Here is a 112,570-nt window from a genome sequence, read left to right as displayed (position 1 = left end):
CATTCCCTCCAGCAGGTCGCGGGCCTGAAGGGTCATGTGATCCCCCTCGATCCCAAGCGCGGCGCCCGGTCCCGTCACCGACAGAACCGCACGCCAGAAATTATCGCGCCGCCAGTCGGTGTAGGTGATGTTGTCGCCGTGGCTGCGGCGCCAGGGCTGGCCCGCGTCGATCCCGGCCGAGATTGTGACGCACTCGGTGGCCGTCACGACGCAGCCATAAGGCCGACCGAAGGCGCAGTAGAGAAAGCCCGAGTAATAGGCGACCCCCTGCATCGAGGTCAGCAGCACCGCGCCCACCCCCCTTTCATCCATGCGGGCGCGCAGATGCGCCAGCCTGTCGTTGTATTCGCCGGTCTCGAAGGGAAGCGGCGCCTTGGTGCCGTTGTGAAAGCGGAAGAAGTCGGGGCGCGCGGTCGCGGCGGCCAGGGATTTGGCATCCTGCATGGCGTGGCCTTTCATCAAGGGCCACCGGGGGAGATCCCCGGCAAGCCGGTGACATCCCGGCGTTCAGGACGGAAAAGACAGCCCCGCATGGGGCGGGGGACCGGCGACGCCATCGCCCGGTTGACGGGATCGAACCCCATCCGGGGCATTTTGGCAAGCCTGCCGTCGCTTCCTTCTTCTTGCAAAGCCCGGCCGCGGGCGCCAGCATCCGGGGCCAGGGCCGCAGCCACCAGCGAAAGGGCAGACGATGCAATCCGACAGACCGGCGGCGATGCGGCCCGGACCGCACAACCTTCTGACCGATGTGCCGGGGCTGATGGTGGGCCACGCAAGCTGCGCGCGGCTGCGCAGCGGCGCCACTGTTGTCGTGGGACAGGATCGATTCACCGCCGCCGTTCACATCGCCGGCGGCGCCCCCGGCACGCGCGAGACCGACCTTCTGGCCCCAGACAAGCTGGTGCGCCAGGTCGATGCACTGGTGCTGTCGGGCGGCTCTGCCTTCGGGCTGGACGCGGCGTCGGGCGTGATGGACGGGCTGAGGCGGGCCGGGCGCGGCTACCGGGTCGGCGCGCAGATTGTGCCGATCGTGCCGGCCGCGATCCTTTTCGACCTGGGCAACGGCGGCGACAAGGACTGGACCGCCAACCCCTACCGCGACCTGGGGCTGCAGGCGCTGGAGGCCGCGTCGACCGACCTCGCCACCGGCAGCGTCGGGGCCGGCGCCGGGGCCACCACCGCCAACCTGCGGGGCGGGCTTGGATCGGCCTCACTCGTGCTGGAAAGCGGGGTCACGGTCGCCGCTTTGGTGGCGGTCAACGCCTTGGGGCAGGTGACAGTGGGCGACGGGCCCGAGTTCTGGGCCGCCCCCTTCGAGATGGGGGCCGAGTTCGGGGGGCTGGGGATCGGGCACGGCCACGACCCCGCCGCCCCGCCCCGGATCAAGGGCGTCCGCCCCGGCGAGGCGACGACCATCGCCATTGTCGCGACCGACGCCGACCTCGACCAGGCCCATGCCCAGCGCGTTGCGGTCGCCGCCCATGATGGCATGGCCCGGGCTATCGTGCCCGCCCATACGCCGCTGGACGGCGACCTGGTCTTTACGGCGGCCACCGGCGCGCGGCCACTGACCGACCCGGTTGCCGAGACCCTTGCGATCGGCCACGCGGCCGCCTGCGTCCTGTCGCGCGCCATCGCCCGCGCCGTTTTCCAGGCCGACCCCTCGCCCGAGGGGATGCCCCCCGCTTGGTGCGAGAGGTTCGGCGCCCGGTGATGGCGCGCTAGGCCAGGATCGCGGCGACCAGATCGCTGTCGGGATCGGCCAAGGGCTCGATCACGTCGAAATGGTGCCGGCCGGGCGCGATATGCAGCTGTGCCGCCGGCCAGGCCTCGGCCAGCCAACGGGCCTGATCGACGAAGGCCGGCAGCTCCTCGGCTCCCACCCAGACGGTGGTGGGCGTGCCCTTGGCCGGTTGCAGGGCCGGGCTTTCCCTCAGCGCCTCGTCAGCATCCAGACGCAGGGTCTCGTTGATCGTGGTTTCCAGCAGGGGCCGCAGGTCCGAGACGGGGGAGATCGCCACGATGCGGCGCAGCCGGGCGACCACCTCGGGCGCCAGGTCCAGATCGGCGCACTCCATGCGCGCAACCAGGTGGCCGCCCGCGCTGTGACCCACCAGGATCAGCGGTCCGCCGGGCACCATCGCCGCCGCCGCCGCGACCGCCCGGGCAACCTGGCCGGTGATCTCGGTAATGCGGGCCTCGGGTGCCAGCACGTAGGAAGGCATCGCCACAGCCCAGCCCCGCGCCGTCAGACCCGCCGCCAGATGCGAGAAATATCCCCGGTCGAACCGCCGCCAGTAGCCCCCGTGGACGAAGACAACCAACCCCTCGGCTCGACCGGCCGGCAGGAACAGGTCGAAGCGCTCGCGTTCATGGGTGCCATAGGGCTGGTTGAGGCGCGCGCGGCCCAGCGCGGCCTCGATCCCGCGCCATTCGGGCGCGGCATCCTGCCAGCCTTCGATGATGGCGTCGGCCTCGGGCACGTGGCCGTGGTTGTCGTAGGCTTCGTCGTTCCGCATGGGCATTGTCCTTCGCTTCGGGCCGCTGCATGATGCGCGCAAACGGCGCCGCGCAGTCCCGCGCCACCATGCAACCTGCCCAGAGGATAAGCCAGATGCTGGACGAGACCACCGACCTCAAATCGATGCTGAGCGATCCCGACCTGCTTCGCGAGACGGCCCTGATCGCCGGCGAATGGGTCGGCGCATCCGACGGTGCCACCTTCGAGGTGACCAACCCCGCCCGTGGCGATGTCATCGCTCGCGTGGCCGACCTTGGCCGCGCCGACGCCGCCCGCGCCATCGAGGCCGCCCGCATCGCCCAGAAGGAATGGGCCAAGCTGACCGGCAAGGAGCGCGCCGCCATCCTGCGCCGCTGGTACGAGCTGACGATCGAGAACGCCGAGGACCTCGCGATCATCATGACCGCCGAGCAGGGCAAGCCGCTGTCTGAATCCCGCGCCGAGGTGACTTATGGCGGCTCGTTCATCGAGTGGTTCGGCGAAGAGGCCAAGCGCATCTACGGCGAGACCATCCCCGGCCACCAGCGCGACAAGCGCATCACGGTGATCCGCCAGCCCATCGGCGTAGCCGCCGGCATCACGCCCTGGAACTTTCCCAACGCGATGATCGCCCGCAAGGTGGCACCTGCCCTTGCCGCCGGCTGTTCCTTCGTGATCCGCCCCGCGTCGCTGACCCCGCTGTCGGCGCTGGCGATGGCGGTTCTGGCCGAACGCGCGGGCGTGCCGTCGGGGGTCTTCTCGGTCGTGACCTCGTCGCGCTCCTCCGAGATCGGCAAGGAGTTCTGCGAGAACCCCACCGTGCGCAAGCTGACCTTCACCGGCTCGACCGAAGTGGGGCGCATCCTGCTGCGTCAGGCCGCCGATCAGGTGATGAAATGCTCGATGGAGCTGGGGGGCAACGCGCCCTTCATCGTCTTCGACGACGCCGATCTGGATGCCGCCGTCGAGGGAGCCATCGCATGCAAGTTCCGCAACAACGGCCAGACCTGCGTCTGCGCCAACCGGATCTACGTGCAGAAGGGTGTCTATGACGAGTTCGCCAAGCGCCTGCGCGTCGCGGTCGAGAAGCTGAACGTCGGGGACGGCCTGACCACCGGCACCGACCTTGGCCCGCTGATTGAGCCCGACGCCGTCGACAAGGTCGAGGATCACCTGAAGGACGCGCTGGACCGTGGGGCCGAGCTGCTGACCGGCGGCAAGCGCCACGAGCTGGGCGGCACATTCTTCCAGCCGACCATCGTCAAGGGCGTCACCCAGGACATGAAGGTCGCCCATGAAGAGACCTTCGGCCCCTTCGCCCCGCTTTTCGCCTTCGAGGACGAGGACGAGGTCATCGAGATGGCCAACGACACGATCTTCGGGCTGGCATGCTATTTCTATGCCCGCGACATCAGCCGGGTGCACAAGGTCGCCGAGGCACTGGAATACGGCATCGTCGGCATCAACACCGGCATCATCTCGACCGAGGTGGCCCCCTTCGGCGGCGTCAAGCAGTCGGGCCTTGGCCGCGAGGGTTCGAGCCACGGCATCGATGACTATACCGAGATGAAGTACATGTGCCTGTCGGTCTGATCCGCCGGACATGACGAACGCAGGCGCGCAGCCCCCGGGCGGCGCGCCTTTGCGTTTCCCTCAGAAGAAGCGGCGGTCCACCGCCTCGTGCATCTCGCTGCGGCGGCGCAGTTCGTTCGTGCGCGGAAAGATGTTCAGGTCGCTCGAGGCGCGCTTGACGATCTCGCGGTTGACCCAGCCGCGATAGCGTTTCGCCGGCGCGATCCGCAGGGCCAGCTCCAGCATCCGCCGGTCGGCGAATGGGTTCATGTAGAAGCTTTGGGCAAAGCCGTAGAGCGTGCCGCCCATGGTGTTGGGAAGAAGCTGCTCGCAGAAGGCGAAATCATAGATCCGGCCGCGCGCGTTCTCGGGCAGGGTGTCGGCCCAGTTCTGGTATTCCGGGCCCCATACCGCCAGTTGCACCGCGTCCGTGTCCGGCGTCATCCGCAGCCGCGACAGCCCGTAGCGCAGGTCGAAAGGCGCCTCGAGATTGTCGCTGTTGTACTGGTTGGCCCGCAGGATATCCATGACATTGCCGCGCAGGACGACCTCTGCCCGGGGGGCCAGATCGGCGGCGACCAGCACCGGGTGATCGCTGCCCAGCGCCTGGTAGCCGGTGCGAAAGGCGAAATCCCAGCGGGCGGCGCGCTGGCGGGCAGGCTCGAACCGGTCCTCGTGCTCGGGGGCGCGCACGTCGATTGTCTGATGCGGCTGACGCAGCTTCTTCATCAGCATCCGGGCGACCATGCAGTCGAACCCCGACATCTTGTTGATGCGGTGCGAATAGAAGGCCCGCACGTGGCCCAGATGGTCCTTGCCGCAGGCGATCAGGTTGCGGCTGTCATTCCCGCCCGAGACCGGCACCGCGCAGTCATGGGTTCGCACCAGCGCGCCAAAGACCTGGCCCAGCCGCGCGACGATCTCGTCTATGCCATCGCCGGCCTCCTCCGAGGTCGCGTCGAGGTTCTCGTCCCCCTTGGGCCAGTGCCGGTGCAGCGCGAAGCTGTCGAGGTCGAGGTAATGGTTGGGGATCATCCGCCGCACACCCACGTCGCGGGTATGGCCCAGCCCGTAGCGGTGGGTCCGGTGCAGCACCATGCGGTGGTTGAAGCGGTTGTTCTCGCGCAGCGGGCGATCCAGCGCCAGCAGCAGCGAGCTTGCGATCATCCGGTCGTCGCGGTTGCAGACGACCGACAGGTCCAGCACCGGGTCGAAATAGACCCGGCGGCAACCCGGGGCCAACATGACCACGCAATAGCGTCCGGCGATACGGGCGATCTGCGCCTCCGCACTGTCGGCGAAACCGGCCTCCCCCATCGTGGCGGCCAGGCGCAGCGCGTCGGTGATGGCGCGCCCCTCGCCCGTGACACCGATGCCGATGAAGAACCCCGCCACCTGCCCTGCCACGTCGAGCACGTCGCAGACCCGCAGCTCGGGACAATGGTGCAGGTGCCAGCCGCCCAGCGAACGCCGCGACCAGCCCCCTTGGCCGTCCTGGGGGCCGCGCTGGGTGCGGGTAAGGGCGAATTGACGGCGAAACACCGTGCCGAAATCGCGCCCGGCTTCGTCGCACAGGTTGACTGCCGCCTGCATTGGGGTCCTGACCGGTCTTTGTTTTCTGTCTGCTCTTTTCCGGCAAGCCTAACAGCCCGACCCCACGGGGGAAAGCGCGCGGGGCCGGACAGCAAAAAGGCGCGGTGGCCTGTTGCCACCGCGCCCCGGGACCTTGCGACAGAGGACGCCCGGACCAGGCCCGGGCGCCCCTGCGCGATCAGTTGACGGTTTTCTCGTCCTTTTTGGCGGCCGAGCCGTCGGTGACGGCCTTCACGTCCACATCGGCCGAGCGCGCGATCTGGATCTGGCGTGGCTTCAGGGCCTCGGGGATTTCCCGGACCAGGTCGATGTGCAGCATGCCGTCGGCATGGGTCGCACCCTCGACCCGGACATGGTCGGCCAGGTGGAAACGACGCTCGAACGCGCGGGTGGCGATGCCACGGTGCAGGTAGGTGCGGCCGGCGTCCTCCTCGGTCTCGGACTTGCGGGCCGAGACGATCAGCGCGTTCTCGCGAACCTCGACCGACAGGTCGGAGTCGCTGAAGCCCGCGACGGCGATCGAGATGCGATAGGCGTCGTCGGCGGTCTTTTCGATGTTGTAGGGCGGATAGCTGGGCTGGGCCACGTCATTGGTCAGGACCCGGTCCATCAGGTCGGCGATCTGGTCGAAGCCGACGGTCGCGCGGTAAAGCGGTGCAAAATCAAGATTACGCATGGTTTCATCCTCTTTGAGCGATGTTCATCACGGCCGTCCCTCGGGACCGGCCATTTCGTGCTGTCGGACCCTGGTGTGGCGTCCGACAGACCTGAGATAGGATCGCATTTTCGGCGTTTCAAGGGGATGGGTCTGGCCCGTCACGGACAGTCAAGCACCTGTAATCGTGACCGGAAACAGGCCCCCGCTCAGGGGCGGAGGAACTTGGCGCCGGCCTTGCGCCGCGCCTCGTCACGGGGCAGGACCTGCACCGCCGGACGGGGCCGGGAGAAGACGCCGTCGCTGGCCTCAAGCTGTGCCAGGAGGGGTGCCAGGTTGTCGCCCAAAGGGGCGACCAACGCCACGGGCGCGCCCCCCATCCTTGCCTTGGCTGCCACGATCGAGACGATCTGCGGCACGCCGCCGGGGGCAGCGAAGATGGGCGCGCCCGAGGCGCCGAAATCGATGTCGCAGGACAGAACCTGCGCCGCGTCCAGATCGCCCAGCACGTGGCACATTTCCTGCATCGACGGGGCGTCCTGCCGGTCGATGGCGTAGGAGACGACGCGCACCTCGTCACCGCGCATGGCGCCCGCGTGAATGGTAAATGGGCTGATGCCCGACTTGCGGATCGGCTGCGTCAGTTCGATCAGGGCAAGGTCGCTTGCAACCGATGCCGAGGTGTTGGCCAGTGCCGTGTCGTATTGCGGGTGCACGACGCTTCGGCGGACGCTGCGGCTGGCCTCGGCCCGGCCGCCGCGCAGGCCGGCGCGGAAGGTGATCGTGCGGTCATCAAGGCGCTTGCCGGTGTCCTGGTCATAAAGGCAATGGGCCGCCGTCAGGACCACCGTCTCCGAGATTAGTGACCCGGTGCAGAAGGTGCCGGCGCCGATGTCCAGCCGGCCCACGGCCTCGTAGCCGCGGCTCTGGTCGGCGGTCTCCATCGCCGCGAGTGGAGTGTCGTCCGCCGCAATGCGTGCGATGGCGGCCTCGGCCGCTGCATCCTCGGCGCGCCCGGTCGTTGCTTCCGCGTTAGTAGGAGCCGCCAGGCGGGCAAAGACCCCACGTTCCGCCGAACGCTCGGCGCCCTGGGCGCCGGCCGAGCCGATCGCCATGCCGAGCATCAGGCCGATCAGGATGATCGCGAGGTCTTTCATTGGGCTTCCTGCACTATGTCGCGTCACCGATGGCAGGCGGACTTGTCGGAATTATGGCCGCATCTTGTCCAACGCCGGCGGCACCGGCCCACCCGTCGCCCAGTCCAGCAATTCGACCGTATGCACGACCGGAATGCCGGTGCCGGATCCGATCTGCATCATGCAGCCGATGTTGCCGGCGGCGATCACATCGGGGTTCTTGGCCTCGAGCGTCCGAACCTTGCGTTCCTTCAGCTGGCCCGAGATCTTGGGCTGCATCAGGTTGTAGGTACCGGCAGATCCGCAGCACAGATGGCTGTCCGCAGGTTCGACCACGGTAAAGCCCGCGCGTTTCAGCAGGGTCTTGGGGTGGGTCTTGATCTGCTGGCCGTGCTGCAACGAACAGGCGGCGTGATAGGCCACGGTAATGCCTGCGTGCAGGGGAATGCCAGCGGTGGCAGGGTCGGCATTGCGCACGCCCGGCGCATGGGCCCCGTCGGTGCCGGCCACACCCTCGCGCGCCAGATTGTCCAGGGCGGCATCGCGGCCCGTCGCGGGGGCGGGCGTGCCCTCGGGCATCAGCTTCATCAGAACCTCGGAGACGTCCATCGCCAGCCCCGCCACCCGCGCCGCATCCTCGGCCAGCGGATCGTTGCGGAACATATGGCCGTAATCCTTCACCGTCGTGCCGCAGCCCGAAGTGTTGATGACGATGGCGTCCAGCCCCTTGCCGTCGATCTCGGCGCTCCAGGCGCGGATGTTGCGCGCGGCCGATCCGTGGGACAGATCGCTCTTGCCCATGTGATGGGTCAGCGCCCCGCAACAGCCCTGCCCCTCGGCGATCACCACCTCGGCGCCCAGACGGCGCAGAAGGCGGATGGTGGCATCGTTGATGTCGGTGTTCAGCGCCCGCTGCGCGCAGCCGGTCATCAGCGCGACCCGCATCTTCGGCGCGGCCTCGGGTGCGGTATCGGGCCCAGTATCGGGGCCGGCCTCGGGGGCGAAGGTCTGCGGATCGTCGTTGCGGCTGACCGGCGGGATGGTGGCCGGGGCCATGTCCAGCATGGCCCGCAAGCGCGGGTCGGGCAGCAGCCCGCGGAAGGGGCGCGCGATCTTGGCCCCCAGCAGCGCCAGCCGGAACCGGCCCGGATAGGGCAGCACATGGGCCAGCACGTTGCGCAGGATCCGCTCGGTCAGGGGGCGCTTGTAGGTCTGTTCGATATACTCGCGGGCGTGATCGACCAGATGCATGTAATGCACCCCCGACGGGCAGGTGGTCATGCAGGCCAGACAGCTCAGGCAGCGGTCGATGTGCTTGACCGTCTTCTCATCCGCCGGGCGCTGGTTTTCCAGCATGTCCTTGATCAGGTAGATGCGCCCGCGCGGGCTGTCCAACTCGTCCCCCAGGACCTGGTAGGTCGGGCAGGTCGCGGTGCAGAACCCGCAATGCACACAGGTGCGCAGGATCTTGTTGGAGGTGGCGATCGCCGGATCGGCCAGCTGCTCGGGGGTGAAATGGGTCTGCATCGGGCGTCCTTCGGGCGGTCAGGCGGTGGGCTGCGCGGAATGGCGCGGCGCGGTGGCGGGAATGGCCGGTCAGGCCATCAGGCCGGGGTTCAGCAGGTTGCGCGGATCGAACCGCTGGCGCAGGCCGGCAGCGATCCGGTCCAGGGGCGCAGGCTCCGGCTGGAACACCGGCAGCGTCTTGCGGGTCTCGGCGCTGGCGCGAACCAGGGTGGCGTGCCCTTCGAAGGGGCCCAGCCTTGCGCGCAGATCGGTGCCGGGGGCGAGTTCGGCCCAGATCAGCCCGCCGCCCCAGTCATAGAGCAACCGCCCGGCGCCAAGGCGGGTGGCGATGGCGGCGGCCTCGGTCGGGACCACCGACAGGCGCCAGACATCGCCGGGAGTGCCCGCGAAGGCTTCGGCGTCGCGCACCGATTTCCACAAGGCGGCGGAGGCTTCGGGATCGGCCTCGTCGCGCATGGGGCCCAGCGCGCCCAGCATCTCATGCAGGCGCCCGGCGCGGTATTTGACCGAATTCTCGAACCCCTCGACCCGCAGCAGGGTCAGCGGGGTGCCATCGGGGCCCTGGGGCATGTGGGCCGCGCCCGACACCTCGAAGGGCGAGGCCAGCGCGCGGCACATGGCGTCGACCGCGGATGCATCCGACAGCCCCTCGATCATCACGGTGGCCTGTGCGGCGGTGGCGGGCAGCACCTTGAAGGCCACCTGCGTCAGCACGCCCAGAGTGCCCCGGCTGCCGGCCAGCAGCTTCACGAGGTCATAGCCGGTGACGTTCTTCATCACCCGGCCACCGTTGCGCAGAACCTGGCCCTGACCATCGACGAACCGCAGGCCAATCATGCTGTCGCGGCAGGCGCCGGCCTGGATCCGGCGCGGGCCCGAGACGTTGGCGGCCGCGACGCCTCCGATCGTGGGCTCGCCCGTTGTGCCCAGCAGGGCGCGGTGGTCCATCGGCTCGAACGGCAGGCGCTGGTTCTCGGCGGCCAGTGTCCGCTCGACCTCGGCCAGGGGGGTGCCGGCGGCGACCACGAGTGTCAGCGCCCCCGGCTCGTAAAGCTCTACCCCGCTCAGGCCGGCAGTGCTGAGGACGGTGCCCGCGCCCTCGGCTGCGGTGTTGCCCACGGGGCGCGTGCCGCCGCCGCGGATCCACAGGGGCGCGGTCGCGGAACGGACAGCTTCGGCAAGCTCGGCTTCGGTCGCGGGGGTCATCATGGCGGCATCTTCTTTCGGCACGAAACAGGTCGGAGGGGCGGCCCGGCCAGCGCCCGGGGGCGGCCGGAAACGGAGGGTCAGGCGGCGCGGGAGGCTTCTCGGCGACCGGCGCTGACGCGCAGCGGGAACACCTTGGCGGGGTTCAGAAGCCAGTTCGGATCGAACACGTCCTTGACCCACATCTGCGCCTCGAGGTCGGCGGGATCATACTGGTCCAGCATCAGGTCGCGCTTTTCGATGCCGACGCCATGCTCGCCGGTCAGGCAACCGCCGACCTCGACGCACAATTTCAGGATGTCCGCGCCGAAGGCCTCGCACAGTTCCAGGTCGCCGGGCTTGTTGGCATCGAACAGGATCAGCGGGTGCATGTTGCCGTCGCCCGCATGGAAGACGTTGGCCACGTCCAGCCCGTAGTGACGCGACAGCTCGTTGATGCGCTTGAGGACCAGCGGCAGGGCCGAGACGGGGATCGTCCCATCTAGGCACATGTAGTCGTTGATCTGACCCATGGCGCCGAAGGCGGCCTTGCGGCCCAGCCAGATCGCGGCAGATTCCTCGGGCGACTTGCTTTCGCGCAGCTCCACCGGGTCATGCCGGCGGGCGATCTCCAGGATCACGGCAAGCTGTTCGTCGATCTCGGCGGGCGATCCCTCGACTTCGACGATCAGCAGCGCCTCGCACATGGGATAGCCGGCCTTGGCGAAATCCTCGGTCGCCTCGATGCAGGGGCGGTCCATGAACTCGATCGCGACCGGAAGCACCCCGGCCTTGATGATGTCCGAGACGCATTCACCGGCAACCTCGTCGCTGTCGAAGCCCATCAGCACGGGGCGCGCGCCCTCGGGCTTGTGCAGGATCCGCAGCGTCGCCTCGGTGACGATGCCCAGCTGGCCCTCCGAACCGCAGATCACGCCCAGAAGGTCCAGCCCCGGCGCATCCATGTAGGCGCCGCCCACCTGGGTCACGGTGCCGTCGGCCAGAACCATGGTGACGCCCAGCAGGTTGTTGGTCGTCACCCCGTATTTCAGGCAATGCGCCCCGCCCGAGTTCATGCCGATATTGCCCGCGATGGCGCAGGCAAGCTGGCTAGAGGGGTCAGGCGCGTAGAAGAAATCATTCTCCTCGACGGCGCCGGTTACCGACAGGTTCGTGCGGCCCGTCTGCACCCGGATCACCCGGTTGCGGTAATCGGCCTCCAGCACGTCGGTCAGGCGCGAGACGCCCAGCACGACGCTGTCGGCCGTCGGAAGCGAGCCGCCTGCCAGCGAGGTGCCCGCGCCGCGGGGCACCACGGGCACGCCTTCGGCGTGGCAGATGCGCATGACCGCCGCCACCTCCTCGGTCGAGCCGGGCAGAACCACGCAGAGGGGCGGACACTTGTAGGCGGTCAGCGCGTCACATTCGTAGGCGCGCGTCTCATGGGGTTCATGGATAACGGCCTCGTCCGGCAACACACCCTGAAGCAGCGACACCAGCCGAGATTTCTTGGCAATGATCCGGGGATCTGGGGACGGCATTTCCATGGGGCGGCTCCGGGAGGACATCACTTTGCGGTATTGGTAAGGAATTATAACCAATTTCATTTTTTGGCAAGCAGTCACGGGATCAAAACGCAGGCCATCCTACCCCCTGGACGCCAAATCCAAAGCGTTCTCATGCCTCCTTCGGCGCCGGGACGGGACCAGTCAGGGGGCAGCCGGGATCAGCGGCGCCCCTCGCGCAGCCATGCGCCAAGCATCAGCCCCACCGCCAGGAGCAGGAAGAGCCAGCCCGAGACCAGTGGCAGAAGGCGCACGTCCGTCGTCACATAGGCCCCGCGCGGGGTGATCCCCAGCCAGTTGCGGCCGGCCGCCGCGCGTCCCTCGCGCACCTGGCGCAGGGTGGGAATCCCTTCCTCGATCCGGCGGATGCCGCCGCGGCGGGCCTGGGTCAGCGGCTGCAGGGGGCCGGCGACGGCGATCGTCTCCTCGAATTCGCGCGGGGCGGCGGGGCCCAGGGCGATCACGGCCTCGCGCAGGCCCTCGGTCACCCGGTAAAGGCCCATCTGTCCGCCTTCGACCGTGGCCGTGTGCAGGCCGGGCTCGGTCTCGGACAGGTCGACCTGGCGGGTGCTGCCGTCGGGCGCGGTCACGGTGGCGGGACCCGGCGCCCCCTCGAGCATACGGCGCGCGATGTGGATGCGCTGGCCCTCGGCGCTGAGCATCAGGGCGTCTTCCTCAAGCTCGGGCTCCTTCATCATCCAGTGGGCCAGGCGGCGCAGCAGCTCCAGCTGCGGGCCGCCCCCCTCGAAGCCGCGATCCCACAGCCAGGCCTGATCCGAGGCCAGCAGCGCGACGCGCCCCTCCTCGACCCGGTCCAGAACCAGCAGCGGCCGGTCGTCGAGGCCGCGCATCACCGCATGCCCCGAAGTCTGGTCAAGCTCGACCTGGCGGAACCAGCGGCCCCAGGGCGGGGGATCGTCGCCGGTGTCGGGCGCGCGGCTCTCGGCGACATCCGCCGCGCCTGCCGCGTCCAGCCCTGCCGTCACGGGATGCCGCTGCCCGACGTCCGAGATGCGGGGCGTGAAGCCGCGCTCTATGACGCGGCTGGTGGGGCTGGCCGGCAGGGCCGCCGCCAGGGGCGAGCGATAGAGGCTGTCGGCGGTCGCGAAATCGGGCCCCGTCGCGACCAGCACCGCGCCGCCCTTGCGAACGTAATCGACCACGTTCTCCAGATAGAAGGGCGGCAGGATCCCGCGCCGCTTGTAGCGATCGAAGATGATCAGATCGAACTCGTCGATCTTGTCGAGAAACAGCTCCCGCGTGGGAAAGGAGATCAGCGACAGCTCGTCGATGGGCACGCCGTCCTGCTTCTCGGGCGGGCGGAGGATGGTGAAATGCACCAGGTCCACCGCCGCGTCGGATTTCAGAAGGTTGCGCCACGTGCGCTCTCCGGCGTGGGGCTCGCCGGACACCAGCAGCACCCGCAGCCGGTCGCGCACCCCGTTGATCTGGACCACGGCAGCGTTGTTGCGGTCGGTCAGCTCGCCCTCGGCCGCCGGCAACTCGAAGCGCAGCACGTTCAGGCCCGCGTGCGGCAGGGTCACGGGAAGTTCGATGTCGCGGCCGGTTGGGACCTGGAAGGCCAGCGGCTCGCCCCCGTCGATGGAAACGTTGACCTGCACCCGCCCGCCGCTGCCCTCGGTGGCAGGGACGGCGCCCTGATCCTCGATCCGCAGGGTCAGCACGACCTGTTCCCCCAGGATGGCGAAAGCCGGGGCGTTGCGGATCTCAAGCCGCCGGTCCCAGTCGCGGCTTCGCCCGGTCAACACCGCGTGGACGGGGGCGGGCATGTCGGGGGTGGCCTCGGTATCGTGGACCTGGCCGTCGGTGATCAGAAGCGCGCCGGCGATCCGGCCCTGAGGCTCGTTCGCGCGGGCCTCGGCCAGGGCGGCCATCAGGCGCGTGCCCGCGTCCCCCGCCCCGTCGCGCAGGGTGGTGCGGCGCAGCTCGGTATTGGGCAGGGCGGCAACGCGGCGGGCCAGCTCCTCGGCGGCGGCGGCGGTCTGGTCGGGGCGATCCGACAGCCCTTGCGAGGCGGTTTCGTCCACCACCATCAGCACGATGTCGGAAAGCGGCGCGCGGTTCTCGCTTTGCAGCGAAGGGTTGGCCAGCGCCACCAGCAGCAGCGACAGGCCCAGCCCCCGCAGCCACCAGCCCGGCAACCCGCGCCACAGCGCCAGCCCGACCATCAGCGCCGACAACAGACCCGCGCCGGCCAGCAGCGCCCAGGGCACCAGCGGAGAGAACAGGATCGTCTGGGTCATTGGCCCAACCTGTCCAGCAGGGCCGGCACGTGTACCTGGTCGGATTTGTAGTTCCCGGTCAGCACATGCATCAGCAAGTTCACCCCGAAGCGAAGCGCCATCTCGCGCTGACGCTCCCCGGCAAAGCCCGAGCCGACGCGGAACATCCGGTTGCCGCCGGCGTCGATTGCCCAGGCCGCAGCCCAGTCGTTGCCGCCGATCACCACCGGCGTCACCCCGTCGTTGAGGTTGCGGAAGGGCATGCCCTCGGCCTGTTCGGCATCGGGGGGCGCGGCCTCGACCCAGACCGGGCCGCCGGCGTGCCGGCCGGGAAAGTCCTGAAGCAGGTAGAAGGTGCGGGTCAGCACGTGATCGCGGGGCAGCGGCTCCAGCGGGGGCACGTCGAGGGGGGCCGCGATCTGCTGCAGGCGGCGCCCCTCGGGCGTGGCGGAGCCGAAGCCGCCGATATCGGCATCACGCGTGTCGAACAGGATCATGCCCCCCGACCGCAGGTAGCGGTTCAGCCGCCCGTAGGCCGCCGGGCTGGGCAGGGGCTGACGCGCTGTAACGGGCCAGTAGAGGAAGGGAAAGAACGCAAGCTCGTCCCGCTCGACGTCCACGGCGATGGGGTCCGCAGGCTCAATGGAAGTGCGCTGAAACAGGGTCTGGGAAAGGCCGCTCAGCCCCGCCCTGGCCACCTCGTCCACGCGGGTGTCGCCGGTCAGCACATGGGCCAGCACCACCTCGGAGGTGGCGAGGATGGCGCGGCTATCGTCGGTTGCGACCTCCCGATCCGGCGTGGCTTGGGCACGAAGCATCGCAGGCTCGCCACCCAGGCCCGCCACCAGGGCGATCAAAAGCGCGCCCGTGCGGCCGATCCCGCGCCCCAGACCGGCGCCGCCCGCCCCGCCAAGCCGCCCCCCGATCCAGAGCGAGGCCAGGACATCGGCCAGCAGCAACAACAGCGCCGCCAGCAGGAAGGGGGCCTTCAGGTCCCGCTCCGCCCCGCCGCCCAGCCCTTCGACGCGGACGCCGGCGGGCCATGCCACGGGGGCAAGCGGCGTCTCGGCGCGCACGGCGTTGACGGCGATGCGCCGGTCCCCGCCCGCGTAAAGGCCAGGGGGCATGTCCGGGCCGGTGATGCCCCCGGCGATGCGCGCGCCCTCGACACCGGCCGCATCGCCGCCGTCGCGCTTCTCGCCGAAACCGTCCAGCAGGATCTCGGGGCTCCAGGTGGTGCCCTCAAGCTCGGACGCATCGGGTTGGCTGGGCCGGGTCGAGACCGCCAGCCGCTCCAGCATCTGCACGAAAAGGCCCGACAGCGGCAGGGTCGACCACTCGGCGTTGGCCGTGACATGGACCAACACCACCTGGCCCTGCCCCACCGGCTTGCGGGTGACCAGGGGCGTGCCATCCTCCAGCGCGGCGATGACGCGGCGGGGAAGGTCGGGATCCGGCTGGGCCATCACCTGCGCGTTGACGCGCACCTCCTCGGGGATCTCCAGTCCGAAGAAGGGGCTTTCGCGGTCGAAGGCGCTCAGGGTCTTGGGTTTGCCCCAGCTCATGGCGCCGCCGACGGTGCGCCCGCCGACCCGAAGGCGCACGGGCAGGAACGGATCCTCGGCATCGCGCGCCACGTCCGAGGCGGCCAGCCGCGGCCCGGCAAAGCGCAGAAGCAGGCCGCCCGCCTCGATCCATTCCTGAAGGGCGGGGGCGTCCCCCTCGGGGATGCGGGCGACATCGGCCAGGATGATGACATCGGGATTGGCCAGCAGCATGTCGCCCAGAGTGCCGTCGATCAGGTCGGCGGTGGGTTCCAGCGCCTGGCGCAGGTAATGAAGCGGCGCCAGCAGTTGCAGCGCCTCGCGCGCGTCACCACCGGCCAGCATCCCCACTTCGCGGCGCTTGAGGGCGTCGTCAGTCAGGCTGACCGCCCCGGCCGAACGCTGCCCGTCCAGCTGGAAGCGGGTGATGCGGTTGCGCAGCTCGGGGGGCAGCGCCAGGGTCACGCCGGCCCGGTCCTGCCCGGCCTCGAAGGCGGCGATGCCGGTGGCGAGCGGCCGTTCGACCCCGCCGGGATCAAGGCCGAAGCCCGTCACCCCGACCTCGGCCGCCTCGGTCGGATGCAGCCGACGGACGGTCAGCCGGATCGCGCCCGCGTCGAATTCCGGCGGGTCCAGAACCTGAACGTTGCGCCCCGACTCAAAGACCGTCACCGTCCCCCGGGCCGACAGGGCCGAAAGCGCGGCGCGCCGGCCGTCGCGGGCCAGGCCGTCCGACAGCCAGAACGTCTCGAACCTGAGGGGTGCGGCGCCGCGCCCGTCCTCGCCGGCGGCGGGGTCAAGCCACTGGGCCAGCGCATCGCCGCTGTCGTCTCCGGGCAGCCACGGGTTCGGCACCAGCCCCGCCAGGCGCTTGCGCCAGGCTTCGGCCGACTGGAACTCGGGCCCGCCCACGGGCAGGTCTGTCAGCAGGGCCATTGCCACCGGGCGCCCGGCGCGGCCGGCCTCGGTCAGAAGCCCTTCGATCCGGTCCAGCCGGCGGTTCCAGTCGGCGGCATCGGCCCAGCTTCCGTCGGCCAGGATCAAAAGCGGCCCCTGCCCCGTCCGCTGGGCCTGAGGGTTCAGAACCGGGCCAGCAAAGCCCACGATCAGCGCCGCCACCGCAAGGCTGCGCAGCAGCAGCAGCCACCACGGGGTACGATCCGACTGGCTTTCGTCGTCGCGCAGGCCCAACAGCAGGGCGATGCCGGGAAAGCGCCGCCGGATCGGCGCCGGCGGCACCGCGCGCAACACCAGCCACAGCACCGGCAGGGCCAGCAGCCCCAGCAGCAGCCAGGGCGACGCGAAACCGATGGCGCCGATCGCCCCCATCAGCGCACCCGTTCCAGCGCGCCGTAAAGCCACAGAAGCGCCGCCTGGGCGCTGTCACCCGTGTGATGGAGCCGGTAGCGCCAGCCGGTATCGTGGGCCAGGTCCGCCAGGAGCGCCTTGCGCTCGGCCAGCCGCTCCAGATAGCGCCCGCGCAGGCCCGAGGCCTTGAGTGTCTCGTGCCGAAGCTGGCCGGACATGCTTTCGAATATGGTGCGGCCCTGGAAGGGAAACGCCTCCTCGACGGGGTCGAGCACCTGGAGCAGCACGCCCGACACGCCCCGGTCCGCGGCCTGGCCGACCACCTGGCGCAGCCGTTCGGGATCGCCCAGGAAATCCGACACGAAAAGGGCGCGGCTGCCGGTGGGGATGGCCCGGGCGGCAGGGGTGGCGTGATCGCCCGGCGGGCTGTCGGCGACAAGCGCCCGGGCCAGGCGCAGAAGCTGCGTCTCGCCGGTGCGGGGCCGCTCGGCCATGCCCAGCAGGCCTACCCGTTCGCCTCCCCGGATCAGCAGGATGGCGGCGGCCAGCGCCAGCAGCCGCGCGCGGTCGGACTTGGCGGGGCGGTCGGGATCGCCGCTGAAATCCATCGAACGCCCGTCATCGACCCACAGCATGACGCTTTGCGCCGCCTGCCACTCGGTCTGGCGGACGAAGGCCTGCCCCTCGGAGCGGGCCGACCGGCGCCAGTCGATCTGGCGGGCGCCGTCGGAGACATTGGCCGGGCGGTATTGCCAGAACTCGTCCCCCGCCCCGGCGCGGCGGCGTCCGTGGGCGCCCAGGATGACCGTCGCCGCCAGTTGCCTCGCATCGGCAAGCAGGGCGGGAAAGGCGCCGGCCGCGGCCTCCGCGTCCGAGCGCAGCCCCTTGTGGGACACCGTCCCTGCGGGCGCGGAGCCGGTGGAAGTCTCGGGGGGGAGGTCGGGGGTCAAGCCGCGTCCTCGGCCCGGCCGATACGGTCGCTGACCGAGGCGATGACCTGGGCCAGGTCCTGACCGCGGGCGCGGGCCGCGAAGCTGAGGGCCATGCGGTGTTCCAGCACCGGGCGCGCCAGGGCCACCACATCCTCGACCGAGGGGGCGAGGCGGCCGTCGAGCAGGGCGCGCGCGCGCACCGCCAGCATCAGCGCCTGGGCCGCGCGGGGACCGGGGCCCCAGCTGACGGTCTCGCGCACCAGTTCGGGGGCGTCGGCCTCGCCGGGGCGGCAGGCGCGAACCAGGTCCAGAATGCTGTCGACGATCGCGTCGCCGACCGGCATCTGGCGCACCGTCCGCTGGGCGGCGATCAGGCTTTCGGCGTCGAAGACGGGGGTCGCCGTTGCCTCTTCGGTGCCGGTGGTGGCCAGCAGGATCGCGCGCTCGGTCTCGCGGTCGGGGTAGTCGACATCGATCTGCAGCAGGAAACGGTCAAGCTGGGCCTCGGGCAGGGGATAGGTGCCCTCCTGCTCGATCGGGTTCTGGGTGGCCAGCACGTGGAAGGGACGGCCAAGGGGGCGTTCCTGGCCCGCGATGGTGACGTGCTTTTCCTGCATCGCCTGCAACAGCGCGGCCTGGGTGCGGGGCGAGGCGCGGTTGATCTCGTCGGCCATCAGAAGCTGGCAGAAGACCGGCCCCTCGAGGAAGCGGAAGCTGCGGCTGCCGTCGGCGGCAACGTCGAGGATCTCGGAGCCGAGGATGTCGGCGGGCATCAGGTCGGGGGTGAACTGGATGCGGTTTCCGTCAAGGCCCATGACAACGGCCAGGGTCTCGACCAGGCGGGTCTTGGCCAGGCCCGGCAGGCCGATCAGCAGCCCGTGGCCGCCGCAAAGCAGGGTCGTGAGCGCCAGGTCGACCACCTGTGGCTGGCCGATGACCCGGGCCGAAATGCTTTGCCGCGCGGCCGCCAGCTTCGCCCCGAGGGCCTCGATATCTTCCAGCAGCTCTTGGGGATCGGCCATGACAACGCTCCTGTGCGGGTTATATTGTCCATTAGAGCCAGATATGGCGGTGCTGACAAATGGCAAAATCCATGAGCGGACAAAACATCGTTACACCCTCGGCCGAAGGCCTGGCCCGCGCCGCCCGCGCGGCGGCCAAGCATGACCGGCTTCCGCCCGTGCACCAGTGGAACCCGCCCTTCTGCGGCGACCTGGACATGCGCATCGCCCGTGACGGCACCTGGTTCTACCAGGGCACGCCCATCGGACGGCCCGAACTGGTGCGCCTGTTCTCGACCATCCTGCGACGGGATGGCGAGGATTATTTCCTGATCACCCCGGTGGAAAAGGTGGGCATCACCGTCGATGACGCGCCTTTCGTGGCGGTGGATTTCACCCGCGAGGAGGGGCCCGATGGGCCGGTCCTGACCTTCCAGACCAACGTTGGCGACCGCTGCGCGGCCGGACCGGCCCACCCGATCCGCGTTGCCCACGACCCCGAAAGCGGCGAGCCCGCGCCCTATGTGCTGGTCCGTGACCGACTGGAGGCGCTGATCGACCGCAAGAGCTTCTACCGGCTGGTCGAGATCGGCGAGCATGCCGAGCATGAGGGCCGGTCGTGGTTCGGCCTACGCTCGGGCGGGGGGTTCTTTCCGATCCTGCCGTCGGAGCGGGTCTAGGGGCGCGCCGCCGCCTTCGGCGAGGATATTTTCACGACAATGAAGCCCGGGGAGCGGGCGCAGGCCGGGGAGCGTTCTTCGGCGCCTCTCAGTGCGCTTCGGCCCAGTTGGCGCCCTGGCCCGCGTCGACGATCAGCGGCACGGAAAGGTCGACGACCGGCGCGTGGGCGTTTTCCATCACCTGGCGGGCCCGGTCGATCAGGGTGTCGACGGCGCCTTCATCCACCTCGAAGACCAGTTCGTCGTGCACTTGCAGCAGCATGGTGGCGGGCAGCCCTTCGATCGCGGCGGGCATGCGGGTCATGGCGCGGCGGATCACGTCGGCGGCAGTGCCCTGAATGGGTGCGTTGATCGCGGCGCGTTTGGCAAATCCCGCGCGCGGACCCTTGGCGCCGATCTCGGGCGTGTGGATGCGGCGGCCGAAGAGGGTGCGCACATACCCGTGTTCCTTGGCGAAGGCGACGGTGTCGTCCATGTATGTGCGGATTCCGGGGAAGCGTTCGAAATAGCGGTCGATGAAGCCCTGAGCCTCTTCGCGGGGGATGCGCAGGTTGCGGGCAAGGCCGAAGCCCGAGATGCCGTAGATGACGCCGAAGTTGATCGCCTTGGCCTGGCGGCGGATCATCGGGTCCATGCCTTCGAGCGGCACGCCGAACATCTCGGAGGCGGTCATGGCGTGGATGTCGAGCCCGTCGCGGAACGCCTCTTTCAGCGCCGGGATGTCGGCGACATGGGCGAGGATGCGCAGCTCGATCTGGCTGTAGTCGAGCGAGACGAGCCGCTTGCCGGGGGCGGCGACGAAGGCTTCGCGGATGCGGCGGCCCTCTTCGGAGCGGACGGGGATGTTCTGCAGGTTCGGATCGGTCGAGGCCAGCCGCCCGGTCGAGGCCCCGGCAATGGAATAGCAGGTGTGCACCCGGCCCGTTTCCGGGTGGATATGGGTTTGCAGCGCGTCGGTGTAGGTGGATTTCAGCTTGTCGAGCTGGCGCCAGTCGAGCAGGCGGCGGGGAAGCTCGTGTTCCGTCGCCAGATCTTCCAGGATGTCGGCGCCGGTGGCATAGGCGCCTGACTTGCCGCGTTTGCCGCCCGGCAGGGAGAGATGGTCGAAGAGCACCTCGCCCAATTGCTTGGGAGAGCCCAGCTTGAAGGGCATGCCCGCCATCTCGTGGACCTCGGCCTCGAGCGCGGCCATCTTCTGCGAGAAGGCGTTGGACATGCGGCTCAGCACGTCGCGGTTGACCAGGATACCGGCGCGTTCCATCCCGGCGAGGACCGGCACCAGCGGGCGTTCCAGCGTCTCGTAGACGGTGGTGACCGAGGAGCGGTGGAGCAGCGGCTTGAAGTGGCGCCAGAGGCGCAGGGTCACGTCGGCATCCTCGGCGGCGTAGGCGGTGGCCTTGTCGATCGGCACCCGGTCGAAGGTGATGGCCGATTTGCCACTGCCCAGCAGGGGTTTGATCGGGATCGGCGTGTGGCCGAGGTATCGATCGCAGAGCGTGTCCATGCCGTGGCCGTGCAGGCCCGCATGAAGCGCGTAGCTCATCAGCATCGTGTCGTCGATCGGCGCCACGTCGATGCCGTTCCGGCCAAGGATCTTGGCGTCGTATTTCATGTTCTGGCCGATCTTGAGGATGCCGTCATCCTCGAGCACGGGGCGCAGGGCGCCCAGCGCCTCGGCCATGGGGATCTGGCCCTCGGCCAGGGCGTCCGAGCCGAAAAGATCGTCCGCCGCCGCCGCGCGATGGGTCAGCGGGATGTAGCAGGCCTGCCCCGGCTCCACGCAGAGGGAGATGCCCACCAGCTCGGCGCGCATGTCGTTGAGCGATGTGGTCTCGGTGTCCACGGCAACGTGGCCGGCGGCGCGGATGCGGTCGATCCAGACCTGAAGCGCGGCCAGATCGCGCACGCATTCATAGGCAGAGGCATCGAATGGAAGCTGGGCCACGGCGGCCCCGGGGTGCGCCGCGTCGCCCGCGTCCCGGGACGGGGCGGCGATTTCGGGCGCCGGCGGGGCCTCGACGCCCAGGGTCTCGGCGACGCGGCGGGTGACGGTGCGGAACTCCATCTCGTTGAGGAATTCCAGCAGCGTATCGGGCACCGGGTCGCAGACCTCGAGGTCGTCGAGGGTGAAGTCGAGCGTCATGGAGCAGTCAAGCTGCACCAGGCGGCGCGAGAGGCGGATCTGCTCGGCGAATTCGACCAGGGTCTGGCGGCGCTTGGGCTGCTTGATCTCCTCGGCCCGCTCGAGAAGGCTTTCCAGATCGCCGTATTCGTTGATGAGAAGTGCTGCGGTCTTGACGCCGATGCCGGGGGCGCCGGGGATGTTGTCGACGCTGTCGCCGGCCAGGGCCTGAACGTCGACCACCCGCTCAGGCGGGACACCGAATTTTTCCTGAACGCCGTCGCGGTCGATGCGGCGGTTCTTCATGGGATCCAGCATCTCGACCCCGTCGCCGACAAGCTGCATCAAGTCCTTGTCCGACGAGACGATGGTGACACGGCCGCCGAGGTCGCGGGCCTGACAGGAGAGGGTGGCGATGATGTCATCGGCCTCGAACCCCTCGACCTCCTTGCAGGCGATGTTGAAGGCCTCGGTCGCGCGGCGGGTCAGCGGGATCTGGGGGCGCAGCTCCTCGGGCATGGCCTCGCGGTTGGCCTTGTAGAGGTCGTACATCTCGTTGCGGAAAGTCTGGCTGCCCTTGTCGAAGATCACCGCGACATGGGTGGCGGCGTCGGGGCCACTGTTGTCCTGGACATACTTGAACAGCATGTTCACGAAGCCCGAGACCGCACCCACCGGCAACCCGTCGGACTTGCGCGTCAACGGCGGCAGCGCGTGGTAGGCACGGAAGATGAAGGCCGAGCCGTCGATCAGGTGAAGATGGTGGCCCTTGCCGAAATTCATGCCTGTGTCCCCCGGACTGGTGAATGTCTGCGCATCCGCGCGCGCCCGGGCACAGCCGGGCCCGGTGCCCTTCATCTGCGGGCTGTCGCGGTGAAGGTCAAGCAAAGGCGCGGATCGGGCGATGCCTGCCGGACCCCGGCCCGGCTGACGCGCCCCCTGCCCGCCCGGGCCTAGCCCTTCTTGGGCGGCACCCGGCTGACGTGGATGAACCGCTTGTCGCAATAGCCGCATTCGACCTCGCCACTCTCGTGCGAGAGCGACAGCCAGACGCGGGGATGGCCAAGCGGCCCCTCGCCTCCATCGCAGGCCACGCGCCAGGCTTCGGTGATCTCGGTCTCGGGGGCGTCGATGGTCATTCCTGCGGCTCCGGTGTTGTCGGCTCGGTCCGGCCGGTCTAAGTGGTCGGCCTGGGCACCCGGCGCGATGCGGGGTGCAATCCTGGCGGATCATAACGCAGCGCGCCGCGCGGGCAAGAGGAGAGGACCCTCAGTGACACAGAACGCGATCGAGATCACCGGCCTGCGCAAGACCTACGCTGGCAGCGGCAACCAGGAACCGAAACTGGCGCTCGACGGGGTCGACCTGACGATCCCCGCGGGCACGATCTTCGGCCTGCTGGGACCAAACGGCGCCGGGAAGTCGACGCTGATCAACATTCTGGCCGGGCTGGTGCGCAAGTCGGCCGGCAGCGTGCGGATCTGGGGGTTCGACCAGGACGTGAACCCGCGCCAGTCGCGGGCCTCGATCGGGGTCATGCCGCAGGAGTTGAACATGGACCCGTTCTTCACCCCGCGCGCCGCGCTGGAGGTGCAGGCCGGTCTTTACGGCGTGCCCGCCTCGCAGCGGCGCACCGACGAGATCCTGCGGGTCATCGGCCTGGAGGACAAGGCCGACGCCTATGCGCGGTCGCTTTCGGGGGGGATGCGCCGCCGGCTTCTGCTGGGCAAGGCGCTGGTTCACCAGCCCCAGGTCCTGGTGCTGGACGAGCCCACCGCCGGGGTCGACATCGAGCTGCGCCAGATGCTGTGGCAGAACGTGCGCCGCCTCAACCGCGAGGAGGGGCTGACCGTGATCCTGACCACCCACTACCTCGAGGAGGCCCAGGAGATGTGCGACGAGATCGCGATCATCGACCGGGGCCGCAAGATCGTCCAGCAGGACACCGCCTCGCTGGTGGGACGGCTGGACGCCAAGACCCTGATCATCACCCCCGAGGGCGGGGCAGAGGATGCGCCCGCGATCCGCGTGCCCGACGGGGTCGAGATGAGCCGCCGCGCCGACGGCGCCCTGGCTTTCGCCTATCGCCGGGGCCAGATTACCGTCGCCGGCATCCTGGCCGCCGTGCAGGAAGCCGGGATCACCATCCGCGACATCGCCACCCAGGAACCCGACCTGGAGGACGTGTTCCTGGACCTGACCGCGCATCGCGAGGGCTGAGGCCCGAAGAGCCGCGCCTGTCGCCCCCGGTGGGCGGGGCTGACCGCCCCGGCCCGATGCCTCAGGCGGGGGTCAGCATCTTGCCCAGCCGCCGGCCGCCGACGATATGCACATGCAGGTGAGGCACGTCCTGCACCCCGTTCGGGCCCGAGTTCGCCAGCAGGCGATAGCCATCGCCCGCGTCGGGGGTGACTCCGGCCTCGTGGGCCACATCCCCGACCAGGCGAATGTAGTCGACGATCTCGGCCTCGGATGCCTCACGCGCGAAATGGTCGAAGGTGACATAGGCCCCCTTCGGGATCACCAGGATATGCACCGGCGCCCGGGGCGCGATGTCGTGAAAGGCCAGGCTGTGCTCGGTCTCGCGGACGGTCGAGTTGGGGATCTCGCCCCGCAGGATCTTGGCGAAAATGTTCTGGTCGTCGTATTGGTAAGACATGCGTGTCCCTCGGTGATGTTATGCGGTGGGCCGGCGGGCCGCCGGCCGCTGTCTGTCGGGGCCAGGCCCCTTGTGTCAGTCTGAAAACAGGTGATCCGATTCGATGATGTCGCGGGCCGTCTCCACCTCGGCGCTGAGGAAGGTCGCCAGCACGGCCGCGTTCTCCTCGACCGACGCACTCTCCGAGATGCGGTAGAGCCGGGGGAAGTTGGCATCCCGGATCCGGTCGCTTTCGTAGACCACGTCATAGCGGATCGTCGGCAGCATCTGCGCCACCGTCTCGTCGGGGGTCTGGTCGCTGGCAAGCCCGACCCGCCGGGCATGGCCCAGAAGGTATTCGTCCGAGAACTCGCACTCGATTTCCAGCAGCCGCGTGATCGACCGGTCCGAGAAGAAATCCTCGAGCATTTCCAGGTTCTTGGGATCGAGGCAGATCACCATGCGGTCGGTCTTGTGATAATCGAAGACCATGCGCATCAGCGAGCGGCGATGACGCATGCGCTTGTCCAGCGTGCGCTGGATGCCCCCAAGGTCGGGCAGCGGCGTGCTTTCCTCGTCAAAAAGATATTCGATGCCCGGGATGCCGGCCTTCTTCTGGATACGGTCGACCAGCCGTTTGGCCACGTGCCATTTCTTGCAGCTCAGGATCAGCAGCTCGCGCTCGCGGCCCAGGGTGCTTTCGCGCTCCCAGAAACGCGGGGCATAGCGACGACCGATGCGGCCGCGCCCCGTGAGGAACTTGTGCAGGCGCCGCCCCTCGTTCGAGATCTGGAAATCCCGCCGCCCCCCGGCCCAAAGCGCAGCCAGCCGCGCCTTCAACTCCATCGCATCGGGCGAGATCTTGCGGGCGAACAGGAAATCCTGGCTGAGCAGCAGGTCGTAGTGATCGTTGAAGAAGGTGACCGGCATTCCGTAATCCGAGAAGATCAGGAAGGTCAGCGTCCGGCTGTCGATCTCGTTGTCGGGAATCAGGTGGCGCACGATGGTCTGAAAGAAGGTCTCGTCCGGGATCCAGGTCGTGCGGAAGAAGCGCATCACGTCCTTGCGCTGACGACAGAAATCCAGAACCCACTCGGCCGTGCGGCGGCGCAGACACCACCACTGGCTGCCGATCATCATCTGCAGGTCCGCCGGGATCCGCCGGGTCAGACCCAGCCGCTGCTGCAGGCGGAAGGCGCCGTAGAACAGGGCCTTCTGGGTGCGCTCGTTGAAGAAGTGGCGATAGATCAGCCGCTCGGCCTTCATGCCGGTCTTGATCCAGTCGCTCGCGAAATAATCGAAGCTCTCGATGTAGTCGACATCGCGCGCGTCCAGGAACTCGTGGGCGAAGTCGGCCGACTTGATCGCCATGCAATCGCCCGAGAGCATGTAGAAATGGGTGGCGCGGGGGAAGGCCTCGACCGCGGCGCCCAGCGCGCTCAGCGTGGCCTCGACCAGTGACCACTCCCCCCAGCCGCACTTGATGCGGCGCGGCGCGAAGGTCACGTTGGGATTGTCGGCAAGGGCGATGCGGATCTTCTGGTAATGCTCGCGCTTGGCCGAGCCGTCGAAATGGATCGCCATGCAGTCACCCGCGGCCGTAAGCTGGGTGGCCTGCTGGATGATCGCGTCCGGATCCTTGTGACAGAGCAGGATGAAGGCGATTTTTGCCATGTCGCGAACGCTTACCTTTCGACCGTGCCCCCGACCTGCGGTCGCATCGGGGGCGCCTCATGGATACACCGCCCCCGCGCCTGTGCAAACCCGCCGCGCTTCGCGACCTGATTACACCATCGATGGCACGGGGTCATTGATAACCCGCCGGATATTTGGTTTTTTGCAGCTTCAGAAACGGCGCCGGCAGCGCCGTCGAACGGAAGGCAAGGCTCGATGGGTTTCCCCGGCACCTGGATGACGCAAAGCGAAAGCATGGTCTATCGCGTGGTGCCCAAATGCGCCTGCTCGACGATCGGCCAGATCATGTACTATTCCGATCACGGGGAGTTCTTCGACGGCGACATCCACGATGCCACCGACGGGTTGCACAAGTGGGCCCTGGAAGACAGCCAGCCCCGGATCGAGGCCAATGTCGCCGCCCACCGCTCCTACGCCTTCACCTGCGTGCGCAACCCCTACACCCGGATCCTCAGCTCGTTCTTCGACAAGATCTGCGGCATCCAGCGCAACGGGCGCCGCTACCGCGGCAACCTGGTGCCACTGCTGATTCAGCGCTACGGAATCGAGGTCGAGGGCGATTTCGACCAGATCGCCTCCTTCCGCCGGTTCCTGCTTTTTGCCCGCGACACCATCCGCTGGCGCCGACCGATGGATCCCGACATTCACTGGTCCGCGATCTCGGGTCACGTGTCGACCTTCATTGCCAACGGCGGAACCTACGACAACATCTTCTTCACCGAGAAGTTCAACGAGGGCATGCAATCGGTGCTGGATGCGACCGAGCAGAGATGCCCCGTGGACTTGGACAAGATCCCGCGCTTCAACGAAAGCGAGGGCCACGGCCCCAAGCGCGCCCACCCGGTCGAGGACTACTTCGACGACCTGTCGATGCATCTCGTCTACGAGATGTACAAACCCGACTTTCAACTCTTCCGCTACGATTTCGAGAACCCTGCCAACAAGATGCCGGTGGGAGAGATCGACCTGGCCGAGGTCCACGCCAAGCTTTCCGGCTGAGGCGGCGGCCCCCGGCTCGCGCCTGGATATTTTTACGACACTGAAGCCGGGATTCACGCGCGCTTAACCGGGTGGGCGCAGGCTCGCGGGGCGGTACAGGCAGGGATGCCGATGACCGCCGACAGTGAAGGCGCGCCTCGCGACCGGGACAGCCTCGGCGACGGTCCGAACGATCCCGGGCGCGGGGCGCGTGCACATGGACAAGCGCGCCCCGCACTTCAGTGTCGTAAAAATATCCTCGCCGAAGGCTGCCGCACGAGAGGTGGCCGCGCACCGCAGGGGCTATTCGCCGCCCGCTGGATATCGGGGCGCAGACGAAGGCGCCGAATCCGCAAGGGACGAGCATAGTTCCGGGCAATCCGACGCGGCCAACTCGGGGCGGCCGCGCCGGGTCCCGTCAGCCGATGCCGTGGCTCTTCAACAGGCTGCGCAGGTCGGTTTCGGCGCGGGCGCCAATGTGGGTGATGACCTCTCCGGCCGCGATGCAGCCCGCCCGGCCGGCCGTCTCAAGATCCATTCCCTCGGCCACCGCCCAGAGAAAGCCCGAGGCAAAGAGATCGCCGGCGCCCGTGGCGTCCACGACCTTCGCAACCGGGGTCGCGGGGACGTGCCAGTGGTTGCCCTCGTGCATGACGTGGGCGCCATTGGCGCTGTCGGTGCAGGCGAGGATGGCGACATCGGCCGCACCTTCTGCCAGGGCCGCATCGAAATCGTCGGTCTGGTACATCGACAGAAGCTCGGCGCGGTTGCAGAAGAGCAGGTCGATATCGTCACGGATCATCCGGCGGAAGGCGTCGCGGTGACGCTCGACGCAGAAAGGGTCGGACAGGGTCAGCGCGCCGCGGCCGCCGGCCTTGCGGCTGGCTTCGAGCGCCTTGGCGAAGGCCTCGTGGCTGCCGGGACCGTCGAAGCGGTAGCCTTCCAGGTAGATCCAGTCGGCATCGCCCATGAGGGCGGGGTCGATATCCTCGGGGCCCAGCTCCTCGGTGACGCCGAGGTAGGTGTTCATCGACCGCTCGCCATCCGGTGTCACGATGACGATGCAGCGCCCGGTCTCGCGCGCGTGGTCGGCAGGCGCGGGCCGGGTGTCGTAGCCCGCCCCCTGGGCCCGCAGGTCATGGGCAAAGATCGCCCCCAGCTGGTCGTCGCGCACCTTGCCGACATAGGCCGTGCGCCCGCCCAGCTGGGCGATGCCGGCGATGGTGTTGGCCGCCGAGCCGCCCGAGATTTCGGTCGCGGGGCCGACCCGGTCGTAGAGCGTGCGCGCACGGTCCCGGTCGATCAGCTGCATGATCCCCTTGTCGACCCCGTTCTCGGACAGGAATTCCTCGGTCTCGGTGGTCAGAACGTCCACCAGCGCGTTGCCGATACCGACAACCTGGAGCTTTTTCATACGGTTTTTTCCTCGAATGGGCAGAGATCGCGAATGAGACAATTGGCGCAAAGCGGCTTGCGCGCCTTGCAGATATATCGGCCGTGCAGGATCAGCCAGTGGTGTGCGTGGCGCTGGAACTCGACCGGGACGTGATCCTCGATCGCGCGTTCGACCGCGACCACGTCGCGCCCGGGACAGATCCCGGTGCGGTTGCCGATGCGGAAGATGTGGGTGTCGACCGCCTGGGCGGGATGACCCCACCACATGTTCAGGACCACATTGGCGGTCTTGCGCCCGACGCCAGGAAGGGCCTGCAGCGCCGCGCGGGACGAGGGGACTTCGCCTTCGTGCTCCTCGACCAGGATGCGGCTCAGCTTGATGACGTTGCGCGCCTTGTTGCGGAAAAGACCGATTGTGCGGATATGCTCGACCAGGGCCTCCTCGCCAAGGTCGAGCATCTTGCGCGGCGTGTCGGCGACCTGGAAAAGTGCCCTCGTGGCCCGGTTGACCCCGGCGTCGGTCGCCTGGGCCGAAAGCGCCACGGCGACCAGCAGGGTGTAGGCGTTGACATGCTCAAGCTCGCCGCGCGGCTCGGGCTCCTGCGCGCGGAAGCGCGAGAAGATCTCGACCTGGGTCTCGTATGGCAGGGGCTGGCGCATCGCAGCGTGTATGCCGTGCTTGGCCGCGCCCCGCAAGCATCGCGCCGCTTGCGCAAGATTCGGATCGACTGCGGCGGATGTGGGGGGTTAACTCGGAACATCAGACGGAGGGGACGGCGTGCCAGACGAAAGCTACCATTTCCAGGTGATCCGCCGCGCGATCGAGATCATCGACACCCATCAGGGCGAGGAGCTGTCGCTGTCGGACCTGGCGGCGCGGATGCACATGAGCCCTGCCCATTTCCAGCGGCTGTTCAGCCAATGGGTGGGCATCAGTCCCAAGCGCTTTCACCAGTATCTGACCCTGGGCCATGCCCGGGCGCTTCTGCGCGAGCGGTTCACCACCCTCGAGACCGCCGAGGCGGTGGGCCTGTCGGGCAATTCGCGCCTGCACGACCTGTTCATCCGGTGGGAGGCCATGACGCCCGGGCAATATGCCGACCGGGGCGCCGGCCTGCGCATCCGCCACGGCTGGTTCGACAGCCCGTTCGGCGACATGCTGGCCATGGGCACCGAGCGCGGGCTTTGCGGCATTGCCTTCGCCGGCGACATGGGGCGCGAGGCCGCCTTCGCCGACATGGCCGCCCGTTGGCCAAAGGCCGAGCTGATCGACGATCGCGCCGGGGTGGAGCCGCTGGTCCGCGCAGCACTGGACGAGGGGCGGGCGCGGCTGCATCTGATCGGCGGGCCCTTCCAGATCAAGGTCTGGGAGGCGCTTATGAACATCCCCTCGGGCCAGGTCACGACCTATTCCGAGATCGCCGCGCGGGTCGGCAGCCCGTCAGCGGTGCGCGCCGTCGGCACGGCCGTCGGGCGCAATCCCGTCAGCTGGCTGATCCCCTGTCACCGGGCGGTGCGCAAGTCGGGCGGGCTGGGCGGTTATCACTGGGGGCTGCCGGTCAAACGGGCGATGCTGGCACGCGAGGCCGCGCGCGCCGAGGGCGCCGAGGTCGATGGCACGGGTCTTGCGCCCGGGGCGACCATGCAGCCGGCGGAAGCCTCACAAAAGGCCGAGCCCGGGCTTTTGAGCGCTCGCGCCCTGAACCGCGCCTGAGCCTCGATCCGGCCTCCGCGTGGTCCTACCCACGGCCAACCGGCGACATTGTGATCGAAAGCGGCTATTTGCCGATGGTCAGGAAGCTTGCCATAAAGCCTGTGCGCGCCATATTTACACGATAAACTAGCGTCTTCACGAATGAGCAGAGGTTTCGACCATCATGAACCGCACCAAGATCACAGTGGCCCTGGCCCTTTCCGGCACCATGGCCCTGGCAGCCTGCGACCCCACCTACCAGGGCCAGCCCGGCCCGAACAACAACCAGAACGCCAAGACCGGCGCCGCCATCGGCGGTGTTCTCGGCGCGGCGGTGGGCCTCAACAGTAAGGAAGACCGCCTGCTCAAGGGCGCGGTCGGGGCCGGCATCGGCGCTGCCATCGGCGGCGCGATCGGCAACAACCTGGACCGCCAGGCCGAGGCGCTGCGCGGCTCGATCAACAACGACCAGGTCCGCATCGTCAACACTGGCCGCGAACTGATCGTGACCATGCCCCAGGACATCCTGTTCGACGTGGACAGCACCTATGTCCGTGACGGCCTGCGTTCGGACCTGCGCGCCCTCGCACGCAACCTGCAGGATTATCCCGACAGCACCGTGGCCATCATCGGCCACACCGACAACACCGGGACCGCCTCCTACAACCAGGACCTCTCGACCCGTCGCGCACGCGCGGTGTCCAGCATCCTGGTCGACTCGGGCGTCCGCTCCAGCCGGATCCGTGCCATCGGCCGCGGCGAGGAAGAGCCCATCGCGTCCAACCTGAACGCGTCGGGTCGTGCCCAGAACCGCCGGGTCGAGATCATCATCCGCCCGAACACCTGATCAAACGATTGCGTCCCGCCCCAACCGGGCGGGACGCATTTCCGATTGTCCGCATGGCACGGTCTTTCTATGCTTCGTCCAGACGACGGAGCGAGAATGCCATTCACCCCAATAACCCCCGAAAAGCTTTCCTGTGCCGTTGTGCGGCAGATCGAGCTGCTGATCCTGCGCGGCGTGCTGCGCCCGGGCCAGCGCCTGCCGTCCGAGCGTGAGCTGTCCGAAAAGCTGGGCGTTTCGCGGCCTTCGCTGCGCGAGGCGATCGCAAGTCTTCAGGAAAGCGGCCTTCTGACATCGAGGGCCGGATCCGGCATCTTTGTCGATGACAGCCTGGCCGCCGCCTTCCCCGAGGCGCTGACGCGGCTATTTTCCGAGCATCAGGAAGCGGTCTTCGACTACATCGCCTTCCGCCGCGACCTGGAAGGGCTGGCGGCCGAACGCGCGGCGTTGCGGGGATCCGAGACGGACCTGAAGGTCATCAACACAATCTACTGCAAGATGGAAGGCGTCCAGAGCAAGCGCAACCAGAACGACGAGGCCCGGCTGGACGCCGAATTCCACATGGCCATCGTCGAGGCCAGCCACAACATCGTCATGCTGCACATGATGCGCTCGATGTTCGGGCTGCTGCGCACCGGGGTCTTCTACAACCGGCAGGTGATGTTCCGCCAACGCACCACCCGCGCCGTCCTGCTGCAACAGCACAGCGCCATCAACACGGCCCTGCAGGAGCGCGACCCGGCCGCCGCACGGCGCGCGGTCGAAGAGCATCTGGACTATGTCGAGAAGTGCCTGATCGAGCAGCAGAAGGCCGAACATAACGAGATGATCGCCAAGCAGCGCTACGAGCACGTGCGCGAGATGTGAGGGCGCCGGCCCGTTGCCGGAAGCACCTCCCAAGCACGAAAAAACCCGGCCGCGAGGACCGGGTTTTTCTTTGTCCGATACCACCGCCCGGGGGCGGTAGGGGATCAGTGCAGCTTGGCCTCGACCGTGCGGACCGACTGGTCGATCAGCGCGTTGCCCTCGGCGGCACCCATCTTCTTGGAGATGACCTCGGTCGCGGCGGCGATGGCCACGGTGACGGCGCGGTCACGCATGTCGCGGATGACCTTTGCCTCGGCCGAGGCGATCTGGTCCTCGGCACCCTTCAGGCGACGGGCGATCGAGTTGCGGATGTCTTCCTTGGCCTGCTCGGCCGCGGCCTGAGCCTCGGTGCGGGCGGTCTCGACGATGCGGCGGGACTGCTCCTCAACCTCTTTCTGCTTGCGCTCGTAGGAGGCCAGCAGCGTCTGGGCCTCTTCGCGCAGGGCCTTGGCCTCGTCCAGCTCCGAACGGATCTCGACAGCGCGCTTGTCCAGCATGGCGCCGACCTTGGAGGGCACCTTGAAGTAGAAAAGCACCGCCAGGAACAGCACGAAGGCGATCAGGACGACGAAGTCGGTGTTGTAGAGGCTGAAGAAGGGACCCGACGCGGCATGTGCCGGCGCGGCGGCCAGGGCAGCAAGGGTGGCGGGGATCGACAGGAAGGCGTGTTTCATATCGATCAACCTTTCAGCTGCTGGTCGACGGCGGCGGTGACGCTGGCGTCGTCCACGTCCATCGGGGCGATGGCCGAGACGACCTCGCGTGCGGTGGCGCGGGCAACCTCGGTGACGCTTTCCATGGCGGATGCGCGCATCTCTTCGATGCGGGCTTCGGCCTCGGCGGTCTTGGCGGCAATCTCCGCGTCCGCGTGGGCATTGGCCGTATCCAGGTCCTTCTGGATCTCGGCGCGGGCCTCGGCGATGATGTTCTGTGCTTCGACACGCGCGTCGGCAAGGGCCTGATTGTAGGCATCCTCGGCCGCGGCGGCCTTCAGCTTCAGTTCTTCGGCGGCAGCGATATCATTGGTGATCGTCCCCTGCCGTTCGGCCAGGACGGATGCGATGCGCGGCAGCGCAATGCGCGACAGCACGAAATAGATCGCGACCAGCGTGATGACCAGCCAGAAGATCTGGTTGGGGAAGGTCGAGAAATCCAGCTGGGGCATGCCGGTGGCGGCGGTTTCCCCCGCCTCTGTAGCCAGCGCTGTTTTTGTGGCCATTGTCGTCTCCTGGAACCGGTGTTTCGACCTGGGCGGGACGGGCAATCAGCCCGCCCCGCCCGGTCGCAAGGATAGCTCAGGCGATGCTTAGACGGCGAACATCAGCAGCAGCGCGACGAGGAACGAGAAGATCCCCAGCGCTTCGGCAAATGCGATACCGATGAACATGGTGGCGGTCTGCGAAGCAGCGGCCGAAGGGTTGCGCAGGGCGCCGGTGATGAAGCTGGCAACCACGTTGCCCACACCGACGGCGGCGCCGCCCATGCCGATACAGGCCAGGCCAGCACCGAGGTATGCACCCATTTGTACGATATCGCCTTCCATGAGATGTCTCCTTACGTTGGAATTGGCTAAAAGTTCGTTTGATCGTGTTGTCGGTCGTATTCGGTCGTTCGGGCCCGCCCGGGGCCGGGTGGTGCCAGCGGTTAGTGGGCGGGGTGAAGGGCGTCGCGCAGATACACGCAGGTCAGGATCGCGAAGACGTAGGCCTGAATGAAGCTCACCAGCATCTCCAGCGCGTAGACCGCGGTGATGGCGAGGATCGGCGCGATGGCGCCCAGCCCCAGAACACCGGCAAAGCCCGCGAAAACCTTGATCACGGCGTGACCGGCCATCATGTTGCCGGCAAGTCGGATCGAGTGGCTGACCGGGCGGACGAAGTAGGAAATCACCTCGATCAGGGCCAGGATCGGACGCAGCACCAGCGGCGCGGAGCTGATCCAGAAGAGGCCCAGGAAGGACACGCCGTTCTTGACCACGCCCAGCACGGTGACGGCGATGAACACGGCCAGCGCCAGGGTCGCGGTGACCGCGATGTGGCTGGTCGGCGTGAAGGCCATGGGCAGCAGGCCCAGGAAGTTCGCGAAGACGATGAACAGGAACAGCGTCATGATGTAGGGGAAGTACTTCAGGCCATCCTTGCCCGAGACATCCTCGACCATCTTGTAGACGAAGCCGTAGGCCAGTTCGCTGATAGACTGGATGCGGCTGGGGATGATGGCACGGCCACGGGTGCCGACGACCAGCAGCAGGACGATGCCCAGCAGCGCCGCGAACATCCACAGCGTGGCGTTGGTGGGGGTATACCAATGCACCGCGTCCCCGCCGAAAAGCGGCTTCACGATGAACTGGTCCATCGGGTGAATTTCCAGCCCGCCGCCTGCTTCCTGCTCTACAGCCACGTCAGTTCCCCTCGTCCTCGGCCTGTTTGGCCTGCGCCAGCGATCCGGCCTCCTTGGCCGTCCGCATCATCGTTTTCACTCCTGCGGCAAAGCCCAGAAGCGTGAACAGCACCAGGAAGATCGGAAGCGTCTCAAGGACGTAATCCAGACCGTACCCGATGCCGAAACCGATCCCGAGACCGGCCACAAGTTCGATCACCATCCGCCAGGCCAGATGCGCCTGTGAATAATGTTCCTCCGAATGCGGCTTTGGCTTGCGCGCCGACTTGGCCGCAGCGATGCGGGCATCGAGCTGTTTCAGCCGCTCCTTGTCCGCGTCGCTTACCATCGCAAACCCCATTCGGAAGGTCGCCGGGAACCTAGAAACGCACCCCCTCGGAGTCAAGCGCGAATAAGGGCGCGGAAATTCCATGTAAGCCATTGTTTTTAAGGGGGTTTGAAAAGTGGTTCCGCGGTGCGGCATTGCGCCTGTTGGGCACATGGGCCCCTTTTGGCGCCTTTCGCGTTATTCAACCCCACGGTTGACCATGGCGACGGGCGGGCGGATAACCGGCCCCATGACACAGGACCTGGACAGGGTATTCTCGGCATTGGCCGACGCGACGCGCCGCCGGATCCTGGCGATGCTGCTTGAGGATGACATGGCCGTCACCGACGTGGCCGAGCCGTTCGAGATCTCGCTTGCCGCCATCTCGAAGCACCTGGGCGTGCTGACGGCCGCCGGCCTGATCTCGCAGGAGCGTCGGGGCCGGGTGAAATGGTGCAAGCTGGAGCCCGACGCGCTGCGTGCGGCATCGGTCTGGATGCAGGGGTTCGGACAGTTCGAGCCCGTCAACCTGGATCAGTTCGAAAGATTTCTGGAAGCGGAATTCGGGACCGACCCTTCCGCGGGATCGCCTGACGCCGGTTGAGCCCTGTCGGGGGCGCGGCGGCCAGGTGTTGTTCCAAAGATGGTTTCACGCCGGGACGTCAGGGTCGGGTCGGGCATCGGCCAGAGCCCGCCCTGTTCCGTCCCGGCTTGTGAAACGGGATCAGAGCACGAACTGGACGATTGCCAGAACGATGACGACCAGGCCGACGATATAGATGATGCTGCGCATGAGTACTGTCCTTCCGTTATGTCAAATGCTAACCCCGTCGCCCCCGGACGGTTCCCGGAAATCAGACAGATAGCGGAAGGATCGGCGGCAGGGCCACGGGCCTGCGCCCCCGGGGACCGCGCAGGATAATCGCGGGCCTCAGGACGCGGCTTCGGTGCCGGGCCCTGCCTCTGGTTCTGCCCCAGGCTCGCCCCCCACATCGGCCCCCATCTCTGCGGCGGCGGCCTTCAGCGCGCGCAGGAAGGATTGCACTTTCACCGTCCGGTGCAGGTCGACATGGGTCACCAACCAGGTCTGGGCCACGAATTCATGCCCGGGCGTGGGCACGTGGATCAGCCCGGCGCCGGGATCGGGCGCGGGCCGCAACGCCAGGAAGCCCAAGCCCGCGCCCGCCTTCACCGCCTCGGCCGTGTCGTTGGCGTCGGTCGTGTGCAGGACCTGCCGCGCGCCCGGCGCGATCTGCGCCACCCACTGGGCGAAGGGGGCGCGGTTGTCCTCTTCCTGGACCACGAAGCGATGCTGCGACAGGGTCTCGGCCGTGGGCTGCCCGTGGGCCTTGACGTAGGCGGGCGCCGCGAAGAGGCCGAATTGCAGGTCCATGAAGGGCTGCACCACGTTGTCGGGCTCCTGCGGGGCGGTGCCGGCGCGGATGGCGACATGGGCTTCGCCGAACTCCAGCCGGAAAACCCGCGCGCCCGAGCGGTAGCGCAGGTCGACCTGCGGATGCTCGGCCAGGTAGGCGGCAAAGACCCGCGACAGGAACGGTGCCAGCCCCGGCACCGAGGTGACGACCAGCTCTCCGCTGACAGTCTCGGCAAGGCCGCGAATGCGATTGGCCAGCTGCGAGAAGTTCTCGTCCGTGGCGCGGGCGACGGTCAGCAGGTCGCGACCGGCCTCGGTCGGGGTATAGCCGCGGGCGTGGCGCTGAAACAGGCGCGCGCCCAGCTGCGCCTCCAGCGCGTCGACATGGCGGATCACGGTGGCATGGTGGACGCCCAGCGCCTCGGCGGCGGCGCTGACCGTGCCCAGCCGCGCAACCTGGTAGGCGGTTCTGATCTCGTCCCAATCGTCGATCGGCATCGGCAGGCATCCCCTCGGACCGCGGGCGGGGCTGCACCCGCCATTGCGATCGATAGGGTCACAATCGCCAGCCAAAGGCAATCGCGGCGCCCCCTTCGCGCCCTGCACCGGCGCACGCAGAACAGCTCAGTTTAGGGTTCTGCGCATCTGCGCACAGCCGCTGTTGAGGCGCGAAGATTGCCCCGCGCCCGCCACTGGCCACATGAGGGAAGAGAGAAACCGCCACTTCGTGCCGTCCCCGCGACGGCCCAACCCGCAAGGAAACATCAATGACCGACGCCACCCGCATCCTGCGCATCGACGCCTCGGCCCGTACCGACGGTTCGATCACCCGCGCCCTGACCGACAGCATCATCGCCCGCTTCGGGCAGGCAGAGGTTACCGTACGCGACCTGGCCAACCCGCTGCCGCAGATCGACGGCGACTGGATCGCCGCCAACTTCACCCCCGCCGAGCAGCGCACCCCCGAGCAGGCCCAGACCCTCGCCCTGTCCGACGAGCTGGTGGCCGAGCTGCGCGCAGCCGACGTCATCGTGCTGGGCGCGCCGGTCTACAACTTCTCGGTGCCCGCCGCGCTGAAGGCCTGGATCGATCTGGTCGCCCGCGCCGGCGAGACCTTCGCCTACACCGAAACCGGCCCCCAGGGCCTGCTGACCGGCAAGCGTGCGGTCGTGGCGCTGGCCTCGGGCGGCACCGAGATCGGTTCGGACATAGACTTCGCCGGGCGCTACATCCGGCACATGCTGGCCTTCATCGGCATCACCGAGGTCGAGTTCGTCGCCGCCGACCAACTGGCGATCGACGCCGAGGGCTCCATGCGCAAGGCCAACGAGGCAGTGGCCGCGCTGGCCGCTTGATCCAAGCCCACTGCAAACAGCTACGCGCCGTCCCTCCGGGGGCGGCGTTCGCGTGTCGGCACCCTTTCGTCCCTGCGTCCCGGCACTGCCCCGGGACGCTTGACTCTGCCCGCCCCCGCGCGTAGAGCAGCGCCAAATCCGGAAGTGAACAGGCTTCCGGTCCCCGTCTAGCGGGGATCGACACCCACCAGCGAGTTTCGCCCGTGGGTGCATTTCGCATTTGGGCCCGTCCTTCCGCCCGGAGGATCGCGGTCGCCACGCCAAGGAGGGCCGAAACATGTTCGAGACGCTATCCGAACGCCTCTCCGGTGTATTCGACAAGCTCGGCAAGCAAGGCGCCCTGAGCGACGAGGATGTAAAGACCGCCCTGCGCGAAGTCCGCGTGGCGCTGCTGGAGGCCGACGTCTCGCTTCCCGTGGCCCGCGACTTTGTCGCCGCCGTCCAGGAAAAGGCCACCGGCCAGGCAGTCACCCGCTCGGTCACGCCGGGCCAGCAGGTCGTCAAGATCGTCCATGACGAACTGGTCCATGTCCTGGCCGGCGACGGCGACACCGCCGGTCAGCTGAAGATCGACAACCCGCCCGCGCCGATCCTGATGGTCGGCCTGCAGGGTTCGGGCAAGACGACCACCACCGCCAAGCTGGCCAAGCGGCTGAAGGAAAAGTCGGGCAAGCGGGTGCTGATGGCTTCGCTTGACGTGAACCGCCCCGCCGCGATGGAACAGCTTGCCGTTCTGGGCGTGCAGGTCGGCGTCGACACCCTGCCCATCGTCAAGGGCCAGACCCCGGTCGAGATCGCCCGCCGCGCCAAGCAGCAGGCGACGATGGGCGGCTATGACGTCTACATGCTGGACACCGCCGGGCGCCTCTCCATCGACGAGGCGCTGATGGCCGAGGTCGAGGCCGTCCGCGACGTAACCTCCCCGCGCGAGACCATGCTGGTCGTCGACGGCCTGACCGGCCAGGACGCCGTTCACACCGCCGAGAATTTCGACGCCCGCATCGGCATCTCGGGCGTCGTGCTGACCCGGATGGACGGCGACGGCCGCGGCGGTGCTGCCCTTTCCATGCGCGCCGTCACCGGCAAGCCGATCAAGTTCGTCGGCCTTGGCGAGAAGCTGGACGCGCTGGAAGAGTTCCACCCCGAGCGGGTCGCCGGCCGCATCCTTGGCATGGGCGATATCGTCAGCCTGGTCGAAAAGGCCCAGGAGACGATCGAGGCCGAACAGGCCGAGCGCATGATGAAGCGCTTCCAGAAGGGTCAGTTCAACATGAACGACCTGAAGTCCCAGATCGAGCAGATGCAGAAGCTGGGCGGCATGGAAGGCGTGATGGGCATGCTGCCGGGCATGAAGAAGATGTCCAAGCAGGTCGAGGCCGCCGGCATGGACGATACCCTGCTGAAACGTCAGATCGCCCTGATCCAGTCGATGACCAAGAAGGAACGCGCCAACCCGCAGCTCCTTCAGGCCAGCCGCAAGAAGCGCATCGCCAAGGGCGCGGGGCTTGAGGTCAGCGAGCTGAACAAGCTGCTGAAGATGCACCGCCAGATGGCGGACATGATGAAGAAGATGGGAAAAATGGGCAAAAAGGGCATGATGCGCGGCGCCTTGGGCCAGATGTTCGGCAAGGGCGGCCCCAGCCAGGCCGATATCGAGGCCGCGAAGGCCCAGATGGGCGGCGCTGGCGGCCAGATGCCCGCGGGCCTGCCCGGCATGGGCGGCGGTCTTGGCGGCGCGGCCCTGCCCCCCGGCCTGTCCGGTTTCGGGAAGAAGAAATGATGCGCCGCGCGATCCCCATGGGCCTGGCCCTGCTGCTGGGCGCCTGTCAGATGCAGGGCGCTGACACCAGCGACCTTGGCCCCAACCGCACCGCCTTCGCCGCCGAGGGGATGACCGTCTGGGTCACCCGCAACGCGACGACCGCCGATGTCACCATCGTCAGCGGCATGACCCTGACGCCCGCGCAGGCCGAGATCATCGCCCGTCAGGCTGCCGCCGAGGCGACCCGCTGCACCGGCATCCAGCCCACCAGCACCAAGGTCACCTCGGTCGAGGGGACGGTGCGGGTCGCCCTTTCCAACTGTCCCGGGGGGGTGTGATGCACGACAGCGATCCGAACCAGGCCGATCCCGTGGCGCTGGCTGCCGACCTGCTGCGCGATCACCGTGGCTCAATCGACCGGCTGGACGCGATCCTCGTCTACACCCTGGGTGAGCGGTTCAAGCACACCCAGGCTGTCGGACGGCTCAAGGCCAAGCATGACCTGCCGCCCTCGGACCCCGACCGAGAGGCCCGGCAGATCGCCCGCCTCGAGGAACTGGCGCTGGCCGCCGACCTCGACCCCGCCTTCGCCCGGAAATTCCTGAATTTCATCATTCAGGAAGTCATCCGGCACCATGAAGAACACCAGAAATAACCGAACCCAGAACCTTTCCATCAGAATATCGGGCTGACGCCCGCATACGCCAGTCCAAGGAGAACTCTAATGTCCATGAAAATCCGTCTCGCCCGTGGTGGCTCCAAGAAGCGCCCCCACTATTCCATCGTCGCCGCCGACAGCCGCATGGCCCGCGACGGCCGCTTCAAGGAGAAGCTGGGCACCTACAACCCGCTCCTGCCCAAGGACAGCGAAGAGCGCGTCAAGATGGACGTCGAGCGCGTTCAGTACTGGCTGGACCAGGGCGCCCAGCCCACCGACCGCGTCAGCCGTTTCCTGGAGGCCGCCGGCCTGAAGGACAAGACCGAGCGCAACAACCCCAACAAAGCCAAGCCCGGCAAGAAGGCGACCGAGCGCGCCGAGGAGAAGGCCGCCAAGGCAGCCGAGGCCGCCGAGGCGACCGCCGCACCCGAGGCCGATGCCGAGGAAGCCGCAGCCGAGTGATCGGCGCGGGGCCCGCGCGGCCCGTTGCGATGACGACAAATGCGGTCACCCCTTGGGTGGCCGCTTTTTTTTGATTAAGACAATGGCAACACCCCGGGGCGACGCGCCACGGCGTAGGAGTCTTTGCCATGAAACCCAAGCCGATCCTGCAGAGCCAATGGCTCGCCGTGCTGCCCGAGGCGCGGATCCGCGAGGCACAGATCATGGGCGCGGTCATCTTTCGCGGTGGCATGGAGCTGGACGTGCAGCGCATGGCAAAGGGCGACCGCGTGGTCTTCCTGGCCCCCGACGGCAGCGCGCCCGAAGCTCCCGACGCCCCCCCGATGCCCGTCTTCTGCGCCTTGGCGGTCGTGACCTCGGACGCGGCCCGCATGGCCAGCCTGCATGGCGACACCCACTGGCTGCGCGACGCGAGCTTCGTCGAGGCGGCGCGCCCGGTGCCGGTCCTGCGCGCCCTGGGCCGGCTGGAGCTGCTGCCCGACCCCTCGCGCGTGCCGGGGTTGATGAAACACGCAAAGCTGCCGCTCAGCGCCCCTGATCTTGCCGCGATCGAGGCGCTGATGCTGCCCGGGAGTGACCGCGAATGACACGGCCTGCCCCCACCGACGCCCACGTGCCCACCTTCGATCCGGCCTTCCGCGCGGGCCTCGAGGACCTGCTGCGCTGGCGCCGGGACGTGCGCCATTTCAGCCCCGAGCCGCTGGAACCGGGCAAGCTTGAGCGTTGCCTGCAAAGCTTTGCCCTGGCCCCCTCGGTCGGGCTGTCCCAGCCCTGGCGCATCGTCAGCGTCGAAAGCCCGGCCGCCCGGGCCGCGGCGCTGGACAACTTCCGCCAGGCCAACCGCGAGGCGCTGGCCGGCTACTCAGGCGCGCAGGCCGAGCTTTACGCCGGGCTGAAACTCAGCGGCATGGAAGAGGCCCCGCACCAGCTGGCGATCTTCTGCGATGAGGCAACGGCGCGTGGCCATGGGCTGGGCGCCCGCACCATGCCCGAGATGCGGCGTTATTCCGTGGTCGCGGCCATCACCCAGTTCTGGCTGGTGGCGCGGGCGGAGGGCGTCGGCGTCGGCTGGGTATCGGTGCTTGACCCCGAGCGGCTGAGCGACGATCTGGACGTGCCGCGGGAGTGGTTGCTGGTCGGCTATCTCTGCGTCGGCCGGCCCCGCCAAGAGGCGATGACACCCGAGCTTGAGGAACGCGGCTGGGAAACCCGCGACGACAGCTCGGAAATCCTGCGCCGGTGACCGGCGCACCGCCGCCCCCTCAGGGGCTGACAGCGAAACAAGACAACGGGACGATCAGCGGATGAGCAAGGACAGGGTTTGCGTGGGCGCGGTGGCCGGGGCCTTCGGCGTGCGCGGGGAAGTGCGGCTGAAAAGCTTCTGCGCCGATCCGGGCGCCCTTGGCGACTATGGGCCGCTAAGCTCGGAGGATGGCAAGCAAAGCTGGGACGTGAAGATCACCCGCCCGGTCAAGACCGGCTTCGCCGCGCGGCTGAGCGGTGTCACCACCAAGGAGGGCGCCGACGCCCTGCGGGGCATCCGCCTTTACGCCCCCCGCGACGCGCTGCCCGCCCTGCCGGATGACGAATTCTACCACGCCGACCTGATCGGCCTTGAGGTGCTGGACACCGGCGGCGCGCTGCTGGGCAAGGTCAAGGCCGTGCTGGAGACCGGCGCCAACGACATTCTGGAGCTGCACGTGCCCGGCCAGCGGGAAACCGTGCTGTTGCCCTTCACCCGGGCGGTGGTTCCGACCGTCGACCTGGGTGCCGGCCGCATCATCGCCGACCCGCCGGCGGGCCTTTTCTCGGACGACGGGGATCCCGACGACGAGGGCGACAGGCGGCAGGGCCGGAAGGCTGGCGCGAAGGGGGCCCCGCAGGACTGAACCGCCCTCGGGAACCATTTGCCGATCCGGCGCCTTGATGTCACAGGACCGTGAATTGCCGGTCCGTCGAAGAAAAGGACCGGATACATGATCAAACTCATACTCATCCTGCTTGTCGTCGCCGCTGTCGCGGGCCTTCTGGGCTTTGGCCGTTTGTCGGGCGCCGCCATGACCGGGGCGAAGTTCCTCATCGGCCTGGTGCTGATCCTGTTCCTGCTTGTTATCCTCGGTATCGTCGCCGTCGCCTAAGGGCATCCCTGACGCCGGCTTGTGAGCGCGGGCGGCGGCAGTTATAGCTGCCCCGCCCCGTTGCAGGCCCGAAAGGCGCAGGTCCATGAACGACGACAAAGACGACCCCGCCCGCCCCGCCAAGGGCGTGGCCCCGTCAGAAAACACGCCGTCGGACGCCACCGCGTCCGCCCCCGCCCCGTCCGATCCCCCCTCCGGTCCCGCCCCGGGCGAAGGGGTTCGGCGCGCCGTGCCCGAACGCTCGCACGGCCGGCTGAGCATCAGCGCCTCGCGCAGCCCACGCTCGCTGATGGACGAGACGCCCCGCCTCAAGAACGCCTGGTGCGCCCGTGTCATCACCCTCTTCCCCGAGGCGTTTCCCGGGTTGCTGGGCGAAAGCCTGACCGGCAAGGCCCTGAAGGAGGGGATCTGGGCGCTGGAACCGATCGACCTGCGGATCTTCGGCGAGGGCAAGCACCGCAATGTCGACGACACACCAGCGGGGGGCGGCGCGGGCATGGTGCTGCGGCCCGACATCGTTGACGCGGCCCTCAACTTCGCCGCGCGCGGCACGCCGACGGATCGCGACGAATGGCCGGTGGTCTATCTTTCGCCCCGCGGCCGCCCCTTCGACCAGGCGATGGCGCGGCGGTTTTCCCGCGCCCGGGGGCTGACGCTTCTGTGCGGCCGGTTCGAGGGCGTGGACCAGCGGGTCCTTGACCATCACCACGTCGAGGAGGTCAGCCTGGGTGACTTTGTCCTGACCGGGGGCGAGATCGCGGCACAGGCCTTGATAGATGCCAGTATCCGCCTTATACCGCGCGTGCTTGGGAATCAGGCATCCACGGAAGAGGAGTCCTTTTCCGACGGGTTGCTTGAACACCCGCAATACACGAAACCTGCCACCTGGGCGGATCGCGACATACCCGAAGTTCTTCTCTCCGGGCATCACGCGAAGATCTCCTCCTGGCGGCAGGCCATGGCCGAAAGGCTGACAAAGGAACGCAGACCTGATCTCTGGCGGGCTTACTGTGAGACACACGGTAGGGACCCGGAAGAAGACCGAGAGCTCTGAGGCGGCACAAACTTCGTGGAAAAAACCACGAGCATGTATGGAGATACGCGATGGATATTATCGCACAGATCGAAGCCGAGCAGATCGAAGCTCTCGGCAAGACCTTCCCCGATTTCAAGGCCGGCGACACCGTTCGCGTCGGCTTCAAGGTGACCGAGGGCACCCGCACCCGCGTGCAGAACTATGAAGGCGTCTGCATTTCGCGCCGCAACGGTGCCGGCATCGCCGGGTCCTTCACCGTGCGCAAGATCTCGTTCGGCGAGGGCGTGGAGCGCGTGTTCCCCCTGCACTCGACCAACATCGACAGCATCGAGGTCGTCCGCCGCGGCAAGGTGCGTCGCGCCAAGCTCTACTATCTTCGCTCGCGTCGCGGCAAATCTGCCCGGATCGCGGAAAAGACCAACTACAAGCCGCTGTCGGCTGGCGCAAAAGCGTAAGGACCGGTCCCATGAAAAAAGACACCCATCCCGATTACCACCTGATCGACGTCAAGCTGACCAACGGCGACATCGTGCAGATGAAATCCACCTGGGGCGCCGAGGGCGAAACCCTGGCGCTGGACGTGGACCCCTCGGTGCACCCGGCCTGGACCGGTGGCGGCGCACGCCTGATGGACACCGGCGGCCGCGTCTCGAAGTTCAAGAAGAAATACGAAGGCCTCGGCTTCTGAGCCCAATCCCTTCGACCGCTATTGCAGGCGCCGCCCCCCGGGGCGGCGTTTTGCGTTCCGGGGCGTCCCCGTTGCCGCCAAATGCCTGCAAACTGGTGCATTATCGCAATAAAAAACGTGCTTTGTGGTGCGATGGCGGGCGGTAAGCCTTGCTCCGGCTTCCCAAGTGATCCTACACCACATATTGTATGAGTGCGCCCGAAACTGGGGTGTTCTCGTCCATTTACGGGCAGGAGTGAACGCGTTTTGGCACATATCATCGTTTCGGGTAACGAAAAGGGCGGGTCCGGCAAATCGACCATGTCGATGCACGTGGCGACCGCCCTTGCGCGCATGGGTTTCCGCGTCGGGGCGATGGACCTGGACCTGCGTCAGCGCACCTTCGGCCGCTACATCGAGAACCGCGTCGCCAATGCCCAGCGCCACGACCTCGATTTCGCCAGCCCCGAGCTGCGTGAGCTGCCCGAGATCGACCAGGCCAGCCTGGCCCCGGGCGAGAATATCTATGACGTGCGCCTGTCCACCGCCGTGGCCGAAATGGAAGAAGCCTATGACTTCATCGTCATCGACTGCCCCGGCTCGCATACGCGCCTGAGCCAGGTCGCCCATTCGCTGGCCGACACGCTGATTACCCCGCTCAACGACAGTTTCGTCGATTTCGACCTGCTGGCGCGGATCGATCCCGACAACGGCAACATCTTGGGCCCTTCGGTCTATTCCGAGATGGTTTGGTCGGCGCGGCAGCTGCGCAACCAGGCCGGCCTGCCGCCGATCGACTGGATCGTGCTGCGCAACCGTCTTGGCACGCAATACATGCACAACAAGAAGAAGGTCGGCGACGCGCTGGAAAGCCTCAGCAAGCGGATCGGCTTCCGTGTCGCCCCCGGCTTTTCCGAGCGGGTGATCTTCCGCGAGCTGTTCCCCCGGGGCCTGACCCTTCTGGACCTCAAGGACATCGGCATCCAGCAGCTGAACATGTCTAACATCGCCGCACGGCAGGAGCTGCGCGACCTGATGATCGCGCTGAACCTGCCCGGGGTCACGGTCGAGTTCTGAGATCCCGGCGCCTGCCCGCCGTCCCGCCAGCCGCGACATGATACCGGTTGCGGCGCGGCGGCCCTGTGCACACATATTCCGTCCATGAGACTGCCCCCGAGCGAGCGGTCGGGCCACGACCCCGGTCGCGGTTCCAGTCACGGTCCAAGTCACGACGGAGATCACCGAATGCCCCGCACCCTGTCCGCGCTGCTCCTTGCCATCACGCTTGCCGCCGTCGGCCTGCCGGCCCTGGTGGCCCAGTCGGAGGGCGCGCCGGCCCGCCAGGCGCCCGAAAGCCAGCCGCAGGTACAGCTGAGCTTTGCGCCGGTGGTCAAGACGACCGCTCCGGCGGTGGTCAACATCTACGCCAAGCGCGAGCTGCCCCAGCGGCGCAGCCCCTTCGCGGATGACCCCTTCTTCTCGCAGTTCTTCGGCCATCTCGACCGTGGCTCCCCCCGGTTCGAGAATTCGCTTGGCTCGGGCGTGATCCTGTCGGCCGACGGGCTGGTTGTGTCCAACTATCACGTGGCGGGGGGCGCCACGGACATCCGCGTGGTGCTGTCCGACCGACGCGAGTTCGACGCCAAGGTTCTGCTGGGCGACCCAGAAGCCGACCTGTTGGTGATGCGGATCGAGGACGCCCGCGACCTGCCCTTCCTGCGGCTGGCCGACAGCGACGCGATCGAGGTGGGCGACCTGGTGCTGGCCATCGGCAACCCGTTCGGGGTCGGCCAGACCGTGAGCTCGGGCATCGTGTCGGGGCTGGCGCGCAGCGGGGGCGACCTGGGGCGGGGGACCGGCTATTTCATCCAGACCGACGCGCCCATCAACCCCGGCAACTCTGGCGGGGCGCTGGTGGATATGCAGGGGCGGCTGGTGGGGGTGAACACCTCGATCCTGACCCGCTCGGGCGGATCGAACGGGATCGGCTTTGCCATCCCCGCCAACCTGATCGCCCAGTATCTACGCCAGGCCGACGAGGGGCTGGAGGCTCCCCGCCGCCCCTGGGCCGGCCTGACCGTTCAGGAAATGACCTCGGCCCTGGCCGAAGCCGTGGGAATGGACCGCCCGGCCGGCGTCATCATCACCCGGATGCACCCGCAAAGCCCCTTCGGACAAGCCGGCCTGCGGCGCGGCGACGTGGTGGTTCAGGTCGACGGCCGCCCCGTCGACCGCCCCGCCGAGCTTCTCTTCCGGCTGCTGGCGGCGGGCACCGGCACGGAGGTGACGGTCAGCTACCTGCGCCCTGACGACCAGGGTGCCGCGAATGGCACGGCCCCGCGACAGGCCAGCGTGGAGCTGTTCACCGCGCCCGAAACGCCGCCCCGCGATGCCGTGACGATCCGCACCGGCGCGCTGGCCGGCCTGACGCTGGCCAACATCAACCCCGCCGTCATCGACGAGATGGATCTGCCGCTGGAACTGGACCAGGGCGTTGTCGTCCTGTCGGTCGAGGGTCCGGCGCGGCGCCTCCGCCTGCGGCCGGGCGACCTGATCACGGCTATCAACGGCACCCCTGTCAGCAGCAGCGCGGATCTCAGGCGCCTTGGGGGCGGCGCCGCTGTCAGCAGCCTCGATATCGAGCGCGACGGCCAACGCGCCCGGCTGCGCCTGCGCTGAGGAAACGCAGGCGCGATACACCGTCTGATCGCTTCCCGCGCTGTAACCCCGGATCAACCCCGTGTGAGCGGGCTGTCGCACGCGGCCTTTTGCGGGCATGGTCCGCCAGTCGGTGCCATTGCCGGCGCCAGGCCGAAAGACCCCTTGATGCAAGATCCGCTTCCCCCCGCCCGCTCCGGCTTGCGCTGGATACCGATCCTTCTGGTCGGGGTCGTCGCCCTGGTCGGGGCCTTCGTCCTGCGCGACCAGCTTGGCTTCGAGGCATTGCGCGAAAACCGCGAGGTTCTTCTGGGCTATCGCGATGCCAACTACGCCCTCACTGTCGCGATCTTCGTGCTGGTCTACATCCTGATCGTCGCCTTCAGCCTGCCCGGCGCGACCGTGGCCTCGCTGACCGGCGGCTTCCTGTTCGGCATCTTTCCCGGCACGCTGATCAACATGGTGGCCGCAACCGCGGGTGCCACGCTGATCTTCCTGGCGGCGCGGATGGGGCTGGGCGACCGGCTGGCGGCACGGATGGGGGCGGGCGACGGCATGGTCCGGCGGATCAAGACCGGCATCGACGAGAACCAGTGGTCGATGCTGTTTCTGATCCGGCTGGTGCCGGCGGTGCCCTTCTTCGTGGCCAACCTCATTCCCGCCATGGTCGGCGTGCCGCTGAACCGATTTGTCATCGCCACCTTCTTCGGCATCATCCCCGGGGCGCTGGTGCTGACCTCGGTCGGGGCGGGGCTGGGCGAGGTGTTCGAACAGGGCGGCACGCCCGATCTGGACATTTTCTTTGAGCCGCGGATCCTGTTGCCGGTGCTGGGCCTGTGCCTGTTGGCGCTGCTTCCCGTGGGTCTGAAGATGATCCGCGGCAGAAAGGGGATCTGATGGTGACGCGCATCAAGACGGACATCTGCGTTATCGGCGCAGGCTCGGGCGGGCTGTCGGTGGCGGCGGGGGCGGTGCAGATGGGCGCCGACGCCGTGCTGCTGGAAGGTCACAAGATGGGTGGGGACTGCCTGAACTACGGCTGCGTCCCCTCGAAGGCGCTGCTGTCCGTCGCCAAGCAGGCCCACGCCTTGGGCGGGGGCGGGCGTTTCGGCCTGGCCCCCTCTCCTGCCCCGGCTCAGGTCGATTTCGCCGCCGCCAAGGACCACGTGCGCCGCGCGATCGACACCATCGCCCCCGTCGACAGCGAGGAGCGTTTCCGCGGCCTGGGCGTGCGCGTGATCCGCGAGTACGGGCGCTTCATCTCACCGACCGAAGTGCAGGCGGGGGATCATGTCATCACCGCGCGGCGCTTCGTGATCGCGACGGGATCCTCGCCGCTGGTGCCGCCGATCAACGGGCTGGACGGCGTGCCCTACCACACCAACGAGACGATCTTCGAGGACCGCGAGAAGCCCGCGCACCTGATCATCATCGGCGGCGGTCCCATCGGCCTTGAGATGGCCCAGGCCCACGCGCGGCTGGGCTGCCAAGTGACGGTGGTTGAAGGTGCGCGGGCCCTGGGCCGCGATGACCCAGAGGCGGTGGCGCTGATCCTCGCCCGTTTGCGCGAGGAAGGGGTGACCATCCTCGAGGGGCTGCAGGCCGCCCGCGTCTCGGGCAAGGCCGGCGCCATCACCCTGGAAACCCAGGACGGACAGCGCATCACCGGCAGCCACCTGCTGGTGGCGGTGGGCCGCAAGGTGAACCTGGACCGTCTGGACCTGCACAAGGCAGAGGTGGAGCATGACCGCGCCGTCCGGGTCGGCGCCGACCTGCGCAGCAGCAACCGCCGGGTCTATGCCATCGGCGATGCCGCGGGGGGCATGCAATTCACCCATGTCGCCGGGTATCACGCCGGGGTGGTCATTCGCTCGGCCCTGCTGGGCCTGCCATCGAAGGCGCGAGAGGATCACATCCCCCGCGTTACCTACACCGACCCCGAACTTGCCCAGATCGGCCCCACGGAAGACGAGGCGCGTGCGCTGCATGGCGACGCGCTGACCGTCGCCCGGTTCGACATGGCCGAAAACGACCGCGCCATCGCCGAGGATCGGCGTGCGGGCTTCGTCAAGGTCATGGTCCTGCGCGGCCGCCCGATCGGCGCGACCATCGTCGGTGCTTCGGCCGGCGATCTGGTGGGGATCTGGGCCATGGCCATTGCCAACCGCCTGAAGATGAGCGCGGTCGCGGGCACCGTGCTGCCCTACCCAACCCTCGGCGAGGCGAACAAAAGGGCTGCCGGCGCCTATTTTTCGCCTAAACTGTTCGAGAGTTCTGTGGTTAAGAGGGTTGTCCGGACGGTGCAGCGGCTTCTGCCCTGACGACCAACGAGGAGAGGGAATGTTCCTCAACACGCTTTCGGGCCGGTTCCTGCTGCTGACGACGGTCTTCGTCATGCTGGCCGAAGTGCTGATCTTCGTGCCCTCGGTGGCCCGGTTCCGCCAGGACTACCTGCTGAGCCGCCTTGAACGGGCGCAGATCGCCTCGCTCGCCCTGCTGGCCGAGGACATGATCTCGCCGGATCTGGAGCGCGAGCTGCTGGCCAACGCCGATGTCCTGAACGTGGTGCTGCGCCGCGATGCGGTGCGACAGCTCATGCTTTCCTCTCCCATCCCCGGCCCGGTGCACGAAACCTATGATCTGCGCGACGCGGCCGCCCCCGGCCTTCTGCGCGACGCGCTGCGACAGCTTTTCGACCCGGCCGACCGGATCATCCGCGTGATCGGCGACCCCGTGCGCCAAGGCGGCATGCAGATCGAGATTACCATGCACAGCGCCCCGCTGCGGGCATCGATGATAGATTACGGCCTGCGGATCCTGGCGCTGTCGGCGGTGATCTCGATCATCACGGCGCTCTTGCTGTTCCTGGCCGTGCGCCGGTTCCTCGTGCGCCCCATCGAGGGCGTGATCGAGCACATGGCAACCTATGCCAGCCACCCCGAGGATGCGCGGCGGATCATCCAGCCCTCCGCCGGCCTGGTGGAGCTGCGCAAGGCCGAGGAGGCGCTTCGCTCGCTTCAGACCCATGTCACCGGCGCCCTGCGTCAGAAAGAGCGCCTGGCACAGCTTGGCGGCGCGGTCGCCAAGGTCAGCCACGACTTGCGCAATATCCTGACCACCGCCCAGCTTTTCGCCGACCGGATGGAAACCAGCGACGATCCGGCGGTGAACCGGGCGGTGCCCAAGCTGGTGTCGTCGATCCGCCGGGCGGTCAGCCTGTGCGAATCCACCCTGGCCTTCGGCAAGGCCGAAGAGGCGCCACCGATGCTGCAACGGGTGCCGCTGGCCCCCATTGTGCAGGACGTGGTCGAGAACGAATCCCTGGCGGCCGAGGATGGCGACGTGGTGATCGAGGCCGAGCTGCCGCCCGGCATGGTCCTGCGCTGCGATCCCGAACAGCTTTACCGCGTGCTGTCCAACCTGGTGCGCAATGCCCGGCAGGCCATTGCCGCCGGCGGGCGGGCCGGTCACGTCACCCTCAGCGCCGCCGAGAGTGATCGCGAATGGACCATCTGCGTGCGCGACACCGGCCCCGGTCTTCCGGCCAAGGCGCGCGAGCATCTTTTCATGCCGTTCCAGGGCGGCACCCGCAAGGAAGGCTCGGGCCTGGGCCTGGCCATCGCGTCGGAGCTGGTGGCCGGTCACGGCGGCCGGCTGGAGCTTGAACGCACCGGTCCCGAGGGCACCAGCTTCGTGCTGCGACTGCCCAAGACGATCCGCGACGAAGAAATTCCCGCGCGGCGGGAGCTTGTTTGAAATCGGCCCTTGCAATGCCCGGTCGGGGTAGGTAAATCGCCCTCATCCGCGCGCTGGTAGCTCAGTTGGATAGAGTACTTGACTACGAATCAAGGGGTCGGGGGTTCGAATCCTCCCCAGCGCGCCATTTCCCCCTTTCGACATATTGCCGCCCCTGGGTCGCTGATGCTTGCCATTCGTGGCGGCCTTGGGTTTCCTTCGGGTCCCGGACATTCCGCCCGCCGCCCCCCTCCCTGGACAAAGGCGCAGGATCTTGAGCCAGCAGACTGACGCGCGAGCCACTCGACCCGGTGCCAAGGGGCTGCCTCGGGGCATCTGGGCCTTGGGCTTCGTCTCTCTCTGGATGGATATCTCGTCCGAGATGATCCACGCCCTGCTGCCGGTCTATCTTGTCACGACGATGGGCAGCTCGATGCTGATCGTCGGGCTGATCGAGGGCATCGCCGAGGCGACGGCGGCCATCACCAAGGTCTTTTCCGGCGCGCTGAGCGACTGGCTGGGAAAGCGCAAGGTCCTTGCGGTCGTCGGCTACGGGCTGGCGGCGCTGACCAAGCCGGTCTTTCCCCTTGCCCCGACGGTCGGCTGGCTGATCGGCGCCCGCTTCATCGACCGGGTCGGCAAGGGGATCCGGGGCGCACCGCGCGACGCGCTGATAGCGGATCTGGCCCCGCCCGCACAGCGGGGGGCCGCCTTCGGCTTGCGACAGTCGCTGGATACGGTGGGCGCCTTTCTGGGACCGCTTCTGGCGATCGGGCTGATGTGGGCGACGGGCGACAACATCCCGCTGGTCTTCTGGGCCGCCGCCCTGCCCGCCATCGTCGCGGTTCTGCTGCTGATCTTCATGGTCCCCGAACCGCCCCGCCCCAAGGACTTCGCCCGCCCCGCGCGGCTGCCCCTCAGCCTTTCCCAGTTGCGCCGGCTGGGTCCGGCCTTCTGGGCGGTGGTGGGGGTCGCCACCCTGTTCACGCTGGCCCGGTTTTCCGAGGCGTTCCTGATCCTGAAGGCCCATGACGAGGGGATCGCACTGATCTACGTGCCGGCCGTTCTGGTGGTGATGAACGTCTTTTATTCGCTGGCGGCCTATCCGGCGGGGGTGCTGTCGGACCGGGGCCACGGGCGCCTGAAGGTGCTGGGCATGGGCATGGGCCTGCTGGTGCTGGCCGATCTTGCGCTGGCGCTTCTGCCCGGTCTTTGGGGCGCGGGGCTGGGGGTGGCGCTGTGGGGGATCCACATGGGCTTCACCCAAGGCATACTGGCAAGCCTGGTAGCCGATACCGCCCCGGACGAGCTGCGGGGGACGGCGTTCGGGATGCTCAACCTGACGACGGGGGTGATGATCCTGCTGGCAAGCGTGATCGCGGGGCTCTTGTGGGATGGGGCGGGGCCTGCTGCGACCTTCCTGGCGGGGGCGGTTCTGGCGGCGCTGTCGCTGCTGGCGCTGCTGCCCTTGTCCCGCGCTTTGCGCCGGGGGGCGGGGGCGCGGTAGGCCGGGATCGGCCAGAGGGGGGCAAGCCCCCTCCGGCCTTTCGGGTTTACTTCTTCTGACCCTGGCTTTTGCCGCCCTGGGACGGCTTGGAGGAGCCGCCGGCCTGGCTGGCTTCCTTGGAGGGGCTTGCGGGTTTGGAGGGTTTATTCTGGGAAGACATAGTACACTCCTGAGAATGAGAGCCGCCAACAATTGGTCGGCTACCAATCAATTTGCGCCATTCCTTTCGCGCTTCAATCAGCGGAAATCAGCGTAGGCTAAACTATTCTGGCAGCGCGTATGACCTTAGTTCCGCGGCGTCATGCGTTACGTGCACGCACGCCCCTTCGGCCCGTCTCAGTCCGAGCGAAAGTTCCGCAGGATGCCGTCGGCATTGATGATCGACTGCGCGATCTCGATCGTGGTGGTCCGCTTGCTCATCGCCTGTTTGCGGATGATCGAATAGGCTTCCTTGTCGTCGATGCCGTGGTGGCGCATCAGGATGAACTTGGCGTCATTCACCTTCTGCAGGCTGTCGAGGCGGGTGCGCATCTTCTCGAGGTCGCGGTTGAAGCGGCAGCGGTCGGCCCAATAGTGCCGCGCCATGACCATCGCGCTCAGCACCCCGGCGGCGCGCACCGGCTTGGTGACGATGGCGTGGGCGCCGATCTTCTGGACGGCGCTCAGGACCGAGGGGTTTTCGTAGCCGATGATCGCGACCAGGGTCAGCGGCACCCGCCGCGCCCGCTCCAGCATGCGGTGCAGGTCGGTCTGGGATTCCTCGTTCACCTCGGTGAAAAGCAGATCCACCTTGTCTGGCAACGATTCCGGCACCGGCCAATGACTTTCCACCGGACAGCCGATCCGGTGCACCTGCTGCAAAAGTTCATCCCCAGTGGCATCGCGCCTGTGAAGCACCGCCACGTTCAAATCGCGCAAGCTGTCGAGAACATCCGTCATGGCGCCAGTTAACTCGATACGACCTTCTGTGTCCGAAATTTCCAATCGTTCAGAGCAGGATAGACCAGATATGGGTCCGGTTTGATCGATTGGCGCACTTTATGGGCAATCACGAATTCGCCCTTCTCATCCACCCGCGCGATCAGCGCGTGCAGATAGGTGTGGTTGTTCTCGGGGTCGACCGAGATCGTGCCCTGGGGCGCATCAAAACTGGTTCCCTGAAGGCTTGCGCGTAACGCGTCGGCGTCCATCTCGCCCGTCTCTTCCAGTGCTATGGCGAAGAGATGCATCTGGGAATAGGCCGCCTCGCCGCAGCTGGTGACATCGGCGGTCGATCCGTATTTCTCGGTGTAGCTGGCCAGGAAGCGACGGTTGGCCGCACTCTCGAGGTTGCGGAAATAGGGGGCGGCGGTGATGTGCCCGGCCGATGCCTCGGGGCCGATCTGTTCGATCTCGGCCTCGTTGGTGGTCAGGCTGGCGATGGGGCGCTCCATCCCGCGGCCGCCGGCCTCGTAATAGGCGCGGTAGAAGTTGATGCATCCCTGACCGACCACCGTCGAGAAGATGGCGTCGGGCTTGGCCTCCATGATCCGGGCGACCACGTCCTTGAAGGTCGCGGTGGTGGTCCGAAGCGGCAGGTATTCCTCGCCCAGGACCTCGCCGCCGCCCTGTCGGATGACGTGGCGCATCACCCGGTTGGATTCGCGCGGGTAGACATAATCCGAGCCCACGAAATAGATCCGCCGGCCGTAGGTCTCCATCAGGTGGTTGCCCAAGGGCACGCTGTTCTGGTTCGGGATGGCGCCGCCATACATCACGTTGGGCGAATACTCGAACCCCTCGTAGAGCGTCGGGTAGAAGAAAAGCGCATTCCGTCGCTCGACGATCGGCAGCACCTCCTTGCGAGAGGAGGACATGTAGCAGCCGAAGATGACGTCGATGCGGTCTTCGCGGATCAGCTGTTCGGCCAGTTCGCCGTAGCGGGCGACGACCGAGTTGGGGTTGTAGCAGACCGGCTCGATCGGGCGGCCACGGACCCCGCCCGCGGCGTTGATCTCGTCGATGGCCAGCATCGCGCCCTTGAGCTGGGACTTCTCGATTATGGACGTAACGCCGGACGTGGAAAACAGCACGCCGACCCGCCAGGGTCCCTTGTTGATCACACATTATCCTCCATTCGGGACTGGTAAAATTCCAGCGCCTGGTCGTTCAGCCGGGCCTGCAGCACGCGTCGGTCGCCTTCCTCCGCGCCGGGTTCGGCGTGGGCGCTCAGGTCCAGCAGGTGATCGGCCAGCGGAAATTCCAGGTGCTGGCGTATCGCACGGCGCAGACCGCGTGCGCCGAAGCGCGGATCGAACCCGCGTTCGGCCAGGAAATTGGAAACCTCGGGGTCAATCTCGACCAAGCAGCCGTGCTTTGCAAGACGCCGGTTCAGGCGCGAGATCTCGACATCGACCAGCCTCGGCATGGCCTCGGGATCGATCCAGTCGAAGGCCTCGATATGGTCGATCCGGTTGACGAACTCGGGCGGAAACCGCTTGAGCAGGCAGGAGGTGACGACCTCGCGGGCGGCGTCGCGGCGGTCGCGGCCGCGCATGGCCGCGCGCGCCATCAGCCGGCGCATTCGCTGACCCATGCCGGCGGCGCCGACCGCGGCCCGGTCCGCCAGCGCCTGCAATTCCCGCGCGCCCAGGTTCGAGGACATGAAGATCAGCGTGTTGCGGAAGGAATAGGTCCGCTCCCCCGAGGCGACGGTCAGGATGCCGTTGTCGAGCACGTTGAGCAGGGCGAGGATGACCTCGTCGCTGGCCTTTTCCAGCTCGTCGAACAGGACGATGCCGGGGCGCGAGTGACTGCCCTCGATCTTCTCCTGGTCAAGGATGGTGGTCCCCTCCTTCGAGCCCACGTAGCCCGGCGGCGCCCCGGTCAGCGCGGCGGCGTAATGTTCCTGGGAAAGCGTGTTCATGTCGATCCGGCACATGGCGTCGGCGTCACCGTGCAGGATGCGGGCCAGGGTGCGGACAGTCTCGGTCTTGCCGACGCCGGTCGGCCCGCAGAAGAGGAGCGAGGCCAGCGGCTTGCGCGGATCGCCGATGTCGGCGCGCACCACGCGCAAGACGTTCATCACCTCGTCGATGGCGCGGGGCTGACCGATGATGCTGCGCCGAAGCTCCTCCTCGATCGCGTCCAGGTCGAAGGCGAAGCGGCTCTTGAGAAAGCCCCCGCGCGTGCCCCGATGGAGGGCGCTGACATCGGTGGTGTTCTCGTCCGCCAGCGCGCGCGCCTGCGTTTCGCGGCGCTGGGTGTCCTGGATGCGATCGGTCAGAAAAGGCATCGGTGCTCCGGTCTGGCGTCAGGGTCGGGGGCGAAAGGGGGCGCCGTCCGCGCCCCCTTCTCAAATCTGGAAAAGGCGGGCGCCGTCAGACGCGGCGCCCGCCAGTGCAGGTCTTGGCTCAGCCTGCTTCTTTCTCGCGCGCGCCGGTGGGCAGGTTGCCGACCGGGCATTCGGCCACGCCGACCGTGCTGCGCGTGATCTTCTGGACATCCTCGCGGGTCTTTTCGGCGTCGTTGACCCAGTTGCGGTAGAACTCGAACGGGCAGTCCGCCACGCCCAGATCGCCGTCGCCCGAGGCGTGAACGCCGGTGTAGCCCCGGTGCAGCAGCTTGAAGAGGTGGTTCTGCGACTGGTCGTTCTTGCGCGCGTCGCGGATCTGCGAAACCGAAAGCTGTGCATACTGGATGCCCATTTCCTCTTCGCCGCATTCGCCCAGGGTGCGGCCATCGAAGCCGATGATCGCCGAGTGGCCGAAGTAGCTGTAGACCCCGTCGAAGCCCGCGGCGTTGGCCACGGCGACGTAAGAGTTGTTGGCCCACGCCATCGCCTTGGCCATGATGACCTGCTGATCCTTGGCGGGATACATGTAGCCCTGACAACGCACGATCAGCTCGGCGCCCTTCATGGCACAGTCGCGCCAGATCTCGGGGTAGTTGCCGTCGTCGCAGATGATCAGGCTGACCTTCATGCCCTTGGGACCTTCGGCGACGAAGGTCTCACCGCCGGGGCACCAGCCCTCGATCGGGCACCAAGGCAGGATCTTGCGGTATTTCTGGACGATCTCACCCTTGTTGTTCATCAGGATGAGCGTGTTGTAGGGGTTCTTCTTGGGGTGTTCCTCGTGCTGCTCGCCGGTGATCGAGAACACGCCCCAGACGTTGGCCTTGCGGCAGGCGCGGGCAAAGATCTCGGTCTCGTCGCCCGGGATGGTGGCGGCGGTGGCGAACATCTCGTCGGGGTCATACATGATGCCTTGGGTCGAGTATTCCGGGAAGATCACAAGGTCCATGCCGGGCAGGCCCTGCTTCATGCCGACGATCATCTCGCCGATCTTCTCCGCGTTCTCCAGAACCTCGGCCTTGGTGTGCAGGCGCGGCATCTTGTAGTTGACGACCGCGACACCGACGGTGTCGGGGCTGCTGGAAATATCACCATGTCTCATTGCAGTCTTCCTCCTGTTGAAATCGGTTTGTTGGCTTCAGAACGTCATGTGTTTCTCGACGACCGCATCGGTCAGCTCGTCCTTGTGGCCGGCCATCGCCACCGCGCCCTTGTCCAGAACCACGAAGCGGTCCGAGGCCTTGCGCGCGAAGGGAATATTCTGCTCGACCAGGATAACGGCCAGTCCGCGCTCGCGGTTGAGATGCACGATCGCATCCTCGATCTGGCGAACGATGTTGGGCTGGATGCCTTCCGTCGGCTCGTCGAGGATCAGGATCTTGGGGTCCATTGCCAGGGCGCGGGCGATGGCCAGCTGCTGCTGCTGGCCCCCCGACAGATCGCCCCCGCGCCGGGTCAGAAACTCGCGCAGGATCGGGAACATCTCGAACAGGTAATCGGGGATCTCGCGCTTGCCGTCGGTGCGGGCATAGCAGCCCATGATGATGTTTTCCTCGACGGTGAAGCGGGGGATGATCTCGCGCCCCTGGGGGATGTAGCCGATGCCCAGCCGTGCGCGTTCGGGCGTGGAGCGGCCCGAGATGTCAGCGCCGTCGAACTCCAGCCGCCCCTCGCAGCGGTCGGTCAGACCCATGATCGTCTTGAGAAGGGTGGTCTTGCCGACCCCGTTGCGCCCCAGAACCGACAGGAACTCGCCGGCCTTCAGGCTGAACGACACGTCCTGAAGGATCGGGCTTTTGCCGTAGTAGGAGAACAGGTTTTCCGCGTGCAGGATGCTCATGATCTCAATGCCCCAGATAGGCCGTCTTGACGGCGGCGTTGTTCTCGATCTCCTCGACGGAGCCTTCGGCCAGCTTGGCGCCGCGGTTCATCACCACGATCCGGTCGGCAACGCGGCGCACGAAGGACATGTCGTGTTCGACGATGATCAGGGTGTGGCTGCCGCGAAGCTGCCGGAAAAGATCGGCGGTCTTCTCGGTTTCCTGAATGGTCATGCCGGCGGTGGGCTCGTCCATCAGGATGAGCTGGCTGTCCTGGGTCAGCAGCATGGCGATCTCCAGCCACTGGGTTTCGCCGTGGGACAGGTTGCCGGCCTTCACGCCCGCCTTCTCGGCCAGGCCCACGCGTTCCAGCACCCGGCGCTGTGTCGCCGTGTCGCCGCGTCCGAAGGTGAAAAGCGCCCTCCACATGCCGGGGTGGCGCGATTGCGCGACCGACAGGTTCTCGGCGACGGTCAGTTCCTTGTAGACCGAGGGGACCTGAAACTTGCGACCGATGCCGCAGCGGGCCCGTTCGTATTCCAGCAGGCCCGAAAGCTCGGTGCCTTGAAAGCGGATCGAGCCGCCGGTCGGCTGGGTCTTGCCGCAGATCAGGTCAAGCGTGGTCGACTTGCCCGCGCCGTTGGGCCCCAGAAGGCACAGGATCTCGCCCTCTTCGACGGTGAGGTCCAGGTTGTCGACCGCCCGCAGGCCGCCGAATTCCACGTGAAGGTTCTGGATTTGCAGCTGTGCCATGATCAGCGTCCTCCTTGCGCGTGGGGGGCCGATCCGATGGGCGCTGAGGTCTTTGGACTGTCCTGCCGCGACTGGCGCAACCGCGACCCCGCCCCGGCCAGATAGGTCACCAGACCGAAGAGGCCGCGCGGCATGAAGATCACGACCAGCACGAAGGTCACGCCCAGCATCAGGTTCCAGCCCTCGACGAAGACGTCCGACAGACGCCCCTCGAGCGCGTTGACGATGATCGCCCCGATGGCGGCGGCGATCACCGACTCGCGTCCGCCGACGGCCACCCAGATCACGATGGCAAGGCTGAACGAAACGCTCATGTAGGTTGGCGAGGCAAACTCCAGCACCAGCGTGTAGAGCATGCCCGCCCACCCGGCGAGTGCGGCCGAGATGCAGAAGACCATCGTTTCGAACGAGGACACGTTGTAGCCGAAGAAGCGCGTGCGCTCGGCGTCCTCGCGGATGGCGCGCAGGATCAGGCCGAACTTGCTGTGCGAGACATAGATGCCGATGGTCAGCGCCGCCATCAGGCAGGCCGCGACCAGATAATAGAACCCGACCGAGTAGGTATCGACCGACCAGCCGAACAGGTTCAGCGGTGCCAGCCCGGTCAGCCCGTTCTGGCCGCCCGTCAGGCCCTGCTGTTCGATCACCAGAAGCTGGAAGGCCACCAGAAATGCCAGGGTGATGACGGCCACGAACACTCCGGCGATGCGCGCGCGGAACATGAAGATCGCGATGATGCCGCCCACCGCCGCCGGCAGCAGCAGGCCGGCCAGAAGGGTGAAGGTCAGCGACTCGAACGGCACCCAAAGCCAGGGCAGCGTGTCGACGTTGTTCCACCCCATGAAGTCGGGCAGCCCGTCGCTCGCACGCAGTTTCAGGTGCATCGCCATCGCATAAGAGCCGATGCCGAAGGTCGCGGCCTGCCCCAGGTTCAGCAGACCGGCGGTGCCCCATGACAGGGCCAGCGCCATCGCAACGATCGCAAGGCTGAGGTAGCGGGCAAAGGTGTTCAGCTCGAACCCGTCGTAGGCGTAAAGCGTCGGCACCAGCCAGAAGATCACAGCCGCGAAGGCCGCATAGGCAAGAAGGTCGTATGATAGCTTTCTGGTCATGGATGGGTCCTCAGCGCCGGACGGTTTCGGGGAAGAGCCCGCGCGGGCGGAAGCGGATCAGCAGGATGATGCAGCCCAGCACGGCGATCCGGCCAAGCGTGTCGTTCATCACCATCGAGAAGACGGCCGTGACCTCGCCGATCATGACCGCGGCGGCGGCGGCCCCGATCAGGCTGCCAAGCCCGCCGACGATGACGACAAGAAAGGCGTCGACCACCAGACTGGTGCCCATCGTCGGGATGGTGGAATAAAGCGGCGTGATCAGCGCGCCTGCGATCCCCGCCAGACCCGCGCCGTAAGCAAAGGTCAGCGAATAGACGCGGCTGGCTTCGATCCCGTAGCATTCCGAGATGCCGCGGTTCTGGATCACGGCCCGCAGCTTCATGCCGAACTCGGTCTTGGTCATCAGCGCCCAGGTGGCGGCAAGGACCCCGATCGAAAACAGGATGACGAAGATGCGGTAGTTCGACATCACCACGTTGCCGATGACGACATTGCCGTCGAGGATGCCGGGGCCCTTCACAAAGCGGCTCTCGGCCCCGATGCCCAGACGCACGGCCTGTTGCAGGATGATGCCGATGCCCCAGGTCGCCAGGATCGTATCCAGCGGGCGGCGATAAAGCCGCCGCACGATCACCAGTTCGATGATCCAGCCGACCAGCGCCACGGCCAGAAAGACGAAGGGCAGCGCCACAAGGATGGAGAACCCGAAATAGGTCTGCATCGCCCAGGTGGCATAGGCGCCCAGCATGACAAACTCGCCATGCGCCAGGTTGATCACCCCCATCGAGCCGTAGATGATCGCAAGCCCCAGGGCGATCACCAGCAGGATCGATGCCATGCTGAGCCCCGAGAAGAGTTGGTTGAATAAGACGTCCATCGGCACTGCTCCTTGGGTGCGTCCGGCCCCGGTCGGGCCGGACGGTTTCAGGTTTCCGGTAAGCGGTCGGTCAGGGGCCGATCAGGCCTTGACCAGACCCTGGCCGGTGCAGCTTTGGCCTTCGTAGGCGGCGTAGGGCTTGGGGGCCACGCGCTCGGCCGAGTCGACGATGACCTTGGCCTGTCCGTCCGCCTGCCACTGGCCGATCTTGGGCCAGAGATGTGTGTGCAGGTTCTCGTCGATCAGAACCTCGCCCTGAGGCGCGTTCAGCGTAATGCCGACGGCCGCGTCGCGGATCGCCTCGGGGGTGATCTGGGACGGGTCCAGTTTTTCCAGGGCCGCCTTGAACTGGTAGACCTGGAAATAGGCGGCTTCGTTGACGAAATGGGTCACCGCGTCGGCGCCGTATTTCTTCTGATAGGCCTCGACGAATTTCTTGTTCTCGGGGGTGTCGTGACCCATGAAATAGGGCGCCGAGGAATAGTGTCCGGCCGCGGCCTCACCGCCAATCGCCTTCACCTCGACCTCGGAGCGGGTCAGGCTGACGACAGGCATGTCGGCGGGGTCGAATTCAGCCGCGTGATACTGACGGGCGAAGGCCACGTCCGAGTCGCCCACCACGGTCGAGAAGATCACGTCGGGCTTCTCGGCCCGGATGCGGTTGATGACCGAGGCGAAATCCGAATGGCCCAGCGGCACGTATTCCTCGTTCACCACGGTGCCGCCCAGCTTTTCCAGCAGGGTCTTGCAGTAGTTGTTCTCTTCCTTCGGATAGACGTAGTTGTTGCCGATCATGTAGAAACGGGGACCGAACTTCTCCAGCGCCCAGGGGATCAGCAGGTCCTGCTGCTGGTTGGGGACGGCACCGCCATACATCACGTTGCGCGAACACTCGCGGCCCTCGTAAAGGGTCGGATACCAGTAGAGGTTCTTGCGGCTCTCGGTCACCGGCAGAACCGCCTGGCGGCTGGCCGAGGTGTAGGAGCCGAAGACGCTGACGCATTTGTCGCGGATCATCAGGCGACGGGCGCGGTCGGCATAGGTCGCGGGATCGGATGCCGGATCCTCGACGATGGGCTCGAGCTTCATGCCATGCACGCCGCCGGCGGCGTTGATCTCTTCGATGGCCATCTGCGCTGCGTCATGCAGCGTGCTTTCGACCACGGCAACAGCGCCGGTCAGCGAGAACAGCAGCCCCACGGGGATCGTGCCATTCGCCGCATAGGCCCAGCGGGTCGAGCTGAGCAGTGCCGGGGCCGACAGGCCGGTGGCGCCGATTGCCGCGCCACTGCGGCTGAGAAAATCGCGTCTCTTCATGGTTTCGTTTCCCTATCGGTTCTGGTCCGCAGGTCTGGCGCCGCGGATCGTTAGAAACGCAAAAAGGCCCCGCAACATCCCGGCCGAAGCCAGGAGTTTGCGGAGCCTTTTTGCTCTTATGCACGACCTCGCATTTGAGGCCATAAGTTAGCATTACCGGGGAACGCCTTTTAAGCAACCGTTATTTACGCGGCGTCTTCAATGCCTTATGGCCATGCCCATTTTATATGCGAGTCGTTAACGCCATGGAAAGCCTGGAAGGCGCAGCCTTTTCCCAGACCGCGATCGGCCCTGACTTGCGGCTGAGCCCTCGGGATTTAGCCACGCTCCCACCCCGGCCCTCGACAGGATCCCGCCCCGTCAGGGCGCCTCAGAAATCCTGCCGCCATTCATCCGCCGCGGCGGGTCTGCTGAAGCTGCGAGAAGCGCTTCCCCGGGACCCCTCCCCTCCGAACCGCGACCGTCACCTCCGGTCAGCGGTTTGCTGGACAGCCCCCTGCCCGCAGATCCACGCCCAAGGGTGACCCCGAACGCAAGAAGCCGCCCTATTGGGCGGCTTTGTCTTGGGTATATTTTCGCGGAAGTTGGTTGCGGGAGCGCGCATTGCACTTTGGCGAAGACGACCCTGCTCATACCGGTCGCTCGCTGACGGCGGGGCCAGCCAGAGGCCGCCCGCCCGCCGTGCAATGGCCCGTCAGGCTTCCGGGGATGCTTCCTGCGCCGAAGCCTTCGCGGTTTCGGCCTTTCTCGTGGCGGCATTGGCTTTGGCTGCCTCCTCGGCTTCAGCGGCCTCTTCCTCATCCGCTTCGGCATGCATCTCGTCAACGATCTCGGGGCGCAGCGGATGGGACGCGATCCGGCGGCGGTTGGGTGCGGTCGCCAGCCGTTCCAGACTGAAGAAGAAGGGCGCCAAGACCTCCTCGTCCATCGCAGCGATAAAGTCGGGCATCGTATCGCCGATCGCCTTGTCGCGCAGTCGCTCCTCGTTGTCCGCCTTCTTCACCTGCTTGTTGAGCGAGCGGCGAAGCGTGGCCATGGCCCGCGCGGTGGCAGCGGTATCGGGCGTCTCTTCGGCCTGCTGGCGCTTTTTGCGCGAGGCTTTGGAGGCGGCGAGGGCGGGATTGAGGAACTTGGTCATAACAGTGTCAGCTTTCGTTGGGCGGCCTCGGCTGAGGTCCGGATTGGTGGCGCCGTCGTTGGCTGACTTCGAGATTGTAATCTTTGTCTTCGACGACTCGCGATTTCCGCAAGTTTTTTCGAGCCACCGTCATAACCGGTTGTTTTGCATTAAAACTTTCCTTCATCGCCAGAATCCTGTAGCCCGCGGTGGCCCTCTTGCGTCGACGCTCGCGAAGAAAGGCGGGAGGGCTGGAGGTTGCGTAGCATGGCCGGAATGGTGCGCCGGATACGGGCGACCATCTCACGGGTGGGGGTGGGTAGGTGCCGTGCCGCCTCGGCAATGACGGCGTCTGCCTCTTCAATCTGACGCGAAGCCTCGGCGACCTCACCGAGTGCCGCTTCGCGTGCCTCCGCGTGCGCTTGCCCGGACAATCGTCGCCACGCCCGCCCGAACACATCCCGCGCCCGAGCAAACCCAGTTGGCGAGCGATCGCGCAGGGTCTCCAGCGCTGCGTCGGATGGCGCTGGCTCCGCATCCGGCCCCTGCTGCACGATATCGGGCTCGTCGCTGCCTTCCTCGACGCGGAAGGCCCCCGAGCCGAGGCCCTCCGCGATCGCCAGCACGGTTTCGGCCTCGTCTTCGCGTTCCGCGACCTGCGCCGCGCGTTCCTCTACTGCTGCCTCATCGGCCGCCAGAGCCTTCTCCTTCGCCGCGAGACGCAACTCCTGCTTCGCGCGCCATTCCCAAGTCCGCGCGTGGTGGCGCCGCTTCGGAGGCGTCTGCCCCTTGGCCCGCGCCTCCCTGATCGCAGCGGCCCGCCGTTCGCCGCGGACCAGCCCGAGATCGGCGAACCAGAGGCCAACGCTGTCCTGTGCCGCCTCGTAATCCTCAATGAGAGGGTGAATCGACGGTTGCAGCATCCGCCGCGTCGCCGTGGCCGTCGGGACCTTAGCCTTGGGCTTGGCGATCTTTACCGTCGCTCGCGGCATGATCACCGCATGAACGTGGTAGGCGGCTTCGTCGCGATCGGCGCGGGCGTGGATGACATCGTCGCCGAAGTTTGCCTTCAACCAAGCCACCGCACGTTTGCCGAACTCTTCCTCGCGAGCGGTCTGATCAACGCCGAAAAAGGCGGCATCGCCATCGAACCAGTCCTTGTTGACCGTCAGGATGACCTCGCGCATCGGCCCGTGGCGCGTGGGGCGCCAGGGCTGCTTCGGTCCCTCAATGATGCGCCGCTCGATGTCCTTCTTGCGGTTGCGCTTCTCCAGCGAGGCCAGTTCGTCCGCGAAGTTTTCAGCGGCCATGTCGCGGATTTCGGCCAGCGCCTGTGCCGCCCAGTCCTCGGGCCCAATCAAGGGCGGGCCGTTCAGCTTCGTCCGAGAGCGGTTGACGTGGCTGAGGTCCCCGCCCTTCCGTAGCCGGTGCGCTTCGTAGCCGCCGAGGTGGTGCGGGTAGAGCCCCTCGAACCGCAGCACCACGGGGTAGTCTGTCTTGAAGTTGGATCCGTCCATCGATGATCTCCTGAGCTTGGGAGATCAGGAGATCGGTCGATGTCCGAACATCGAGGAGAACATTTCCTCGCGACGGGGTCAGGACCGCCACCGGATCGGAATAACTTGTGTTGCGATCGCTAGTATTGATAGTAGGTACCGAGATAAGGCCTTGGGAGTAAGAATTAAATGGCAAATGATCTGCCCACAGGGAAAGCCGATACAGAAGATGAGAGCCGCCTTAGGTATAGTGTCAGCTTAGTGCGCCAAGGCAAACACCAATTCTATACCTTGACTATGCCAAGCGATGTTCTCGCGCAGACCTGCAAGGTAACTACACGCAAAGAGGATCCAAAGCTCGGCTTCCAGCGTGAGCTTGATGAAAAACGCGCGACGGAAATTGCGACATATATAGATGAAGAGTTAGGCACGATACCTAACTCGATAGTTCTGTCTGCGCAAGAGCAAGCCGAATTGAAAATTGTGGGCAGAGGAAAAACATTAGAGTTCAGCAAAGTCCCTGGCGCCTTCCTAATCTTGGATGGCCAGCATCGCGTCTTTGGCTTCTCAAAAGCAGCAAAGACTCTAAGGGTGCCAGTCGTGATATATAACGGGCTGTCCAGAAAGGAGGAGACTCGCCTATTTATCGACATCAACACAAAACAAAAGCCGGTGCCCTCGCAACTTCTACTTGATATAAAGCAGCTAGCCGATATTGAATCGGAAGCAGAGGAAGTCTTGCGTGATGTTTTTGACTTCTTCCATTCTGACACCAAAAGTGCATTGTCTGGACTTCTATCGCCATCAGAAGCATCACGCACAAAAATTACCCGAGTGACCTTCAATAACGCCGTAAAGCCTCTGCTCTCACTCTTTCCAACACGCACTACAGAAGAGATCTACTTAATTCTCAACGCCTATCTGCTCGCAGTAGCGGCAGAAGTTAATAAGAAAACATCGAATCCGGTTCTGTCGAAACCAGTTGTATTCCGAGGTTTCCTGGCGATCTTTAGAGACGTTGCGCAACGGCATGTCGACAAACACGGTAATCACTACAGCGCACAGAACTTCCAAGAGATTGTGCAGCCGATTTTCATGAACATGCCTATCGCGAAACTTGAGAAGCCCGGCACAAGCTGGACGGCGCTTCGAGATTATCTTGAGAAACGTCTTACCTCAAAGCTTTCCCTGTAAGCCGTGGACGAGTTCTCAGCAATATTGAGCTCTGGCGTCTTGCCCCGGCTGGGCGAGGAGGTTGGGCTGGCTGGCGGCATAAGAGAATGGCTCAAGAGTGGTAATTTCATACCTGAATCCGATGGAAATAGTTCGCTTGTATTGAGCCGCGTGCCGACCGCAGATTATGCAAGGGCAATGGCATCCGACTTCGAACGGTTTTCTCTTTCTTCATTAGAAACATATATTGTCGCCACATCTGAGAATCGAGAGTTTGGGGCCGCAAGTTGGCCGTTTCTCAAATTTTACTACTCGAGCTTCTTTGCAGCCCACGCGCTATTGCGGGCTCGTGGATCAGGAGTTGTTAACATTGAGAGACCTCAGTCAGACTATATAAATACAATTCTGACAACATACAGTAAAGATGCCCCACGAATGGCACCGGGCACATACTTCTTGAACTACCTATCCGGTGCAGATTTAGGAAGTGGCGAGATCTCAGTTCAGCTCTCTCCCTCGCCATCGAAGAAAGGCGTTCACGAGGCATTTTGGAGGATATTTGCAACATATATTGTCGAGGAAGCTGAGCGCGCGATTAAAGAGGAAGCGGCGGATGCTACAACATTCCTTTCTTATGCAACCAACCTGAAAGAGGCGGTTTTGGATGGTGGAGGTGAAGCCTCCTGGCTTTCGATGGTGCGCAACAAGATAAACTATCAACACGGCTATGAGACATGGATGCCATTCCGCAAAGGCTCTGAAGCCAAAGTGATATCCACAGCTGCGAAAACCTCTCCGCTTACTTCTCCGTGCCTGGATATAAAGAAATCAAAAAAACCCCTTGAGGCCTTTCTAAACATTTCGTGCTACATATCCAACCTCAACATCGGTGTCTCAGATCGCATTTCGAAGAGATCGACCGGGGGAAAGACCTTTGGCCAAAAATGGCGCCGACTCAACGAGCAACTGAAATTGTAATCTGAAACCGGCGCACTTTCCTACTCATGCACCTCTGCCTGTGCGCCAGGAGTGTAAAGCTACCTACTCACTAATCAGCTGGCACTCCGGCCCTTCGGACCTGCATTCCAGCTGTCGTTCGCCGGGGGCTGACGCCCCCGGCCCCCGGCGCCGCTGACGCGCCGCTCGGGGGGCGCTCCGCCCTCCCGAACCCGCCCGGGGCCTTCAGCCGGACCAGAGGACGCGCCGCCCCTCTGGACACCCAGGGCAGGGTCGTCGTTCGCCACTCCCCCTGCACCCCCTGGCGTCTCCCGACGGGCTCGGGTCATCGTTCCGCACTCCCCCAAGACCCCCTGCTCCCGGAGGGGCCGCTCCGCGCTCGCCTCCAAACCTCCCCCGCTCCCGGCAGAACGTTCCGCACCTCTGCCCGAACCCATCTGCGCTCGGCCTCCCGCCGGGGTCGAGAGGGCGGTGCCTCTCGGCGCTCTCCCCGATATCGCAGGCAGGAACGGTGAGGCTGGGGAGTAGGGCCGGGCCCCTTGCCGTCGTGCGCGCGTCTCCTGACGCGCACGACGGAAGGTCCCGGCCGATAGGAAGGGACGGAAGCGGGCGCGTCGGACACCCCTCACAGAAGGACACCGACCATGCTCGACAGCATTCCCAGCAGCCTCGCGATGACCGCCGCCTGGCAGGATCATCTGCGCTACGGAGACATCGTCTCCTTCCGCTTCCCCCTCGCCGAGGAGGAGCACGGCGGCCGCCCCAAGGCGCGCCCCTGCCTCGTGCTCGACATCGAGGAGCGGGGCGATCTGCGCTACGCGCTCCTGGCCTACGGCACCACCTCGCGGCGGCGGTCCAACATCGGCTACGAGGTGCATGTGCGCCGCCGCGCCGACTACATTCCCTCGGGACTGAACGAGCCCACGCGCTTCGTCGGCGCCCGGCGGCTGCTCGTGCCCCTCGGCCACAGCGGCTTCGTCATCTGCCGCGCCACCGGCTCGCCCGTCCTCGGGCGCCTCGACGGCGGCCCCTTCGCCGCGATGAACGCCGTGCGCGGCCGCATCCACGCCGAGCGCGACATCGCCGCCGACCGCCGGGGCCGGAGCCGGCCGGGGGCGCGCAGGCCGCGCCCCGCATTCCCCGGCGGAAAGGCGGTGCGCGCATGAGCTTCGCCTCGTCCAGATCGCTCTTCGACCAGCAGCTCGAGCTGATCCGCATCGTCGTCGCAATGCGGCACGGCATGGCCGAGCACCTGCGGCGGCGGGTCCTGCCGCATCTGGACCCGGACGCTCGTGAGACGGTGCAGGACACCGCGGACTTCCTCGATGAACACGATGACATCGCCATCAACCTGCTGTGCTTCGTCGACATCGCCCTTGCCGAGATGCGCGAGGCCATCGCGGCGGGCACCTCGGAAAAGAGGGTCCCGATCCCCCGTGAGCGGCTGATCGGAACGAGCGAGGCCTATGACGTCTACCGGGTCCTCAGTCCGCAAGCCGAGGCGCTCACGGCGGCCCTGCTGCCGATCGAGGAACTGGCCAGGGCGACCAGCCAGCTGGTCCAGTTCGCCGAGGCGGTCCGGCTCAGCGCCGACATCGTCAACCTCACCTGAGACCGGCGGCGCCCCGCGCGGGCGCCGTCCCTTGAGGGGCCGACAGGCCCCGAGGCCGGGACTGGATCCCCCGGCCGGCGCGCCGGCGACGTTCACACCTCCTTCGCTGCTACGAAGACGCCGGCGCGCCACCCAATTCGCTGGCTGCTAATGCGGCCCGCCCTTCGGAGATTTCGCAGACCCTCAAAGCAGATGCGCCCGCGGGTCTCCCCACGGGCGCTGACGGCCATGCTGCGCGAGGATGTCGGGTTGGGCGTCCACCGTGCCGGTTGTTCGTTGCCCAGACAGGAAAGGACTCCGCCGATGCCCCTCGACAGACTGATCGACCTTCTCGCAGAAGCCGCGGTCCGCAAGCTCTCGCAGGAGCGGGAAGCAAAGGAGGCGACGCCTGACGCGATGACGACAACCTACGAGAGATCTCGCCGGTGGACATATCATTTCCGCAATCTTTCCAGATATATCCCCCGGACGCGCCGTCTACGCCACAGCCCGAGGGAGATACGATCATGAGCACAGAGACCCACGCCCTTCTCTACCTGCGCGCAGCCCGCGCGAGTGATGCCGCGATAGCCGAGCAGCGCAGTGTCTGCACGGGCTACGCAGAAGCGCGCGGATGGCGCATCCTCGATGTGGTCGTCGATAACGGCGTCGGCGGGCTCGCCGACACTCCGGGCCTGGAGATTCTTCGGGACCGTATTGCACGCGGCGAGGCGCAGGCTGTCATTGCGACGGACCTGGTGCGCATCTCGCGCGATCCGCAGCGAGTTCATTCGTTTGCTCGGTTCTGCCAGCAGCACGCAGCGGACTTGTGCCTCGTCGAGCAGCCGGTCAATTTCGAACTACTTCTAAAGGAGGCCGACCACGCCCGCGCGGTCGGCGACGACGGCCTCTGCACCGCCCAGGATACCCGCCAATGACCCCATCCCGCAAAACCTCACGCCGCGTCGCGCTCTATGCCCGCTACTCGACCGACATGCAGAACCCGATGTCGATCGAGGATCAGTATCGCATCGTCGAGCGCTACGCACAGCAGCGCGGCTGGATCGTCGTGGCGCGGTTCTCCGACAGCGCCATCAGCGGCTCGATGAGCCTGAGCCGTCCCGGCTTCCAGGAGCTCTCCGACGCCCTACCCTCGAAGGCCTTCGAGGTCGTCCTCGCCGAGTCTCTGGATCGCCTGTCGCGCGACCAGGAGCACGCGGCGCGCTTCTACAAGGCTGCCAGACAGTCAAAGGTAGATATCTACACGCCCGCGCGCGGCAGGATCGACGCGATGACCCTCGGCCTGTCGTCGACTATGAATGCCATCTTCCTGGAGGATCTCGCCGACAAGACACGCCGCGGCTTGGAAGGGCGCGTGGCGAAGGGCTTCAGCGGTGGCGGACGCGTCTATGGCTACACGCAGGGCACCGACGAACGGGGAGCGCCGATCAAGGGCGCGCTCGCGATCGACGGCATCGAGGCCGCCGTGGTGCGCCGCATCTTCCGCGACTACGCGGCAGGTCGTTCACCGATTGCCATCGCCAGCGCCCTGAACGATGACGGCATCCCCTCCCCCTCCGTCGGCACGGAGCGGGCTTCCTCGGGGCACTGGAAGCAGAACACGATCAACGGCAACCGGGCCCGGGGAACGGGCATCCTGAACAACGAGCTCTACATCGGCCGGCGGGTCTGGAACCGGCTGTCCTACGGCAAGGATTACCAGACCGAGAAGCGCCGCTCGACGCTGAACCCCGAAAGCGAATGGCGCCGGGTCGAGGTGCCCGAGCTGCGGATCGTGGACCAGGAACTCTGGGATACGGTGAAGGCGCGGCAGGAGAGCCAGGCGAAGCGCCGCTCGAAAGTCGCCAGCACCGACCCCCACCACCTGTCCTCCGGGCAGTCGCTGCGCCGGCGCAAATATCTGCTGTCGGGACTGCTGCACTGCGGTCTGTGCGGCGGCAAGATGACCGTCGCCGGCAGCGGTCGATACAAGGCCTACTACTGCGCTGATGCGAAGGAGAAGGGCAAGAGCGTCTGCGAGGGGTTCCGCGGCCTCAAGGAGGCGCGCGCCTCCGAGCTGGTGCTCTCGGCCCTGCGCAGCGAGCTGATGCATCCCCAGGCCTACGCGGCCTTCCGGGAGAGCTTCCGCAAGCACCTCGTTCAGAGCCAGGGCGCGGCAGAGGACACGCTGCGGCTCCACGACGCCCGGGTCCGGGACTTGGAGACCAGGCATCGCAACCTCCTGCAAGCCGTGGAGACCGGCGATTTCGCGGCGGCTATCGTCGAGCGGCTGAATGCCGTCGACGCGGAGCTGAAGGAGATGAAGGGCAAGCGCGGCCAGATCGTGCCGCCTACGGTCGAGCTGCCCGGCAACCTGCCCGAGCTTTACCGGGAGATGGTCGGCAACCTGGCCGCGGCGCTCTCCGACGAGGCCGTTGCCGGTCGCGCGGCCGACGAGTTGCACGAGCTTGTCGAGCGTGTCGATGTCCACTGGGACGACGCGGCTGCGGGCCATCGTCTGGAGGTGTCGGGCAACCTGCTGGAGATGCTACGCAAATCGGCGCCGAGGGATCTCGACGCCGTGCGGGGCAATATTTTCGCGGAAGTTGGTTGCGGGAGTAGGATTTGAACCTACGACCTTCAGGTTATGAGTCTCACGGCCCGTATTTTGCTGCAGTTCGCCGCTTGCCCCTTAATCCAGCCATACATGGCATTTAGCGTCGCTTCGAGATTGCTCGAAGCATCTTCATCTTGCCCATTTTCGCGCTCCAGCGTAGCACCGGTGTAGCACCATCGTTGTACTGTGAGGCAAAGGGGGAGAGACGTGGCGAGCAGAGAGATCAACTTTACCAAGGCGGCGCTCACCGCCGCTGAGCCGGCGCCCAAGGGCAAGCGCGATTACTACTACGACACCAAGGAGCGGGGGCTGGTGCTGGCGGTGACGGCGGCCGGCAGCAAGACCTTCTACCTCTACAAGCGGATCGACGGCCGGCCCGAGCGCCTGGGGCTGGGCAAGTTCCCCGACCTGACCGTGGAGAACGCGCGGCGGCTGGCGGCAAAGGCCAAGGGCGAGATCGCGATGGGACAGAACCCGCAGAAGGCCAAGCGGGCGGTGCGGGACGAGATGACCTTCGGCGCGCTCTTCACCGAGTACCTAGAGAAGCACTCGAAAGTGCATAAGCGCTCCTGGGCCTATGACGAGCGCGAGGTGAAGAAGTTTCTCAGCCACTGGTTCAAGCGCAAGATCTCCAGCATCGAGAAGCCGGAGGTGGAGCGGCTGCATGCCAAGATCGGCAAGGAGAGCGGGATCTACCAGGCCAACCGGCTGTTGGAGCGGATCCGCTCGATCTTCAATAAGGCTGCCGACTGGGGCTGGGAGGGGCAGAACCCGGCCACTGGCATCAAGAAGTTCCGCGAGAGGAGCCGCGACCGGTTCCTGCAGCCCGAGGAGCTGCCGCGGTTCTTCGCGGCCCTGGCGAGCGAGCCCAACGAGGCGGCGCGCGACTTCTTCATGATCTCGCTGCTGACCGGTGCGCGGAAGTCGAACACGCTGGCAATGCGCTGGGACGAGATCAACTTCCGCGATGCGACCTGGCGCATTCCTCAGACCAAGAACGACGAGCCGCAGATCGTACATCTCTCGCCCCAAGCGCTGGAGATCCTCAAGGAGCGCAAGCTGCACTCGCTGAGCCCCTGGGTCTTTCCCGGCAGCGGCGCCAAGGGGCACCTGGCGGACCCCAAGAAGGCCTGGGCGCGCATCCTGAAGGAGGCGGGGATCAGCGATTTACGAATCCACGATCTGCGCCGCACCCTGGGCAGTTGGCAGGCCGCCACCGGCGCTAACAGCTACATCATCGGCAAGTCCCTGGGTCACCGCAGCCAGCAATCCACCGCCATCTATGCCCGGCTCAACCTTGATCCCGTTCGAGACTCTGTGAACAAGGCCACCGAGGCGATGCTTGGCTATGCGGGAGCAACAACAGATGGGCCGAAAAACGAAGCAGGCGAGTGAACCTTGGCAGCGGTTGCTCCACAGCAAAGACCTATCGGTTGATCTCTGTGCGATCTACTCTACGGAGTTCCTCGAACAATTTGCACAGCGCTTCGACCGTGAACCCGACCAGATCGAACTTCTTAGGGGCGTCATTGAAACCGGGAAGGCGTTCGTGAAAGGTAAATGGCTAAAGCTTTCTGGCAAAGATCGGTTGCTCAAGTTTTCCGGTGTTCATTTCATCGGCGCCGGTCTCGGGGCCAGACGATTGGCTGAATCACTGCGACAACTCAGCAAGAGCGATCTGGCAAGTCGAGGGCTCACCTCCAGTCTGGCGGACTACGTGGCGAGAAGCGATCACCTCTCTGCTGCTCAGCAAGCATATCGCGCCGCCATCTCCCAATCTGGCCCAAAGACGCAGCTCGAGGCACTTCACCAGCTTGCCTCAGCGCTCGAAGCGGCTGTGGAACAGCTCATCCCACTCCCGGGTGAGCACGAAGAGGAAGAAGAGGTGCGGGCGCGGGCTTTGGAGTTCGTCGAGACGATAAACAGCAAGCCCAAGAAACTAACGCCGAAAAATCATGCCCTCGAAGAGGCAGCACGTGCCTTCCGCCCCCTCTGGGAGCGCTATTCTGAGATCCCGTACATCCGCGGCCGCTATCGCCACGAGATCGGCGGCTATGACAGCAAACCCGCAGAGGCTCTATTCGAGATCGTGACACGCCTCGACAGCACAATAGCATCGAGCTTGGCAGGAACAGCTATCGAGAACATTCGAAAGCAACCATAGGTTGTTTCCGTAGCGATTAGAGACCAACTTTTTCCTATGGGGCGGAAAAGGCGGCTCGACACAGCAATGGCAGATGGCTGCAGCTGTCTGCGATCCTTTCAGCATTAACCAAATCAGCTGAAAGGAGCTGTAAATGCTGAAGAATATCCCAAAACCCGAGCCGCTGTTCACGCCCCAGGACGTGGCGGCGCGCCTGGGGGTCTCGACCACCACGCTCGCGACCTGGCGCTGCACCAAGCGCTACCCGCTGACCTACATCAAAGTCGGCCGGCTCGTTCGCTACCGGCTGGCGGACGTGGAGACCTTCGAGACCTCGCGTGAGCGGGAGGTGACCGAGCTATGAGCGCGCAACGTCAACCCCGCAGCGTCTTCTTCGCTGCCGTGAACCTCGCCTGTCTGGCGCGCTACCCGAGCCTCCTGGCCTCCTGGCTGCCCGAGGGGCGCCTGCGGGGCCAAGAATGGGTGGCGCGCAACCCGCGCCGGGCCGACCGCCGCGCCGGCTCATTCAAGATCAACGTGGTCAACGGCCGCTGGGCCGACTTCGCCACTGGCGATACCGGGGGCGATCCGGTGAGCCTTTATGCCTATCTCAACGGCATCAGCCAGGGCGCCGCCGCCCGGGCGCTCAGCCAGGAATGGGGGCAGCAATGACACCTGAGGCAGTGCAGGCCCTGCGACACCCCAAAGCTGGCGCACCCACGCGCCAGCACCTTTACCGGGATGCGGCTGGCGAGCTGGTGATGATCGCCAACCGCTACGAGCGCGGCGGGGGCAAGTTCTTCATCCCCTACACGGTGGAGAGCCAAAGCTGGACGGCGCCGGAGAAGCGCCCCCTCTACCGGCTGCCGGAATTGCTGGCGGCCTCTCCAGAGCGGGTGGTGATCGTGACCGAGGGCGAGAAATGCGCCGATGCTCTGGCGGAGCTGGGCTATGTCGCCACCACCACCTTCGGCGGGGCGAATGCGAGCCGGAAGACCGACCTCGCGCCTCTCCGGGGGCGGCGGGTGGTGATCTGGCCGGATCATGATGCGCCGGGGCGGAACTACGCGGACGCCATCGCGGGGGCCCTCTATGGGGGATACGGTACCCGGGTGGCCATCGCGCCGATCTCGGAGACGTTCCTACAGGGGATATCCCCCTATAGGGGGAGCAGAGGGGCTGCTGCCGCCCCGGATACCCCTATAGGGATAGGCGGCACCTCTACAGGCGCAGAGGAGGGTCCTGCCCCTATAGGGATAGCGGATACGGCCATAGGGACGGGAGGCGAGATCCCTATAGAGGTAGGCTGGGACGCCGCCGATGCCATCGCGACCGGCTGGGGCACGGCGGAGGTGAACCGCCTTATCGCCCATACCCTAGGGGAGGAGCGGACAATTCCTAGGGATAGCCAGCCCGCTGAGGATCCCGGCGAGGCGCCCCTCTTCGTGGAGGCCGAGCTCTGGCATAGCCCGGACAAGACCCCCTTCGCCACTATACGGCGTGGGGCGCACAAAGAAACCTTCGCGCTCGACAGCGGCGCCTTCCGGCGGCTCCTGGCCTATGAGCATTATCAGGCGACGGGAAAGACTCCGTCCGCCGCCAAGCTCGAAGACCTGGCGCGGCAGTATGTCGGCCAGGCGCTCTTCGAGGGGGAGGCGCATCCGGTCTTCCTGCGCCTGGGCGAAACGGAGGAGGGCTTCGCGCTGGACCTGGGCGGACCCGACTGGTCGGTGATCCAAGTGGACGCCACAGGCTGGCGCCAGGCGCCGATGGGCACGCCGCGCTTCCGCCGGTCTCCCGGCATGGCCGCCCTGCCCCAGCCGGTTCGGCAAGGTGGCGGCCTCGACCAGCTGCGCCCCTTCGTGAACGTCAGGAGCGATGACGACTTCCGACTGATCGTGGCGTGGCTTCTGGGCGCGCTGCGCTCCCAAGGCCCCTACCCGCTCCTGATCCTCACCGGCGAGCAAGGCAGCGCCAAGAGCACCACCGCCAAGGTTCTGCGCCGGCTGATCGATCCGGCGGAGCTCGACAGCCGCAGCTTCCCCGGGGACGAGCGGGATCTGATGATCGCGGCGCAGAACGGGCATGTGCTGGCCTTCGACAACCTGTCGCGGATCAAGCCCGCCATGGCGGACGCGCTCTGCCGGCTCGCCACCGGCGGCGGCTTTGCCACTCGCAAGCTCCACAGCGACGCGGACGAGGTGCTCTTCAAGGCGACGCGGCCGATCATCCTCAACGGGATCCCGGAGCTCGCAGAGCGGCCGGACCTGGCCGACCGGGCCATCACGCTCAACCTGCCGGTGATCTCGGAGACCAGGCGGGAATACGAGGCGGAGTTCTGGCAGCGCTTCGAGGCCGCGCGGCCTTCGATTCTGGGCGCGCTGCTGACGGCGGCATCGGGGGCTTTGTCCGCATTACCCTCTGTGAGGCTCTCAGAGCGCCCGAGAATGGCCGACTTCGCAAAATGGGTGTCTGCGGCCGAAGAAACGCTTGGCTGGACTCACGGGGCGTTTCTGCGGACCTACGGCGCGAACCGGCGGGAAGCCGAGGAAGCGGCGGTTGAGAGCAACCCCGTCGCCAGCGCGATCCTAACGATGGCCCAGAGCGCCGGAGAATGGCAGGGAACAGCCGCGGATCTCATCGCGCATCTGCGCAAGCGCTACCCTGCTCTCACCGAGGGCAGCGACGCCTTTCCGCGCCAGCCCGCGCCCTTCGGCACAGAGCTCCGCCGCGTCGCGCCGCTGCTACGCTCCTACGGGATCAGCGTCACCCATACCCGCAGCGGCAAAGACCGCCGCCGCCTTATCGAGGTGAAACAAGCCTAACCGCTGTCCGCCCTGTCCGCCCCTGTCCGCCCTCAACCCCTGTTGAACAAGGCGGCGGACAGCGGCGGACAGGGCGGACGGCATAATAACGCGTATGAAACATTCTCTAGCAGCCGTTGCCTTCGCTCTGCTCGAACGCTGTTCTGAGCATGAACCCGTCCCTCGGCATTGCCACGCGCAACTAACCTAGATCGGCTAAAGTCGCAGCTTCAGCACCGATTGCTATTTGCTCCCCCGCTTCTTCAATTCCAAGCGGACGGTGGAGATGCCAGAGCAGTCTCGAAGTCTTGAACGGCCCAAAGCTGCCGTTCAGCAATACTCCGAGTGCTGCATTGCAGCACTCCGAAAGCAGACATCAAGGATATCGACCCAATGGATTAGATTCTTATCACGAGACCATTGTTTCGCAATCGAGTGAAGCATTGAGGTCATCGCAAGCGCTCGATAAGCGGGACACTGCCAGCTGGAGCATCCTAGAAACTCAGTTTGACTTAAGTGCGCAGCGCTTCATCGTGCCGCAACAAATTCGATCTCTTGCTCTCAATGTATCGATTATTCGAGCTTCTATACATTGCCGCTCATGCTCATAGAGTATTAGGTGCTCAATGACCAGTTGATTGGGGCATTCCGCTCGCAGGATGGGCTTGTGCGCTCGATTGCAGCCAGGTTCGCAATAAGATACCTGGCAGGAGTTTTTCCGAAGCAGTTTGTGCTTCCAAGTGCAGCCGCGCGGGCACGGACTACGCGCATTAACAACCCTGTCGCGCTGCTTAGAAATGCGAGGCAGCCGCTCAGCCAGCCACCCTTTGCCTCGAAACATCGCCCGCCATAGATCATCCTTCCACCCGAGTGGTTCCGCTAGCGCTTCCATCTTGACCTGAATATGCGCTGCATCGGCGTGGCTTAGACCTGATCCTAACGGCCAAATGCCTCGCTTCTTGGCATAGACTTGATTTGCAAGATAAACCGCGAGGTAAGACCACCACGTCTTTGCGGCTTCTGCGTCCTCCAGAGGATACTCTGAGCGAAAGAACACGCAAAACGTGCTGTCAGGATTGATGTGTCGTTCCAGACAAAAGTCAGGGAGCTGACGTTGGTCCTGCACCTCACTGACGGCGACGCCGTTATGCACAGATACTTCAAGCCTCAGCCAAAACCCGCCAGGAAATGAGCCGCCGACGCCGGGCGGCGAGGCCAGCACGGTTGCCGTCTCTCGCCCCCTTTCCCTGATGCTCACCCATTCTGGTACGCTCTGCAGCAGTTGCTGGACGGCATTCATTTCAGCTTGAAGTGCGCCCGAGGCTGAGGGACGTGACTGGGAACGTGAGCCCTCGCATAATTCGGGCTGGCTACTGCCGCCGGAGCGACCGAAAGGCAGACCGCTACATCATCGTAGTCCAGGCTGGCGGCATATCCTTCTTGGTCGAGAAGGTCTTCAAGCGCCACTGGGGCGACGCGCAGAGCGCGAGGTCCAAGCTTGACGCCGCTATCCTCGCAATCGCGCTGCAGCTGCTCCGAACGCGTGGTAGCGATGCTGGACGCCACACGGACCGACCGATCTCCGCGAATACCGATGCGCGAAATCGGTGTCGGCCCAAGCTCCAATCCGATGGCCAAGCCGAGACTCTCAAGATTTCCGAGAACACGTTTGCACAGTCCGAAGGACGAGTGCAGACCGCCAGCACACTGCGTGGCCGTCGAAACGCTTTGGCGCTTATCAGTCTCGGTACGGCTTCCCTCAGCCAGAAGCGCATGAATGCAGTCCCCAATGAACCTGACTTTTCTGCCGCCAAAGTCTTTCTCGACGACGTTCTGAAATTCTGACCGGATAACATGAAGCGCCCGAACAGCGTCACGGATGCCCCCGGAGGCGACCGCACGGTCGATGTAGTCGGTATATCCCGAAAGGTCGGCATACATGGAGACCAAGGGCATTCTGATCGAACGGCTCGGAGAAAGCTCAGAGTAGTCGATCTTGCTGAGTGGAGGCTCCCTGTAGGAGAAGCTGAAACTCGGATCGGTGAAATCCGGAAATTCTCCGCGGCGGATTTCCTCCTTCCAGCTAGCAACAACGTCTTGAGTATAGACTTGACGATCCTGGACACCGAACACCATGCGCCCGCTCGCATCTTGCCGAGCGGTATTGAGGGCAATATCTGCGTCCGACAGCCTTACGAACTCGTTGCTGAGGCCAACCTCTTGAAGCTTCAAGAGGGCGCGCACCCTGTCGGATACATAGACGCCAGGCTCCTTGCCAAAAGCCAGCTTCGCGGCGTGATTGGCAGCGCTGCCAAGGAACATCGGTTCTTGTTCGCAACCTGTGCCGTTGTTGATGGCAACGCAGGTGCCGACGTCCACACCGATCCGGAAGCGCGCGCTGAACTCACTTTTGGCAAGCTCCCGGTTCGCCGCGTCTGCCACCCGCTGGAAATCTTCGATAAATGCGAAGGCCTGTGCCAGTGTATCGCGGGTAACGCCCTGTTTTCCAGGCTCCAGGACGACCGCATGAACGCGTCCGTTGTGGAAGTCGACGCGCTGCGCTGCTGATGTCTCAATCGCCCGGTCCGCCGCGCTATAGTAGAGGTGTAGCAGCCGCATGGCCCGCTCATGCGAGGCTTCCGTCTCGCGGCCTTCCTCAAGCCGGAACTCGTCGTAGTTGGTGATCCCGACGTAAATCTGGACGGTGTCCACCACCACGGCCTTGCTCCTCGGCAAGCTGAACAGCGGCGGCGTGGAGGGCTGCTTTTGCGCTGCGCGCATAGCCATGTCCGCCTGATAGAGGCGGAAATAGTCTTCGAAGCGCTGAACATCAAAGTTCGGCGCCTCCCCCTTGAGCTTGTAGATGCGCGCAAGCGCTGTTGCCTCGTTCCAGGCCATCGTGGTCTTCCTTTCTGCGCCACCGGATGACCCGCCGCGCCGATTCTAGTTTCTGCTGTAATCCCATATTTTAGGACTATCTTATCATTTGTCAATATGCTAGTCCCTGGGAGGGAGGACAGGAGCGCCATGAAGCACGACAACATCAAGCCAGGCCAGCGAAAACGCTATGAATTCATAGAGTTCCAGTTGATGTGGGACGGCACGATCGGGCGGAAGCTTCTCAAGGACAAATTCGAGATATCTCTGCAGCAGGCGACCCTGGACCTCACGTCCTACCTCGACCTGGCACCAAAGAATATGTCCTACGATCCGCGCCAGCGGACATATGTGGCTCGGTCCAACTTCCGCCCCGCGTTCATCAAGGGGGAGGCCAAAGAGTACCTTCATCATCTGGAGATGCTGCATCACGGCTACCGCGACGCTGACGAGATATGGCCGGCCAGCATTCCGGCATTCGATGCGGTTGCTGCGTCCTCCAGAAACACAGACCCCAAAGCGCTGAAAACAGTCCTTCGCGCAATACGAGACCGCCATTGCCTCGAAGTGATGTATGTCTCGCTCAGTTCCGAATCGGAGAGTCCCCGCTGCTTATATCCGCATGCAATTGCGAGCGATGGTCACCGCTGGCATATGCGCGCCTACGATGAAGATAAAGATCGGCACTCTGATTTTGTGCTGTCCAGGATCGAAACGATCAAGGCCAAAGAGGACCGCGCGAGAGACTTACCCGAAGACAAAGAGTGGTCAACAATTGTTTGCCTGCGTTTACGACCTGACCCTTCCTTAAGCGAGAGACAACGCAGCCGCCTTGAGATCGAGTATGATATGCAGGGTGGAGAGCTTGAGGTTAATGTGCGCCAGGCGATGCTGTTCTACTATCTTCGATTCTACGGCTTTAATCCGCACGAAAAGAAAGATGGTATGATCCGGAATGTGAGCAGCTTCTCGCTCAATATTGTGAACTTGAAAGAAATAGAAAAGTGTTTGAACCGAAGAAATTAGATAATGGATTACCTCCATCGCGCGATGCTCAAGAGCATGACTCGGAAGCGTCCGAGCGCCTATTGGCAACGCTGCTCAACAATGAATTGGTGTGTGGAAACCGTGACATAGCTAAACGCATCCTGCAGAAAGCCAAGCCCGTGAGCTTTGCGAAGGGCGAGAGGATCATCGAGCAAGGCGGGACGGATGATTGCGTCTACTTCATGGTCTCGGGCAGTGTCGATGTGCGGATCAACGGAAGGCACATCGATTATCGAAATGCTCCTTACAGCGTAGGAGAGATGGCCGCAAAGCGAGCCGGTCAAGCCAGAACGGCTGACGTAGTTGTCGTCTCTCAGTCGTTGTCCGCGCTCGCTATCAGCGGCGGCGACTTCCGCATGCTTATGAGCGATTTTGAGTCGTTCAACGCGAACCTGAACAACGCAATAGACGATTTGTCACGAAAGAAGATCAGCCAGCTCGGTGAAAAGACTGAGAACAAGGGCTGGTCATGGTCGGCGATAAGTGGAGTGGTTGGCGTTGCTTGCGCGATTGCAGCAGGAATTTTTGCTTGGCTGGCGGGATCGGCATTACTCTATGGCGTGATTTGCAGCACTTCTGCTGGAATTGTAGGGTTTGTCATCATCATGCTTGGCAATCCACAATACTTGTACCGGAAGGTCTCTATTGCTGCCGGAATGGCATTGATTGCTTATGTTGGCCTTGGTGCGCTGAACTACAACCTTACCATTAGTGGGTTCGATCCCAGTCTTCCGTTCTTGGATATTGAGGCGCAGGGTGAACAAAGGATCGAGGTTTTTTGGCTTTCAGTTATCGCTCTGGCGGCGGTCTCGGGAATTTTTGGCTATCTAGATTATCGGGTCAATCATGCCCGAGTTGGGAACAGTAGATGACGGACTTCAAGCCTATGAGTCTGACTTTCGCCAATAGCCGGTTTGGTAAAACGTTATTCATCGTTCGCAATTTGCCCGTTGCTGCCACTCATGATCCGCGCAGCGAACGGCTGCTCTCCGCCCATTTCTTCCAGCCCAGGATCTCCGGCCACTGCTCTGACTGCCAGGCTCCAAAGGGCGCGGCACAGACCTCTTGCGGCAGCTAGAACCTCGCAGAGGGAAGCCGGCACCAAGTCCGCTCAAATGTGGCTAGGAAGCTGCGCACGCGCGACATAGCCCCCGACCTACTTCCCATCGACCTCTGGATCTCAAGAGGAGCAGTCTGAGAAGACTTCCGATAGCAGCACAAGCTCGACAGGCCGCGCTTAAGCGCAGCACCGCCGTAGCACCGGCCGCGAGGCAGTTTGGGCGGCGAGGCACGCCCCAGACGTAAGTCAGTGTTTTTACTAGGGAAAGTTGGTTGCGGGAGTAGGATTTGAACCTACGACCTTCAGGTTATGAGCCTGACGAGCTACCGGGCTGCTCCATCCCGCGCCATTTAGCGCTGCCCCATTTTGGTGATGGTATATGGGGCTGGCATCGTTTGAGAGAATACGTTTCGTGTTCCTTACTAGGTTTGGCGGTGACCTACTCTCCCACGTCTTGAGACGCAGTACCATCGGCGCGACGGCACTTAACTGCCGAGTTCGGGATGGGATCGGGTGTTTTGCTCGCGCTATGACCACCAAACCGAGAAAGGAACACGAGATTTCCAAGTCATGCTTTTGACTTTGTTCCGAAGCCTTACCTGGCTTCTACTGGATCAAATCAAGCCTATCGGGCAATTAGTACCGGTCAGCTGAGCACATTGCTGCGCTTACACCTCCGGCCTATCGACGTGGTGGTCTACCACGGCCCTCAGGGAGACCTTGTTTCTGGGGGGGCTTCCCGCTTAGATGCCTTCAGCGGTTATCCTTTCCGATCATAGCTACCCAGCACTGCCGTTGGCACGACAACTGGTCCACCAGTGGATCGTTCACCCCGGTCCTCTCGTACTAGGGGCAACTCCCATCAAGTCTCCTACACCCACGGCAGATAGGGACCGAACTGTCTCACGACGTTCTAAACCCAGCTCACGTACCTCTTTAAACGGCGAACAGCCGTACCCTTGGGACCTGCTCCAGCCCCAGGATGAGATGAGCCGACATCGAGGTGCCAAACGGTGCCGTCGATATGGACTCTTGGGCACCATCAGCCTGTTATCCCCGGCGTACCTTTTATCCGTTGAGCGATGGCCCTTCCACTCGGGACCACCGGATCACTATGGCCGTCTTTCGACTCTGCTCGACTTGTCAGTCTCGCAGTCAGGCTGGCTTCTGCCATTGCACTCAACGAGCGATTTCCGACCGCTCTGAGCCAACCTTCGCGCGCCTCCGTTACTCTTTAGGAGGCGACCGCCCCAGTCAAACTACCCGCCACACAGGGTCCCGGATCCGGATAACGGACCGCGGTTAGACATCAAGCGAGCGAAGGGTGGTATCTCAAGGGAGGCTCCACAGAGACTGGCGTCCCTGCTTCAAAGCCTACCACCTATCCTGCACATCGCTGACCTAATGCCAGTGTGAAGCTGTAGTAAAGGTGCACGGGGTCTTTCCGTCTAACCGCGGGAAGCCTGCATCTTGACAGGCAATTCAATTTCGCTGAGTCCACATTTGAGACAGCGGGGAAGTCGTTACGCCATTCGTGCAGGTCGGAACTTACCCGACAAGGAATTTCGCTACCTTAGGACCGTTATAGTTACGGCCGCCGTTTACCGGGGCTTCAATTCGGTGCTTGCACACCTCCTTTTAACCTTCCGGCACCGGGCAGGCGTCAGACCCTATACGTCGTCTTGCGACTTCGCAGAGCCCTGTGTTTTTAGTAAACAGTCGCCACCCCCTGGTTTGTGCCCCCCGCCAAGACTTGCGTCCTAACGGGGCCTCCTTCTCGCGAACTTACGGAGGTATTTTGCCGAGTTCCTTAAATGTGGTTCTCTCAAGCGCCTTGGTATTCTCTACCAGTCCACCTGTGTCGGTTTAGGGTACGATCTAACGGAGGGCTATTTCCAGGAACCCCTAAGCAGCCATCTCAATCCGATAAGAGATAACTACCCTCGGGATCCGTCACATCCTCCTGGCCCAGGAATATTAACCTGGTTCCCATCGACTACGCCTTTCGGCCTCGCCTTAGGGGTCGGCTTACCCTGCTCAGATTAGCTTTAAGCAGGAACCCTTGGACTTTCGGCGACAGGGTCTCTCACCCTGTTTGTCGCTACTCATGTCATCATTCTCACTAGTGATCTCTCCACCGGATCCCTCACAGGCCGGCTTCACAGAAAGCTCCTTGTGTCCAATCCCACCGAAGTGGGCAAGGACACATGGAACTATGTCACACTACGCTCCGCTACCATATGCTACGCATATCCAAAGCTTCGGCTCGTGGCTTGAGCCCCGTTACATCTTCGCCGCAGGACAACTTATTTAGACCAGTGAGCTGTTACGCTATCTTTAAAGGATGGCTGCTTCTAAGCCAACCTCCTGGTTGTTTTGGTCGTCCCACATGCTTTCCCACTTAGCCACGAATTGGGGGCCTTAGCTGTTGGTCAGGGTTGTTTCCCTCTCCACGACGGGCGTTAGCACCCGCCGTGTGTCTGCCGCATAGTACTCCCGGGTATTCGGAGTTTGGTTAGGATCAGTAAGCCTGTGGGGCCCCATTACCCATCCAGTGCTCTACCCCCCGGGGTATTCGTGCGACGCTCTACCTAAATAGATTTCGCGGAGAACCAGCTATCTCCGAGTTTGATTGGCCTTTCACCCCTAGGCACAGCTCATCCCGACCTTTTTCAACAGGTGTGGGTTCGGTCCTCCAGTAAGTGTTACCTTACCTTCAACCTGGCCATGCCTAGATCACTCGGTTTCGGGTCTGATCCCACGAACTCATGCGCCCTATTAAGACTCGCTTTCGCTGCGCCTACACCTATCGGCTTAAGCTTGCTCGTGAGACCAAGTCGATGACCCATTATACAAAAGGTACGCCGTCAGAGCTCGAGGCTCCTCCGACTGCTTGTAGGCGTCCGGTTTCAGAAACTGTTTCACTCCCCTCGTCGGGGTGCTTTTCACCTTTCCCTCACGGTACTGGTTCACTATCGGTCAGTAAGGAGTACTTAGCCTTAGAGGGTGGTCCCCCCATGTTCAGACAGGATTTCACGTGTCCCGCCCTACTTAATACGTCCTATCGAGCTTCCTGTACGGGACTGTCACCCGCTATGGTCTGGCTTTCCAACCAGTTCCAGTCACTCTCAAGGCTCGGCTGGTCCCCGTTCGCTCGCCGCTACTAGGGGAGTATCTGTTGATTTCCTTTCCTCCGGGTACTTAGATGTTTCAGTTCCCCGGGTTTGCTCTTTTAAGCCTATGTATTCAGCCTAAAAGTACCTGGTTCACCCGGTTATTGATAGCAAGGCTAACAATAACTGAGTGTCAGGTGGGTTGCCCCATTCGGAAATTCGTGGGTCAAAGCTTATTCTCAGCTCGCCACGACTTATCGCAGAGTATCACGTCCTTCATCGCCTCTTACTGCCAAGGCATTCACCAAACGCCCTTCTCGCGCTTGATTTGATCCAGAAGAAGACAGGCTTCTTCCGGTGTCAAAAGCATGCACTTCCCGCTTTCGGATCTCTCCGAAAGCATGTCGATCCGAAGATCGACAGGTTAGTGTTCTTGACTTGGAAAGACTGTAAATCTCTTATCGTCGGCCTGCAGGCGCACTGCCTGTGGTCCCGGTGACGGCGCGGCAAGGGATTGGTCGTCCCATAGCGTTACCTCGGCCATTCAAGGCCAGTCACTACCCCTCCCGAAGGAAGAGCAACGTAAGTTGACTTACGTCTCGTGTATTCTCTCTAAACGATGTCAATTCGTCCGATTGGACGATCAAACGCACCGGAATGCGCTTGATGGTCAAATCAAACCTGAGTGTCAGAACCTGGGGAAAGGATGCCAACCGACGGTTGGCGGAGCGTGCCATCCCGAAGGGATGCAAACCGCAAATCGATACGTGGAGCCAAACGAAGTTTGGTGGAGCGTATCGGGATCGAACCGATGACCCCCTGCTTGCAAAGCAGGTGCTCTCCCAGCTGAGCTAACGCCCCATATGTCCCCGGAACGTCCGAAGAATGATGGTGGGTCGAGGAGGACTTGAACCTCCGACCTCACGCTTATCAGGCGTGCGCTCTAACCACCTGAGCTACCGACCCAAGAACGGGCGGTAGCCCGTGTGTTCTGTTCTGAAGAGATATGAGGACGGCCTGGCCCGTGATGTGATGGCTTTGATTGCCATCATGCTAAGTGTTCCTCGAGACCGGTGCTCCGAAGAGCGGGCCGATCTGCCTGGAACATCCTTAGAAAGGAGGTGATCCAGCCGCAGGTTCCCCTACGGCTACCTTGTTACGACTTCACCCCAGTCGCTGATCCTACCGTGGCCGCCTGCCCCCCGAAGGTTAGCGCAGCGTCGTCAGGTAGAACCAACTCCCATGGTGTGACGGGCGGTGTGTACAAGGCCCGGGAACGTATTCACCGCGTCATGCTGTTACGCGATTACTAGCGATTCCGACTTCATGGGGTCGAGTTGCAGACCCCAATCCGAACTGAGACAGTTTTTTGGGATTAACCCATTGTCACTGCCATTGTAGCACGTGTGTAGCCCAACCCGTAAGGGCCATGAGGACTTGACGTCATCCACACCTTCCTCCCGCTTATCACGGGCAGTTTCCCTAGAGTGCCCAGCCGAACTGCTGGCAACTAAGGATGTGGGTTGCGCTCGTTGCCGGACTTAACCGAACATCTCACGACACGAGCTGACGACAGCCATGCAGCACCTGTCACCGGGTCACCGAAGTGAAAACCAGATCTCTCTGGCGGTCCCGGGATGTCAAGGGTTGGTAAGGTTCTGCGCGTTGCTTCGAATTAAACCACATGCTCCACCGCTTGTGCGGGCCCCCGTCAATTCCTTTGAGTTTTAATCTTGCGACCGTACTCCCCAGGCGGAATGCTTAATCCGTTAGGTGTGACACCGAACAGTATACTGCCCGACGTCTGGCATTCATCGTTTACGGTGTGGACTACCAGGGTATCTAATCCTGTTTGCTCCCCACACTTTCGTACCTCAGCGTCAGTATCGAGCCAGTGAGCCGCCTTCGCCACTGGTGTTCCTCCGAATATCTACGAATTTCACCTCTACACTCGGAATTCCACTCACCTCTCTCGAACTCAAGACTAGCAGTATCAAAGGCAGTTCCAGGGTTGAGCCCTGGGATTTCACCTCTGACTAACTAATCCGCCTACGTACGCTTTACGCCCAGTAATTCCGAACAACGCTAGTCCCCTCCGTATTACCGCGGCTGCTGGCACGGAGTTAGCCGGGACTTCTTTACCAGGTACTGTCATTATCATCCCTGGCGAAAGAGCTTTACGACCCTAAGGCCTTCGTCACTCACGCGGCATCGCTAGATCAGGCTTGCGCCCATTGTCTAAGATTCCCCACTGCTGCCTCCCGTAGGAGTCTGGGCCGTGTCTCAGTCCCAGTGTTGCTGATCATCCTCTCAAACCAGCTATGGATCGTAGGCTTGGTAGGCCATTACCCCACCAACTACCTAATCCAACGCGGGCCAATCCTTCACCGATAAATCTTTCCCCCGTAGGGCGTATACGGTATTACTCTCAGTTTCCCGAGGCTATTCCGTAGAAAAGGGTATGTTCCCACGCGTTACTAACCCGTCCGCCGCTCCCTCCGAAGAGGGCGCTCGACTTGCATGTGTTAGGCGTGCCGCCAGCGTTCGTTCTGAGCCAGGATCAAACTCTCAAGTTGAAATGCCCTTGCAGGCATATCCTTGACGTTCGAACCTCTGCACATCGCATCAGTTGTTCAAACTGATGCAGTCTCTGTTCTGTGCTTCAGTTACCGAAGTAACAAAAGCCGCAAAACAGTGAAGCTGACCTTCCATAATCGGACCGAAGCCCTAGGAAGTCGATATGAAGAGGCTGATCCATCGAATGAACCAAACCGCCCACATATCTCTTCAGATACTCGCGATTTCAAAGAGCGAGAGACAAAATCAACCGAAGGCGCTGTAATCTTCCAGCGCGCCCCGCCTCATTTATCCCTTGTTTTTATCGTGCGTCTCGTTGGCCTCAGCCCCGTCTGGCGCCCCGTGCCGCGCCTCAGCGCCGCCGGTGAAGGGGTATCTACGGATCAACGCAGGAACCCGCAAGAGCTTTTTTCAGGATTTTTGCGATTTTGATGCAACCCATTGATAACCAATAGATTTAGCGGAGACTTTTTAGACACCTGAGGGCTTGTCGGCATATCCCCGGGCGACTCGGATCGCGGCTTTCCGGGCGTCGGCTGGGCGCGATCCAGGGGGGTGAAATGCCCAAGGCCCTTGCTACGTTGGACGAGAGGGCCGAGGGGCGATTTTTCGCGTTCCGAGTCGGACCCGCCCCGAACCCGACTCGCCGCCGACTCGGCCCCGTTGATCCCCCGGCCGGACCCGACATGCGCCGCGCCCTGCCCCGATCCGGGGCGGGCGCGGGATCCTTCAGGCGCCGCGGGCCAGCGGCATGCGGCGGAAATCGAGGCGCAGCAGAAGAAGCGCGGCGATGATGGCCATGTAGATCAGCGGCTCAAGCTGCCAGCCCTTCACCAGCATCACGAAATGCACGGACCCCAGCAGCGCCACCAGATAGGTCAGCCGGTGCAGGCGCCGCCAGGCTGCGGCCCCCATGCGCTTGAGCACCCGGTTGTTGGAGGTCACCGCCAGCGGGATCATCATCGCGAAGGCGGCCATGCCTATGGTGATGTAGGGGCGCTTGAGGATGTCGCGCCAGATCTGGCCCCAGAGGAGCTGTATGTCCAACACCAGCCAGGTGGCCAGATGGGCGCATACATAGAAGAAGGCGAGAAGGCCGATCGCCCGGCGGAAGCGCAGCAGGTTTATCCCGAAGTAGCGGCGCAGCGGCGTGATCGCGAGGCCCGCGATCAGCAACTGAAGCGCGTAGAGACCCAACTGCTGCTCGATCGCCTTCACCGGATCGACGCCGAGCCGCCCGGTCAGGCCCAGCGCGTATTCGGCCAGTGCCGGAACCACCCCCAGTATATAGAGGGGCCAGACCGGGATCCGGCGGGCCGTGCGGTTGATGCCGTCGGCCAGCCCGCTCATGCCGTAGCCCCGTGACGCGCGGCGTGCCGGCACGGCCGGTTAAAGACGCGGGATGCCATCAGTAGAATTTCTTCAGGTCCATGCCGGCGTAGAGGTCCGCGACCTCCTCGCCATAGCCGTTGAACATCTGCGTCTCTTCGCGCTTGGCAAAGAAGCCGCCGCCGATGCGCCGTTCGGTCGCCTGGGACCAGCGGGGGTGATCCACCTCGGGGTTCACGTTGGAATAGAACCCGTACTCTCCGGGGTTCGACATGTTCCAGCTGGTCTGAGGCTGGCTGTCGGTCAGGGTGATGCGCACGATCGACTTGATCGACTTAAAGCCATACTTCCACGGCACCACCAGACGAAGCGGTGCGCCGTTCTGGTTGGGAATGGGCTTGTCGTAGATACCGGTGGCCAGAAGGGTCAGCGGGTTCATCGCCTCGTCCAGGCGCAGACCCTCGCGGTAGGGCCACTCCAGCACGTTGCGTTTCACGCCGGGCATGACATCGGGCAGGACAGCGGTTTCGAAGGCCACGTATTTCGCCCCGGGCTGCACGCCGACACGGTCAAGAAGGTGGCTTAGCTGGAAACCGTTCCAGGGGATCACCATCGACCAGGCCTCGACACAGCGGAAACGGTAGATCCGGTCCTCGATCGGGGCACCCTTCAGGATGTCGTCCATGCCGTAGGCGCCGGGGCGCTCGACCAGGCCGCCGATCTCGACGGTCCAGGGATCGGTCTGCATCGCGCCGGCATTCTCGGCCGGGTCTTCCTTGCCGGTCCCGAACTCGTAGTAGTTGTTGTAGGTGGTGATCTCTTCATAGGTGTTGGGCTTGAGCCGGGTGATGTCCGGCGCCGCGCGCCCCGCCCCTGGCAGCCCCAGAACCCCCGCGCCGACACCGGCACCGATGCCGGCAAGGAACCGGCGCCTTGCATGAAAGACGGAAGCCGGTGTGACGTCCGAGTGCCGCAGGCCGGTCGAGAAACGATAGCGCATGTGAGGTTCTCCCTTTACTGTGCAGGAAGGTAGTCTCGAAGCGCGAGGGGACAAAACCAATCACTCTCACGTTTGCGTCGATTTTGTTGCAGCGACAGCGCGCCTCATAGGGATTTCGCGCTAAATTCAGAAGAGTGGCGGCACATCCGCCAACATAGGAAGGACGGAACACATGATACGTATTGCTATGACGACACTTGCGACCCTGGCTGTCGCTGGCCTGCCCCTGATGGCCGAGCAGCACATGTCCCAGGACGGCAACATGGTCACCTATGAAACCGCCGACAACTTCGAGGATGCGGCCTTTGCCGTCGAGAACGCGATCGTGGGCAAGGGCCTGGTGATCGACAATGTCAGCCACGTCGGTGACATGCTCGAGCGCACCGGCGCCGACGTCGGTTCGGACGTCAAGGTGTTCGAGGGTGCGCAGGTCTTCAACTTCTGCTCGGCCGACCTGTCCCGGACCGTGATGGAAGCCGACATCACCAACATCGCCTACTGCCCCTACGGGATCTTCGTCTACGCCGCCCCGGACGCCGAGGGCGCGCTGATCGGATACCGCACGATGCCCGAGGGGCCGATGCAGGAAGTCCAGGCGCTGCTGGACGACATTGCCAAGGAAGCCGCCGGCGTCGAGTGAGCCGCCCTTGCGCGTATCCTTATAGAAGGGCCCCGGCGCAGCACGCGCCGGGGCCCTTTCCTTTTAAGCCTTATCTAATACCACGGGCCGCCGCCCTACGGCCCTAGAAAGAAGAAGGCCCCGCCGGGGCGGGGCCTTCTGTTCTTGACCGGGCACGGCCCTACCGGGCTTAGTGCACGACCGCCTCGGAGGGCGGGCGGCGGTTGGAGGTGGCGACGCGGTCGCCCACCACCAGGCCGTCGGTGCCGGCCGACACCGGGATGGTGTCCCCGTCGTGGACATCGCCCGACAGGATCATCTCGGCCAGCTGGTCCTGCAGCGCGCGCTGGATCACCCGCTTCAGGGGGCGGGCGCCGAACACCGGGTCATAGCCTTCGTCCGCCAGCCACTTGCGCGCGGCCTCGTCCATCTCCAGCGTGATGTTCCGCGCCGCCAGTCGCTTGGTCAGACGCTCAAGCTGGATGTCGACGATACCGGTCATGTCCTCGCGGCTGAGCCGGTCGAAGATGATGGTCTCATCAAGACGGTTCAGGAACTCGGGCCGGAAGTGTCCGCGGACCGCCTCCATCACCGCGGCGTGGGCCGCGGCGCTGTCCTCACCCTCGGCTTGCTGGCCAAGGGCATGGCTGCCCAGGTTCGAGGTCAGCACGATCAGCGTCTGCTTGAAGTCCACGGTGCGGCCCTGGCCATCGGTCAGGACGCCGTCATCCAGAACCTGAAGCAGCACGTTGAACACGTCCGGGTGGGCCTTCTCGACCTCGTCGAACAGCACGACCTGGTAGGGCCTGCGCCGTACGGCTTCGGTCAGAACGCCGCCCTCGTCGTAACCGACATAGCCCGGAGGGGCGCCGATCAGCCGGCTGACCGCGTGCTTCTCCATGAACTCGGACATGTCGATGCGGACCATCGCGCTGTCGTCGTCAAAGAGATACTCGGCCACGGCCTTGGTCAGTTCGGTCTTGCCGACGCCCGTCGGGCCGAGGAACAGGAACGAACCCAGCGGCCGGTTCTCGTCGTTGAGGCCGGCGCGCGCCCGGCGGACGGCATTGGCCACCGCCTTGACGGCACGGTCCTGGCCCACCACGCGGCGGCCCAGCTGCTCTTCCATCTTGAGCAGCTTCTCGCGCTCTCCCTCCAGCATCTTGCTGGTGGGGATGCCGGTCCAGCGTTCGACCACCTGGGCGATCTGCTCGGGGCGGACGGCCTCTTCGACCATCATGTCCTCCGCCTCGCCCCCGTCCGAGCCCTTCACCTGACGCTCAAGATCGGGGATGACGCCATAGGACAGCTCCCCCGCCTTTTGCAGGTTGCCCTCGCGCTTGGCCTGCTCCAGCTCGGCGCGGGCGCGGTCCAGACGCTCCTTCACGGTGCGGGCCGATTCCAGCTTGTCGCGCTCGGCCTGCCACTTGGCGGTCATCTCGGACGAGCGCTCCATCAGGTCCGAAAGCTCCTTCTCCAGCTTTTCAAGCCGCCCCTTGGAGGCGTCGTCATCCTCCTTCTTCAGGGCCTCGGCCTCGATCTGCTTTTGCAGGATGTCGCGATCCAGCGCGTCCAGCGCCTCGGGCTTGCTGTCGACTTCCATCCGCAGGCGGCTGGCGGCCTCGTCGACAAGGTCGATGGCCTTGTCGGGCAGGAACCGGTCGGTAATGTAGCGGTGCGACAGGGTCGATGCCGCCACCAGCGCCGCGTCGGAGATGCGCACGCCGTGGTGAAGCTCGTACTTCTCCTTGATGCCGCGCAGGATGCTGATCGTGTCCTCGACCGTCGGCTCCTCGACCATCACGGGCTGGAACCGACGGGCCAGGGCCGCGTCCTTCTCGACATGCTTGCGGTACTCATCAAGCGTGGTGGCGCCGACGCAATGCAGCTCCCCCCGCGCAAGCGCAGGCTTGAGCAGGTTCGACGCATCCATCGCGCCGTCGGTCTTGCCGGCCCCGACCAGCGTGTGCATCTCGTCGATGAACAGGATGATCTCGCCGGCCGCAGCCTCGATCTCCTTCAGGATCGCCTTGAGACGCTCCTCGAACTCGCCACGGTATTTCGCGCCCGCGATCAGCGAACCCATGTCCAGCGCCATCAGCCGCTTGTTGCGCAGGCTTTCGGGCACATCGCCGTTGACGATGCGCAGGGCCAGGCCCTCGGCGATGGCGGTCTTGCCGACGCCGGGCTCGCCGATCAGCACGGGGTTGTTCTTGGTCCGGCGGGACAGGACCTGCATCGTGCGGCGAATCTCCTCGTCGCGGCCGATGATCGGGTCGATCCGGCCCTGCTCGGCAGCCTCGGTCAGGTCGCGCGCGTACTTCTTCAGCGCGTCATAGCCTTCCTCGGCATTGGCGCTGTCGGCGGTGCGGCCCTTGCGGACGTCGTTGATCGCGGTGTTGAGCTTCTGGGCGGTGATGGCACCGGCCTCCAGCGCCTCGCGCGCCTTCGACTTGACTACGGCAAGCGCGGTCAGGATCCGCTCGACGGCAACATAGCTGTCGCCCGCCTTCTTGGCGATCTTCTCGGCCTCGTCCAGAACCTTGCCGGTCTGCTGGTCCATGTAGGTCTGGCCCGCGTCGCCGGTCACCTTGGGCAGCTTGCCCAGCGCCAGCTCGACGGATTCCACAACGCGCTCGGGCTCGCCGCCGGCGCGTCGGATCAGGTTCGTCGCCAGGCCTTCCTCATCGTCCAGCAGGGCTTTCAGCAGGTGTTCGGGCGCCAGTTTCTGGTGGCTCTCCCGCATGGCGATCGTCTGTGCGGCCTGCAGAAAGCCACGGGACCGCTCGGTGAACTTCTCCAAGTTCATGGTCGTCTCCTTTATCGTAAAGCGCTCGTCCGGTCCGACACCCAATAGCGGCATGCCGGCCCCTGAGCCTTGATCTGAATGTGGTAGCGCGACATTTGTTTCGCAAGGGCAGCAAAAAGATCCGCGGGGACGAAAACCAATGCGGATCACACGGTTAGATCCAAGCCTGCCCAAACGCACCGCAGGCGAGTGCCGATCCGGTCAGGGAACGCGGATATGCCCGCCTGTGGATCTATCTGTGGACATCCCTGTGGATAAATCTGAGCCGTGACGTGACGTTCGCACTGAACAGGGAACCAAATATCAATACATTCGTTAATGGTCAGAGCAGTCGCCGGGCATTAAGAACGCGTAACAAGTTCTTCCGAAACCTTCGGGTGGGGACACCGGCAAGAAGTAAAAAAGTAACCATTGAGGGAGTATTGACCCATGAAGATCCTGAATGCCGCTGTGCGCCGCGCCCGCCGTGACCGCGATTTTGGCCGGGTCGAGGCAGAGGTCACCGTACTTCTGCGCGACACACCACACAGCCCCCCCCGCGTGGAAACGATCCGCACGAGCGTTCCCACGAAATCCCCCCGTTCTGACCTTTCGCTGCGCGAGCGCCTGATCGAGGACGCCACTTCTCTGGTGGTCCTGTTCAACAGCACGCAACGCAAAAAGCCCCTGCGCACCGCTGCCTGACCTGTCCATCGGTGCCTGACTGCCGGTCCTATTCGGCGAGCCGGTCGCGTTGCCCCGCGGCCGGCTTTTTTGCGTCAGCAACTCAGGGGGGAAATCATAGGATTTTTCACCTTATTCCCAAAGCGCTTCGGATCCATGGTGCAAAGACACTTCAGGAGGGCGAGCGGGTGGAACTTCTCCGTCACAATGTCGAGGTAATCGGATACGATCGGGCGTCGCGGCGCCACCGGGGATCCGTTACCCTTATTTATCGCAATCGCGATTCCAAACCCGTGGCCGCCTCGCCGGCCGAGACGATCCACATGCGCTGCGCGCTGGATCTTCCCGAGGATGTCGATGCCGACCGGCTGAAGAGCGCGATGTTGACGGATGCCATCGGCAATCTGCGCGCCCTGACCCGCCTGCGGACGGGAAGCCTGCGCCCGGCGGGCGACGATCCCGACAGGACCGGCCCGGTCCAGTAGACCCCAATTGAACGACCAGACATGAAAAACCCCCGCGCTCCGGCATGGAACGCGGGGGTCGGTGCAGGAAGAACCAGCGCTGACGCTTATTGAGCGGTCGGCGCGCCAGGCGTTTCTTCCTGGGTGGTGGGTGCGGCCGCGCCTTCGGGCGCAACCTCGGCGGCGGTTGCCGCGTTTTCCTGTGCGGTGTTGGCGTTGGCCTTATCAGCGCCCGTATCGGCCTGCCCGGCCGCGGCGGGGTCGGTTCCGGCCGCGCCGTCGCGGGCAGCCGCATCACCTTCGGTGCTGCCTGCCGCCTGGCCGCCGGTAGCCCCGGCCTCTTCCGTCACAACGGCGGCCGAGGTGGCCTCGGCATTCTCGACATGGGGCGCGTCGAAAATGGCGAAGTAAAGCGCGATCAACCCAGCCACTGCGATGAAGCTGACGGCAAGCGGGATTGCTAGGCTGGGACGGCCCTTGCGCTCCAGCGGGGCGCGGCGAAGGCGGTTCGAAATGGGACGGGCGTGGGGCGGGGTGGCGGCATGGCCGCCATGGATGTTCATGGTCATGGGGTCACTCCGTGGACGATAGGACGGATTGTCGGTTGCATGAATAACGTGCCGCCCCCCGCCCCTGTTCCACCCCCGCCCGCCCGTTGGCCCCTATCCGCCGATGCACCTCTTCTTGCGCCGCAAGGCACCCTGTGGCATCTGGTGCCGCATCCCCATCCTGCCGAGAAAGCCTTGCCATGACCGCATCCGACCCCCTTCGCGCCCCCGGTTACGCCGGTTCTTCCGACGACCGGCTGATCGTCGCGCTGGACGTGGCGGATGCCCACGCGGGCCTGGAACTGGCCAATCGGCTGGGCGACGCGGTGTCCTTCTACAAGATCGGGCTTGGGATGCTGACCGGCGGCGGCCTGGCCCTGGCGCGCGAACTCAAGGACACCCAGGGCAAGCGCATCTTTCTGGACATGAAGCTGTTCGACATCGGCGCCACGGTCGAGGCGGCCGTGCGCGGCCTTTCGGCCTTCGACCTGGATTTCCTGACCGTGCACGGCGACCCCCACGTGGTCCGCGCGGCGGTCGAAGGGCGGCGGGGCGAGGCCACGAAGATCCTGGCCGTGACGATCCTGACGTCGCTGGACCGGGCCGACCTGGACGCATCCTGCCTGAAGGCGGGCGACGTGCGTGATCTGGTGCTGGAACGGGCCGCCCGCGCGCTGGAGGCCGGGGCCGACGGCGTCATCGCCTCGCCCCAGGAAGCCGGTGCGATCCGCGCCCTGCCCGAGGCGACGGGCAAGCTGATCGTCACCCCCGGCGTGCGACCGGCGGGCGCCGACGCGGGCGATCAGAAACGCATCGCGACGCCCGCGCATGCCCTGGCCGCGGGCGCCGATCACATCGTGGTGGGCCGCCCGATCTGGCAGGCACCCGATCCGCGCGCCGCCGCCCACGCCATCCTGTCCGAACTTCCCTGAGCCGGGATCACGCGGCGCCGATTGCCAACGCGCCCTGACGGGCCTACGGTTTTTCCATCATGCCAGCCCTGTGCCGCGACTGCCTGACGTCCTTTCCCGGGCCCGAAACGGCCCCCGGCGCAGTGGCCGTGCCCGCCACCCCGCTGCGCTGCCCGGCCTGCCGCAGCCCGCGCGTCGTCTCCCACCCCGAGCTTGAGAGCTTGGGCATCGCGCACATGGATTGCGATGCCTTCTATGCCTCCGTCGAGAAACGCGACAACCCCGAGCTGCGCGACAAGCCGGTGATCGTCGGCGGCGGACGGCGCGGGGTCGTCACCACCGCCTGCTACATCGCGCGCATCCGCGGCGTCCGCTCGGCCATGCCGATGTTCAAGGCGCTGCGCCTGTGCCCCGAAGCGGTGATCGTCAAACCCCGGTTCGAGGTCTATGTCGAGACTTCGCGCGCGATCCGCCAGATGATGGAGGATCTGACCCCCGCCGTCGAACCCCTGTCGCTGGACGAGGCGTTCATGGACCTTACCGGCACCGCGCGTCTGCATGGGCACCCGCCTGCGGTGATGCTGGCGGGACTTATCAAGCGGATGCAGTCCGAGTTGGGAATCGCGGGATCGATCGGGCTGTCGCACAACAAGTTTCTGGCCAAGATCGCCTCGGATCTGGACAAGCCGCGCGGCTTTTCCGTGATCGGCGTGGCCGAGACCGACGCCTTCCTGCGGGACCGGCCAGTGCGGCTGCTGTCGGGGGTGGGCGACAGTTTCCAGTCGGCGCTGGATGCCGCCGGGATCCGCACGTTCGCCGACCTCCTCCGCTGGGACCGGGCCGATCTTGCGGCGCGGTTCGGCAGCGGCGGCGACCGGCTGTGGCACCTGGCGCGCGGCATCGACCGGCGGCCCGTCTCGGCCCGCGCGACGGTCAAGTCGATCTCGAACGAAACGACATTCGCCGAGGACATCTCGGACCCCGAACTTCTGGACGGGCACCTGTGGCGGCTGGCCGAGAAGGTGTCGGACCGGGCCAAGGCCCAGGACCGGGCCGGTCGGGTGGTGATGCTGAAACTCAAAAGTGCCGACTACGCGGTCCTGACCCGAAGGCTAAGCCTGCGCGAGCCCACCCAGATGGCGGACACGATCTATCGCACAGCGGCCGGTCTTTACCAGCAACTCGACCGGCGCGGCCCCTGGCGCCTGATCGGCACGGGGCTGAGCGACATCGTCCAGGCCGCCGATGCGGATCGTTCGGGCGACCTGCTGGACCAGGGGGCCGAGCGGCGCAACCGGGCCGAGCGCGCGACCGACGCCATCCGGCGCAAGTTCGGCAAGGACGCCATCGTGAAGGGGCGATCGCTGCGCTGAGGGCTATTCGGCGGCCAGGGGCAGTGCGGGGCGGCCGATCTCGGCGATGTCGTAAAGCGCGCGGCTCATCAGCGCCTTGAAGGCGTCGAAGCCCTCGTTCGGGCAGATCTCGCGCTCGTCCATGTAAAGGGCGCGGTCGATCTCGACCTGGACGGCGTGCTGCTTGCGCGAGGGGCGGCCATAGCGCTGGGTGATGTAGGCGCCGGCGAAGGGGGCGTTGCGCGCGACCACCAGCCCCGCGTTCACGAAGGCCTCTTCCAGCATGTCGACAATCGCGCCCGAACAGGCGGAGCCGAAGCGGTCGCCCAGAACCACGTCGGGCCGCCGCCCCATGGAGCCGGTGACGGTCTGGACGGCTTCGTGAGGCATGGAATGCAGGTCCACCAGGATCGCCTCGTCGAAAAGGGCATGGGCCTCGTCCAGCAGGGCCTGGAGCGTATCGTGATAGGGGCGCCAGTGGCGGTCGATCCGCCGCTGCGCCTCGGCCAGGGTCATCTTGCCCCGGTAGATCGCGCGCCCGTTGGCCACCACCCGGGGCACGACGCCCAGGCCCGAGCTGATGCGCGGGTTCATCTGCGAATGGCGCACCCCCTCGACCAGCGCCGGATCCAGTTCTTCGGACGATCGGTTGAGGTCGATGAAGGCGCGCGGCGTGTCGGCCACCAGCAGCGGCGCGCCGGTCAGGGGCGCCTCCTCGAACAGAAGGTCCACGAAGGCATCCTCGGAGGAGCGAATCGATTGTTCGTCCAGGACCGAGGCGCTCAGGAACGTCCGCGCGTAATTGCGCCCGCTGTGCGGCGAGGCAAATACGACGCTGGTCGAGCGCGTGTCAGGCATCCTCAGTGTATAGGGGCGCTGAGCCATCTGAATTCCTCTGCTTACTCCACCTGATATAGACAGATTCTGCGATCTGCCAAAACCTCTTGAACCCCCCAACGACTCTGTTTATACGCACGGCACCGACGCGGTCCGCCCGCGTCCTATTTCGTTATGGGGCGCGCGGATCTAGACGGCAAAGGGCGGTTAGCTCAGCGGTAGAGCACTACGTTGACATCGTAGGGGTCACTGGTTCGATCCCAGTACCGCCCACCATTGCCCCCCTCCCCGGGGGCCCGGATTTAATGACTGGCGCTCGTGCGCCGCGACGAAGGAGAAGGACCATGAAGGTCAGAAACTCGCTGCGCTCGCTGAAGAACCGTCATCGCGATTGCCGCATCGTGCGTCGCAAAGGTCGTGTCTACGTGATCAACAAGACGCAGCGCCGGTTCAAAGCCCGCCAGGGCTAAGCGTCCGCCCCCCTTTCAACAGGGGTGCAGCTTCGGAAAGGCCGCCGGAGATTCCGGCGGCCTTTTCGCATTTCCGAACCAGATATCATGAACCCATGGCTGCAAGGCCCGCGGGCCGCCCCCCGCCCGGCACCGGGCCGGCAGGGGGCGACCATACGCGTCAGCCCTGGTCCGCGATCAACCGTACCAGCGTCTGTCGGCTGAGATAGCCGGTCACGTCCAGATCGCGGGTCTCCTGGTATTGGCGGATCGCGCGGCGGCTTTCCTTGGTCAGACGACCGTCAACCTGGCCCGGGTCGAACCCGAGGTTGCGCAGCCGCTGCTCGACCAGCACCAGTGTCACGGGCAGAAGGGTCAGCTGGGCCTCGTCTTCCTTGGCCTGCTCGATCGCGCCGGCCTGGTTGGTCTGGCGCTGAAGCTCGGCGATGCGGCCCTCGGCCTCGGCCTTGAACGACCCGCGGGGATAGTCGCGCAGGTAGGCGCGATACGCCTCGACCGTGTCCTGGGCACGGATGTTGTCCCAGAAACGACGCTCCTCGGCGGCAACAGTGGCGCGGCGCGATTCCTCGATATCGGCAAGCTGGGCCTCGGCATTGGCGGCGTATTGCCCGTCGGGATAGCGCTTGAGATAGGCGCGCAGCCCCGCCTCGGTGCCGTCGCGGCCGGTTTCGCGCCAATAGGCCGTATCCTGCTGGCGCAGACGCTCTTCCTTGAGGCGCGCCTCGGCAGCCAGTTCGCGGGCCTTGGCGTCGCCCTGGTCGGTCAGGCGCAGCACCTGCTGACGGCTGAGATACCCGGTCGCGTCAAAGCCGTTGTCACTTTGCCAGCGGGTGACGGCGGCGCGGGTGCCCTTGCCGAAGATCCCGTCGATGCCGCGGGTGTCATATCCCAGGATCGTCAGGTGGTTCTGCACGGCGCGACGGGCGGCGCGGTTCAGCTGCAGCGCCTGCTCCGCCTCTTCGGCGCGCTTGCGGGGCGCGTCCTTCAGCTCGTCCAGCCGCTTGCGGGCCTGGGTCGCGTGCTTGCCGCGCGGGAAGCGTTCCAGGTAGGCGCCGTAGGCGCGCTCTGTGTCGATGCTGGTGGTCGCGCTCCAGAAGGATTCGTCCTCGTCCCGGACGGGTGCGGGCGGGTTGACCGGCTCGGGCTCGGCGCGGGTCTTGGGCGCGGGGCGGCTGGTGCTGCCGGCCGCCAGGAAGGGCTTGCCGGGCATGTAGCCACGCATCACCACCTTGTGCCGCGATTTCGAGACGGCGCCGCGCATGTCGCGGCCGCTGTCCAGCAGGTCATCCTCGATGAAATCGGCAACCTCGCCGATCTCGCCGGTGATCAGGGTGACGCCCTGCGGCACCTCGATCGTGCCCATGCCGGGGCGCAGGGGGCGCACGGCCTCCTCGACCAGCTCGTCGCCGGCATCGGTGTCGCCGCCAAGGGCGACGACCGCGCCGCCCGGGATCTCGGCCGCCAGGTCCATCAGGACCGAGACGGGGATCGCGTGACGGATCAGGTCGGGCACCGTCAGGTCGGCGGTATCGACCGGCAGGTACCAGGTGGTCGAGCCGGTGGTCACGAAATGCCCGCCCAGCAGGATCACGGCCCGCTCCGAGCCATCGGCCTGTTCGATATAGCTGTCGATCGCGCGGCGCAGGGTATCCGCGTTCGCGTTGCGCAGCGACACGACCGTGAAGCCCTTGCGCTTCAACTCGGTCGAGGGGCGCAGCGCGCGTTCCCCTCGCCTGGTGTCGACAAGCTCCCGGTAATCGGAATTGCCGATCAGCAACGCCGCGCGTTCCGCGCCAAGGGCCGGAACCCCCGCAACGATCAGCGCAAAGGCAGCCACATAGCTTCGCATAGGATCAAACTCCCGTCCTCATCCGCCATCATAGACCCTCAGGTCCTCGATGACCTTGCCATCGTTGGGCAGGCTTCCGGGTGAACAGATCTCGATGCGACCGCGCAGCTTGAGAACCTGGGCCACCGCCTCGGCGGCCTCCGCCTCCAGCCCGTCGGGCACGGCGGCGGTCAGGGTCTCAAGCCGGACGGTCATCACGTCCTTCTCGTCCTTCCGGTCCGCCACGACGCGGGCACGTCCCACTTGCGCAAGACGGGCCACCAACGCGGCGACCTGCTCGGGCCGGACGAACATACCCTTGATCTTGGTCGTCTGGTCGGCGCGGCCCATCCACCCCGCAATGCGCATGTTGCTGCGACCGCAGGGGCTTTCACCCTGCAATATGGCGCTGAGATCGCCGGTTGCAAACCGGATGAGCGGATAATCGGGGTTGAGGGTGGTGACTACCACCTCGCCCACCTGGCCGGGGGCAACCGGGTCGCCGGTGCCGGGGGTGACGATTTCGACCAGCACCCCCTCGTCGACGATCATCCCCTCGCGGGCGGGGGATTCGTAAGCAATATTGCCCAGATCGGCGGTGGCATAGCATTGCAGGCACGAGATTCCGCGCCCGTCGTACCAGTCGCGCAGCGAGGGAAACAGCGCACCGCCCCCGACCGCCGCCCGGGTGATGCCCAACGTGATGCCCAGGCGGTCCGCCGCTTCCAGGATCACTTTCAGGTAATCGGGCGTGCCGGCATAGGCCGTGACCCCCGCGTCGCGGGCCGCAAGCACCTGCAACTCGGTCTGGCCGGTGCCCGCCGGCAGCACCGCAGCCCCCACCGCCCGGGCACCCGATTCGAAGATCATGCCCGCCGGCGTCAGGTGATATCCGAAACAATTCTGCACCACGTCGCCCGGCCCCACGCCGCAGGCCCGCAGGAACCGGCCCATGCGCCACCAGTCGGGCGCGGTGGAGCCCGGCTCGTAAATCGGACCCGGCGATTGGAAAATGTGATCGAACCCCGAGGCCGGTTTTGTGGTCAGTCCGCCGAAGGGCGGGTCCTTCTGCTGGGCCTCGCCCAGGTCGGACTTGCGCAGCACCGGCAAGCCGGCAAGGTCCGCGACCCCGGTGATGCCCGATGCGTCCACGTCGGCCAGCCGGTCGCCATAACCCGGCAGCGCGGCGGCGCGGGCGATCTGCCGGGGCAGCGCCTGCGCGATACGCTCGGCGCGTTGCTCGGCGCCCTGAAATTCCAGTTCCCGGTCAGATCCGTCCATCACGCGTTCCTCGTCACACTTCGACCGGCGGCAGCGGCCACCCGTCGGGGCGCCGACCACATGGCGGCCCCCGTTCCGTTTCTGTCACTTGTTTCCCGCGCCCTGCCCGAAGGCCGTGCGGATGGCGCGCTCAGCTCAGCCAGCGCTTGCGCCGGCGGTAGGAGCGCACGTCGCGGAAGGATTTGCGTCCCTCGTCGCTGACGCCCAGGTAGAATTCCTTTACGTCCGGATTCTCGCGCAGCTCGGCGGCGGGGCCGTCCATGACCACGCGGCCCGATTCAAGAATGTAGCCGTAATGGGCGAACCGCAGGGCGACGTTGGTGTTCTGCTCGGCCAGCAGGAAGGACACGCCCTCGCGCTCGTTGAGATCCTTGACGATGCCGAAGATCTCCTCGACCAGCTGCGGGGCCAGTCCCATCGACGGCTCGTCCAGCAGGATGGTTTCGGGCTTGGACATCAGCGCGCGGCCAATGGCGCACATCTGCTGCTCACCGCCCGAGGTATAGCCCGCCTGACTTTTGCGGCGTTCCTTCAGACGGGGGAAATAGGCGTAGACCTTCTCAAGGTCGGCCTCGATCTCGGAGCGGCCGGCGTGGCGGGTGTAGGCGCCGGTCAGCAGGTTCTCCTCGACCGTGAGGTGTTCGAAACAGTGGCGCCCCTCCATCACCTGGATGACGCCGGACTTGACCATCGCCGCGGGGTCCAGCCCCTGAACCGGGCGGCCGCGATAGCGGATGGAGCCTTTGGTGACCTCGCCACGTTCGGAGTGCAGCAGGTTCGAGATCGCCTTGAGGGTCGTCGTCTTGCCCGCCCCGTTGCCGCCCAGAAGGGCGGTGATCCCGCCCTTGGCGAGGTGAAGCGAGACGCCCTTGAGCACAAGAATGACGTGGTTGTAGATCACCTCGATATTGGTGACTTCCAGAAGCGCGTCTTCGGTCTTTCCGCTGTCCAGCATCGTTCCTGTCTTTCCCAATGGGTTCGGGGGGTGTCCCCCGCGGTCAACCACCGCGGAGGACGGGTTCAGCAGGGATCAGTTGCAACGCTCGGTGATGTTGCTTTCCGCAGCATAGGCGGCGCTGTCCTCGTCGATCAGGGGCTGGATCACGTCCTTGTCGGATTCGATCCAGTCCGAGATCAGCTTCCACTCCTTGGCGCTGGCATCCCACTGGGCGACCTTGCCCACGCCGGACCCGCCATGGTTCTCGCAGGTGACCTTGAACTCGGGGCCGAAGTTGGCCATGCCCAGACCCGCCATGCGGTCCTCGGTCATTTCCAGCGCTTCCATGCCGTCGCGCATCTGCGCCGGCGTCAGGGCCTTGGTCGAGTGGATCTTCTGCGCTTCCTTGGCGGCTTCGGCGGCCAGCATCGCGGCGTAGAGGCCACGGTTGTAGCCCACGGTCTTCCACTGGTCGCCCGCGCCGGCGGCCTTGCCGGTGGAGTAGACGAACTTGTCCAGATCCTCGTAGATCGCATAGTCGCCACCGGGGTTGGCCAGCGCCAGCGCCTTGTAGCCATTGGCGGCATCACCCGCCGGCAGCACGTCGGTTTCCGAACCCGACCACCAGACGCCGATGAAGTTCTCCATCGGGAAGCGGATGTTGGCGGCCTCCTGCACGGCGACCTGGTTCATCACGCCCCAGCCCCACATGACCACATAGTCGGGACGCTCGCGGCGGATCTGAAGCCACTGGCTTTTCTGTTCCTGACCGGGATGGTCGACGGGCACGAGGCTCAGCTCGAAGCCGTGCTTCTTCGACAGCTCTTCAAGGGTGCGGATCGGCTCCTTGCCGTAGGCCGAGTTGTGATAGACCAGCGCGATCTTCTTGCCGTTCAGATCACCGCTGTTGACGTCCAGCAGGTGCTTGACCGCGATCGAGGCGCCGTCCCAGTAGTTCGCCGGGTAGTTGAACACCCACTCGAAGACCTTGCCGTTGGCCGCCGAGGTGCGCCCGTAGCCCATCGAGTGCACCGGAATGCCGTCGGCGGTGGCCTTGGGGATCAGCTGATAGGTGATGCCGGTCGACAGCGGCTGGTAAACCAGCGCGCCTTCACCCTTGGTCGCCTCGTAGCATTCGACACCCTTCTGGGTGTTGTAGCCGGTCTCGCATTCCAGCAGGCGCACCGGCTCTTCGCCGATGCCGCCGTCCCGCTCGTTCAGCAGGGTCATGTAGTCGGCATAGCCGTCGGCGAAGGGAATGCCGTTGGCGGCATAGGGCCCGGTCCGGTAGCTGAGGGACGGAAACACCAGTTCCGCCATCGCAGGCGCCGCGGCCATGACGCCGGCCAGCGCCCCGGCAAGGGCCATGCTTGTCAGTTTCAGTTTCATAGGATCATTTCCTCCCTGGTGGATCATCCTGTTGATGTTGTGCCGGGTCCTGTTTCCCGATCTTCTGTCTTTCGGCCGGTGCCCCCCTCAGTAGGGGAAGGGCCACAGGCGCAATTTCTCCTTGGCCAGCCGCCACAGCTGGGCCAGCCCGTGGGGCTCCATGATCAGGAAGACCACGATCAGCGCCCCGACGATGACGAATTCCGTATGCGCGGCCAGCGCCGTGTCCCAGCCCAGCCCCCCGACCATCACGTTCTTCAGCAGCACCGGCATCAGCACCATGAAGGCCGCCCCCGCAAACGACCCGAAGATCGAGCCGAGGCCGCCGATGATGATCATGAAGAGCACAAGGAACGACTGGTTGATGCCGAAGGCCTCGCCGACCTCGACGGCACCCAGATAGACCGCGAAGAACAGCGCGCCTGCGACCCCGATGAAGAACGAGCTGATGGCGAAGGCCGACAGCTTGGCGCGCAGGGGGTTCACCCCGATGATCTCGGCGGCGATGTCCATGTCGCGGATCGCCATCCATTTGCGGCCCAGCGTGCCCCGGGTCAGGTTCCGCGCGATCACGCCAAGGATGATCACGAAGGTCAGGCAGAAAAGATAGGCAGCCCAGGCTTCGGTGTTGGGGCCCGTGACCTCGATCCCGAAGACAGTGCGTTCGGGCGCGTTGATCTGCCCCGAGGCCGAGTAGTTGTAGAACCACGGCACCTTGTTGAAGAGCCAGACCAGAAAGAATTGCGCCGCCAGCGTCGCCACCGCCAGATAGAACCCCTTGATCCGCAGGCTGGGAAGGCCGAACAAAAGTCCCACCGCCGCCGTCACCAGCCCCGCGCCGATGACATGAAAGAAGATGCTGACATCGGGAAAGGCGGTCATCAGCTTGTAGACCGAATAGGCCCCCACCGCCATGAAGCCGCCGGTGCCAAGGCTGACCTGGCCGCAATAGCCAGTCAGGATGTTCAGCCCGATTGCCGCGATCGACCAGATCAGAAAAGGCACCAGAACCGCATTGGCCCAGTAGTCGTTGATGACGAAAGGCACCACCGCCACGGCAATCGCCAGCACCGCGTAATACCGGTAACGATCGAAGCGGATCGGAAAGGTCTGGCTGTCCTCGGCGTAGGAGGTCTTGAAATCGCCGGCCTCGCGGTAAAGCATCAGACATTCTCCGAAGTTGTGGGCTTTTTCTCTATCTCTCGGTACTTGTAGAGGTCGAAACCGGCACCTTCGAATGTTGGCCCTGCTTTAGTGGATTTTCCCTTGCCCCCCTTGTCGGCGCCTTTGGGTAGGGGATCCCAAAGCTCTTCCCCGGTCCAGAAAAGCCAGTGATAGACTCCTCCAATGGACCGCGACCTGACTACGGCGGGCTGGCCCAGCTTCTGCAAGGATGCCAAGTGCGCTCCGCGGGTCTTGTGTCTGAAGGGGACGGTAGTTTGCGCACAGCGCCATGACGAGGTCGGGATCTCTTCGAGCGCCGCGCTTATCGCTTGTATACCGACATGCTTCTTCGAATTCGATATGTGGCCCCCGCATACCCGCTCAGCTTTCTTGAATGAAACGCCAGCGATCATTGCCACCACGGCGGCGCCACAACCATGGGCCTCGCACTCCTGGTAGACGCGCTTAAACTCGCTCAATGATCTTCTCCCCGAACAGGCCCTGGGGCCGGAACACCAGGAACAGCAGCGCCAGCACATAGGCGAACCAGTTTTCGGTGGCGCCGCCCACCATCGGGCCGACGATGAATTCGAAGAGCTTCTCGCCCACGCCGATAATCAGACCGCCCACGATGGCGCCGGGGATCGAGGTGAAGCCGCCCAGCATCAGCACCGGCAGCGCCTTCAGCGCGATCAGCGACAGGCTGAACTGAACCCCCGACTTGGCGCCCCACATGATGCCCGCGACCAGCGCGACGAAGCCCGCGATCGACCAGACCAGCACCCAGATCATGTTCAGCGAGATGCCGACCGACAGCGCCGCCTGATGGTCATCGGCCACAGCCCGCAGGGCGCGGCCCTGCTTGGTGTATTGCGAGAAAAGCACCAGCAGCGTCACAAGGATGATGGCGATCACGGTCGCCACGATGTCCAGATTGTCGATGAAGAAGCCATAGCCCAGCAGGTTGAAGGTCACGTCGTCGATGGCCGTGTTGATGCCCTGTGGCAGGCCCACGTCCAGCTTCTTGATGTCCGAGCCCCACATCAGGTCGCCGAAGCCCTCAAGGAAATAGGCCAGGCCGATGGTCGCCATGAACAGGATGATCGGTTCCTGATTGACCAGATGGCGCAGCACGAAGCGGTTTACCGCCCAGGCAAAGCCCACCATCACCACCATCGTCAGAAGGATCGCCAGGAAGGCCGGGACGTGCCAGCCGAAATTATGCACCTCGGTGCCGAAGATGGCGTTGATCAGGTGACTGAAGGGCACCTGCCCGTCCATGATCCCCACCAGCGTCAGCGCCGCGAACAGCGCCATCACCCCCTGGGCGTAGTTGAAGATGCCCGAGGCCTTGAAGATCAGCACGAAGCCCAGCGCGACCAGCGAATACATCACCCCGGCCATCAGGCCATTCAGCGTGACCTCCATCGCGAAAAGAAGCTGTTCAGGCATGATGCCCCCCTGTGACGATGCGCGGTGCGGGCTTGCGGGTGCCGGTGCGGGTGCAGGTCGGCAGGGCGGGCCTAGTCATGGGCCACCCCCAGATAGGCGTCGATGACATCCTGATTGGCGCGCACCTCGTCGGGGGGGCCGTCGCCGATCTTCTTGCCGTAATCCATCACGACCACCCGGTCGCTGAGGTCCATGACCACGCCCATGTCATGTTCGATCAGGGCGATGGTGGTGCCGAACTCGTCGTTCACGTCCAGGATGAAGCGGCTCATGTCCTCCTTCTCCTCGACGTTCATGCCGGCCATCGGCTCGTCCAGCAGCAGCAGGCGCGGCTCGGCCACTAGGGCGCGGGCCAGTTCGACGCGCTTCTTCAGGCCATAGGGCAGACGGCCCACGGGTGTCTTGCGGATGTGCTGGATCTCGAGAAAGTCGATCACGCGCTCGGCCTTGATGCGGTTCTCGGTCTCTTCGCGCTCGGCCTTGCCATACCACAGCCCCTGGGCCAGCAGCCCGGCGTTCATCTTGGTCAGCCGTCCGGTCATCACGTTGTCCAGAACGCTCATCCCGTTGAAAAGGGCGATGTTCTGGAAGGTCCGGGCGATCCCCTGACGGGCCACCTGATAGGGCTTCATCGGCGGACGGGGCTTGCCCTCGAACAGGACCTCGCCCTCCTGCGGATGATAGAAGCCCGAGATCACGTTCAGCATCGAGGATTTGCCCGCACCGTTCGGCCCGATGATGGCGCGGATCTCGCCTTCGCGGATGTCGAAAGAGATGTCCTTGATCGCTACCACGCCCCCGAAGCGCAGGGTGATGTTGCGCATCTCCATCAGCACGCCGCCGATACGGCGGCCGTCGGTGGTGATGTAGCCGTCGCTGGTGTCGTCTAGCATCGGCGGTCTCCCTCCTGCCCGGTGGGCCAAGCGGTGCGGGTGCGGGCCCGGCTCATTCCGCGGCCATCCGGCCGCCCGACGGGAAGGTCACCGCGTCCTGCAGGTTAAGCGTGGCGCGGATCGCGCCCTTGCGGCCGTCCTCATAGGTCACCTCGGTCTCGGTCGTGATCTGCTCGGCGCCGTCGTAGAGGCCCGCGATCAGGTCGGCGAACTTTTCCTCGATGATGCGGCGGCGGACCTTGCGGGTGCGCGTCAGCTCTCCGTCGTCGGCGTCCAGTTCCTTGTGCAGCACCAGAAAGCGGTGAATCTGGCAGCCCGAGAGCATCTCGTCGCACGCGATGCTTTCGTTGACCTCGGCGACATGGGCGCCGACGGTCCGCAGAACCTCGGGGTGCTGGCTAAGCTCCTGGTAAGAGCCATAGGCCACGTTGTTACGCTCTGCCCAGTTGGCGACGGCGGTCAAGTCGATGTTGACGAAGGCGCAGCAATGATCGCGCCCCGAGCCGAAGACCACGGCCTCGAGGATGTTGGGATAGAACTTTAGCTTGTTCTCGACGTATTTCGGCGCGAACAGCGCGCCGCTGGCCATCTTGCCCACGTCCTTGGCCCGGTCGATGATGCGCAGATGGCCGGTGCCCTCCTCGACGAAACCGGCGTCCCCGGTGGCGACCCAGCCTTCGGGATCCTTGGTCGAGGCGGTGCTTTCGGCGTTCTTGTAGTATTCGACGAAGGTGCCCGGCGAGCGATAATAGACCTCACCGCTTTCGCCGATCTTCAGCTCGACCCCCGGTGAGGGCACGCCGACGGTGTCGGAACGGACCTCGGCATCGGGCTGCTGGGTGATGAAGACGCTGGCCTCGGTCTGGCCGTAGAGCTGTTTGAGGTTGATCCCCAGCGAGCGGTAGAAATCGAAGATCTCGGGGCCGATCGCCTCGCCGGCCGTATATCCGACCCGCACGCGGCTAAGGCCCAGCGTGTTCTTCAGCGGCCCGTAGATCAGCAGGTCATACATCCGATACGCCATCCGGTCCGCCGCGCTGACGGGCTTGCCGTCAAGAATGTCGGGGCCGACCTTGCGGGCGTGGGCCATCGCCTTTTCAAAGAGGTGCCGCTTTGCGGGGCTGGCATCCTCCATCCGGATCATGACGTTGGTCAGCTGGCTTTCGAAGACGCGGGGCGGGGCAAAATAATAGGTCGGCCCGATCTCGCGCAGGTCGGTCATCATGGTCTCGGCCGACTCGGGGCAGTTGACGCAGAAGCCGGTCCAGTAGGCCTGACCGATCGAGAAGATGAAATCGCCCACCCAAGCCATCGGCAGGTAGGCCAGCACATCCTCGCGGCAGTCCAAGTGATCGAACTCGGACGAGGCGCGCGAGGTCTCGATGATGTTGCGGTTCGACAGCACAACGCCCTTGGGCTTGCCGGTGGTGCCCGAGGTGTAAAGCATCACGCATTTGCGGTCGTAATCCAGCGCGGCGGTGCGGCGGTCCAGCTCGGGTCCGTGCAGCGCCTCGGCGGCGCGGCCTTTTTCCATCAGGTCGGACAGCGCGTGCAGGGCACCGTGGTCGTATTTGCGAAGGCCGCGCGCATCCAGGTAGATCACGCGCTCCAGCTCGGGCAGGCGATCCCGGATCTCGGCCACCTTGTCGACCTGCTCCTGGTCGCCGGCGATGACGAAGCGCGCGCCGCAATGCTCCAGCACATAGGCCAGCTCTTCGGCGTTGGCGTCGTTGTAGAGGGGAACGGGCACGGCGCCCGTGCTCTGGATCGCGACGATGGCCATATAAAGCTGTGGGCGGTTGCGGCCGATGATCGCCACGTGGTCACCCTCGGCCACGCCCAAGGTCATCAGGCCCAGCCCCTGGTCGCGCACGTCGTCGGCGGCCTGCGCCCAGGTCCAGCTTTGCCAGATGCCGAATTCCTTTTCCCGATAGGCGGGGCGATCCGCGTATTCGGTGGCGTTGCGCGTCAGCAGCGCGGGTACGGATTGACAGGCGCCCGGGGGCGGTACGTCAGAAGCCAAATCTGTTCTCCTCCCTGCGCCGGCGCGGGGCCGGCGGTCGCGATCGCTTGTGCGATTCTTGCGCATTTTCAATCGTGACGCGAAATGGATGCAGGTCAAACATTTCCGCATTTTTTCGGAATTCTAACGAATTGTAACGGAGCGACCCGGGCTTTGCGCCGGGCACGATCCGGTGTTAGCGATCGGGTTACGCAGGAGATCGCTAGATGCCCATGACCCCAGCCGAGCGCGCGCGCCTGACCCAGGCCGGGCTGAACCTGATCCAGCAGGCGCTGACGATCTATGATGCCGACCTGCGGCTTGCGGTGTGCAATGCCCGCTTTGCCCGCATGTTCGACCTGCCCGATCATCTGGTCACCCCCGGCGCCCGCTTCGAGGACACGATCCGCTACCTGGCCGAGCGGGGCGAATACGGCCCCGTCAGGGACCCCGAAAGCTTTGTCGCCCTGCGCGTCACCCAGGCCCTGTCCTTCGTGCCCCACTATCTTGAACGCACACGCTCGAACGGGCAGGTCATCTCGATCGAGGGCAACCCTCTGCCCCAGGGCGGCTGGGTGACCGTCTATACCGACATCACCTCGGTCCACGAACAGGAGCAGCTTCTGCGCGGCCGCTCCGAGGAGTTGTCGGACCGGGTCCTCGAATATACCGAGCGCCTGAGCCAGACCAATCGCAAGCTCGCCGCCTCGATCACCGCACTGGAGGAGGCCAAGCGCGAGCTGACCGAGATGGAGGCCCGCACCCGCCTGACCGCCGAGATGATGCCCGCCCACATTGCCCGGCTGGACATGGAGGAATGTTATACCTACTCGAACCGGCGGCTGTCGTCGGTGCTGCCGCAAAGCCCGTCCGAAATCCTTGGCCTGCCGATCCGCGAGGCGCTGGGCAGCGAAGCCTATGAGGCGATCGGCCCCTACCTGGCCCGCGCCTATGCCGGCGAGGCCAATGTCTTCGAGTTTACCCACGAGCCTTCATCGCGCCGCATCCGCGCCGCCTTCACCCCCGACCGCGAGGGCGCCGAGACCGGCGGCGGCGAGGTGATTGGCGTCTACATCCTGTCGATGGACGTGACCCGCGAAATGCAGGCCCGCGCCGCCCTGGCCCAGACCCGGCGCCGCGAACTGGCGGCCCAGCTGACCAGCGGCATGGCCCATGACTTCGCCAACCTGCTGACCATCATCCTGGGGATGCAGAGCCGGCTGGAGGGGATGGACCTGCCGCCCGAGGCGAGCGAGTTGGTGGCCGCGACCCGCGCCGCGGTTCGGCGGGGCGGCAAGCTTCTGGACCGGATCGGCCGCATCTCGGGCCCGCGCGAAATCCGGCCCGTCGCGGTGGACCTTGGCGCCTTCCTTGCCGATCTGCGGACCATGGCCACGCCCTCGCTGCCGCCCGATGTGCGGTTCGATATCATCCATGACGGGCCATGGGCCGACCCCCTGCTTCTGGATCCGGACGCGCTGAACGATGCGCTGCTGAACCTGGTGCTGAATGCCCGCGATGCCGCCGGGCCAAGCGGCCGGATCACCCTTTCGGTGCGACCCGTCGCCAATACCTGGATCGACTTCGAGCTTCGGGACACCGGCCCCGGCTTCAGCCCCGAGGCGCTGAAACAGGCGATGGCGCCCTTCTACACCACCAAGGGCGGCGAGGGATCGGGACTGGGCCTGGCGATGGTCTACGACATTGCCAAGATGTGCGGCGGCAGCCTGCGCATCGCCAATGGCCCGGCGGAGGGGGCGACCGAGGGTGCGGCCCCCGGCGACACCGATGGTCCGGGCGCGCGAGTGATCCTGCGCCTGCCCCTGCGCGCCGCCAGCCTCGCACCGCCCGTCGGCATGGCCCTGCTGGTCGAGGACAATCCCGACATCCGCGACGCCGTGCGCCCGATGCTGACCGACGCGGGCTACTCGGTGATCGAGGCCGCCTCGGCCGACGAGGCGCTGGGCCTGGCCGAGCTGCCGGGGCTGAGCCTGGTGCTAAGCGATATTTCCCTGGAAGGGGCGCGCACCGGGCTGGATCTGGCGCAGGAGCTTGCGGCGCAGGCGGAGGGCCCGCCGGTCCTTCTGATGACCGCCCTGCCCGCCGGCGACCAGACACGCCAAAGGGCCGAGGCCGCATTTCGCCTGATCCCCAAGCCCTTCACCGCCGCCGAGCTGCTGGCCTTTCTGGCCGACGCGCCCGCCCCAATGACCGGAGACCGCTGATGCTTGCGCCGCTGATCGCCATCCTCGACGACGAACCGACCATCCGCGAGATGCTGGCGGAGGCGCTGGACAAGGCTGGATTCCGCACCGCCTGCTACGCCCGCGCGACCGAGTTCGAGGCCGCCCTGACCCGCGCGGTGCCCGATGTCTGCCTGGTGGACCTGGGCCTTCCGGACCGCGACGGGCTGGCGCTGGTGCACAGGCTGGCGCTGGAAAGCGGTGCGGTCATCATCATCATCTCGGGCCGGGCCCAGGTGCAGGACCGCGTGACAGGGCTGGAGCTGGGCGCCGACGACTATATCATCAAGCCCTTCGATCCGGCCGAGGTCGTGGCCCGCATCCGCGCCCGCCTGCGCCGCCCGCCCACCGCCGAGCGGCACCAGAACATCGCCGGTTTCGAAGGCTGGAGCGCGGATTTCGATCGATATGTTCTGCGTGCCGACGACGGGCGCGAGGTCGCCCTCAGCCATGCCGAGGGCGAGGTGCTTCGGCTGTTTCTCGAAAGCCCACGGCGCATGATCAGCCGCGCCCAGATGCAGGAAAGCCTGGGCGGCACGGCGGGCGAAAGCTTTGACCGGGCGATGGACGTGCGAATTTCGCGGCTGCGCACCAAGCTGGGAGAGGACCCGCGCAACCCACGGCTGATCAAGACCGTCTATGGTGCCGGCTACATCTTCCTGGGAAATGTCACCTGGGGCTGATGCCTTCAAGCTAAACGCCTACAATTTGGGCGAAAATCACCAAAGGTTCCAGCGCGGCAAAGCCGGCACGCACAACGTGTGCCGGACCCCTTTGTTCCATGAGATATTCGTGATGCCCGGACCGTCGATTTCATGCAACCCGATGCCCCTCGACGCAGTTGTCCCGACATAGCGCGCCACCAAAGGCGTCGCATGGCGTGCTCCAAGCGCGCCGATATGAAACGACTGAAGGAGTAACACTATGAAACGCATTCTGCTTGCCGCTGTAGCCGCCGCCCCCCTCATGATGGGTGCCGCACACGCATATACCGACGCGCCCCGCATGATGGTGGACAGCGTTGAAAACATTCTTGGTGAATTCAACTACGACATCCAGGCCGAAGTCCTGACCGACGCCCAGCTGTCGGCCATCTACCTCGCCGCCAACAACGGCCTGAGCGAGTCGGACATGCGCGCCGAGATCGAATCCGCGCTGGCCAGCGACATGGTCACCGGCGCCGAGGGCAACGCCTCGATCGCCGCTGTTCAGAACATCCTGGACCGCATGGGCTACGAAGTCGATGCCACCACCCTGTCGAACGAGCAGGTTGCCGCCATCTACCTCGCCGGCACCAGCGCCGACATGCAGTCCGACGCACGCTCGAAGGTCGCTTCGGCCCTGGGCGAAGGCGTTGTCGTGACCGGCACCGTCGTCACCGAGATGCCCAGCTACACCATGATGAGCGCCGTGCAGAACATCCTGGACCGTAACGGGTTCGAGATTGAAGCCTCGTCGCTGACCGAAGCTCAGGTCGCCCAGATCTACTTGGCCGGCACCAGCTCGAGCAGCGCCGCCGACAAGAAAACCAAGATCCAGGCCGCGCTTAACTAAGCAGGTCTGTATCACCCCGGCCCTTGTGGCCGGGGGGTTCATGGAAAGGGATCGTCCGAAAGGGCGGTCCCTTTTTTCGTGCAGGCATCCGCCGGCTGATGCGACCCCGGCCCCGAACACGAAAAATGCCCCCGTGAAACATCGCGGGGGCATTCGGGTCTGTCAGGCAGGTTGCTACGGGCTCAGTGGTTGCGCAAGGCGTCGATCAACTCGTCCTTGGTCATGTCCGAGCGGCCCTCGATCTCAAGCTCCTGTGCGCGCTCGTATAGGGCGTCCTTCGTCCATTCCTCGTAGGCGGCGGCGCGGCCGCCTTTCTCGGACGGGTGCTGGTCGGGATTTTCCTGCGCGTTCGAAATGCGCGCGGCCTTTTCCTTGGAATAGCCTTTGTCGCGCATGGCTTCGTAAGCTTCGTCATTCTTGACGGAGGATCCGTGGTCTTTGGTCATGCGGGAGATCCATATCTGAGGGGGTGGGGGTCGGCGGAACGCGGGGACAGGCGTTCCGCCGATGTGAAGAGTGGGCCCTGATATGGGATGGGAGGCCCAGGCAAAGAGGAATAATTTCTCTATTGCTCATCGACCGAACCCGGAAACGGGCAGTTGGTTCCGGGAAAATCGCGAAAAATTTCCCCTCTATCCGATTAAATTCGCCAAGCCCCTGTTTTCCGGCGCTTTCGCACTATCTCCGTTTGTATCGCGGATACCAAGTTTTCATAGCCTCTGGGTCCTATTCGGTTTACGTTCAGGGAAATGCATTGTTCCCCGGATGGACCGATCCCCGGTGCCGGCATGTTCGAATGCCCGAAGTGTAATGCTGTGCCCGCGATGATGATGAGGGGTTCGAATGTCCGACGATCCAAGGCGAGACTCGTTGCGCGATCATCTGCGCGAAGCGACCCGCCACGCCCACGATCGCCTTGACGCTGTCGTCTCACGTTTTGATCTGGGAACAAGTGCAGGCCTGGAGGCATTCGTCCGGCTGCAGCACGAGGGTTTCACCGCCCTGCGCGAGGGCATGACCCCCGACACCGTGCCGTTCGAGGCCGCGCCCACTCTCGAAGCCGATCTTCAACGCCATATCTCCTCTGCCCATACCTCGCTGAAATCCCTGGGCGCCGAGCAATCCGCAGATCAGGCATCCGACGCGCCGCAGATCGACCGGCTGGCGGTCGCCTACATGCTTTACGGCAGCCGCGCCGGTCTGAAACTTTTACGTCGCGAATGGGAAAAGGCCACCGACCTGCGGGTCCTGATGGCCGGCAGCGTATTCAACCAGCCGTCGACCTCGGCCGCATGGACCCACCT

104 protein-coding genes, 5 tRNA genes and 3 rRNA genes (2 of these 112 running past the window's edge) are annotated in these 112,570 nt (G+C 65.2%); 54 read left to right on the top strand and 58 right to left on the bottom strand.

Annotated features, from left to right (window positions below):
• A protein-coding gene (locus CLV77_RS01270) for a M24 family metallopeptidase (protein WP_076979613.1) crosses the window boundary here: on the bottom strand, positions 1 to 444 show its 5' portion. 792 nt of this gene lie to the left of the window's left edge; only the first 444 of its 1,236 coding nucleotides appear in the window; its start codon is at positions 442 to 444; the stop codon falls past the left edge of the window.
• Positions 445 to 715: 271 nt separating this feature from the next.
• Between CLV77_RS01270 and CLV77_RS01265 the strand changes: the two genes are divergently transcribed.
• Positions 716 to 1,714 (top strand): P1 family peptidase, encoded by a 999-nt coding sequence (locus CLV77_RS01265; RefSeq protein WP_076979614.1) that lies wholly within the window; start codon positions 716 to 718, stop codon positions 1,712 to 1,714.
• A gap of 7 nt (positions 1,715 to 1,721) precedes the next feature.
• On the opposite strand, the gene CLV77_RS01260 is transcribed toward CLV77_RS01265, so the two are convergent.
• The gene (locus CLV77_RS01260) at positions 1,722 to 2,519 is read right to left on the bottom strand and encodes an alpha/beta hydrolase (RefSeq protein WP_076979615.1); all 798 of its coding nucleotides are present in this window, start codon (positions 2,517 to 2,519) and stop codon (positions 1,722 to 1,724) included.
• Positions 2,520 to 2,614: 95 nt separating this feature from the next.
• Here CLV77_RS01260 and CLV77_RS01255 point away from each other — a divergent pair, with 95 nt between their 5' ends.
• Positions 2,615 to 4,093 (top strand): NAD-dependent succinate-semialdehyde dehydrogenase, encoded by a 1,479-nt coding sequence (locus tag CLV77_RS01255; RefSeq protein WP_076979616.1) that lies wholly within the window; start codon positions 2,615 to 2,617, stop codon positions 4,091 to 4,093.
• A gap of 60 nt (positions 4,094 to 4,153) precedes the next feature.
• Here CLV77_RS01255 and CLV77_RS01250 read toward each other — a convergent pair whose 3' ends face one another.
• From CLV77_RS01250 to CLV77_RS01205, 10 genes are all read right to left on the bottom strand, one after another.
• Entirely contained in the window at positions 4,154 to 5,665 is a 1,512-nt protein-coding gene (locus tag CLV77_RS01250) for a hypothetical protein (RefSeq protein ID WP_076979617.1), read from the bottom strand.
• Positions 5,666 to 5,843: 178 nt separating this feature from the next.
• A complete protein-coding gene (locus CLV77_RS01245) occupies positions 5,844 to 6,341 on the bottom strand; it encodes an Hsp20 family protein (RefSeq protein ID WP_076979618.1) in 498 nt (165 codons plus the stop codon).
• 188 nt (positions 6,342 to 6,529) lie between these two features.
• A complete protein-coding gene (locus CLV77_RS01240; RefSeq protein ID WP_233128096.1) occupies positions 6,530 to 7,477 on the bottom strand; it encodes a trypsin-like serine peptidase in 948 nt (315 codons plus the stop codon).
• Positions 7,478 to 7,528: 51 nt separating this feature from the next.
• The gene (locus CLV77_RS01235; protein WP_076979619.1) at positions 7,529 to 8,983 is read right to left on the bottom strand and encodes a heterodisulfide reductase-related iron-sulfur binding cluster; all 1,455 of its coding nucleotides are present in this window, start codon (positions 8,981 to 8,983) and stop codon (positions 7,529 to 7,531) included.
• 69 nt (positions 8,984 to 9,052) lie between these two features.
• Positions 9,053 to 10,189, bottom strand: a complete 1,137-nt coding sequence (locus tag CLV77_RS01230; RefSeq protein WP_076981060.1) for an FAD-binding protein — start codon at positions 10,187 to 10,189, stop codon at positions 9,053 to 9,055.
• An 80-nt stretch (positions 10,190 to 10,269) separates the two neighbouring features.
• Entirely contained in the window at positions 10,270 to 11,715 is a 1,446-nt protein-coding gene (locus tag CLV77_RS01225; protein ID WP_076979620.1) for an FAD-linked oxidase C-terminal domain-containing protein, read from the bottom strand.
• A gap of 179 nt (positions 11,716 to 11,894) precedes the next feature.
• A complete protein-coding gene (locus CLV77_RS01220; protein WP_076979621.1) occupies positions 11,895 to 13,997 on the bottom strand; it encodes a hypothetical protein in 2,103 nt (700 codons plus the stop codon).
• Positions 13,994 to 16,849: a DUF4159 domain-containing protein gene (locus CLV77_RS01215; RefSeq protein WP_076979622.1), complete on the bottom strand. Its 2,856-nt coding sequence runs from the start codon at positions 16,847 to 16,849 to the stop codon at positions 13,994 to 13,996. The genes CLV77_RS01220 and CLV77_RS01215 overlap by 4 nt, the downstream gene beginning before the upstream one ends.
• On the bottom strand, positions 16,849 to 17,724 hold the full coding sequence (locus CLV77_RS01210; protein ID WP_076981061.1) for a DUF58 domain-containing protein: 876 nt from the start codon (positions 17,722 to 17,724) through the stop codon (positions 16,849 to 16,851). The genes CLV77_RS01215 and CLV77_RS01210 overlap by 1 nt, the downstream gene beginning before the upstream one ends.
• 50 nt (positions 17,725 to 17,774) lie before the next feature.
• Complete coding sequence (locus tag CLV77_RS01205) at positions 17,775 to 18,782, bottom strand: AAA family ATPase (RefSeq protein WP_076979623.1); 1,008 nt, start codon at positions 18,780 to 18,782, stop codon at positions 17,775 to 17,777.
• 71 nt (positions 18,783 to 18,853) lie between these two features.
• On the opposite strand from CLV77_RS01205, the gene CLV77_RS01200 reads away from it, so the two are divergent.
• Positions 18,854 to 19,441, top strand: a complete 588-nt coding sequence (locus tag CLV77_RS01200) for a DUF1285 domain-containing protein (protein WP_076979624.1) — start codon at positions 18,854 to 18,856, stop codon at positions 19,439 to 19,441.
• Between the two features lie 88 nt (positions 19,442 to 19,529).
• On the opposite strand, the gene polA is transcribed toward CLV77_RS01200, so the two are convergent.
• Together polA and CLV77_RS01190 are read right to left on the bottom strand one after the other, a co-directional pair.
• Positions 19,530 to 22,346 carry a DNA polymerase I gene (gene polA, locus CLV77_RS01195; RefSeq protein WP_076981062.1) on the bottom strand — a complete coding sequence of 939 codons (2,817 nt, stop codon included), beginning with the start codon at positions 22,344 to 22,346 and terminating at the stop codon, positions 19,530 to 19,532.
• A gap of 170 nt (positions 22,347 to 22,516) precedes the next feature.
• Complete coding sequence (locus tag CLV77_RS01190; RefSeq protein WP_076979625.1) at positions 22,517 to 22,702, bottom strand: zinc-finger domain-containing protein; 186 nt, start codon at positions 22,700 to 22,702, stop codon at positions 22,517 to 22,519.
• 133 nt (positions 22,703 to 22,835) lie between these two features.
• Between CLV77_RS01190 and CLV77_RS01185 the strand changes: the two genes are divergently transcribed.
• Positions 22,836 to 23,783: an ABC transporter ATP-binding protein gene (locus CLV77_RS01185; RefSeq protein WP_076979626.1), complete on the top strand. Its 948-nt coding sequence runs from the start codon at positions 22,836 to 22,838 to the stop codon at positions 23,781 to 23,783.
• A gap of 61 nt (positions 23,784 to 23,844) precedes the next feature.
• Here CLV77_RS01185 and CLV77_RS01180 read toward each other — a convergent pair whose 3' ends face one another.
• On the bottom strand, positions 23,845 to 24,222 hold the full coding sequence (locus CLV77_RS01180; protein ID WP_076979627.1) for an HIT domain-containing protein: 378 nt from the start codon (positions 24,220 to 24,222) through the stop codon (positions 23,845 to 23,847).
• Positions 24,223 to 24,297: 75 nt separating this feature from the next.
• On the bottom strand, positions 24,298 to 25,875 hold the full coding sequence (locus tag CLV77_RS01175) for a DUF5928 domain-containing protein (protein WP_076979628.1): 1,578 nt from the start codon (positions 25,873 to 25,875) through the stop codon (positions 24,298 to 24,300).
• Positions 25,876 to 26,091: 216 nt separating this feature from the next.
• Here CLV77_RS01175 and CLV77_RS01170 point away from each other — a divergent pair, with 216 nt between their 5' ends.
• Entirely contained in the window at positions 26,092 to 26,895 is an 804-nt protein-coding gene (locus CLV77_RS01170; protein ID WP_076979629.1) for a sulfotransferase family protein, read from the top strand.
• Between the two features lie 397 nt (positions 26,896 to 27,292).
• On the opposite strand, the gene CLV77_RS01165 is transcribed toward CLV77_RS01170, so the two are convergent.
• Together CLV77_RS01165 and nth are read right to left on the bottom strand one after the other, a co-directional pair.
• Positions 27,293 to 28,288 (bottom strand): adenosine kinase, encoded by a 996-nt coding sequence (locus CLV77_RS01165; RefSeq protein ID WP_076979630.1) that lies wholly within the window; start codon positions 28,286 to 28,288, stop codon positions 27,293 to 27,295.
• Positions 28,285 to 28,929, bottom strand: a complete 645-nt coding sequence (gene nth, locus CLV77_RS01160) for an endonuclease III (protein WP_076979631.1) — start codon at positions 28,927 to 28,929, stop codon at positions 28,285 to 28,287. Before nth ends, CLV77_RS01165 begins: the two co-directional genes overlap by 4 nt.
• A gap of 118 nt (positions 28,930 to 29,047) precedes the next feature.
• Here nth and CLV77_RS01155 point away from each other — a divergent pair, with 118 nt between their 5' ends.
• From CLV77_RS01155 to CLV77_RS01145, 3 genes are all read left to right on the top strand, one after another.
• Complete coding sequence (locus tag CLV77_RS01155) at positions 29,048 to 29,983, top strand: methylated-DNA--[protein]-cysteine S-methyltransferase (protein ID WP_076979632.1); 936 nt, start codon at positions 29,048 to 29,050, stop codon at positions 29,981 to 29,983.
• A gap of 163 nt (positions 29,984 to 30,146) precedes the next feature.
• Positions 30,147 to 30,809: a YiaD family glycine zipper/OmpA-like lipoprotein gene (locus tag CLV77_RS01150; protein WP_076979633.1), complete on the top strand. Its 663-nt coding sequence runs from the start codon at positions 30,147 to 30,149 to the stop codon at positions 30,807 to 30,809.
• A 96-nt stretch (positions 30,810 to 30,905) separates the two neighbouring features.
• Positions 30,906 to 31,673 (top strand): FadR/GntR family transcriptional regulator, encoded by a 768-nt coding sequence (locus CLV77_RS01145; RefSeq protein ID WP_076979634.1) that lies wholly within the window; start codon positions 30,906 to 30,908, stop codon positions 31,671 to 31,673.
• Between the two features lie 104 nt (positions 31,674 to 31,777).
• Here the strand turns inward: CLV77_RS01145 and CLV77_RS01140 are convergent, their stop codons facing one another.
• The 5 genes from CLV77_RS01140 to CLV77_RS01120 form a co-directional block, all read right to left on the bottom strand.
• Positions 31,778 to 32,347 carry a F0F1 ATP synthase subunit B gene (locus CLV77_RS01140; protein WP_076979635.1) on the bottom strand — a complete coding sequence of 190 codons (570 nt, stop codon included), beginning with the start codon at positions 32,345 to 32,347 and terminating at the stop codon, positions 31,778 to 31,780.
• 5 nt (positions 32,348 to 32,352) lie between these two features.
• Positions 32,353 to 32,892, bottom strand: coding sequence for a F0F1 ATP synthase subunit B' (locus tag CLV77_RS01135; protein WP_076979636.1), 540 nt, complete (start codon positions 32,890 to 32,892; stop codon positions 32,353 to 32,355).
• A gap of 87 nt (positions 32,893 to 32,979) precedes the next feature.
• Positions 32,980 to 33,216 carry a F0F1 ATP synthase subunit C gene (locus CLV77_RS01130; RefSeq protein WP_076979637.1) on the bottom strand — a complete coding sequence of 79 codons (237 nt, stop codon included), beginning with the start codon at positions 33,214 to 33,216 and terminating at the stop codon, positions 32,980 to 32,982.
• Between the two features lie 101 nt (positions 33,217 to 33,317).
• On the bottom strand, positions 33,318 to 34,028 hold the full coding sequence (locus CLV77_RS01125; protein ID WP_083707747.1) for a F0F1 ATP synthase subunit A: 711 nt from the start codon (positions 34,026 to 34,028) through the stop codon (positions 33,318 to 33,320).
• Between the two features lie 46 nt (positions 34,029 to 34,074).
• The gene (locus tag CLV77_RS01120) at positions 34,075 to 34,401 is read right to left on the bottom strand and encodes an AtpZ/AtpI family protein (RefSeq protein WP_076979639.1); all 327 of its coding nucleotides are present in this window, start codon (positions 34,399 to 34,401) and stop codon (positions 34,075 to 34,077) included.
• A gap of 229 nt (positions 34,402 to 34,630) precedes the next feature.
• On the opposite strand from CLV77_RS01120, the gene CLV77_RS01115 reads away from it, so the two are divergent.
• Positions 34,631 to 34,984, top strand: coding sequence for an ArsR/SmtB family transcription factor (locus CLV77_RS01115; RefSeq protein ID WP_076979640.1), 354 nt, complete (start codon positions 34,631 to 34,633; stop codon positions 34,982 to 34,984).
• A 327-nt stretch (positions 34,985 to 35,311) separates the two neighbouring features.
• On the opposite strand, the gene CLV77_RS01110 is transcribed toward CLV77_RS01115, so the two are convergent.
• Positions 35,312 to 36,253: a LysR family transcriptional regulator gene (locus tag CLV77_RS01110; RefSeq protein WP_076979641.1), complete on the bottom strand. Its 942-nt coding sequence runs from the start codon at positions 36,251 to 36,253 to the stop codon at positions 35,312 to 35,314.
• 269 nt (positions 36,254 to 36,522) lie between these two features.
• On the opposite strand from CLV77_RS01110, the gene CLV77_RS01105 reads away from it, so the two are divergent.
• The 19 genes from CLV77_RS01105 (at position 36,523) to CLV77_RS01015 (ending at position 51,733) form a co-directional block, all read left to right on the top strand.
• Positions 36,523 to 37,110 (top strand): FMN-dependent NADH-azoreductase, encoded by a 588-nt coding sequence (locus CLV77_RS01105; RefSeq protein ID WP_076979642.1) that lies wholly within the window; start codon positions 36,523 to 36,525, stop codon positions 37,108 to 37,110.
• Between the two features lie 277 nt (positions 37,111 to 37,387).
• Positions 37,388 to 38,890, top strand: a complete 1,503-nt coding sequence (gene ffh / locus CLV77_RS01100; protein ID WP_076979643.1) for a signal recognition particle protein — start codon at positions 37,388 to 37,390, stop codon at positions 38,888 to 38,890.
• Positions 38,890 to 39,210, top strand: a complete 321-nt coding sequence (locus CLV77_RS01095) for a hypothetical protein (protein ID WP_076979644.1) — start codon at positions 38,890 to 38,892, stop codon at positions 39,208 to 39,210. Before ffh ends, CLV77_RS01095 begins: the two co-directional genes overlap by 1 nt.
• Positions 39,210 to 39,527: a chorismate mutase gene (locus CLV77_RS01090; RefSeq protein WP_076979645.1), complete on the top strand. Its 318-nt coding sequence runs from the start codon at positions 39,210 to 39,212 to the stop codon at positions 39,525 to 39,527. The genes CLV77_RS01095 and CLV77_RS01090 overlap by 1 nt, the downstream gene beginning before the upstream one ends.
• Positions 39,528 to 39,596: 69 nt before the next feature.
• Positions 39,597 to 39,992 carry a 30S ribosomal protein S16 gene (gene rpsP / locus CLV77_RS01085; protein ID WP_076979646.1) on the top strand — a complete coding sequence of 132 codons (396 nt, stop codon included), beginning with the start codon at positions 39,597 to 39,599 and terminating at the stop codon, positions 39,990 to 39,992.
• Between the two features lie 128 nt (positions 39,993 to 40,120).
• Positions 40,121 to 40,579, top strand: coding sequence for an EVE domain-containing protein (locus CLV77_RS01080; protein ID WP_076979647.1), 459 nt, complete (start codon positions 40,121 to 40,123; stop codon positions 40,577 to 40,579).
• Positions 40,576 to 41,235 carry a 5,6-dimethylbenzimidazole synthase gene (bluB, locus tag CLV77_RS01075; RefSeq protein ID WP_076979648.1) on the top strand — a complete coding sequence of 220 codons (660 nt, stop codon included), beginning with the start codon at positions 40,576 to 40,578 and terminating at the stop codon, positions 41,233 to 41,235. The genes CLV77_RS01080 and bluB overlap by 4 nt, the downstream gene beginning before the upstream one ends.
• A 61-nt stretch (positions 41,236 to 41,296) precedes the next feature.
• Complete coding sequence (gene rimM / locus CLV77_RS01070) at positions 41,297 to 41,881, top strand: ribosome maturation factor RimM (protein WP_083707748.1); 585 nt, start codon at positions 41,297 to 41,299, stop codon at positions 41,879 to 41,881.
• Positions 41,882 to 41,968: 87 nt separating this feature from the next.
• Positions 41,969 to 42,130, top strand: a complete 162-nt coding sequence (locus CLV77_RS01065; RefSeq protein ID WP_076979649.1) for a DUF1328 family protein — start codon at positions 41,969 to 41,971, stop codon at positions 42,128 to 42,130.
• Between the two features lie 289 nt (positions 42,131 to 42,419).
• On the top strand, positions 42,420 to 43,184 hold the full coding sequence (trmD, locus tag CLV77_RS01060) for a tRNA (guanosine(37)-N1)-methyltransferase TrmD (protein ID WP_076981063.1): 765 nt from the start codon (positions 42,420 to 42,422) through the stop codon (positions 43,182 to 43,184).
• Between the two features lie 50 nt (positions 43,185 to 43,234).
• On the top strand, positions 43,235 to 43,621 hold the full coding sequence (gene rplS / locus CLV77_RS01055; protein WP_076979650.1) for a 50S ribosomal protein L19: 387 nt from the start codon (positions 43,235 to 43,237) through the stop codon (positions 43,619 to 43,621).
• A gap of 11 nt (positions 43,622 to 43,632) precedes the next feature.
• Positions 43,633 to 43,854, top strand: a complete 222-nt coding sequence (gene rpmE, locus CLV77_RS01050; RefSeq protein WP_076979651.1) for a 50S ribosomal protein L31 — start codon at positions 43,633 to 43,635, stop codon at positions 43,852 to 43,854.
• Positions 43,855 to 44,100: 246 nt separating this feature from the next.
• Positions 44,101 to 44,910 carry a division plane positioning ATPase MipZ gene (locus CLV77_RS01045; RefSeq protein ID WP_076979652.1) on the top strand — a complete coding sequence of 270 codons (810 nt, stop codon included), beginning with the start codon at positions 44,101 to 44,103 and terminating at the stop codon, positions 44,908 to 44,910.
• Between the two features lie 168 nt (positions 44,911 to 45,078).
• Positions 45,079 to 46,512 (top strand): trypsin-like peptidase domain-containing protein, encoded by a 1,434-nt coding sequence (locus CLV77_RS01040; RefSeq protein WP_083707750.1) that lies wholly within the window; start codon positions 45,079 to 45,081, stop codon positions 46,510 to 46,512.
• 147 nt (positions 46,513 to 46,659) lie between these two features.
• The gene (locus CLV77_RS01035; RefSeq protein ID WP_076979653.1) at positions 46,660 to 47,388 is read left to right on the top strand and encodes a TVP38/TMEM64 family protein; all 729 of its coding nucleotides are present in this window, start codon (positions 46,660 to 46,662) and stop codon (positions 47,386 to 47,388) included.
• A 2-nt stretch (positions 47,389 to 47,390) separates the two neighbouring features.
• On the top strand, positions 47,391 to 48,812 hold the full coding sequence (locus CLV77_RS01030) for a dihydrolipoyl dehydrogenase family protein (protein ID WP_100053140.1): 1,422 nt from the start codon (positions 47,391 to 47,393) through the stop codon (positions 48,810 to 48,812).
• Positions 48,813 to 48,831: 19 nt separating this feature from the next.
• Positions 48,832 to 50,247 (top strand): sensor histidine kinase, encoded by a 1,416-nt coding sequence (locus CLV77_RS01025; RefSeq protein WP_076979655.1) that lies wholly within the window; start codon positions 48,832 to 48,834, stop codon positions 50,245 to 50,247.
• A 50-nt stretch (positions 50,248 to 50,297) separates the two neighbouring features.
• Positions 50,298 to 50,374 (top strand) — tRNA-Arg (locus tag CLV77_RS01020).
• A gap of 126 nt (positions 50,375 to 50,500) precedes the next feature.
• Complete coding sequence (locus CLV77_RS01015) at positions 50,501 to 51,733, top strand: MFS transporter (RefSeq protein ID WP_076979656.1); 1,233 nt, start codon at positions 50,501 to 50,503, stop codon at positions 51,731 to 51,733.
• Between the two features lie 336 nt (positions 51,734 to 52,069).
• Here the strand turns inward: CLV77_RS01015 and CLV77_RS01010 are convergent, their stop codons facing one another.
• From CLV77_RS01010 to CLV77_RS00960, 11 genes are all read right to left on the bottom strand, one after another.
• Complete coding sequence (locus tag CLV77_RS01010; RefSeq protein WP_076979657.1) at positions 52,070 to 52,672, bottom strand: ANTAR domain-containing response regulator; 603 nt, start codon at positions 52,670 to 52,672, stop codon at positions 52,070 to 52,072.
• A gap of 8 nt (positions 52,673 to 52,680) precedes the next feature.
• Entirely contained in the window at positions 52,681 to 53,835 is a 1,155-nt protein-coding gene (locus CLV77_RS01005) for a transporter substrate-binding domain-containing protein (protein WP_076979658.1), read from the bottom strand.
• Positions 53,832 to 55,007 (bottom strand): AAA family ATPase, encoded by a 1,176-nt coding sequence (locus tag CLV77_RS01000; RefSeq protein WP_076979659.1) that lies wholly within the window; start codon positions 55,005 to 55,007, stop codon positions 53,832 to 53,834. The genes CLV77_RS01005 and CLV77_RS01000 overlap by 4 nt, the downstream gene beginning before the upstream one ends.
• A 118-nt stretch (positions 55,008 to 55,125) precedes the next feature.
• Positions 55,126 to 56,169 (bottom strand): aliphatic amidase, encoded by a 1,044-nt coding sequence (locus CLV77_RS00995; RefSeq protein ID WP_076979660.1) that lies wholly within the window; start codon positions 56,167 to 56,169, stop codon positions 55,126 to 55,128.
• A 36-nt stretch (positions 56,170 to 56,205) separates the two neighbouring features.
• Positions 56,206 to 56,907 carry an urea ABC transporter ATP-binding subunit UrtE gene (gene urtE, locus CLV77_RS00990; RefSeq protein WP_083707751.1) on the bottom strand — a complete coding sequence of 234 codons (702 nt, stop codon included), beginning with the start codon at positions 56,905 to 56,907 and terminating at the stop codon, positions 56,206 to 56,208.
• A 4-nt stretch (positions 56,908 to 56,911) separates the two neighbouring features.
• On the bottom strand, positions 56,912 to 57,640 hold the full coding sequence (gene urtD / locus CLV77_RS00985; protein WP_076979661.1) for an urea ABC transporter ATP-binding protein UrtD: 729 nt from the start codon (positions 57,638 to 57,640) through the stop codon (positions 56,912 to 56,914).
• Between the two features lie 2 nt (positions 57,641 to 57,642).
• A complete protein-coding gene (urtC, locus tag CLV77_RS00980; protein WP_076979662.1) occupies positions 57,643 to 58,752 on the bottom strand; it encodes an urea ABC transporter permease subunit UrtC in 1,110 nt (369 codons plus the stop codon).
• 10 nt (positions 58,753 to 58,762) lie between these two features.
• A complete protein-coding gene (urtB, locus tag CLV77_RS00975) occupies positions 58,763 to 59,632 on the bottom strand; it encodes an urea ABC transporter permease subunit UrtB (protein WP_076979663.1) in 870 nt (289 codons plus the stop codon).
• Between the two features lie 81 nt (positions 59,633 to 59,713).
• On the bottom strand, positions 59,714 to 60,949 hold the full coding sequence (locus CLV77_RS00970; RefSeq protein ID WP_076979664.1) for a transporter substrate-binding domain-containing protein: 1,236 nt from the start codon (positions 60,947 to 60,949) through the stop codon (positions 59,714 to 59,716).
• A 694-nt stretch (positions 60,950 to 61,643) separates the two neighbouring features.
• Positions 61,644 to 62,087 carry a hypothetical protein gene (locus tag CLV77_RS00965; RefSeq protein WP_076979665.1) on the bottom strand — a complete coding sequence of 148 codons (444 nt, stop codon included), beginning with the start codon at positions 62,085 to 62,087 and terminating at the stop codon, positions 61,644 to 61,646.
• A 149-nt stretch (positions 62,088 to 62,236) separates the two neighbouring features.
• Positions 62,237 to 63,583 carry a plasmid recombination protein gene (locus CLV77_RS00960; protein ID WP_076979666.1) on the bottom strand — a complete coding sequence of 449 codons (1,347 nt, stop codon included), beginning with the start codon at positions 63,581 to 63,583 and terminating at the stop codon, positions 62,237 to 62,239.
• Between the two features lie 168 nt (positions 63,584 to 63,751).
• Here CLV77_RS00960 and CLV77_RS00955 point away from each other — a divergent pair, with 168 nt between their 5' ends.
• From CLV77_RS00955 to CLV77_RS16640, 11 genes are all read left to right on the top strand, one after another.
• On the top strand, positions 63,752 to 64,756 hold the full coding sequence (locus CLV77_RS00955) for a DGQHR domain-containing protein (protein WP_076979667.1): 1,005 nt from the start codon (positions 63,752 to 63,754) through the stop codon (positions 64,754 to 64,756).
• Positions 64,757 to 64,759: 3 nt separating this feature from the next.
• On the top strand, positions 64,760 to 65,713 hold the full coding sequence (locus CLV77_RS16245) for a hypothetical protein (protein WP_143815133.1): 954 nt from the start codon (positions 64,760 to 64,762) through the stop codon (positions 65,711 to 65,713).
• 623 nt (positions 65,714 to 66,336) lie between these two features.
• The gene (locus CLV77_RS16240; RefSeq protein WP_076979668.1) at positions 66,337 to 66,858 is read left to right on the top strand and encodes a hypothetical protein; all 522 of its coding nucleotides are present in this window, start codon (positions 66,337 to 66,339) and stop codon (positions 66,856 to 66,858) included.
• Complete coding sequence (locus CLV77_RS00945; protein WP_076979669.1) at positions 66,855 to 67,304, top strand: hypothetical protein; 450 nt, start codon at positions 66,855 to 66,857, stop codon at positions 67,302 to 67,304. Before CLV77_RS16240 ends, CLV77_RS00945 begins: the two co-directional genes overlap by 4 nt.
• A 506-nt stretch (positions 67,305 to 67,810) precedes the next feature.
• Positions 67,811 to 68,221, top strand: coding sequence for a recombinase family protein (locus CLV77_RS00935; protein ID WP_076979671.1), 411 nt, complete (start codon positions 67,811 to 67,813; stop codon positions 68,219 to 68,221).
• Positions 68,218 to 69,912, top strand: a complete 1,695-nt coding sequence (locus CLV77_RS00930) for a recombinase family protein (RefSeq protein WP_076979672.1) — start codon at positions 68,218 to 68,220, stop codon at positions 69,910 to 69,912. Before CLV77_RS00935 ends, CLV77_RS00930 begins: the two co-directional genes overlap by 4 nt.
• A gap of 195 nt (positions 69,913 to 70,107) precedes the next feature.
• Positions 70,108 to 71,295 (top strand): tyrosine-type recombinase/integrase, encoded by a 1,188-nt coding sequence (locus CLV77_RS00925; RefSeq protein WP_076979673.1) that lies wholly within the window; start codon positions 70,108 to 70,110, stop codon positions 71,293 to 71,295.
• On the top strand, positions 71,267 to 72,064 hold the full coding sequence (locus CLV77_RS00920; protein WP_144023379.1) for a hypothetical protein: 798 nt from the start codon (positions 71,267 to 71,269) through the stop codon (positions 72,062 to 72,064). The genes CLV77_RS00925 and CLV77_RS00920 overlap by 29 nt, the downstream gene beginning before the upstream one ends.
• Positions 72,065 to 72,197: 133 nt before the next feature.
• Complete coding sequence (locus CLV77_RS00915; RefSeq protein WP_076979675.1) at positions 72,198 to 72,407, top strand: helix-turn-helix transcriptional regulator; 210 nt, start codon at positions 72,198 to 72,200, stop codon at positions 72,405 to 72,407.
• Complete coding sequence (locus CLV77_RS00910; protein WP_076979676.1) at positions 72,404 to 72,715, top strand: hypothetical protein; 312 nt, start codon at positions 72,404 to 72,406, stop codon at positions 72,713 to 72,715. The genes CLV77_RS00915 and CLV77_RS00910 overlap by 4 nt, the downstream gene beginning before the upstream one ends.
• Positions 72,712 to 74,868 carry a P-loop NTPase family protein gene (locus tag CLV77_RS16640; protein ID WP_076979677.1) on the top strand — a complete coding sequence of 719 codons (2,157 nt, stop codon included), beginning with the start codon at positions 72,712 to 72,714 and terminating at the stop codon, positions 74,866 to 74,868. The genes CLV77_RS00910 and CLV77_RS16640 overlap by 4 nt, the downstream gene beginning before the upstream one ends.
• 481 nt (positions 74,869 to 75,349) lie before the next feature.
• Here the strand turns inward: CLV77_RS16640 and CLV77_RS16485 are convergent, their stop codons facing one another.
• Both CLV77_RS16485 and CLV77_RS00900 read right to left on the bottom strand, forming a co-directional pair.
• Complete coding sequence (locus tag CLV77_RS16485) at positions 75,350 to 76,147, bottom strand: E2 domain-containing protein (protein ID WP_170043941.1); 798 nt, start codon at positions 76,145 to 76,147, stop codon at positions 75,350 to 75,352.
• Positions 76,144 to 77,745, bottom strand: a complete 1,602-nt coding sequence (locus CLV77_RS00900; RefSeq protein ID WP_076979678.1) for a nucleotidyl cyclase domain-containing protein — start codon at positions 77,743 to 77,745, stop codon at positions 76,144 to 76,146. Before CLV77_RS00900 ends, CLV77_RS16485 begins: the two co-directional genes overlap by 4 nt.
• A 129-nt stretch (positions 77,746 to 77,874) precedes the next feature.
• Between CLV77_RS00900 and CLV77_RS00895 the strand changes: the two genes are divergently transcribed.
• Genes CLV77_RS00895 through CLV77_RS16235 form a run of 3 tightly spaced genes read left to right on the top strand, consistent with a single transcriptional unit; the run spans position 77,875 to position 79,849 of the window.
• Positions 77,875 to 78,750, top strand: coding sequence for a WYL domain-containing protein (locus tag CLV77_RS00895; protein WP_076979679.1), 876 nt, complete (start codon positions 77,875 to 77,877; stop codon positions 78,748 to 78,750).
• Positions 78,729 to 79,643 carry a Crp/Fnr family transcriptional regulator gene (locus tag CLV77_RS00890; protein WP_083707753.1) on the top strand — a complete coding sequence of 305 codons (915 nt, stop codon included), beginning with the start codon at positions 78,729 to 78,731 and terminating at the stop codon, positions 79,641 to 79,643. Before CLV77_RS00895 ends, CLV77_RS00890 begins: the two co-directional genes overlap by 22 nt.
• On the top strand, positions 79,640 to 79,849 hold the full coding sequence (locus tag CLV77_RS16235; RefSeq protein WP_143815141.1) for a hypothetical protein: 210 nt from the start codon (positions 79,640 to 79,642) through the stop codon (positions 79,847 to 79,849). Before CLV77_RS00890 ends, CLV77_RS16235 begins: the two co-directional genes overlap by 4 nt.
• A gap of 251 nt (positions 79,850 to 80,100) precedes the next feature.
• Here the strand turns inward: CLV77_RS16235 and CLV77_RS00885 are convergent.
• The 6 genes from CLV77_RS00885 to CLV77_RS00860 form a co-directional block, all read right to left on the bottom strand.
• A tRNA-Met gene (locus CLV77_RS00885) sits at positions 80,101 to 80,177 on the bottom strand.
• 80 nt (positions 80,178 to 80,257) lie between these two features.
• Positions 80,258 to 80,372: ribosomal RNA gene (gene rrf / locus CLV77_RS00880) — 5S ribosomal RNA — on the bottom strand.
• Between the two features lie 74 nt (positions 80,373 to 80,446).
• A 23S ribosomal RNA gene (locus CLV77_RS00875) occupies positions 80,447 to 83,273 on the bottom strand.
• A gap of 456 nt (positions 83,274 to 83,729) precedes the next feature.
• Positions 83,730 to 83,805, bottom strand: a tRNA-Ala gene (locus CLV77_RS00870).
• A gap of 28 nt (positions 83,806 to 83,833) precedes the next feature.
• Positions 83,834 to 83,910 (bottom strand) — tRNA-Ile (locus CLV77_RS00865).
• 148 nt (positions 83,911 to 84,058) lie between these two features.
• Positions 84,059 to 85,520 (bottom strand): 16S ribosomal RNA (locus CLV77_RS00860).
• The 16S, 23S and 5S rRNA genes sit together here with 3 tRNA genes alongside, the layout of an rRNA operon.
• Before the next feature lie 118 nt (positions 85,521 to 85,638).
• On the opposite strand from CLV77_RS00860, the gene CLV77_RS00855 reads away from it, so the two are divergent.
• Positions 85,639 to 85,953: a hypothetical protein gene (locus CLV77_RS00855; RefSeq protein WP_100339199.1), complete on the top strand. Its 315-nt coding sequence runs from the start codon at positions 85,639 to 85,641 to the stop codon at positions 85,951 to 85,953.
• A 297-nt stretch (positions 85,954 to 86,250) separates the two neighbouring features.
• On the opposite strand, the gene msrQ is transcribed toward CLV77_RS00855, so the two are convergent.
• The gene (gene msrQ / locus CLV77_RS00850; RefSeq protein WP_197685734.1) at positions 86,251 to 86,871 is read right to left on the bottom strand and encodes a protein-methionine-sulfoxide reductase heme-binding subunit MsrQ; all 621 of its coding nucleotides are present in this window, start codon (positions 86,869 to 86,871) and stop codon (positions 86,251 to 86,253) included.
• 58 nt (positions 86,872 to 86,929) lie between these two features.
• On the bottom strand, positions 86,930 to 87,850 hold the full coding sequence (gene msrP / locus CLV77_RS00845; RefSeq protein ID WP_076979681.1) for a protein-methionine-sulfoxide reductase catalytic subunit MsrP: 921 nt from the start codon (positions 87,848 to 87,850) through the stop codon (positions 86,930 to 86,932).
• Positions 87,851 to 88,022: 172 nt separating this feature from the next.
• Between msrP and CLV77_RS00840 the strand changes: the two genes are divergently transcribed.
• On the top strand, positions 88,023 to 88,490 hold the full coding sequence (locus tag CLV77_RS00840) for a DUF302 domain-containing protein (RefSeq protein ID WP_076979682.1): 468 nt from the start codon (positions 88,023 to 88,025) through the stop codon (positions 88,488 to 88,490).
• Between the two features lie 169 nt (positions 88,491 to 88,659).
• Here CLV77_RS00840 and clpB read toward each other — a convergent pair whose 3' ends face one another.
• Positions 88,660 to 91,278, bottom strand: a complete 2,619-nt coding sequence (gene clpB / locus CLV77_RS00835) for an ATP-dependent chaperone ClpB (RefSeq protein WP_076979683.1) — start codon at positions 91,276 to 91,278, stop codon at positions 88,660 to 88,662.
• Positions 91,279 to 91,707: 429 nt separating this feature from the next.
• On the opposite strand from clpB, the gene CLV77_RS00830 reads away from it, so the two are divergent.
• Both CLV77_RS00830 and CLV77_RS16480 read left to right on the top strand, forming a co-directional pair.
• A complete protein-coding gene (locus CLV77_RS00830; RefSeq protein WP_076979684.1) occupies positions 91,708 to 91,962 on the top strand; it encodes a hypothetical protein in 255 nt (84 codons plus the stop codon).
• Positions 91,963 to 92,234: 272 nt separating this feature from the next.
• Positions 92,235 to 92,426, top strand: coding sequence for a hypothetical protein (locus tag CLV77_RS16480; RefSeq protein ID WP_170043940.1), 192 nt, complete (start codon positions 92,235 to 92,237; stop codon positions 92,424 to 92,426).
• 86 nt (positions 92,427 to 92,512) lie between these two features.
• Here CLV77_RS16480 and CLV77_RS00820 read toward each other — a convergent pair whose 3' ends face one another.
• Positions 92,513 to 92,974 (bottom strand): hypothetical protein, encoded by a 462-nt coding sequence (locus CLV77_RS00820; RefSeq protein ID WP_076979686.1) that lies wholly within the window; start codon positions 92,972 to 92,974, stop codon positions 92,513 to 92,515.
• Positions 92,975 to 93,153: 179 nt separating this feature from the next.
• Between CLV77_RS00820 and pyrF the strand changes: the two genes are divergently transcribed.
• Both pyrF and CLV77_RS00810 read left to right on the top strand, forming a co-directional pair.
• On the top strand, positions 93,154 to 93,885 hold the full coding sequence (gene pyrF / locus CLV77_RS00815; RefSeq protein ID WP_076979687.1) for an orotidine-5'-phosphate decarboxylase: 732 nt from the start codon (positions 93,154 to 93,156) through the stop codon (positions 93,883 to 93,885).
• 59 nt (positions 93,886 to 93,944) lie between these two features.
• Positions 93,945 to 95,237, top strand: a complete 1,293-nt coding sequence (locus CLV77_RS00810) for a DNA polymerase IV (RefSeq protein ID WP_076979688.1) — start codon at positions 93,945 to 93,947, stop codon at positions 95,235 to 95,237.
• A gap of 3 nt (positions 95,238 to 95,240) precedes the next feature.
• On the opposite strand, the gene CLV77_RS00805 is transcribed toward CLV77_RS00810, so the two are convergent.
• Positions 95,241 to 96,101, bottom strand: a complete 861-nt coding sequence (locus CLV77_RS00805) for an N-formylglutamate amidohydrolase (protein ID WP_076979689.1) — start codon at positions 96,099 to 96,101, stop codon at positions 95,241 to 95,243.
• A gap of 153 nt (positions 96,102 to 96,254) precedes the next feature.
• On the opposite strand from CLV77_RS00805, the gene CLV77_RS00800 reads away from it, so the two are divergent.
• Together CLV77_RS00800 and ykgO are read left to right on the top strand one after the other, a co-directional pair.
• A tRNA-Val gene (locus tag CLV77_RS00800) sits at positions 96,255 to 96,329 on the top strand.
• A 68-nt stretch (positions 96,330 to 96,397) separates the two neighbouring features.
• Entirely contained in the window at positions 96,398 to 96,523 is a 126-nt protein-coding gene (gene ykgO / locus CLV77_RS00795; RefSeq protein ID WP_039685556.1) for a type B 50S ribosomal protein L36, read from the top strand.
• Between the two features lie 160 nt (positions 96,524 to 96,683).
• Here the strand turns inward: ykgO and CLV77_RS00790 are convergent, their stop codons facing one another.
• The 9 genes from CLV77_RS00790 to CLV77_RS00755 form a co-directional block, all read right to left on the bottom strand.
• Positions 96,684 to 98,372: a peptidoglycan-binding protein gene (locus CLV77_RS00790; RefSeq protein WP_076979690.1), complete on the bottom strand. Its 1,689-nt coding sequence runs from the start codon at positions 98,370 to 98,372 to the stop codon at positions 96,684 to 96,686.
• An 18-nt stretch (positions 98,373 to 98,390) separates the two neighbouring features.
• Positions 98,391 to 99,632, bottom strand: a complete 1,242-nt coding sequence (locus CLV77_RS00785) for a phenylacetate--CoA ligase family protein (protein ID WP_076979691.1) — start codon at positions 99,630 to 99,632, stop codon at positions 98,391 to 98,393.
• Positions 99,633 to 99,762: 130 nt separating this feature from the next.
• Positions 99,763 to 100,587 carry an ABC transporter ATP-binding protein gene (locus tag CLV77_RS00780; protein ID WP_076979692.1) on the bottom strand — a complete coding sequence of 275 codons (825 nt, stop codon included), beginning with the start codon at positions 100,585 to 100,587 and terminating at the stop codon, positions 99,763 to 99,765.
• A 75-nt stretch (positions 100,588 to 100,662) separates the two neighbouring features.
• Complete coding sequence (locus CLV77_RS00775; protein ID WP_076979693.1) at positions 100,663 to 101,958, bottom strand: ABC transporter substrate-binding protein; 1,296 nt, start codon at positions 101,956 to 101,958, stop codon at positions 100,663 to 100,665.
• An 87-nt stretch (positions 101,959 to 102,045) separates the two neighbouring features.
• The gene (locus CLV77_RS00770) at positions 102,046 to 103,122 is read right to left on the bottom strand and encodes a branched-chain amino acid ABC transporter permease (protein WP_076979694.1); all 1,077 of its coding nucleotides are present in this window, start codon (positions 103,120 to 103,122) and stop codon (positions 102,046 to 102,048) included.
• Positions 103,122 to 103,601 (bottom strand): hypothetical protein, encoded by a 480-nt coding sequence (locus CLV77_RS16230; RefSeq protein WP_143815127.1) that lies wholly within the window; start codon positions 103,599 to 103,601, stop codon positions 103,122 to 103,124. The genes CLV77_RS00770 and CLV77_RS16230 overlap by 1 nt, the downstream gene beginning before the upstream one ends.
• A complete protein-coding gene (locus CLV77_RS00765; RefSeq protein ID WP_076979695.1) occupies positions 103,588 to 104,574 on the bottom strand; it encodes a branched-chain amino acid ABC transporter permease in 987 nt (328 codons plus the stop codon). The genes CLV77_RS16230 and CLV77_RS00765 overlap by 14 nt, the downstream gene beginning before the upstream one ends.
• A 71-nt stretch (positions 104,575 to 104,645) precedes the next feature.
• Positions 104,646 to 105,467 (bottom strand): ABC transporter ATP-binding protein, encoded by an 822-nt coding sequence (locus tag CLV77_RS00760; protein WP_076979696.1) that lies wholly within the window; start codon positions 105,465 to 105,467, stop codon positions 104,646 to 104,648.
• Positions 105,468 to 105,519: 52 nt separating this feature from the next.
• Positions 105,520 to 107,490 carry an AMP-binding protein gene (locus tag CLV77_RS00755; protein ID WP_076979697.1) on the bottom strand — a complete coding sequence of 657 codons (1,971 nt, stop codon included), beginning with the start codon at positions 107,488 to 107,490 and terminating at the stop codon, positions 105,520 to 105,522.
• Positions 107,491 to 107,696: 206 nt separating this feature from the next.
• On the opposite strand from CLV77_RS00755, the gene CLV77_RS00750 reads away from it, so the two are divergent.
• From CLV77_RS00750 to CLV77_RS00740, 3 genes are all read left to right on the top strand, one after another.
• Complete coding sequence (locus CLV77_RS00750; RefSeq protein ID WP_076979698.1) at positions 107,697 to 109,694, top strand: hybrid sensor histidine kinase/response regulator; 1,998 nt, start codon at positions 107,697 to 107,699, stop codon at positions 109,692 to 109,694.
• Positions 109,694 to 110,395 carry a response regulator transcription factor gene (locus tag CLV77_RS00745; RefSeq protein WP_076979699.1) on the top strand — a complete coding sequence of 234 codons (702 nt, stop codon included), beginning with the start codon at positions 109,694 to 109,696 and terminating at the stop codon, positions 110,393 to 110,395. Before CLV77_RS00750 ends, CLV77_RS00745 begins: the two co-directional genes overlap by 1 nt.
• 241 nt (positions 110,396 to 110,636) lie before the next feature.
• Positions 110,637 to 111,266 carry a hypothetical protein gene (locus CLV77_RS00740; protein ID WP_076979700.1) on the top strand — a complete coding sequence of 210 codons (630 nt, stop codon included), beginning with the start codon at positions 110,637 to 110,639 and terminating at the stop codon, positions 111,264 to 111,266.
• Between the two features lie 182 nt (positions 111,267 to 111,448).
• Here CLV77_RS00740 and CLV77_RS00735 read toward each other — a convergent pair whose 3' ends face one another.
• Positions 111,449 to 111,712 carry a DUF7218 family protein gene (locus tag CLV77_RS00735; protein ID WP_076979701.1) on the bottom strand — a complete coding sequence of 88 codons (264 nt, stop codon included), beginning with the start codon at positions 111,710 to 111,712 and terminating at the stop codon, positions 111,449 to 111,451.
• A 397-nt stretch (positions 111,713 to 112,109) separates the two neighbouring features.
• Between CLV77_RS00735 and CLV77_RS00730 the strand changes: the two genes are divergently transcribed.
• Positions 112,110 to 112,570, top strand: the beginning of a protein-coding gene (locus CLV77_RS00730) for a biliverdin-producing heme oxygenase (protein ID WP_114351061.1). The gene runs 556 nt beyond the window's last position; 461 of the gene's 1,017 nt are visible here — the first part of the coding sequence; it begins with the start codon at positions 112,110 to 112,112; its stop codon lies beyond the right edge, outside the window.

The organism is Brevirhabdus pacifica, from assembly GCF_002797755.1.
Lineage (GTDB): Bacteria > Pseudomonadota > Alphaproteobacteria > Rhodobacterales > Rhodobacteraceae > Brevirhabdus > Brevirhabdus pacifica.
This window is presented reverse-complemented; position numbering and strand designations above follow the sequence as displayed.

Bases quoted from the DNA above. Each gene is read 5' to 3' on its own strand.
- CLV77_RS01265 (WP_076979614.1), top strand. From the start codon at position 716: ATGCGGCCCGGACCGCACAACCTTCTGACCGATGTGCCGGGGCTGATG.
- CLV77_RS01260 (WP_076979615.1), bottom strand. From the start codon at position 2,519: ATGCGGAACGACGAAGCCTACGACAACCACGGCCACGTGCCCGAGGCC.
- CLV77_RS01255 (WP_076979616.1), top strand. From the start codon at position 2,615: ATGCTGGACGAGACCACCGACCTCAAATCGATGCTGAGCGATCCCGAC.
- CLV77_RS01250 (WP_076979617.1), bottom strand. From the start codon at position 5,665: ATGCAGGCGGCAGTCAACCTGTGCGACGAAGCCGGGCGCGATTTCGGC.
- CLV77_RS01245 (WP_076979618.1), bottom strand. From the start codon at position 6,341: ATGCGTAATCTTGATTTTGCACCGCTTTACCGCGCGACCGTCGGCTTC.
- CLV77_RS01240 (WP_233128096.1), bottom strand. From the start codon at position 7,477: ATGAAAGACCTCGCGATCATCCTGATCGGCCTGATGCTCGGCATGGCG.
- CLV77_RS01235 (WP_076979619.1), bottom strand. From the start codon at position 8,983: ATGCAGACCCATTTCACCCCCGAGCAGCTGGCCGATCCGGCGATCGCC.
- CLV77_RS01230 (WP_076981060.1), bottom strand. From the start codon at position 10,189: ATGACCCCCGCGACCGAAGCCGAGCTTGCCGAAGCTGTCCGTTCCGCG.
- CLV77_RS01225 (WP_076979620.1), bottom strand. From the start codon at position 11,715: ATGGAAATGCCGTCCCCAGATCCCCGGATCATTGCCAAGAAATCTCGG.
- CLV77_RS01220 (WP_076979621.1), bottom strand. From the start codon at position 13,997: ATGACCCAGACGATCCTGTTCTCTCCGCTGGTGCCCTGGGCGCTGCTG.
- CLV77_RS01215 (WP_076979622.1), bottom strand. From the start codon at position 16,849: ATGGGGGCGATCGGCGCCATCGGTTTCGCGTCGCCCTGGCTGCTGCTG.
- CLV77_RS01205 (WP_076979623.1), bottom strand. From the start codon at position 18,782: ATGGCCGATCCCCAAGAGCTGCTGGAAGATATCGAGGCCCTCGGGGCG.
- CLV77_RS01200 (WP_076979624.1), top strand. From the start codon at position 18,854: ATGAGCGGACAAAACATCGTTACACCCTCGGCCGAAGGCCTGGCCCGC.
- polA (WP_076981062.1), bottom strand. From the start codon at position 22,346: ATGAATTTCGGCAAGGGCCACCATCTTCACCTGATCGACGGCTCGGCC.
- CLV77_RS01190 (WP_076979625.1), bottom strand. From the start codon at position 22,702: ATGACCATCGACGCCCCCGAGACCGAGATCACCGAAGCCTGGCGCGTG.
- CLV77_RS01180 (WP_076979627.1), bottom strand. From the start codon at position 24,222: ATGTCTTACCAATACGACGACCAGAACATTTTCGCCAAGATCCTGCGG.
- CLV77_RS01175 (WP_076979628.1), bottom strand. From the start codon at position 25,875: ATGGCAAAAATCGCCTTCATCCTGCTCTGTCACAAGGATCCGGACGCG.
- CLV77_RS01170 (WP_076979629.1), top strand. From the start codon at position 26,092: ATGGGTTTCCCCGGCACCTGGATGACGCAAAGCGAAAGCATGGTCTAT.
- CLV77_RS01165 (WP_076979630.1), bottom strand. From the start codon at position 28,288: ATGAAAAAGCTCCAGGTTGTCGGTATCGGCAACGCGCTGGTGGACGTT.
- nth (WP_076979631.1), bottom strand. From the start codon at position 28,929: ATGCGCCAGCCCCTGCCATACGAGACCCAGGTCGAGATCTTCTCGCGC.
- CLV77_RS01150 (WP_076979633.1), top strand. From the start codon at position 30,147: ATGAACCGCACCAAGATCACAGTGGCCCTGGCCCTTTCCGGCACCATG.
- CLV77_RS01145 (WP_076979634.1), top strand. From the start codon at position 30,906: ATGCCATTCACCCCAATAACCCCCGAAAAGCTTTCCTGTGCCGTTGTG.
- CLV77_RS01140 (WP_076979635.1), bottom strand. From the start codon at position 32,347: ATGAAACACGCCTTCCTGTCGATCCCCGCCACCCTTGCTGCCCTGGCC.
- CLV77_RS01135 (WP_076979636.1), bottom strand. From the start codon at position 32,892: ATGGCCACAAAAACAGCGCTGGCTACAGAGGCGGGGGAAACCGCCGCC.
- CLV77_RS01130 (WP_076979637.1), bottom strand. From the start codon at position 33,216: ATGGAAGGCGATATCGTACAAATGGGTGCATACCTCGGTGCTGGCCTG.
- CLV77_RS01125 (WP_083707747.1), bottom strand. From the start codon at position 34,028: ATGGACCAGTTCATCGTGAAGCCGCTTTTCGGCGGGGACGCGGTGCAT.
- CLV77_RS01120 (WP_076979639.1), bottom strand. From the start codon at position 34,401: ATGGTAAGCGACGCGGACAAGGAGCGGCTGAAACAGCTCGATGCCCGC.
- CLV77_RS01115 (WP_076979640.1), top strand. From the start codon at position 34,631: ATGACACAGGACCTGGACAGGGTATTCTCGGCATTGGCCGACGCGACG.
- CLV77_RS01110 (WP_076979641.1), bottom strand. From the start codon at position 36,253: ATGCCGATCGACGATTGGGACGAGATCAGAACCGCCTACCAGGTTGCG.
- CLV77_RS01105 (WP_076979642.1), top strand. From the start codon at position 36,523: ATGACCGACGCCACCCGCATCCTGCGCATCGACGCCTCGGCCCGTACC.
- ffh (WP_076979643.1), top strand. From the start codon at position 37,388: ATGTTCGAGACGCTATCCGAACGCCTCTCCGGTGTATTCGACAAGCTC.
- CLV77_RS01095 (WP_076979644.1), top strand. From the start codon at position 38,890: ATGCGCCGCGCGATCCCCATGGGCCTGGCCCTGCTGCTGGGCGCCTGT.
- CLV77_RS01090 (WP_076979645.1), top strand. From the start codon at position 39,210: ATGCACGACAGCGATCCGAACCAGGCCGATCCCGTGGCGCTGGCTGCC.
- rpsP (WP_076979646.1), top strand. From the start codon at position 39,597: ATGTCCATGAAAATCCGTCTCGCCCGTGGTGGCTCCAAGAAGCGCCCC.
- CLV77_RS01080 (WP_076979647.1), top strand. From the start codon at position 40,121: ATGAAACCCAAGCCGATCCTGCAGAGCCAATGGCTCGCCGTGCTGCCC.
- bluB (WP_076979648.1), top strand. From the start codon at position 40,576: ATGACACGGCCTGCCCCCACCGACGCCCACGTGCCCACCTTCGATCCG.
- rimM (WP_083707748.1), top strand. From the start codon at position 41,297: ATGAGCAAGGACAGGGTTTGCGTGGGCGCGGTGGCCGGGGCCTTCGGC.
- CLV77_RS01065 (WP_076979649.1), top strand. From the start codon at position 41,969: ATGATCAAACTCATACTCATCCTGCTTGTCGTCGCCGCTGTCGCGGGC.
- trmD (WP_076981063.1), top strand. From the start codon at position 42,420: ATGGACGAGACGCCCCGCCTCAAGAACGCCTGGTGCGCCCGTGTCATC.
- rplS (WP_076979650.1), top strand. From the start codon at position 43,235: ATGGATATTATCGCACAGATCGAAGCCGAGCAGATCGAAGCTCTCGGC.
- rpmE (WP_076979651.1), top strand. From the start codon at position 43,633: ATGAAAAAAGACACCCATCCCGATTACCACCTGATCGACGTCAAGCTG.
- CLV77_RS01040 (WP_083707750.1), top strand. From the start codon at position 45,079: ATGCCCCGCACCCTGTCCGCGCTGCTCCTTGCCATCACGCTTGCCGCC.
- CLV77_RS01035 (WP_076979653.1), top strand. From the start codon at position 46,660: ATGCAAGATCCGCTTCCCCCCGCCCGCTCCGGCTTGCGCTGGATACCG.
- CLV77_RS01025 (WP_076979655.1), top strand. From the start codon at position 48,832: ATGTTCCTCAACACGCTTTCGGGCCGGTTCCTGCTGCTGACGACGGTC.
- CLV77_RS01010 (WP_076979657.1), bottom strand. From the start codon at position 52,672: ATGACGGATGTTCTCGACAGCTTGCGCGATTTGAACGTGGCGGTGCTT.
- CLV77_RS01000 (WP_076979659.1), bottom strand. From the start codon at position 55,007: ATGCCTTTTCTGACCGATCGCATCCAGGACACCCAGCGCCGCGAAACG.
- CLV77_RS00995 (WP_076979660.1), bottom strand. From the start codon at position 56,169: ATGAGACATGGTGATATTTCCAGCAGCCCCGACACCGTCGGTGTCGCG.
- urtE (WP_083707751.1), bottom strand. From the start codon at position 56,907: ATGAGCATCCTGCACGCGGAAAACCTGTTCTCCTACTACGGCAAAAGC.
- urtD (WP_076979661.1), bottom strand. From the start codon at position 57,640: ATGGCACAGCTGCAAATCCAGAACCTTCACGTGGAATTCGGCGGCCTG.
- urtC (WP_076979662.1), bottom strand. From the start codon at position 58,752: ATGACCAGAAAGCTATCATACGACCTTCTTGCCTATGCGGCCTTCGCG.
- urtB (WP_076979663.1), bottom strand. From the start codon at position 59,632: ATGGACGTCTTATTCAACCAACTCTTCTCGGGGCTCAGCATGGCATCG.
- CLV77_RS00970 (WP_076979664.1), bottom strand. From the start codon at position 60,949: ATGAAGAGACGCGATTTTCTCAGCCGCAGTGGCGCGGCAATCGGCGCC.
- CLV77_RS00965 (WP_076979665.1), bottom strand. From the start codon at position 62,087: ATGACCAAGTTCCTCAATCCCGCCCTCGCCGCCTCCAAAGCCTCGCGC.
- CLV77_RS00960 (WP_076979666.1), bottom strand. From the start codon at position 63,583: ATGGACGGATCCAACTTCAAGACAGACTACCCCGTGGTGCTGCGGTTC.
- CLV77_RS00955 (WP_076979667.1), top strand. From the start codon at position 63,752: ATGGCAAATGATCTGCCCACAGGGAAAGCCGATACAGAAGATGAGAGC.
- CLV77_RS16240 (WP_076979668.1), top strand. From the start codon at position 66,337: ATGCTCGACAGCATTCCCAGCAGCCTCGCGATGACCGCCGCCTGGCAG.
- CLV77_RS00945 (WP_076979669.1), top strand. From the start codon at position 66,855: ATGAGCTTCGCCTCGTCCAGATCGCTCTTCGACCAGCAGCTCGAGCTG.
- CLV77_RS00935 (WP_076979671.1), top strand. From the start codon at position 67,811: ATGAGCACAGAGACCCACGCCCTTCTCTACCTGCGCGCAGCCCGCGCG.
- CLV77_RS00930 (WP_076979672.1), top strand. From the start codon at position 68,218: ATGACCCCATCCCGCAAAACCTCACGCCGCGTCGCGCTCTATGCCCGC.
- CLV77_RS00920 (WP_144023379.1), top strand. From the start codon at position 71,267: ATGGGCCGAAAAACGAAGCAGGCGAGTGAACCTTGGCAGCGGTTGCTC.
- CLV77_RS00915 (WP_076979675.1), top strand. From the start codon at position 72,198: ATGCTGAAGAATATCCCAAAACCCGAGCCGCTGTTCACGCCCCAGGAC.
- CLV77_RS00910 (WP_076979676.1), top strand. From the start codon at position 72,404: ATGAGCGCGCAACGTCAACCCCGCAGCGTCTTCTTCGCTGCCGTGAAC.
- CLV77_RS16640 (WP_076979677.1), top strand. From the start codon at position 72,712: ATGACACCTGAGGCAGTGCAGGCCCTGCGACACCCCAAAGCTGGCGCA.
- CLV77_RS16485 (WP_170043941.1), bottom strand. From the start codon at position 76,147: ATGAATGCCGTCCAGCAACTGCTGCAGAGCGTACCAGAATGGGTGAGC.
- CLV77_RS00900 (WP_076979678.1), bottom strand. From the start codon at position 77,745: ATGGCCTGGAACGAGGCAACAGCGCTTGCGCGCATCTACAAGCTCAAG.
- CLV77_RS00895 (WP_076979679.1), top strand. From the start codon at position 77,875: ATGAAGCACGACAACATCAAGCCAGGCCAGCGAAAACGCTATGAATTC.
- CLV77_RS16235 (WP_143815141.1), top strand. From the start codon at position 79,640: ATGACGGACTTCAAGCCTATGAGTCTGACTTTCGCCAATAGCCGGTTT.
- msrQ (WP_197685734.1), bottom strand. From the start codon at position 86,871: ATGAGCGGGCTGGCCGACGGCATCAACCGCACGGCCCGCCGGATCCCG.
- msrP (WP_076979681.1), bottom strand. From the start codon at position 87,850: ATGCGCTATCGTTTCTCGACCGGCCTGCGGCACTCGGACGTCACACCG.
- CLV77_RS00840 (WP_076979682.1), top strand. From the start codon at position 88,023: ATGATACGTATTGCTATGACGACACTTGCGACCCTGGCTGTCGCTGGC.
- clpB (WP_076979683.1), bottom strand. From the start codon at position 91,278: ATGAACTTGGAGAAGTTCACCGAGCGGTCCCGTGGCTTTCTGCAGGCC.
- CLV77_RS00830 (WP_076979684.1), top strand. From the start codon at position 91,708: ATGAAGATCCTGAATGCCGCTGTGCGCCGCGCCCGCCGTGACCGCGAT.
- CLV77_RS00820 (WP_076979686.1), bottom strand. From the start codon at position 92,974: ATGACCATGAACATCCATGGCGGCCATGCCGCCACCCCGCCCCACGCC.
- pyrF (WP_076979687.1), top strand. From the start codon at position 93,154: ATGACCGCATCCGACCCCCTTCGCGCCCCCGGTTACGCCGGTTCTTCC.
- CLV77_RS00810 (WP_076979688.1), top strand. From the start codon at position 93,945: ATGCCAGCCCTGTGCCGCGACTGCCTGACGTCCTTTCCCGGGCCCGAA.
- CLV77_RS00805 (WP_076979689.1), bottom strand. From the start codon at position 96,101: ATGGCTCAGCGCCCCTATACACTGAGGATGCCTGACACGCGCTCGACC.
- ykgO (WP_039685556.1), top strand. From the start codon at position 96,398: ATGAAGGTCAGAAACTCGCTGCGCTCGCTGAAGAACCGTCATCGCGAT.
- CLV77_RS00790 (WP_076979690.1), bottom strand. From the start codon at position 98,372: ATGCGAAGCTATGTGGCTGCCTTTGCGCTGATCGTTGCGGGGGTTCCG.
- CLV77_RS00785 (WP_076979691.1), bottom strand. From the start codon at position 99,632: ATGGACGGATCTGACCGGGAACTGGAATTTCAGGGCGCCGAGCAACGC.
- CLV77_RS00780 (WP_076979692.1), bottom strand. From the start codon at position 100,587: ATGCTGGACAGCGGAAAGACCGAAGACGCGCTTCTGGAAGTCACCAAT.
- CLV77_RS00775 (WP_076979693.1), bottom strand. From the start codon at position 101,958: ATGAAACTGAAACTGACAAGCATGGCCCTTGCCGGGGCGCTGGCCGGC.
- CLV77_RS00770 (WP_076979694.1), bottom strand. From the start codon at position 103,122: ATGCTTTACCGCGAGGCCGGCGATTTCAAGACCTCCTACGCCGAGGAC.
- CLV77_RS00765 (WP_076979695.1), bottom strand. From the start codon at position 104,574: ATGCCTGAACAGCTTCTTTTCGCGATGGAGGTCACGCTGAATGGCCTG.
- CLV77_RS00760 (WP_076979696.1), bottom strand. From the start codon at position 105,467: ATGCTAGACGACACCAGCGACGGCTACATCACCACCGACGGCCGCCGT.
- CLV77_RS00750 (WP_076979698.1), top strand. From the start codon at position 107,697: ATGCCCATGACCCCAGCCGAGCGCGCGCGCCTGACCCAGGCCGGGCTG.
- CLV77_RS00745 (WP_076979699.1), top strand. From the start codon at position 109,694: ATGCTTGCGCCGCTGATCGCCATCCTCGACGACGAACCGACCATCCGC.
- CLV77_RS00740 (WP_076979700.1), top strand. From the start codon at position 110,637: ATGAAACGCATTCTGCTTGCCGCTGTAGCCGCCGCCCCCCTCATGATG.
- CLV77_RS00735 (WP_076979701.1), bottom strand. From the start codon at position 111,712: ATGACCAAAGACCACGGATCCTCCGTCAAGAATGACGAAGCTTACGAA.